Source organism: Pelotomaculum sp. FP (assembly GCF_004369245.1).
GTDB lineage: Bacteria > Bacillota > Desulfotomaculia > Desulfotomaculales > Pelotomaculaceae > Pelotomaculum_C > Pelotomaculum_C schinkii.
On the sequence record NZ_QFGB01000001.1, the window covers coordinates 57,672 to 173,014 of the forward strand.

Below are 115,343 nucleotides of genomic sequence, written 5' to 3' on the forward strand. Positions count from 1 at the left end.
TCATTTTTTATTTCAGCAATCAATTTTAAAAACACATCAACTAATCCTGGATCAAATAAAGAGCCGCTGCAGCTCTTTAACTCCGCGCATGCTTCAACGAAATTTTTTGCTTTTTTATACGGCCTGTCTGTAGTCATGGCATCAAAGCTGTCGGTTATCCGGAGGATTCTTGCCTGCAGAGGTATCCCCTCTCCGGCTAGTCCTTCCGGGTAACCCGTTCCATCGTAATTTTCATGATGGTGAATTATAGTGGGGATTACTTTTTTCAAGGAACTTATTGGCCGTACTATATCGCCGCCCCATTCCGGATGCTTTTGTAGAATTGCCAAATCTGAAGGTTTTAAGGCCTCTGTACTATTCAATATATCGCGGCTAATTTCGAGTTTGCCGATATCATGCAGGATAGCGCCATATCTCAGTATAAGCATTTCTTCGGTGGTGAAATTCAGTTTCTCCGCCAGTTTAAGGGAATAATACACCACCCTTTCGGAATGGCCGAAGGTGTACCTGTCCTTAGCGTTGATTATCGTCAGTAAGGTTTTGATGGAATGAAAAAAATCTCTTTCAGCGCCATTAAAACTATCACGAAGGTCATCTATTACTGAAAAGTACAACTGTACTCTGTTCCTGCTGTACTTGGCCTTATACATTGCTTCATCGGCCAGGCGGAGAAGCCCCTCGGGGGTACTGCCTTGCTCCGGAAAGCCGGCCACACCGAGAGAAACCGTAATTCTCCCATTGGGCAGGACTTCCGCTCCCGGAAAGGAATGTGTTTCTATTTTTTTACGAATTCTCTCTGCTATTTTCAGTCCCTCACTATTTGTGTCCGGCACTATTACAGTGAATTCGTCACTACCGTAGCGTGCCGCAAAGCATGGCCGCCATTTCACCACACTATTAATAATACCAGCGACCTGTATGAGCACTTCGTCCCCTTGCTGATAGCCGTAGTTTTTATTATAGAACTTAAAGTAATCGATATCCAGCTTAATTAATGAGAGAGACTTGTTGTTTTTTTCCGCCGACTCAACGCTCTCACGCAGGACTTCCTGAAAGTGCCGGTGGTTTGACATACCGGTCAGGTCATCGGTGTTGGCTAAGAGGGTCAGGTTTTCCCTGGCCACCCTTTCGGTATCGGCAAAACCCCCAAACAGCCAGGCCAGCGTAAATAAAACCATACTGTTGATGATATCCGCCTGAAACTTGACACTTGGGCCGGGTTCAAAACCGGCTTTAAAATCAAAATAAAACAGGATTGCACCGGAAAAACCCGCAGTTATAAGCCCGGCGGTTTTACCAAGGCTTGTCGAGGCAATGATAACCGGTATAATAAAGATAATTTTAACGATACTGTCAGCTTTTCCGGTCAAAAACAAAATACTGACAGCGGTTATATAAGAAAACAAAAGTAAAAATGAATCAGTTAGGTTGGGATTACTTGCCAGCAATACACCCGAAACAATCCTATTCACGATATAATAAAAGACCGCCAGTCCAATGAAAGCTCCCATTAATGAAATAAGTATTAATTTATAGAGACCACCATCCAAAGGAACATTAGTCATAGTAAGAAAGGCCATGAAAAAAATAAGCACGCTTATAACATGTGCTACCAGGATGTGTTCAGAGATGCTTTCTTTTCTTATTTCTTCCCATCTTTTCATAAATACACCCCATTTTAAACGAGGCCGGGTAATCCCGGCCTCGTTTAAAAGGACACCTTATTTTAGTAAAGAAGACGGAACCTTGGGTTGATACCACATGTTAGCACACATTGGTCCTATTACACCGCTACTAGCAAATGATACAAGAAGTGTAAATAAACTAAAAAGAACGGCGTTTTTAATATGTTTCATTCTTATCACCTCCTTTATCAGTAAAATAAAGCAATAACCTATCATAATAACCTACAAGAGCATGTCCTGGTTTTGTTAGCATAAAAGACTGCCAGAATATACTTATATCAATTGCGATAATAAATGAAGCAGTTCTATCAGAAATAAGGATAATTAAGATGACTTGCGCTATTGTTATCAACACAAGCAACAGAAAAGAAAAATACCGCCGGTTTTGAATGTGCCGCTCCGAAACAATTGGCAAATTAACTGGAGCCAACTTGTAAACTATAGTATAAGAAAATAAAACACTAAGGACTGTAAGGATTATTAAAACATATAATGTAAAGTATTGGCCGGCAATGAATGAAAGCTCGGCAAAAGAAGGTATTAACAACATGCTTAATATCGTACATCTAGTTGCAGAGCTGCAGTGGGCGCCACCGGCAAAATTCTTAAAAAGAAACATAACTATTATTAAAATGACAGCTTCTCTAAGTGGTCCTATAAGCCATGCTATTAGCAACACCAAAAGTAATGTTACGGATGTATGAAATATTAATTCTAGACTGTAAGCCACAACTTCCCGGTTATCACTGTCGAGGTTGAGTGCATCACCCATATAGGATGCGATACGCTGGCTAATACCCATTAAATATCATAACCTTCTTTCACTTGTTGTTGTATTAAACCGGTTAAGTTTCTTATTCTTATAGTTTAGAAATATAGCAAGTCCAAGTAAAACGATTTCGTAAGGCAAACAAAAAATACCTCTCAAAAGCGGTGAAACATTAACATCCTCATATGACAGGTGAGTAATATTAAGTAATGGTTCCGCATACAATATCTGCATAGATAGCAATATTACAAAAACTAAAATAGTAAAGCCAAATATTTTTGTAATTTTTTCTTTGGTAACCAATCTCACATATACAGCAAGTGTGATGATCAAAATTAATGTATGTACTCCAAAAGCTATCGGTAAAAGACGAATAAGGTTGGTAAAGGTCTGTAATATGGCTACAATTAATATCTTTTTATAATCAAACCTTAGACGCAGCAAGGCAAAAACTGCTAACGCAAATATAAAACTTTCAGGAAAGTCCTGAAACAGTAGTGAAAGCAACTCTTTTTGATACTGCAGCATCTTCAGCCCCCTGCTTTTTTACCTTAAATTGTAATGTAATTCGGAATTAGCTCGCACTATTAAATATACCAAATAATAACATTATAATAATTGAATCCCATTTAATAATGAGCCTTGCCATTACTGCAAAAATAAGGCACTTGAACTACTGTGCTGTTTTGAAATTTAAGTATTCTACTAACTCCTATATTTTCCTTCAAATTATATTTAAATCTTAATAAAACTTGTGGGAAAGCGTTCAAATAAATAGCCAACATACAAAACTTAATCATCAGCCTGACAAGCTATAACAACGTAAAATCAAAATAATATCTCTCGTTAACCTCATTGTAATAAATAATTAAGTCTTTAATTAATTTCAATAAATTACCATGACAAGACCGATACGGTGAGCTATTTTCAACAAATTCACAATTTATGTAATACACTTACCGGAGTCCTAAATAAATTTCCACCACATTTGAATATACTCCTATTTCCAAGAAATAAATAAGGCCACACCGCTTAAGTGTTGGCCCATTGCTGTACTGCTTGCCAAATGCTATCACTATACATATTCATTACATGCTATGAATTTCAGTTAGTATGGCTTTTACAGCCTCTAGCTGGTCATGAGCCGCAGTGACCGGTCTTCCGACAACCAGGTAGTCAGCCCCTTGCTTCAGAGCCTCCCCGGGTGTCAGGGTCCTCTTCTGGTCATTAATCGCCGTTCCTGCCGGACGTATACCGGGCGTGATGATGGTGAAGTCCGGTCCGCAGGCTTTCCTGATCGCAGCTATCTCCAGTGGTGAAGCTACCACCCCATCCAGGCCGGCCTCCCGCGCCATCAAAGCCCAGGCAACGACGCGGTCCTGAATTGTACCGGAATGACCCATCTCTTGTTTGAATGATTCCTGGTCAAAGCTGGTCAAGACCGTAACTGCCACTACAAGAGGGCGAACTGTACCGGCTTTTTCAGTCTCATCGCGTGCAGCCTCAACCGCTGCCCGCATCATCGCTTTGCCTCCTGCAGCGTGTACATTCAAAATTGCAGCTCCCTGCCTGGTGAGAGCCCGGGTCGCCCCGGCCACAGTGTTGGGGATGTCATGCAGTTTCAGGTCGACAAACACGGGTAATTCTTTCTCCCTCAGCCGGAGCAGGACCTCTTGTCCGGCACTGTAATAAAGCTGCATGCCAACCTTAAACCCACCGGCATAAGGTCCAATTTTTTCAGCGAGCTTTAGCGCTTCCTCGACATTGTCAACGTCAAGGGCAATAATTAGCGGGTTTTTAAAACTGTGCATCTCGTCCTCCGTACTAAATTAATGCTATCTCAGATAATTAGGGATCTCAAAAGGTATTTCAATTAACATTTCAACAAATCCCATATACTGACCGTCTCTGTACCACGGAGTCTGGTACACAAGCTTCTTGACACCGTTCTTTTCGGTCGTGTAACAGTTTACAGTCTGATCTTTGAGCATCGCTGCCAGTTTTTTTCGAGCGCCCTTCGGATGACACTCCAGCAGGTTGGCGCCTATCAACAGCTTACCCCCGTCTTTTGCAAAAACCTGGCAGGATTTTTCGTTCATATCCAAAATTATTCCTTCGGGATCGCAAATGGTAACTGCAACATTGGCATCTCTAACCCAATCTTCCATATGCATAAAAACAACCCCTATCCTTAAAGAAATAACCTCAATATCCCAAAAAAAATGTTCCGGGTACGCATCGCGATCTTATCTTCTACGGGTGCTGCATCAACAGTATGATTGCCTAAGTCTTCATTCTTCGCCGGCACTTCTCAGCGGTACAGTCTACTTCGTTAAGAGTTGCAGCGACAGGGCCAATTAACCGTGCGCAGCCCCGATAAGTTCTTTGATATCGCCGACACCATTTTCGCTTAAGTATTTTTCAATACCCTCCAGCACATCGATAGTGGCGCGAGGGTTGACGAAGTTGGCGGTGCCTATGGCTACGGCGGTGGCTCCGGCTAATATAAATTCCAACGCGTCTGCAGCGGTTGCAATGCCGCCCATGCCGATAATGGGCAGTTTTACAGCCTGGTAGACCTGCCAGACCATGCGCACCGCAACAGGCCTGACGGCGGGACCAGAAAGCCCTCCCATAGTGTTGCCAAGTATGGGACGCCTGGTTTTGATATCAACAGACATACCCAGCAGGGTATTAATCAAGGAAATAGCGTCCGCTCCGGCTTCCGCCACTTTTTCAGCAACAGCCGCGATACTGGTGACATTGGGAGATAGCTTGACTACCACAGGCAGCTCACTGTTCTCTTTGACCGCCCGGGTTACCTCAGCCGCCATGGCCGGGTCGCCGCCGAACTGCATGCCGCCCTTTTTGACATTGGGACAGGATATATTAACCTCCAGCCCGGCCACACCACCAGCCCGGCTGAGCCTGGCAGCGAGCCCGGCGTAATCCTCCAATGTGTCACCGGAAATATTAACAATGACCGGGACGTCGAAGCCGGCCAGGTAGGGCAAAGCCTCGTCGATAAAATGCTCAACACCGGGATTCTGCAGGCCGATTGAGTTGAGCACCCCGGCAGGCGTCTCCACCAACCTGGGGGTCGGGTTCCCGGCGCGCGGCTCCAGGGTTGTCCCTTTTACCACTATAGCGCCAAGCCGGTTTAAATCGATATAAGGAGCGTATTCCGGCCCAAACCCAAAGGTCCCCGAGGCTGTGGTCACCGGGTTTTTCATCCTGATGCCGCCGACGTTGACGGAAAGGTCAGGCTTGGATATTGAAGCATTGTCACTGTCTGAAATCATTCCCAGCTCACCTCCCCTGATTGAAAGACAGGGCCTTCCACACAGACCCGGTGGTATACGGACCCGCCATCCCCGGTCTTTACTTTACAGGCGCAGGACAGGCAGGCGCCCACGCCACAACCCATCCGTTCCTCCAGGGATACTTCACACGGTATCCCCCACCGTGCCGTAATCTCACTTAGCTTTCTCAGCATGCCGTGTGGCCCGCAGGCATAACTTTTATTCATAATTAAATTCTCACCTGCTCCAGGGCCGGGAGCAAAGTCACTATTTTGCAGATAGTTTTCAAAAAGTGTAGTTACACTCCCGTGGAAGTCCCTGGTACCATCATCAGTCGCTATAAATACGCTGTGGCCAAGCTCCTTAATCTCGTTTCCCAAAAGGACCTGTTGGGAGGTAGCGGCGCCCTGAAAGACAGTGGCTTTGATGCCCAGGCCGGCAAGCTCCTGCAAAAAGAAGTAAAGTGGCGCAATTCCAATGCCTCCGGACACTACGATAACTTTTTCATTCCCCTCAGGTATTGTAAAGCCGCGCCCCAGGGGACCAACGATGCTGACCATATCGCCGGATCTGTGCCCGGCCAGAAGAGATGTTCCCCTGCCGGCGACCCGGTAGAGCAGAGACACCTCGCCGGTACGCCTGTCCACCGCGTTTATACTTATTGGCCGGCGCAGGAGGGGGTCATGCGTACTGCCGCAGCGCACGTGCAGAAACTGCCCCGGCCTGGCCCGTTCCGTCACGGATGGAGCTGCCAAATCCATCCGGTAATACCCCGGGATGACTTGTTTGTTTTGAATAACCTTTGCGTCAGTGACAAGAGACAAATCTGAAACCCCCCTTTTGGGTCGTGGGACGTGGGTCGTGAGTCGTGGGTATATACTGCATTTCTATTGGGTCATGGGTATACTGCATTTCTAATAGATTAGATAACCTGCCGCAGAAGTTACGCCGGCAGTAGGATGAAAACGTGAGCCGGTGTGGGTGCGATTTCAATCGCACACGGCGCGCCGGCGCCGCACTTGCCGGATCGGAGGTAGCATTTGTGCGAATAAATTCGCACCTACATTTTTTTCGTGAGTCGTGTGTCGTGGGACATGGGTATATACTGCATTTCTAATGAGTTTAATAAGGCTTTGCCGATATTTCGTGCTCGCATACGTGAGACAAGGGATGGTTCTCACGTCTCACGTCCCACGTCTCACGTCTCACGTCCCATATTACCGGAGGTACTCCTGCAGCGGGACCATTTTGAAATCACCGTCTTCTTTATGGCCGGCCAGCACGTCCAGGATCACCCGTGCGGTGTCCAGTGAGGTCATACAGGGCACACCATGCTCCACTGCCGTGCGGCGAATCTGGAAGCCGTCCCGCTCCGGGTTCTTGCCCCTGGTCAGGGTATTTATGACCAGGTTGACCTTGTTGGCCCTGATGCAGTCAACTATATTCGGGGAACCCTCGTGTACCTTCTTGACCTGGTCGACCGGCAGCCCTGCCTCCTTCAGCATAGCCGCGGTTCCCGCGGTGGCCCGGATTTTATAGCCCAGCTCCGCCAGCCCCTTGATGATGGGCAGGGTCTCTTCCTTGTCCCGGTCGGCGATGGTAACCAGGGCGGTCCCTTCCCTGGGGAACATTCTGCCCGCCGCCAAAATGGCCTTATAAAACGCCCGGTAAAAATCACGGTCAACCCCCATCACCTCACCGGTGGATTTCATCTCCGGCCCCAGTGAAATATCGACCTGGAGCAGCTTGGCGAAGGAGAAGACCGGCACCTTGACGCCTACAAATTCACTTTCCGGGTAAAGCCCGCCCTGGTAGCCCAGTTCCTTTAAGGTCCTGCCCATAATCAGCCTGGTCGCCAGGTTGACCATGGGGATACCGGTAATCTTGCTAATAAACGGTACCGTCCGGCTGGAGCGAGGGTTTACCTCGAGCACATACAGCTGTTCCCCCTGCAGGACGTACTGAATATTAATCAGGCCTTTGACGTTCAGCGCTTTGGCCAGCTGGGTAGTGTAGGCCACCACCTGCTCTTTGGTGCGCCGGCTCAGCGTCTGGGGCGGGTAGACAGCGGTACTGTCACCGGAGTGCACCCCGGCTCTCTCGATATGCTCCATGATGCCCGGGATTAAAACGTCCGTCCCGTCAGAGATGGCGTCAACCTCCAGTTCCTTGCCGGAGATATATTTATCCACCAGCACGGGGTGTTCGGGGGTAACTTTGACGGCGCTGGACATGTAGCCTAAAAGTTCCTCGTGGTTATATACAATCTCCATGGCGCGCCCGCCCAGGACATAGGAAGGCCGGACCAGCACCGGGTAGCCTATATCATTGGCTATAACCACGGCCTCCTCCACGGAAAAGGCAGTCCGCCCGGGCGGTTTGGGTATGCCCAACTCAATCAGAAGTTGATCAAACCTCTCACGGTCCTCCGCCCGGTCAATATCTTCAACGGAGGTGCCGAGGATTTTTATACCGGCGTTTTCCAGGGGCTTGGCCAGGTTGATGGCGGTCTGGCCGCCGAACTGGACGATAACCCCCTCCGGTTTTTCCCGGTCCAAAATGTTCAGCACATTCTCCGCAACCAGAGGTTCGAAATACAGCCGGTCGGCCGTGTCAAAATCTGTGCTGACAGTTTCCGGGTTATTGTTAATGATGATGGCTTCATAATTTTCCTCCTGCAGCGCCCACACCGAGTGCACCGAGCAGTAGTCGAATTCAATTCCCTGACCGATGCGGATGGGCCCGGAACCCAGCACCACCACCTTACGGCGGGTGGAGGCCTCCGCTTCGTCCTCCTGATCGTAAGATGAATAGTAGTAGGGCGTCTCAGCCTCGAACTCGGCGGCGCAGGTGTCGACCATCTTAAACGTAGGCAGGATTCCTTGCTCTTTGCGCAGGGAACGTATATCTGTGACGCTCAGGCCGGTCTTTTTAGCCAGGTAGGCGTCGGAAAAACCGAATTTTTTAGCTCTCTCCAGCAGCCCGGGGCTAAGCTTTGCTGCTCCGGCGGCCTTGATTTCTTCCTCAAGGAGCAGTATGCCCTGGATTTTCTCCAGGAAAAAGTGGTCAATCTTGGTTATTTCGTGGACCTTCTCACAGGTCATGCCCCGGTACAGCGCCTCCGCCACCAGGAACAACCGCTCGTCGTCGGCGCCAGCCAGCCTTGCTTCAAGTTCCTCAAGGCTTAATGTTTCCACACCGGGCAGATCCATGTGATCGAGGCCGATTTCCAGGGAGCGGACGGCTTTTAAAAGCGCCCCCTCAAAGGTGCGGTTGATCGACATGACCTCTCCGGTGGCCTTCATCTGCGTGCCCAGTGTACGGTCCCCCTTGGCAAATTTGTCAAAGGGCCAGCGGGGGTACTTGACAACTACGTAGTCGAGGGCAGGCTCAAAACAGGCGTAGGTTTTGCCGGTAACGGCATTCCTGATTTCATCCAGGTTCAGGCCGATAGCGATCTTGGCGGCCACCTTGGCGATAGGGTAGCCGGTGGCCTTGGAAGCCAGGGCCGAGGAACGGGACACCCGCGGGTTGACCTCAATGACATAGTACTGGAAGCTGGCCGGGTCAAGCGCAAACTGCACATTGCAGCCGCCCTCGATACCCAGGGCGCGGATAATTTTCAGCGAGGCGGTCCGCAAAAGCTGGTATTCCTTATCACTCAAGGTCTGGGAGGGCGCCACCACGATACTGTCCCCGGTATGGATTCCCATGGGGTCAATGTTTTCCATATTGCAAATGGTGATGCAGTTGTCGGCGCCGTCCCGCATCACCTCGTACTCAATTTCCTTCCACCCCACCACACACTGCTCGATCAGCGCCTGGTTGATAATGCTGTATTTCAGACCTTTGGTGGTGATGGCCCTGAGTTCCTCCATGGTGCGGGCAATGCCGCCGCCGGTGCCGCCCAGGGTATAGGCCGGCCTGACAATCAGCGGCAGGCCTACTTTTTCGGCAAAGGCCATTGCTTCATCCAGGGTGGATACGATGGCGCTGTCAGGGACGGGCTCGTTGATGGCCTGCAGCATATCTTTGAACATTTCCCGGTCCTCGGCCCGTTTAATGGCGTCCAGAGGGGTGCCCAGGAGCTTCACCCCCTCCTGTTCCAGTACGCCGGACTCGGCCAACTGGAGGGCCAGGTTGAGGCCCACCTGCCCGCCCAGAGTGGGCAGCAAACCGTCCGGCTTTTCCTGCCGGATAACCCTGGTTACAAATTCCAGGGTCAGGGGCTCGATATAGACACGGTCGGCCATATTGGCGTCCGTCATGATCGTGGCCGGGTTGGAATTAATCAGGACCACTTCCAGTCCTTCTTCCCGCAGGGAGCGGCAGGCCTGGGTGCCGGCATAATCAAACTCTGCCGCCTGGCCGATAACAATGGGGCCGGAGCCAATTACCATAACCTTCTTGATATCTTGCTTGAGCGGCATGTTACGCCTCCTTCCCGGTCATCATGTCCATGAATTGATCAAAGATGTATTCTGAATCCTTCGGCCCTGGTGAGGCCTCCGGGTGATACTGCACTGAAAAAACGGGCAGGAATTTATGCTTTAGCCCTTCCACCGTACCGTCGTTCAAGTTGCGGTGGGAGACAATGACATCCAGGCCCCGCATTGATTCCTCGTCAACAGAGAAACCGTGGTTGTGTGAAGAAATGTAAACCCGGCCGGTAATCAAATCTTTCACCGGGTGGTTGGCTCCGCGGTGGCCGAACTTCATCTTGTAGGTCTTACAACCCATGGCTAAACCCAAAATCTGATGGCCAAGACAAATGCCCAGGATGGGCACGTGACCTACCAGTTCCCTGGCGGTCTTAATCGCATATGGTACGTCGGTGGGATCGCCAGGTCCGTTGGAAAGGACCACCCCGGCCGGGTGCAGGGACATGACTTCTTGAGCGGTGATGTTGTAAGGCGCCACTACCACTTCGCAGTCCCTCTCCTGCAAACAGCGAATGATGTTCTGTTTGGCGCCGAAATCGATCAGCGCCACCCGGCGCCCCGGTCCGGGAAAGGTGTAGCTTTTCGTCGTAGCCACGGTGGGTACAAGCTCCTGCCCGGTCAACTGGGGGCAGTTTTTGGCCCGCTCCACCAGTGCCTGCACGTCGTTGGTAGCGGTGCTGATTACGCCGCGCATGGTCCCGAAACTACGGAGATGTCTGGTCAGAGCCCTGGTATCGATGCCGGAGAGACCTATCACATTCTCCTTTTTAAGGAAGCTGTCGATGGTTTCGGCCAGGCGCCAGTTGCTCGGCTGCCTGCACTCTTCCCGTACCACAAAACCGCGGACAAACGATCTTTTAGACTCGAAATCCTCTTTCATGATACCGTAGTTGCCAATGAGAGGATATGTCATCACCACAATTTGACCGCAATAGGAGGGGTCGGTAAGGACCTCCTGGTAACCGGTCATACCAGTATTGAATACAACTTCTCCCCATCTCTCGCCGGTTGAGCCGAATGCTTCGCCGGTAAATATGGTTCCATCTTCCAGAGCCAGCATTGCCTGCATAAAAACACCTCCGCTATCTAAAAGACTTTTTTTTATGAAATAAACTACCTCTAGGCTAAAACGTCTTTGTAGCAGCCTAATAAGACAGGCACTTGCGGCAATAAGTTATTCCAAGCTATCCGCTATGCGGCGCTCCGCCATCACCAACCGTCCCCCCACAATGGCAGCCCAGGGCAAGCCTTTTAGCGCCCGGCCGGCAAAGGGTGTATTCCTGCCCTTGCTCTCAAAAAGGGACGGGTCCACTGTTTCTGACGCGGTCGGGTCAATGATGGTGATGTCGGCTGGGGCGCCGGCCCCCAGGGTTCCTCCGGGTATGTTCAGCACCCGGGCCGGATGCAGTGTCATCTTCGTCACTGCCTGCAGCGGTGTCAGCACGCCGCCGGCCACCAGTTCGGTCCAGACCAGCCCCATCGCTGTTTCCAGCCCGACCATGCCAAAGGGCGCGCGCTCGTATTCAACATCCTTCTCCTCAATGGTATGCGGGGCATGGTCGGTGGCGATTACATCTATGGTCCCGTCGGCCAGCCCTTCTTTAACCGCAGCCACGTCAAAAGCTGTGCGCAGGGGCGGGTTGACTTTGGTCGATGTATCGTAGCCGACTACCGCTTCATCGGTAAGGGTGAAGTGGTGAGGGGTAACCTCGGCGGTTACCCGGATCCCCCTGGCCTTGGCCTCGCGGACCAACCGCACCGAACCGGCAGTGCTGACGTGGGCGATGTGCAGCTTGCAGCCGGTCTCTTCGGCCAACAAAAGGTCGCGGGCCACCATTACCTCCTCGCTGGATGCGGGTATTCCTTTTAAGCCCAGCAGGGTAGACACGTACCCCTCGTGCATCATCCCACCCAAAGACAACTCTTTATTTTCACAGTGAGAGATGACGGTCATGCCCAGCATCCGGGCGTACTGCATGGCCCGGCGCATCAGACCGGCGTCGGCCACCGGCTGTCCATCATCGGAGAAGGCCGCCGCGCCGGCTTTTTTCATATCGCCCATTTCGGCCAGCTCTTCCCCCCTGCTCCCGCGGGAAATGGCGCCTACCGGATAAACGCGGGCCAGGCCAAGCGCCGCAGCGGTATTTTTTATATATGATACCAGGGCGGCGTTGTCGACTACCGGGTTGGTGTTGGGCATGCAGGCTACAGAGGTAAAGCCCCCGCGCACGGCGGCGCGGGCGCCGGTAAGCAAGGTCTCCTTCGCTTCATAGCCTGGTTCGCGCAGGTGCACATGCATATCAACCAGACCCGGCACAACCAGCTTGCCTGACGCGTCAATTACCTCGGCTCCGGCGGCGCTCAGGTTCCTGCCGATCCCGGCAATTCTGCCGTCAGACAACAAAACATCCTGTTCAAGCATTCTGCCATCCACAGGCTCGACCACTGTACCGCCTCTAATAAGCAGCTTCAATGTGGGCACCTCCTGTCAACAGGTATAATAGCGCCATACGCACCGCAACCCCGTTGGTAACCTGTGTATTAATAACCGATTGCAGGCCGTCAGCCACCTCGGGAGATATCTCCACTCCCCGGTTCATCGGACCCGGATGCATCACCAGGGCGTCCGGGGCGGCCAGTTTGAGCCTGTCCCGGTTCATGCCGAACATGACGGCATACTCACGCAGGCCCGGGAACAGGCCCTGCCGCTGCCTTTCCAACTGGATCCGGAGGATGTTGACCACGTCGGCTCCTTCCAGAGCCTCATCGAGGTCGTTGTAAACGCGGGCGCCTGTCTTCTCGATACCGGGCGGCATCAGGGTGGCCGGACCGGCCAGCCTCACCTCGGCTCCCATCGTGGTGTAGCCCCAGATGTCGGAGCGGGCTACCCGGCTATGCAGGATATCACCGACTATGGCAACTTTGAGTCCTTCCAGCCGGCCCTTCTTTTCCCTTACCGTAAATAGGTCCAATAACGCCTGAGTCGGGTGCTCGTGGGCGCCGTCTCCAGCGTTTATTACTGAAGCGTCCACGGTACGGGCCAGCAGTTCCGGAGCCCCGGCCATGGGGTGGCGCAGTACCACCACATCCGCTCCCATGGACGTGATAGTACGCGCGGTATCCTTAAGGCTTTCTCCTTTGCTGACACTGCTGGTCGCCGCGGCAATGTTGACCACGTCGGCGCTCAAGTATTTTGCCGCCAGTTCAAAGGACGTCCTGGTGCGGGTACTGGCCTCGTAAAAGACCGTCACCACCGTCCGCCCCCGCAGGGTGGGGACCTTTTTTATTTGCCTTTTTATTATTTCCTTCATGGGTTCAGCCGTGTCCAGGATCAGCTTGATTGTCTCAGCCGGGATATTTTTCAGGCTGATCAGATCCTTCCCGTTTATGGCCATAAAACCACCCTCCTTGAAGCTTAAAAATAAAGACCTTGCCCGAAACACCGGGCCAAGGCCGTAAAAGGGAAAACTCTATGGACCCTCCCTTTTCGGCCTCACAGGACCGTTCTTTAAAGGTGGTACCAGATTTAGTCCGGGAGTTCAAGGATAATCACCCTCTCCTCACCGTCAATTTCGTTTAATTTGACTAACGCCTCTTCTTTTCTGGACGTCGGAACATTCTTACCAACGTAATCAGGCCGGATCGGCAATTCCCTGTGGCCCCTGTCAATCAGGACCGCCAATTGGATGACCCTGGGCCTGCCCAGGTCTATCACCGCGTCTAAGGCTGCCCGGATGGTCCTGCCGGTGTAAATCACATCATCCACCAGCACCACCGTCTTGCCGGATACCGAAAAAGGCACCTCGGTCGACCGGACCAGCGGCTGGTAGGCCATGGTGGTCAAATCATCCCGGTAAAGTGTGATGTCAAGGGTGCCTACCGGCACTGAGCTGCCCTCGATATCCTTAATCCGCTCCGCCAGCCGTTCGGCCAGAGGCACTCCCCGGCGGCGGATGCCGATCAGCACAAGATTGCCGGTCCCTTTATTGCGTTCAATGATTTCGTGGGCAATCCTGGTCAGAGACCGGCGGATACCTTCCTGATCCAGGATTTGAGCCTTTTCCCTGGTCATAGAAAACCTCCAGTCCATAAAAAAACCTGCTAACCACCGGTAAGCAGGCCATAGTTGGCTAAAAGCTGGCTATGAATCCTTACCGGCCTCACGGGGCCGACTTCAAGGCTTTTTTCCTTCCATATATCTTACAGTAAAACAGGAAAAGTGTCAATGAAAAACTAACGACGTTTCGTGATCTATGGTTGGAGACACATACTGGTCCAATAAAACGTCAAATACGGTTGATTCCCACAAAGATCAGGGCGACACCTAAAATAATCAGGCCCATCCCGCCTGGGGAAATCCTGCCGGCCAGGCCCACCAGGCCCAGGCTGGTTACGGTGAGCAGGATTGTCGGGCCAATCAGAGCCAATAACGCGTTAATCTTGAAAGCAGTCTCGACCCGCCCAAACTTGAGCATCAACATGGCAGCCGTGAATTCTATGGCAGCGGACAGGATCCTTAACCCCGCCATCCCGAACACTATTTTTTCAATAAACATTGAAAACCCCTCCACCCTGCTTTTTACATTTCATATGCAAGTCCGGGGAGATAAATGCCGGACCTTAATTTACAGCTGATTGATTTTGTGACAAGCCGTATACGTATTCAGTAAGGTAACACTTTTGTTCAGCAATGAATATCTTGAACCGGAGGCCTTCCCCCAATATTGTGACGGGGAGTGGTCGCCATTAGCCACAAAGTGCTGGCAGTCACGAAAGGAGCCTTATCAATGGGTGGACAAGCACGTTCCAATATGTGGATGGACCTATTGGATTTCCCTCTGCAGGGGAGATCCGGAAAACCAAGGACCCAGGGACTTACCATGGTTATAGATAAGGGCTTGGGCCTGAATGCAACAAAAGATTTATTGAAAACAGCCGGTGAATATATAGATTTTATAAAACTCGGCTTCGGTACATCAGGCCTGTACCCCCAGGATCTCCTGGAAGAAAAAATCAACCTGGTCAAGTCTTATGGTATTGATATATACCCCGGCGGTACCTTCCTGGAGATTGCGGTGCTGCAGGGAAAGCTCAAAGATTACCTGACTTATGCCAAGGACCTCGGCTACACCGCCGTGGAAATTTCCGACGGCACCATTAAAATAACACCAGAGGTGAGAGAGCGGGCTATATGTATGGCCCTGCAACATGATTTAAAAGTATTGACCGAGGTTGGCAATAAAGACCCGCGGGACCGGGCCGAAGTCGGCCACTATATCGAACAAATTCTGAGCGACCTGGAACAGGGAGCTTTCAAGGTCATCCTGGAAGGCCGCGAGTCAGGCAAAGGCGCCGGCTTCTATGACCCGGAGGGACGCTTCCTGGCAGACGAGGTGGAACAAGTGCTCGCAGCCGTGGGCGACCCTCAGCCGTTGATTTGGGAGACCCCGCTGAAACAGCAGCAGCTGGAATTAATCCTCCGCTTCGGCCCGAACGTCAACCTGGGAAATATCGCTCCTGCAGAGCTGCTGTCCCTGGAAGCCCTGCGCGTAGGACTGCGGGGAGATACGCTCCGCCCGGTTTGCCGGAAGAAAGAATAAACTTAGCAGAGCCTTTCATGATATTAGGGAAGCCTTTTGAAGGCTTCCCTAATATCAATCACCTTATTTTTTTTTGTCCATATAATAACCCTGATGAAAATAAGTTTATTGGGTTACTGCTCATCGTCTGGGATTGATTACATCTAAGGTATATTTTTGAGCATCTCACTAGCATCAGTTACTTCAACCCCGGCCGGAAGTTGGAACGTATCAGCCGGCTGTTTACCTATCTTCAAGTTCTTAAACTCCACAATTGTTTTCTCCCCGTTGGGATCAGTCGACTCTATCCTTATGGGGATACCGTAATCCTGTCGCACCCACATCTTTGACTGTTCCTTCCTATCAGGGCTGGTGACTGTTACCACCTTGCACTCCACCCCATCGTAAGTCACCGTATCAACAACTTTGTACTTATCGGGGCTTATGTCGGCATCCTTTGTAAAGTCGGCCGGAGTTTCAGTCTTTTGCTCGCCAAGTTGATCGGAGGTCAATTTCATCGCCCTGCGCTCTTCAGGAAAATAGGTGTAAAAGGTGTTCCCGTCAACAATACTAATAATGTTTTTACCTTCCACAACTGAATCGGTTTTAATCTTACTACCTTCTACCCAAACCTTACTATTAATGGTGATGTCTTTGGATGTAATAATATAATCGTAGGACATGCCCTCGATCTGCTCACCTTTGGCAAAAAGACTCTCAACAGAATCATCCGCAACATCTTGCGCGGCGCCTTTGTCCGCAGTCTGCCCTCCGGCCGGCTGGCTGCTGTTCTCCTTGTTGCCACCGCAACCCACCAGGCTAAACACAATTAAAACCATAACCAGCAATAAAGAAAATAAGTTTAGCTTCTTCATAAATAACCTCCTTAAATTTGGAATTGTTATCATAAACAGATAAGGGTTTAAGCCTTACTTGTTATTTTCTAAAACTTTTTTAAGAATTAATAAACGGTATAATTTTCAATGTTTTTTATATTTAAGAATGATAATACTACTGGCAAGGGAGGTGATCTATATATATCGTGACCGGATATCCCGTTCAGATATGACGGTTCTAACACTCGTTTCGGCAGCTATGACCATTCCCTTTCTCTATTTGGCAAAAGACATAGCCAAATCATTACGGATCATAGCAAATAAAAAATCAGGCGCTCCTGAATATGGGAAAAACCCTTAAATCAAGCAGCCAGGGTTCGACTGTATGCTGGGGTTAAGGCAGGCCCTGGAAATAGAATTGGGCCTGCTTTAATATTCATGCTCGACTGAAAAACATAGCCCCCGTAGAAAAAATGCCCTGTTTGCAGCAACACCTGCTTTGCTGCTCGTCAGTTCAACCGGGTTCATTTACATGCTCTGGTTCTCAGCCTCACCTTGCATACCAACTAAAAGTCGCTTGACATACACTATTCCGCAGATAAAATTATTTGACACCTGCCATAATTTTCCCTTTGGATAATTTGTTGAAATATTATTCTTTTATGAAATAATTAACAGAAGGCGAGCAACTTCCATCAAATTGCTGGGGCTAATGTAAGAGGTTGGCAATATTGAGAACGGGGTTTCATATATTACATGAGGAGTGATAGTTGAAAGCCGGGTGGAAGCTGTTGTCCGGGGTAAATATACTTGTAGGCCTGCTTTTAATCGGAATAATGGCAAAAAGCAACCTGATTGCTACAGCCGCCTGTCTGCTTCTGATTTTAAAATTCACCAACCTGAAAATGATGTTTCCACTGCTTGAGCGACGCGGCTTGGAACTGGGGCTGCTCTTTTTAATTCTCTCGATCCTGGTGCCTTTGGCTAACGGCCGGGTATCCGAACGGGACATCATCTATAATATGACTTCCCTGCCCGGACTCCTGGCCATCGCCGGAGGGGCGCTGGCCACTTACCTGAACACCATCGGGATCAGGCTTATGAAAATTGACCCGGAAATAGTATTCGGGCTGGTGATCGGGTCGATTTTCGGCATTGTTTTCCTGCACGGGGTGCCGGTCGGCCCGCTGATGGCCGCCGGCATAGCAGCCTTATTCACCGGGTTCACACGCTTCCTCAGGCGTTAAGTGATCAAGAACATCCTGCAAAACTTTAGGCAGGGGGGCTTTAAATTCCAGATACCGTCCACTGCGCGGGTGGCTGAAGCCAAGCAGCCCCGCGTGCAGGAACTGCCCGTCCAGGTTAAAATGGGCCCTGGCAGGACCATACTTGGGATCCCCTACCACCGGATATCCGATAAACGACATGTGCACTCTGATCTGGTGGGTACGCCCGGTCTTTAGCTTTAATTCGAGGTAAGTATAACCATGATAGCGGCCCAGAACCCTGTAGGTGGTTACAGCCTGCTTGCCGTTTTTCTGCACCACGGCCATCCGCTGTCTGTCACGGGGATCGCGCCCGATAGGGGCGTCTACTTCGCCTGCCTTCTCCTTGACCCGCCCGTGCACCAGCGCCAGGTAGCGGCGGTTGACCTGCCTGTCTTTAAATTGCTGGGCCAGGGAGGCATGGGCTGCGTCGTTTTTGGCCGCCACGAGCAGGCCGGAAGTATCCTTATCCAGCCGGTGGACAATTCCCGGACGCATCACGCCGTTGATCCCCGAGAGATCGCGGCAGTGGTAAAGAAGGGCGTTCACCAGGGTACCCGAGTAATTCCCTTCGGCCGGGTGCACCACCATCCCGCGGGGTTTATTGACTACAACCACGTCGGCGTCCTCATAGTAAATGTCAAGAGCTACCGGCTCGGCAACTACCTCAAGCGCCTCCAATTCCGGCGTCTGGAGGCAGACCAAATCCCCCGACTTCAAGCGGCAATTGGCCCGCGCCGGTTGAGAGTTGACTGTCGCCATTCTCTCCGAGATCAGCTTTTGGATATATGAACGGGTTAGCTCATCCACCTGCTCTGCCAGGTAAACATCCAGTCTTTTTCCAGCGTCTTCATCATCAACGGTAAAGGAGTTCTCCATCTATGCTGCTACAACCCACTTTCCTTTTCAGGTTCTTTTTTGGACCGGTCCTTAACCAGCTCCAGGACCAGCAGACAGGCACCGATCACTATGGCGGTGTCGGCCAGATTGAATACAGGCCAGACCCGGAAGTCCAAAAAGTCCACGACCTGGCCGTATCGCAACCGGTCGGCCAGGTTCCCCAGGGCTCCGCCCACGATCAAGCTCAGACCATAGCGGAGTAAAGGACTCCCCGCGCGAATTCGCCGGTATCCCACAATTACCCCGGCCAGCATTATTACCGTAACGGTCACTAAGAGGGGAGTCTGGTAAGCCATCAGACCAAAAGCAGCGCCGGGGTTAAGGATGTAGGTCAAATGAAAAAAATGCGGCGCTACCGGGATCGACTCTCCCTGGTACATCCAAAGCTGCACGGCGGCTTTAGAGACCTGGTCCAACAAAAAGGTTGCCAATATCATTAAGAAGAACATTTCATCACCAATACTAATTTTACCATTTTTTCAGGCTCTGCGCATCCCGTCAAGGAGACATTTAGTCATCAACCTATATCGTTCTCCGGTGACAGTGTCTCCTCAAAACTGCCTGAAAATAATCTGAGAAATTTTTGCCCAGTAAAATATTAACAAATAATTATGTAATAATTAAATCCTTTATGGGCATGATACTATCACAAGGGTTCGTAATGGCCGAGCCAAGAGCGTTACAGGGTCAAATGGCTCTGTAATGGTCGGCCAAAGGTCGGTATCGGGTCATAATGGTTCGATGCCGGCCGGAGGGAAGATCGGTGGATGTTCCGGCAGGTTCTGCAGCAGTCCAAAATGATTGCTGCAGGGTCGTAAGGGATATTCATCGGTCGAGCTAAGATTACCATGGGTGTCGGCATGCTTTTACTTCGGTACAGCAAGAGGTTTACAGCAGTCGAAAGATTGCTGTGGGCTTCCTAGGCATGCATGGTAGTCGAGCAAAGGTCATTACGGGTTCCGTAATGGTCTATGGCAGTCGAAAGATTGTCATGGGCTATGCAGGGATGCGTAGTGGCTGTAGCGTAGGTCATTGCGGGCTCTTAACATAGAAACCTTCCTCTTTTGAGGAAGGTTTCTTGTTTAAACCTGAGCGATAGCCTGCGAAGCTCTACTGCGAGGAGAGCCTCAAGGAGTGCAACAAGTTCAACAACATCAACCGCAACCTGATTGCTTCAGTGAAGACGATCCAGAACAACGGGATGGAGGTCAGCGCCGGCTTCATCGTCGGATTTGACAGCGACACCCATCCATTTTCGAGCGGCAGATCAACTTCATCAAGCAGAGCGGCATCATCAACGCCATGGTGGGGTTGCTGAGCGCTCCCAGCGGGACGCGGCTATTTGAGCGCCTGAAGCGGGAGAATCGGTTGCTGTCCGATTTTACAGGTAACAACACTGACTTCTCTTCTTTAAACTTCATCCCCAAAATGAACCCTCAGAAGCTGCTGGAGGGCTATCAGAGCATCATCACCGCCATCTATGACCCGGCTGCCTTCTACGATCGGGTATACAAGTTTTTCAAGGAGTTCAAGCCGATTAAGCGGAAGCGTGCCGAACGCTTCCAACTGGTCTACATCAAGGCACTACTGAAGGCGATGTTCTATCTGGGCATACTGGAGAAAGGCCGGCGCCACTACTGGAAGCTCCTGATCAAAACCACCTTCCGCTACCCGCGCTTCCTACCGGAAGCGGTGAGCTTTTCCATCAAAGGCTTCCACTACCGGAAGATGTTCAGGCAAATGGTGCGTTTGGAGGGAGAGGTCTAAGCATCATGCCACCCGACCCGCCATCAGACGCACAGGGGGACGGTTCTCATGTGCGTCCCAGGTTCTGCTTTCTTACAATATGCAATGGCAGTCCGGTGACTTTGGATAGAAAGCAGTAAAACGATATACCAGGTCAACTGTGTTGGAGCATGATCGCCTTCCAAATAAAGTGGCCGGATGTTTTTGTCAGCAGGGGCCAAGTTACAAATTTTTAATAAATAACCGTACCACATCGGCCCCACCTATCAATGTTCCTATTGAGCCTCCTAAGTTTGCTGAAGTAACTATTAGTAGAATCCTGGTTACCTTATTATTCCAGAATCCTTTAATACTAAAAACATCTTCACTGAGATTCTCAAAGTCTCTTACACTCGGTCGACGTATATAGGCTTGCGTAAGTCCGGCAAACCACCCCGCTGCAATCAAAGGATGCAAGGTAGTTATGGGTGCTACAACAAAGGCGGTGAGAACGGAAAGCGGATGTCCAAAAGCAATCGCAGTTCCAAGTGCTGCAAAAGTTCCTGTCCATAACACCCAACTCATTGATTGCTGGGCTCCAACAGAAGGGTTGAGAATAAAGGTATAGACAATAAGTGCAAGAATCAGGATGGGAATTGTCCACCCAATAATCATAGGTACTTTGGATTTAGCAGGAAGCTGAGATAATGCCGCTAAATCATGTTCTTTGTATATCTCTTCTTTAATACCGGGAACATGTGCAGCTCCCAGAACAGCAACGACCTTGTTTCCCGGAGCTTCTTTGATTTTCTGGGCCAAATATTGATCGCGCTCATCAATTAAGGGGAGCTTTAACTTGGGAAAGGATCTTGTAAAATCATTGAGTATGGAGTTAAGCATATCCTGAGATTTCAATTTTTTCAGTTCCTCTTCCGTTATACTTTCATTACTGAAAATACTAAGGATGATCTCGGTAATAAGCCTGACTTTTCCCCAGAGCCCAACACTATGCCAAATACGGGAAAAGGTTATTTGAATGTTTCGATCGGCTAATACCAAGTTGGCGCCTATTTCTTTTGCTGATTCAATTCCCTGAATCATTTCTTGTCCGGCATTAATACCAAATTGTCTGGCTATGCGCTTTTGAAAGGATGAAATCACAAGATTTATTAAAAGCAAAGTGGCTTTTTTTTCTTTAAGAATTTTAAAAATATCGGTATCTTTCCATTTGTTCCCTTCTGTTACTGTTTGATACCTTTGCTCATCCAATTCGATACATACAGAGTCCGGCCTTTCGGACTCAATAACTTCCTTTACCTGTTCTGCGCTGTGTTTTGATACGTGAACAGTTCCAATAAGTATGAATTCTTTACCATCTAAGTATAGTCTCGTAATGTTTTCATTTTCTTCAGACATAGATACCTTCCTTTACGCTCTTCTTATGCAACAACTTACTACCAATGCAATCATTATACAATAATAAAGTGCGCCTTGGCTATGCGATTAACGGGATTATCGTCACCGGCTCCGCTTTAACAGAGCTATTTGTACTGCAGGCGGGTGATGCTGCCGGGCATGATAGTGGCTGAGGAAAACCTGCATAACAAGCTAAAAAACTAACTGTAGAATCTTGAGCTTGTCACGTGCGTATTTCGGCCGCATCCGGACACGAATTCCGGTAGTATCCGGACAGTGTAACGGAATTATTCGGACAGCATTTCGGCTTAATAGTCCGGACACCTTGTCGAGATTATCAAATTACTGGTACCCTTGTAGCAGAATGTGTAAAGGCGGCCAGAATATGAGGAGACTCGACATGCTGAAAGCAAGAGAAATTCTAAGGCTCAGACACGATTTAGGCTTGTCCCTGAGGGAAATTGGCAAATCGTGCAATTGTGGTAAAAGCACCGTTTCTGAGGTACTTGAACGAGCAGAAAAAGCCAAAATAGCCTGGCCGATACAGATGAGCGACAAACAACTAATGTCACTGCTCTATCCTCCGATAGAAAGCAAGAATTCACCACAGGAACCCAACATGGAATATGTTTTCTGCGAAATGAAGAAAAAAAGTGTCACACTTATGCTCCTGTGGGAAGAATACAAAGCCAAACATCCTGACGGGATCATGTATACTCAATTCTGCGAGCGTTACCGGAACTTCAAGAAGGCTAACGATATTACCATGCACAAGGAACATAAAACCGGTGAAGAGGTCGAGGTCGATTGGGCCAAATGTAAAGCTTTACATTTCATCCAGTCCACTTCCATAACTTCGCCGGGCTTGTGGTTTAGGTGCAAGGTCGCTTTGGTTTTGCGGACATAGTCGTTGTAGTATTTATTGAACTGGGTGGATTTGTACGGAATCTCCCCAGCCTCACGACATTGATCGCAGTACTCCACCCAAAGAAGAGTAAGTGTGACGCTGCTTTTGGCCATCTCACGATGGATATACTCATAATTTGGCATCTTGTAGTTTGCCTTTAGTGCGTTGGGTGGGAACAGCTTTTCTGAAAGCTCCTTGTTGCTCAAATCCTGCACATGCTTCCAGTCAAGACCACAGTCAACTGCACGTTTCAGAACATTTGCCACAGTATTTCTTGAACACTCGCAGGCGGTTGCTATGTCCTGCTTGTTGATCCCAAGGTCTCCAAGTCTCAGGATCTCTCTGTAATTGGTCATCCGCATGACCTCCTATGAATTTATTTGCGTCGAAATTATGACACATAAATTCATTATATAGAGGCATGCAGACACTATTTTCCAATGCATAATCCGCGCGGTGACCATGCACAATTTCAGCGGTCAGAGTGCTCAATCTCGGCGGTTAACTTGCACATTCTGCGGCGGCATATTCACTTAAAGCTTCTTGTTTACAAAAACCGTCAGTTTTTTTGCAACGCTAGTGCTTGGAATTATTACATTAAACCTGATTTAAGGCATTGCTCCGCATAATAGTGATAAGAAATCTGCTACCATATCTCCCTTGTATTACTTAAATATTCCGAAAGGCATAAAAATTATCACTAAAGGTCCTATTACGAAAGCAACTACTAAAAGAACTAGGATTACAATACGCCGCACCTTTCTAAGTTCAATAACCAATAGATTCACCCTCCTATTTTTAAAATTATTTCAGAACGCAAATTGACGGATGGAAACATGGTTTAAAGGAAAATCAAGTGGAATTTACACTTACCAGCTTTGGAATGACTACCATTGCCTTATTCTTTTTTTGGGGATAAAAGCTAATTTTTGATACTTTAGAAGTCCTGCTGTATCAAGGGCTTACAGTTTTCCAATTAGCTCTAATCGTATAAGAAATATTGTTTTTCTTTAATTTTGATGCTAACATTTGTTTACCCACACGATTTAGCGAGGAACCGAATCATGTTTAATTCTGGGGAGGACAAAGCAAGCAATCTTATCGGGTTCTTCTACTGATCCACCTTCAATATAAGCACGAGCTCTGCATCCACCTCTGCATAAGGATGCATGTTGGCATCTATCGATACGATTACATTGAAAATTACGGTAACGATTAAATCCTTCACCATACTCCCAAATTTCCTTTATACTTCTGTCGCGAATATTTCCGCTCCCAAATTTAGGATTCGTAGAATGGCTTAACACCTCGCATAAGCCAGTCTCCCCAACTGCAGATATAAACATACGAAAAGAGCCTACACCACAACTAGGGGCGATAGGTCCATCATTATCGATTTGCTCTACAGGGTGTCTGCCCTGAATTACAATATTGCTAGTAATTTTTGCTTCATATGCTGATGCGAGCATATCGGCAAATTGTTGTTCAGGTAAATTAAGATAGTTGCTCTCTTTTCCTCTGCCGAGCGACATAATATTTGATATTCTCCACGAAAAACCTAGGCGTCTAATGATCTGTATTAACTCATAAAATTCATTTCTGTTGGATTTATGTAGTATCACATTAATACGTAACGCGATTCCTTTTTCTTTCAATTTCGCTATCGTTCGACAAACCTTATTATAAGCTCCTTTAGTCCCTTGGAAGCGATCATGTGTTGGGCCTAAACCAGTTATAGTAGTTGCCAATTGGCGGAGTTTTAGTTTTGCAAGCTCTCCAATCATTGCATCGTCAATTAACGTAGCATTGGTAAAAATGTCAATGACCATGCCTTTAAAGCGCAAATAATGGAGAATATCAAGGATATCATCACGCAGAAATATTTCACCACCTGTCAAAGAAAAACGCCACACACCCAACTCTACCGCATCATCGATTAATCTCTTGATCTCTTCATTAGATAACTCTTTACTTTTTGCTCCAGCAATTGGAGGTACATAGCAGTGAATACATTTGAGGTTGCATCTCGTAGTGAGCTCTAGAGAAATCATATCAAGGGGCGGCTTGGTATAACTTTTTCTCATTCCATAGCAATACTCTTTTGGTTGTCCTTCAACTAGTATTCCTACTCTAAACATATCTGAGATGCAGTCCAAGATTTCTGTTTCAAGGAATATATCACATTTTTGAGCAGCATAAACAGGAACTTTTTTTGGTCTCTGGCCTTGCATCAATAGTTTGATGGTTTTTAGCATAAGTGGACTTACAGAGTTTACTTGGGTTAACGAAGGAACATGATAGAGTCTACCTCGCTCGCCCAAACTATCTTCTATGACAACAAAATTATCAGATAATCTCAATAATGAGCTTTCCAAATATTCTCCCTCCGCGCTATTTATCCTCAAGCTTAATTAGTCTATGATTCAACATAATAAAAAGAGAACTTAAAGCACTGCTTCCAAAATGTTGGATGATCTCCCCGATTGTTGTACTGCTATCTATCATGGCCCATATCTTACTATTTTCCCCAATATGCGGCAAACCAGAAAACACATAATTTTCGTTCCAACGAGAAATTATTTTTACAGGCTTTTTATTAAGTAGACATTGGTATGATATGACTTCAGACATACCAAAAATATAGCCGATGATGCACTTAAAAACATAAATAATTTCTTTTACAGTATCTAAACCATGTCTGGATAGTCTTTTCATACGACTGAAGTCATCATTGCCGTTTATGTCAGCCCATTTAAACCTAATGGCCATAGTTATCGGCAAAAGAATGGGAAGAAAATAGATTCTAGGTTTGCTCGACTCAAAAAACCCTAAAACTAAACCAAGATGAATAAAAATAACTAAAAAAACACACCCAAAAGTAGCCATCGCTATTGGGCCTCCAGCGAAATACCGGTACTGGATCGAAGGTGATGCAGGAATTCCAAATATACAGTCAGTTGATATGGCTTGCCATAGTCCCCAAGTATAATAACGAATGCTAACCTGTACTAAACCCTTGCTTTCTGCAATGGCTATCGCGGCGTGCCCAAATTCGTGGATAGCTAAAAGAAACCATATAATCAATACAGCAAAGACATAATACTTAACTAGATTTAATAATATGAACTGTTGTTTCGTTAAGTCAACAAGGATCATTAAAATTAATATTAACGAATAAACCCGTTGAAGTCTGACCAAAGCTTCAATAAGTATGCATAAAAATATCTTCCATGGTTTTGAGTTACTTTCAACGGATATATTATACGCTCTAATATTAGCAATATTCATTAATTATCTTCCTAATAGAAATAGTCCTTAATGGTTCGATTCCAGCTCAGCCCCCATTTGACAACCCAATCGTGTAAATCCACCAAAATACTAGGTATTTTAGAGATTAAGAGGATGTTTCAATATATCACTAATTAATAATATATCAACATAATTAGTCAGCACCCTGCTCGGTTAACCAGTTTATTACAATAACCGTGTTATGAACATGCTGATTACCGTAAAAAACAAAACATAAAACTAGCAATAGGTGTAATCAGAGCAAAAATCTGATTTTTTATTGGATGCGTTTTAAAGTATCAAAATTTCTTAACACATATTACTAACCGATCACGTATGAATCAGTCAGTCATAAAACCCGGGACAGTGAAGGAAACCCCATTTTATTCTAACAACCGATTTTAGCATGGACACTTTTGAGATTCAGAAATATACCGTTAAGATGGCAAGGAGAGCTGTTTTTTTAATGGCTAAAACAACACCTTAAGATAAAAAGGTTCTTTGGTACCAGTGATAGCGCTGTATACGGCCAGATATGGATAGCTCTTATAACGTATTGCTTGCTGATGATGACACGCTTGACCTGCCTGTGAAAATAACTTTTTGGCTATCTTGCGTCTTATTGCCGACCAACTCTATAGTCCCTATGCTGTCTTAATTGAGGTCCTGAAAAAGTCTCCGGTCAGGCCATCCCGTGGCAGGTGAAGAAAAGAGCATCATGAAAGCTTTAATCTATTGGTAAAACAAATTGATGTTGAGGCTACTGAGTTCTTAAATACTGTTGATGTAGAGCTATTTTACTTATAGGCCGCATCGTAGAAAGAAATATAGGCAGAAAATGTGGATCAGAGTTATCTTTTATGGAGCCGTTGTCCTTTTAATCTGGTAAAAAAATTCGTCTAAATATTGCGAATTAGACGCTCTTCTGTTGCGAGTAACCTAAAACTTCTTGTTTACAAGAGCCGTCGCTTTTTATGCAACGCTAGAGATAAGCTATATAGAATAGGTTTTTAATATAACGATTTTGTTGGTTCTGTCCCAACTGACTTGTGATATTATTACATTAAATTGATAAGTCATGCAATTTTACTATTTGTTGATTCATATCTTCTAATAGTCTCTCCATTTTGTGCCCTTTATGCCACATAGCAGTTTCAATGCTACTTTTAAGAACAGAACATCTTGGATCATGTCCATCAATGTTACCAGTATGCCATAATGCCCGTACTCGACAACCACCACCACAGAAATGCCGGAGCCAGCAAGCTTGGCATCCCTTTATAGAAGTATCTACGCTAAACTTGCTGTATTTGTCAGCAGCTCTTTCATAAATATTTCTTATTGATTCCTGCTTTAAAGTGCCAAGTACATACTGTTTCTGTTGTAATGCATGGCAGGGAAATACAAACCCATCGGGTGAAATGCTAAGTTGATTAATTCCTAGACCACAATTCTTCTTAGGAATCCTATGATAGATGAAATCATAGGGGAGATCTGCCACCGTCAATGAAAAAATAGGCTTATGCTGTTCAATAATTTCTCTTATGGATCTAAATTGTTCACCGGCTTCCCGTATAGTAGACACATAGGCTCGGTAAGCACGATTTGAAGCATGTACGTATTCCGCATTTGACACTTCCAGACCTTCTGTATCTTTTCCAACAGGTATGAGCCGAATAAGCGACAAGTTACATTCTAAATCATGGGCAAATTTTACCATCTCTGCTGTCTTATTGACATTATTTTTGTTTACAACCATCGATAAAGTGATCTTTCTTACTTTGCTAGCCTTTAACGACTGTATGGCTGATATAATTAAATTGAAGGTTCCAGGGCGGATTGATTCATGCGTCTGTTGATCAGGACCATCTAATGAGATATGTACATTACTAAATTTCTCGGCAATAGTTTTCGCGTTCATTTCGTCTATCTGAGTCCCATTTGTAACCAAAACAGTATCAGCTTCGATTCCTTTTGGCAAAATTTCAAAAAGATCTTTCCTAAGCAAAGGTTCTCCCCCAGAGATATTAATTTGCCTTACCTCCATCTCAAGCAAATCACATATTAGATTGCGTAAAGTCGTAGTGTTCATCTCGTCTTCTAGCTTGTTACCTGCTTGATAATAGCAATAAGCACACTTCAAATTACATTGATTAGTTACATTGATGGTGACGCTTTCTAGGCCTGATTGCGATTCTATTGTAGTTTGTTCTCCCAAAATTAATCCCGCTTTTTTGGCATCAAGAACAAATTGGATTATATCTTCTCTTATTAGTTCAACTGGAACTGCATATTCATCAGCGACTCTATTAACTATCCCATCAAGCGTATAATTCGAGTCACAACATGATAGTATTAAATGACCAATGTCATTTGTTCTGATCCATGCTATAGTCTCAGGATCTACCGCTAAGTATTCATCGCCTTTATTTCTAAATATTATATTTTTAGGGGAAACCGGGCGTGAATTTAAAATATTAGCTATTAACTTATTATCTTGACTTTTCATAACTCTATACCCTCCAAGTAATCCAGCTTCTCTTCATTCCTAGACTTTTGGAAAACCATTATGTTTTCAGTGTTCCCCAATATATTTTATTCCCTCCTATACACCCTGAAAACAAATCGCACACCTCATACTATTATGTTTGGGGATTGTGATTTGTGTTTCGAACGCCTTAATCGAATATTTTCTATTTTCTTTATGTCGTCACGAAACAACTCGGAGGCCTTATAATACCATCTCTGAATATCCTGTCTAGTTAAGTACTTAGTGCTTATGTTGGAATAAATGAGCTGGTGAGTATCCCAACCTTTAGAATAAATCGTAACACCTAGCTTTTCTCGATTTCTGTAAAGATATGTTCCGGGATAAGGTGTACACATGCCAAAAAATGGGGTAACTCCGTAACTGTCACGTAGATGCTTCGCAAATTCTAGCGTCTGCCGTACTGTGTCATGAGTATCTGAGTGATGTCCTATTATAAATGAGCAAGCAATAAACCTGATTCCTGCCTCTCTAGCCCACCTAACGGCAACTTCTATCTGTTCTACTGTAATATTCTTCCTTATAGAATACAAAACGCTTTGGACTCCCGACTCAACGCCAAATTGTATTGCATCGCAACCACTTTCAACCATTAATGTAAGTAGTTCCCTCGATACGTCGTCAACCCTTGATTCGCAGCCCCAAGCAAAACCGCTGTTACTTTTGTTGTAGTAGTGGCAGAAAGCCCTTGTTCGTTCGGGAAAAGCCGTAAATGTATCATCGACTACTGTTATATAGTCGATTTTAAAAATACGCCTCATTTCTTCTATTTCTAATATCACATTATCTATCCCTCTTGTTCGGTATCTTCCACCTGATATTGCTCCAGCAGCACAGAAGATACAGCTTCCGGGGCATCCCCTGCTCGTAATAATAGTCCCTGGCATCGGGTATTCTTCCATATCTATTGCAGTGCGGAGTGGAAAGGGTAACTGGTCTAATTCTTTAATATAGGGTCGGCCTGGATTTCTAACTATTTCTACATCTTTTCCAGTGTTCATTTTGTATGTTATTCCTTTAATCTCATTCAGCGAACCTCGCTGCTGAAGAAAATAATCAGCCAATTCTGCCATGGACAGTTCACCTTCGCCCCTGACGATAATGTCAACTGCTTCGTGTTGCAATGTCTCTTCATCCATGAAAGTTACGTGTGGGCCACCTAGGACAGTAATCACATTCGGGTTCCACTCTTTAGCAGAAGAACAGAATTCAAATACGGATACCGTTGCTTCAGAGAAGACAACTAACCCAACAATTTTAGGCTGTTCTTGTTCCAAAAAACCAATAAACTCACTCTTCTTTATCTTTTTTCGCATTATATCTAATACTTTTACTTTATACCCCCGGGAAACAAGATAAGCGGCGATATAAAGTAAACCCAATGGAGGGCTACCCACTGGAGGTTTTAACCAATCCTTCTCTGGGTGAACTTCCAATACTTCCGTATACCATGATGGTATTATAGGGTTTACTAAAACAACATCAGCCACACTATTTTCCCTCCGATTTCCATATCCTTGCATCGAGAGTCTTCAAAACGATTAATTCTTGCTCGGCTAATTCTTCTAGTATGCTTATAACTTCATCTTCAGAAATCCCAGTCGTTTCAATAATCCTTGATACAGTACTATACCCGTCCAGTTCCTTCCACACCGTTGAAGCATCCTTATCTAAAATCATCCGCCCTCGATCCTCCAAGCTTATTACTATTTGTCCCATTTTTTCATCTTCCATCCAATAAATAGGAATCATTATAGGGAAATAATGGTATATATCTTTTAACTCCTTATACATCGGATTCACCTCACTATATAAACATTTAAACACTTAAGTAATGCTATTCATTGATAGATTTTAGTTTTCAGAAATGACTGAGGTAAAGGTAAGACTTATAAGGGAGTTATTCTAATCATTATGTCTCCAGTATTTTAGATTTTTCCAAAACCATATTTTCAAGGACATGCCATAAAATTATTCTAGCAAAGCGCGCCTGATTCTACACCTATCATTGCACAGGCAGCTGTGGCAATAAAGAATTGTGCGCACCCGGCTTCGAATTCCAGTCTCTTATCGTCACGGTTACTGACCAACCACGGCGTTCTATATATTAATCGCTTTATCTTATTCATGAATTTACACCTCCTTCAAAGGGTATTTGCCTACCTTTACCTCATCGATATATGATTAAATATTAACAATACGTCGGACGGTAATATCATCAGTTGTTAACCTGACTTTGTATTGTTAATTCTGTCGTCGATGCCCTGCTAATACTAAAATATAAAAGCATCTTATGAAAAAATGGTTTCAATGCACTTTGACATTATACGAAAATAGAGCATATCAGTATTTATTTAATTCCCGTATATCCAGTTGACCGTACCGTATAATCGAGCACTCACCGGAAGGAAGAACTACAGCTACTCATAATTATAATCAATTAATTTCATATATCTAGTACTTTTTCCTTAATAGCCAATTTATGGGCGTGAATAACCAAAAGGCAGGCCGCGAGAACAAAAAAACACCCCTTCTCTCATTACAAAGGGGTGAATCTATGCTTGTATTCTTTAAATTTGTACCGGCTCATCAAGGCCGTTTTACCATACCCGGCAAAGCCGATCTCATACGATCTGTTGCTTACCTCTTCTATTCTGCTGACTTTGTTCAGGTTCACAATAAATGATCTGTGAACTCTGGAAAAATTATCTCCCAGCTTTTCCTCCAACTCGCCCAGGGTTTGCTGCACCCTGTAAACGTTGCCTCCAGTGTGGATTAAACTGACTTTATCCCGCTTCTCAATAAACAGGATCTCGCCCGGAGCTATCATGAATATTTCATTCCCGGCCTTGAACATCATTTTTTCGGGACTGCTCCCGGCGTCCTGCTTTCTTTTTACCTTGTCCGCAAGGCTGCTTATGACTTCGTTGACTCTGTCCTTTTTCACCGGCTTGAGAATATAGTCGTAGGGATGGACAGCGAAGGATTCAATTGCGTATTGGGCATATCCGGTTATAAAGACAAAATATGTTTCAGAACTGAAATCATATATATTCTTTGCGACCTGTATGCCGTTCAACTCTTCTTCAGGCGCCAGCTCTATGTCCAATAGGACAATGCTGGGCTTGTGTTGCCTGGCGAGACTGATTGCTTCTTGGCTGCTCGAAGTGTCGATTACCTGGTCAACGAAAGGATTTTCAGATACCAACTTCTTGAGAAACCGCCTGGTGTAATGCTCATCTTCGAGAAGTAAAATGCTTACCATCTATATCAGTCCCCGTGTTTTAAGCCCTCAGGAATGTCGGGTTCATAAGTGATCCACCAGCAATTCGGGCTTACCCCGGTCTGGGCGACAAAAACCAGCACTGCGGCCAGGGTGTTGACCATGATCACTGCCAATCTGTTCAACATTGTTTTCACCCCCTCAAGAATATATTCGGGATATTATCAAGGGCTTTAACCGCCCTGTATCCCCAGGGTGTTATGAGAAATAAGCTGCCGAGGGTTCCCAGGACTGCTGCAAAAGCGTAAACGGTCAATTCATGTTGTATCAGTACCATTGTAACAGCAGAGCATACTGTTAAAACAAAGAGAGCTTTATTTCTTTGCCGCAGTCTCATTGACTCGTCTTTAATCTGTTTCTTTTCCGTACCTGCGGGAGCCCACCGCAAGATGATGTAAATGCCTGTCAATATGGTTAATGCCGAAATACCTGTTAACGCTGCAAGGCTTACATCTATAGTCATCGCCAGTTTACCAAGGCCCAAAAGCAAAGCGGTACCAACAATCAGGCATCCTGAATACGTACTTAAATGAGTGCCTCCTCCGAAATAGCGCAGCGATGCAAAGGCTACCAGGCATACCATGGTTGTTTTAAAGGCACCGATAATGAATGATAACAATATTAAAAGCGTTAGCTGCACAAGTGTTCCAAGTATGATTTCCAATCCGTAAGCAAAAATATCTATTTTAGCCCGCTCAACCTGCAACTGCGTTCCCATGGTCACGGCAATTCTCCGGGCAAACGCCTTCATCATTTATTCCCTGCCCCTGTCTGGAAGATGTACTATAAATGTTGTCCGTTCTCCTGATATGACATCGATTTTTCCTCCGTACTTGTCCACCAGTTTTTTAACCAAATACAAGCCATACCCGCGAGCTTTGGAACCCTTGGTAGTGTACCCTTCTTTAAATAGCCGCCGCCTTGCCTCCTCTGAGATTTTAGACCCGGTATTATACACATATATGACATAATTCGCATTTTCGTATTTTATTTCTACGGCCACCCGACGGTTGAAAGGGTCCTGGAGAGCGGCCTCCAAGGCATTATCCAGAAGGTTGCCCAGTATACTGCATAGGTCCCAGGGGGATATATTAATATTGGCAACATCACATTTTACGGCAAAAGCAAAGCCGATTTTCTTGGCCTCAGCTACTTTTTGTTTACTGTTGAAGAGTGCGGTAAGTGCTGGATGTCCTACGTGAATTAATCCTTCCGTATGTCTGTAACTCTCCGCTATTCCCTCAATATATTCCTGTGCTTGATCCGTTTCTTCCAGGTACAACATCGCCTGTATGGTCTGGATGTGCCTGCTGTGCTCGTGTTTTTGGGCCTGCGAAGCGCTCAGAATGTCCTCCACATGCAGGAGGTGCGTTTTCAAAAGGTTCAATTCTATTAATTTCCTGGTACCCTCTTCAAGTCTTTTGATTGAAAAAACGGCAAGAACACTCAAAGCTAAAACCACCAGGTTTACAAATGGCAGGAACCCCTTTAAATCGTCGATGCCATTGGCAAGGTATATTTGCTGATTAATCATAACAATAAACCATGCTTCGAGGAGTATGGTAGAAATGATTAGCAATCTACCATTTTTAAACAATGCAATCAATCCTTATTCAGTCTCAAATCGAAGAGCGCATAATTGCGTTTCTTCGCTAGAAGATAAACAACCGCCATAATGGTACCTGAAGGCAGGAAGTATAATACGTTCAACCAGGGCTCCGATGCCAGGCTATCTGTAGTGGCAGCTGTTATCTTGAGCAGTACAGGCACTAACACTCCCTCCAGGACTCCGAGAATCAACGATCCGGTAAGAATTGAAATAAAGCAGTGCCACAGATTTGTTCCTGTAACAACAGTTGCTAAAAGTGTTGAGGACACCGCAAGTATTATTGTGTGGACGCCAAACGGGAGGGGCAATCCTCGTGCAAAGATCGACACAACACCAACTGCCAGGGACAACAATAATGCTTTTGAACAGCTTACGGGCAGGTTGAAAAGCCGAAACCCGATTTTAATGATGAGAAATGTTTGCGGGATTGAAAGCAGTAGAACGATATACCAGGGCAACGGTGTCGGATGCGATGCGCCAGCATTGCTTTGATGTCCTTCCAAAAACTTCTACATTTACTTACAAGTTCCTGCCGCTTGGCGCAAATAACCCAATTCTGGGCTTAAATAACCAAACTTGGGTTAGAAGTGAATGAAACGGATGATTGCCATGCAAAAAACATTGGCGGTTTTGCTACATCAATCTTTCTACGCAAAAATAAAAAATTGCAGCTGATTCACTCAGACAATTCATTGCCACGTACAATTTTTTGTTTCGATAATAATTAAATCCTTTATGGGCATGATACTATAATGGCCGAGCCAAGAGCGTTACAGGGTCAAACGGCTCTGTAGGCCAAAGGTCGGTATCGGGTCATAATGGTTCGATATCGGCCGGAGGGAAGATCGGTGGATGTTCCGGCAGGTTCTGCAGCAGTCCAAAACGATTGCTGCAGGGTCGTAAGGGATATTCATCGGTCGAGCTAAGATTACCATGGGTGTCGGCATGCTTTTACTTCGGTACAGCAAGAGGTTTACAGCAGTCGAAAGATTGCTGTGGGCTTCCTAGGCATGCATGGTAGTCGAGCAAAGGTCATTACGGGTTCCGTAATGGTCTATGGCAGTCGAAAGATTGTCATGGGCTATGCAGGGATGCGTAGTGGCTGTAGCGTAGGTCATTGCGGGCTCTTAACATAGAAACCTTCCTCTTAGTGAGGAAGGTTTCTTGTTTCCAAAACATAAAGCCTTAGTTGCCTTACCGTATCTTCAACAAAAAAATTGCATCATAATTTATTTTCATGGTTTTTTTTAATATGATTATTCCTGTTTTTTAATAACGCCCGCACACCTCGGGCAGATGGCCGGGTGTTCCGGATCAAGCCCTACTTCTTCGTGATACATCCAGCAGCGTTCGCACTTTTGGCCCGAAGCGGGTTTCACCACAACAGACAAATCCGGCATCGTATCAATGGCGCGGGCTCCCGCCGGGGCTTCAGCCATGGGCTTGAGAGCTGCTTGCGACACGATGAAAATTGTGGCCAGGTCATCCGCGGCGGGTTTAAGGAAATTATACAATTCCGCTCCGGCATATAGTTCCACAGCAGCCTCCAGAGAATTGCCGATCACCTTCTCCCGCCTCGCCTCCTCCAAAGCCCTGGTAATTTCACCGCGCACGGCCAGGAGACGCTCCCACTTTTGTTCCAATTCCTCGTCGAGGTAGTCATCTACAACCTGCGGCATCCCGGCCAGCTGTACGCTGATCGCCTTTCCTTTGTCGTCCGGCACATAGCGCCAGATTTCCTCAGAGGTAAAGGCCAGTACCGGGGCCAGCAGCCGGACCAGCGCCTGCAGGACTTCGTTGAGGACTGTCTGGGCGGCCCTGCGCTCTGTTGATTCGGCCGGCATGGTGTAGAGGCGGTCCTTAATGATGTCAAGATATAAAGCGCTCATGTCAATAGCACAGAAGGTGTGGACGGCATGGTAAACGACATGGTACTCATAGTCCTGATAGCCGCCGGTAACCTTCTTCACCAGCTTCTGCAGCTTGGACAGAGCCCAGCGGTCGATTTCGGGCAACTGAGCATAACCCACCTTGTGCACGGCCGGATCGAAATCATGGAGGTTGCCGAGCAGGAAGCGGCAGGTGTTTCTTATTTTGCGGTAGGCCTCGGTCATTTGCTTCATAATGCTGGGGGAAGCCGCCAGATCCCCCCGGTAGTCTGCAGAACTGACCCACAGGCGCAGGATATCGGCGCCCAGTTGTTTAATAACCTTGGCCGGATCAACCACGTTGCCCAGTGATTTGGACATTTTGCGGCCCTTTTCATCTACAACAAACCCGTGTGTCAGGACCGCCCGGTAGGGCGCCTGCCCGGTGACGGCCACCGAGGTGGATAGTGATGAGTTGAACCAACCCCGGTGCTGATCGCTGCCCTCAAGGTAAAGGTCTGCCGGGCGGCACAGGTCGGGCCACACCTGCGGTTCATCCAGCACACCGAAGTGACTGGTGCCGGAGTCAAACCATACATCCATGATGTCGGTTTCCTTGGTAAAGCCATCACAGCCGCAATGATCGCATTTCATACCCGGCGGGAGCAATTCTGAAGCTTCCCGGGCAAACCAGACGTCGGAACCATGTTCCCGGAAAAGTCCCTGCAGGTGGCTGATCGTCTGGTCGTTGATCAATTCCTTGCCGCAGTCCCGGCAGTAAAAAATCGGAATCGGCACACCCCAGCTGCGCTGGCGTGAAATGCACCAGTCGCCCCGGTTGGCCACCATGTTATAAATCCGCTCCTCCCCCCAGCCCGGGATCCAGCGCACCGTCCGGATGGCGTCCAGAGTGGCCTGACGAAACCCGTCAATGGAGGCGAACCACTGTTCCGTGGCCCTGAAGAAAACAGGCTTCTTGCAGCGCCAACAGTGAGGATACTGGTGCTGGATGGTAGAATGCTCCATAAGATGGCCGCGGTTTTCCAGTTCCTCAATGATGGACTTATTGGCGTCCAGATAAAATTCTCCGGCAAAGACGCCGCCTTCCTCCGTAAAGCGTCCTTTGGCGTCAACCGGTGAGAGGACGGGCAGGCCGTACTTCTTGCCCACTATAAAGTCTTCCATGCCGTGGCCAGGGGCGGTATGCACACAACCGGTGCCCTGGTCGAGGGTTACATGGTCGCCCAGGATTACCAGGGAAGCCCGGTCGACAAACGGGTGTTTACACACTATTTGCTCCAGCTCCGTACCCCTGAATGTTTTTATGGTTTCAACGTCATCAAGGCCAACCGTCTTAACAAAACTCTCCATCAATTCGGAGGCAACCAGATATTTTTCACTGCCTGCCCTGAATAACACATATTCAAAATCAGGGTGGAGAGTGATAGCCAGGTTGGCCGGCAAGGTCCAGGGGGTGGTGGTCCAGATTACCACGAAGGTGCTGTCTTCAGGAAGTACCCCCTTGCCGTCCTGCACCGGGAACCTCACAAAAATCGAAGCAGACTGTTTGTCGGCATACTCCACTTCGGCTTCAGCCAGAGCGGTTTCGCAAGAGGCGCACCAGTATACCGGTTTGAGTCCCTTGTAAATGTAACCTTTCTTGGCCATATCGCCAAAAACACCGATCTGGCGGGCCTCATAATGGGGCATCAAAGTCAGATAAGGATTGTCCCAATCCCCCCGTACCCCCAGCCGTTTGAATTCCTCTTTCTGAATATCGACATACTTCAGAGCGAACTCCTTGCACTTGCCGCGAAACTCTACCGGGTGGATATTATTGCGGTTAAGCCCAAAGGCCTTGATGGCCTGTTGTTCGATGGGGAGGCCGTGCGTATCCCATCCCGGCACATAGGGTGCGTTAAAGCCCGACATGGAATGGAACTTGACTATGATATCCTTCAATATTTTATTTAAAACATGACCAAGGTGAATGTGGCCGTTCGCGTAGGGCGGCCCGTCGTGCAGGATGTACTTGGGACAATCACGTTGTTGTTCCTGTACCAGCCGGTAGATGTCAATATCTTCCCAGAATTTTAAGATCTCCGGTTCTCTTTCGGGCAGGTTGCCCCGCATCGGAAAATCTGTTTTAGGCAGGTTTAAAGTCTTACTGTAGTCCATCTTTTTAATACCCCTCCAAAATTTAAACATATATGAACTTGACTATTATGAACGAATAAATCCCGCCCCCAAAGGGACGGGATTATAGCCCGTGGTACCACCCTAAATGCCGGCCCGCCAGTTATGAGCTGCTAAGGCCTGCCACTCCAGCCGCCCGGTAACGGTGGCGATCCGGCCTGGCTTAATCCCCCGCAGGGTTTCAGCCGGCGCCTCACGGGTGATTTTTAACGTTTATCCGTACCCGGTTCCCACCATACCCGGGTTCTCTTTACCGGAATTACACGCCTACTCGTCCCGCTCACAGGCAACTATCGAGCCTTAACAGACAATATTATATAGAAAAGGCCCTGGTGCGTCAACTTGCCAAGTAATTTTTCCCAACCAATAGAAATTATGAATGCTTATAATGAAAATATTGGGCAAAAAAACAAATTCAAAAGGTTAACTGGTTCTCGAAAAGCCTCTGGGGTAGTGGTCATGGGGTTATCCTCCGTTCTCTTCGCAATTCTCCATTTGTGCAACAAGAACAACATGCCGACCGCATATACAGACAGCCACCTGGTGGCTACGCGCTATTTAAGCTTTTCTGCAAGCTACGCACGCGCTAAGGAACGCACCCAGGTGCTCCGTTCACTCCGGATAACCCCATGCCCGCAAGTCAAGCCTTTTCGAGAACAATTTTTGTGATATGAAACAGGGATATGTGTTTAGGGCAGCCGTTTTTGAACTTCTGATATACTGACTCCTTTAATCTTGACAACTTTATTGCGTCCGGTCAGACCGGACAGGATTTCTACCTGGCCGCGGCCGACCGACAGGAGGTCGGCCAGGAAGGCGCGGCACGCCTCATTGGCTTCCCCATCCACCGGAGGCGCCGTCAGCCGTACCCGCAGGGCGTCTTCGAAAAGTCCCGCCAGCTGGTTTTTGGACGCACGCGGCTGGACTCTGACCTTGAAGGACACGCCGTCTTTTTCTTCTTTGAGCGGCAGCACCTTATACAACCCCTCCTTTACGGATATTTGCCAGCGTATAGGCGACTGCTTTACGCAGTTCCTCAGCCAGGTCCACCAGGTGTTCACAACCCTGTGGCCCGCCGACTATTTCAGACAACTGTTTCTTGGCGCATTCTGTAAGGACCAGACCTTTCAATCTACCGGGGAGCAAAGCACACTCAAAACACACCTGATCCGGCGCCCTGAGAAAGCTGCCGGAGCATTCTTCAACCCGGCCGGCAAGGTCCAGGCGGCTCAACAGGCCCAGCTCGTGGTAGGAGTCGCTAAAGCCGCTATGAACGATGAGACCGTCCGCCAAAAGGTAAACAGCGCAGTTTTTGGAGCGGTTGAAAAGGTTTAAACCGTGCTGCAGCCCGTCCACATACTCGTTCCACCAGCGTGTAACACGATGAAGGTTGCTTTGATAACGGCAGGTGTCAACCTGAAACTTCCGCCAGTGTTCACAATAGGATTTCAGGGTGGGGAATCCTCTCTCCCGGAAGAGAAAAGTTTCCGACTGGATAATACCCTTGACGCATTCGGCAAGCAACTCCCGGGCCAGCCCGCCGGCATGTTCTCCAACCTCTCTGCGGAGGTCACGACCTGCATTAAAATAAGCAGTTGTTCCTTTCAGGCCGGGCGCCTCTTGACTGCCGTTAAAAATCCCTGCGGGCGAGCGAAATACTTCCCAGCGGGCATCTTTAATTTCAAAAGAAGACTGGTCTGCCTTAAGCCTGCCGGTTGCTTCCAGTTCTGTCCCCAGGACAGACGCCTCCGCCAGCAATTCACCGGAATGAATACGTTTCACCGAACAAAACCAGCTTTTCTGGTAGATCAATTTCATATGATAAAACCCCTTGTTGGTCCACTTTTTTTAAAGCCTACACCCCCGGGCGGCAGAGGGTGATAAAATTATTCAGGATCCGGGCCGTCACGCCCCAGATAAAATATTCACCGTATTCGTAAAAGTAAACGGGGAAAGACCACTGTTTCGACCAATTCTCTTTCTCTTTATAGCTTTCGGGCACCCTGTGGAATGGAAAATCAGCGGGGTAGCGGGTCGCTACTTCAACCGTGCTTGCCATGGGCGGAGAGATAAAATGTTCCAGCGGAGCTAAAAAAGTACCTGCAACCTCATTGGGGTTGGGATTGATTATATCCAGGTCCTCAATCAGCCCTAAAAAAGGATAGATCAGCGTGCCGGGCGGGGTAATCTGGTAGTCCAGGGGGCCAATCAAAACCGCCTGGTCCCGGCGAATACCCAGTTCTTCAACAGCCTCGCGGATAGCCGTCTCCTGCGGCCGTTCCATTTCTTCCGGCTCGACTTTACCACCCGGAAAACAAATCTCACCCGGCTGCCTGTTGAGATTTTCAGACCTAACCTCAAAAAGGACATGCGGTATCCCCTCTTTTTTCACTATGGGCACCAGAACAGCCGATACCAGACACTCACTTTCATTGTGTATTCTCGGTCGCCTACCGGCTATCCTCCTGATAAGTTCCAATTTAATCCTCCTTAAATGCGTGTTCAAAAAGCCTCCATGCCAGGAGACTTTTTGAGCCTAAAACTATCAAATTAAAAAAGGGATAGAACAGTACACCATACTCATTCAGGCAGTTTCTTCCCTGTGTTCATCCTCGGCGGGGATACTATCTTCCTCGCCATCCAAATATTTCATTTGAGCTTCCAAAAAAGCGCGGAATTTCATTCTGAATACCTGGGCATCCCGTTCCATCCGGTGGTACTCTTCATAGATAAGCTTTGCTTTTTCTTCCGCGTCTTTGATCATGCCGGCGGCTTTCAGGTCTGCCTCCTGAATTAGCGCCGCCGCTTCCTGTTCCGCCTCACGGGTTATCTGCTCCGCCTCAATCCTGGCCTGGTCCAGACGCAACGAGGTTTCCTTTTCGGCATTCTGTCTCAGCTCATCGGCGCTCTTTTGGGCCATGATCATGGTGTTTTTAAGCACCTCTTCGATTTCACGGTAGCGGGCCGTGCTTTGCTCCGCCAGGACCAGCTTTTCTTTCAGGGTCTGGTTCTCCCGGAACAGCGCCTCATAGTCCTGGATAACCTGATCCAGAAAGGCGTCGACCTCTTCTTGCCGGTACCCGCGCATAGCCTTGCGAAACTCTTTTTTTTGAATATCGAGCGGTGTAATCAATGCCTCTTCACCTCAGGTTGGCTTAACTTTTTATTGGAGCGTGGTTGCCCACGGCCGCCGGCGGCGCACATATGATGAAAATACCAGCCGATGCAGGCGCCATTTCAATCATACACGGCGCGTTGGCGCCGTACTTGGGCGGCGGCTAATGTGGCTTTGTGCGAATGAATCCGCACCTACATTTTTTTGGATTCGCTCTGTGGGCTGAACAGCTGTACAGTTATTTTCAGAGTTATTCCACACGCCGCTATCGCGGCGCCACGTATACGGTTGAAATGTTTTTCGTGTCTAAAGTACCAAAGGCCTTTGATTAAACAAGCCTGTGCAGGAGGACCCCTGTCCTGCCGCTTTTGAGCGGACCCTTGACAGATTCAACAATTACCCGGCCTTTACCACGGGCGGAAAGCACGTCACCCTCTTTTACAAGTGCGGCAGGATCCGGGCATACGCGCCAGTTAATACTTAGCCGCTCTGCTTCAATTTCCCGCGCCATCTTGGAGCGGGATGTTCCAAAACCAGCTGCCGCCACTGCATCCAGGCGCAATGAGGAAACAGTAGCTTTGATTTCCCGGTATTTGACTGCCGGAGGCTGAAAATCATCCTGTCCCAGCTCGGACACCAACACTCCGATCTGACCCACTTTGTGCAGGTTGGTCAGGATATATGGGACCACTTCCCCGGCCACCACCACGTTGGCGTTATCCCCGGTCATGAGGATGTCCCCAAACTTTTCCCTTTTCAGCCCGAGTCCCAGGAGGGCTCCCTGAAAATCCCGGTGTGTGGCCCTGCAGTGTTTAAAATTGCCTTTGATCACCATAAAACCTAAATTAAACTCTTCCGGCAGCGGGGTAACGCCATTGAGGCAGATGGCCACCCTCTTCCGTTCGGCGCCCGGGTAACCACCATCAGCCGCAGCCACCAGTTCTAAACGCTGAACTACAGATATGATAAGGCCCGTCCGGTACGGGTCCAAGAAATCAGTAACCTGGGTGCGGCCGCTTTTGAGCACTGTTTCGGCCTGGTCCAGTGTCCTGGCCAGGATGGCCCGCTCCTCCCCGTTAGAAGCGTGGGCCAGGAGTTTTTCGCGATCCGGTTTCATAACAAGGCTATTAAAATTTTATTCACGAGGTTCCAAAGGAGGTGCCATACAAAAAAGGCCACGATGGGGGAGAAGTCCACAGCCCCAAAGGGTGGGATGAAACGCTTAAAAACATTCAGGTAGGGTTCGGTTACCTCATAAATAAACCGGATGAGAGGTTGATACGGATTATGGCGAACCCAGGAAAGCAGGATGCGAATAATTAACAGGTACATATATACTTGAAAGGCCACATTAACAGCCGTAATAATAATCCCCATGTCCACCTCACACTAAGTTTTGCTATTTTTTCCGGGAGCCAATTGGCTGGAGCGCAAGGCCGCTTCAGCCACCGCTTTCATCAGAACGGAACGCAGCGCCCCCTCCTCAAGCGCATAAAGTCCGGCAATGGTCGTCCCGCCCGGTGTCGTGACCATGTCCTTCAGTTTGGCCGGATGCTCGCCGGTTTCCAAAACCATTTTGGCCGACCCCAGCATGGTCTGGGCGGTTAAAACCCTGGCGACATCCCTGGAGAGTCCCAGCCGCACCGCGCCATCAATAAACCCTTCCATAATCAGGTACATATAAGCCGGTGCGCTGCCGCTTAAGCCTGTTACACAGTCCATCATCGACTCATCAACTACCACCGCCTGACCGGAAGCCTTTAAAATTGCCAGCGCCTTATCCATATTTGGCTGCGAACAGAACTTGCCGGGGGATAACGCGCTGGCGCCTTCACCTACCAGACAGGGGGTATTTGGCATCACCCGCACCACCGGAACGGGAGCCTTGAAAAAGCCTTCAATAAAATCTGTGGATATACCCGCCACAACCGAAACGACAGTTAGTTCGGGGCGAGCTGCGGGAGCTATCTCCTCCAATAAACCGGATATTGCCTGTGGCTTGACAGCCAGGACTACAATATCGGCCGCGCTCACAACAGAGCTATTATCCGCTGTTTTAATTCCAAACTTTTGTTCCAGGTATTCCTGCCTGGCGGCACTGATGTCGCTGGCATAGACAGAGGCGGGCTCCACCAGGCCTGAACGCAAAAGGCCGGTAATTAAAGCCTCAGCCATAGCGCCCCCGCCTAAAAAGCCTATTTTTTGATCTCGCAAAGGCACGGTACTACCTCCTTACGCAGTTTATGAACGCACCCAGGAAAAAATTCCTTTTTCACGGTTGCCCTCTTTTAACTCATTGGCGATATCCATATTGGCGGGCACAAAGAGGAAAACACCGTTACCCACTTTTTGCTGGCTGCCGCTTAAAGCATAGGTGGCCCCCATGACAAAGTCAACCACCCGCCGCGCCAGTTCGGCGTCGGCCTGTTCCAGGTTCAGGATGACCGGACGCCTGTTCTTCAAGTTGTCGGTAATTTCTTTGACCTCTTCAAAAGACCGGGGCTCAACCACAACCACCCTTACCTGACGCTGAGCGTGCTGCAGGCTGACCACAGTACTCTTTTCTCTATCTCTATCCCTTTTTCTCTGCCAACCCGGTTCCTCCTGGACTTCCTCGCGATTCTGTTTTTCCTCCTGGTCGATGTCTTCATCCTCAAAGCCCATGAAGCCAAGTACTTTATCTACAAGTTTGACGGCCACTGTCTTCCCTCCCGTAAATAATTTAATGTATATAGTTTAAACATCCCGCTCACCAAAAACAGCCGTTCCGATGCGCAGGATATTGGCCCCTTCCTCAACTGCTACCTCCCAGTCTCCAGACATGCCCATGGAAAGGTAGTCCATCTTTGAGCCTGGCGCCCTGTCTTCAACCTTTCGTGCTATATCCTTCAACTGCCTGAATACCGGACGGACCTCTTCCGGGTTTACCGACCAGGGCGCGATAGTCATCAGCCCCTCCACGGAAAGTCCCGCCAGTCCCGTAGCAGAAGCGACAAAATCCACGGTTTCAGATGGGGCGAGGCCGTACTTGGATTTTTCTCCTGCCACGTTTACCTGCACCAGCACTTTGGCGACTTGGCCCCTCTTAATGGCCGCCTGGTGGAGTTCCTCGGCCAGCTCCCAACGGTCCAGGGAATGGATTAGATGTACTTTGCCGATTATTTTATTTACTTTATTGGTCTGCAGGTGACCGATAAAATGCCATTCAACCCCTGGCGGCAATTGCTGGTACTTGTTCAGGAACTCCTGAACCCTGTTTTCTCCCAGCCGGTTAACGCCACAGTCCAGTGCTTCCTTAATTTTCTCAACCGGAACAGTCTTTGTTACAGCTACCAGCTTAATCTCGCCGGGATTGCGGCCGGCTCGCATGGCTGCCGTAACAATACGCTCCTGCAACCTTCTTAGATTCTTTACAACATCCAAATGAACTAACTCCTTGGTTTTTAGATCAGCCCCCTGCAGGCCCGGCCTTTTGAACAGGGCGCCTATTCGATCCAGTGTTCCTCCCTGGCCAGCAAGGGGTTATTTACATAACGGCTGTCTTCGGTCAATCCCGGCCCGGATACAGCCAGCATACCTTCCAGTTCACCTTCAATGGTGACCGGTTTCCAGTAGGCCTTCTTTTTGATAGAGAGGAAAATACCGGGTTGCTCTCCCCGAAAAACGATCGCCCTCTGTGGAACAAGAAAGCCTTTAAGAGTACGAGCGGTGATATTTAACCGTATTGTACGTTGATGCAGCAACTGATCCGGGTAAGCCGGCAACATGAAGTATCCCGCCCACATGTCACCTTTGTCCGACACTTTGAGTGATTTGACCGAAAGAGCTGAACCTTCCCAGTTAGCCTCCCACCAGGTGGGCTTGTCTATCTTCAAGTCCGGAAAATACGACTTGGGCGTCTCCGCATAGATATACACCGGGCTCAGGTTATCGATAATCTTTAAGACCGGCTGTCCCTTCTCAACCCGGACTCCCTCAGAAGTGGCTTTGTCATCTATTTTTTCAAATTTTGGAATACCTAATACGTCTATACTGTCGGGAGAGAGGATCTGCTCCAATCCGTCCAGGTGCGTGCAGCAAATACCTGCAACAGGTGTTGCGATATCATAGGTTTCTCCACCGACCTCCTGCTGCACCGCTAAGACCTGGGCAGCTTTGGCGCCGGCTTCCAGCCGGTCTCCATCGGCAGCGGCAAGGTGCAGCTTTCCCCCAACCGGGGCCCGGAGCACAATTTCGTTTTTAAGCAATATTCCTTCCAGGGCAACGACCTGGGCTACCTCCTGCCTGGTCAGAAACTGAACATTTGAGACCTTTGCGACAAACCGTCCCCAGAAGACAAAACCCAATACCAGGAGCAACACGAGTAAGCCGGCGCCCCTGCGAAATATAGCCGTCCGTCGCCTCCTCCGCTTAGCAGACTTCGGGGCAGACATATCTCTTTTCATAGGCGTGTATTTTACCTTCAAATGGAAAGTTTATTCGACGGTAGAAAGGCAATTCCTGCGTAAAAAAGCGCCGGATTAGCGCTTTTTTAAAATTAACGGCAATAAATACTTCACGCTGAACAATAATCCCTGAAGTTTTATCCGGGATAAGAAAATATATAAAGGCTACTCACTATGGTTGGGTATGGCTAAAGGCAGTACAAATGAAAAAGTGCTGCCCACGCCCAAATTACTCTCGACCTGTACTGTTCCATGATGGGCGTCAATGATGTGTTTCACAATGGAGAGACCGAGACCTGTGCCTCCCTGTTCACGCGACCTGGCCTTGTCGACCCGGTAAAAACGCTCAAAAACACGGTGCAAACTTTCCTGTGGAATTCCGATACCATTGTCCTGCACATCCACTTTTAATTCATGCGCCCCGGCAGAAGCTCTGATGTGGATTTCACCACCGGACTGGGTATAGCTAATCGAGTTGTCGATAAGGTTAATCAGGACCTGGCACATCATATCCGCATCGCCTTCAAAGACCGGAATGGTTTCAGAAGCTTCAACCTCAATGGTAATTTCTTTTTCTATGGCCCTTGGTTTCAGAATGGTAACGGCCCTGTCAATCAAGTTACCGATATTCAAGGGCTGCCAGTTGGGGATAGCCCTTTTGTCCTCTATTTTAGAAAGGTTTAAAAGTTCGTCAATCAGCCTGGACAGCCGCTCCGTTTCAGTATTGATAATTTCCAGAAACGGCCTGGCAACTTTGGGGTCTTCCACGGCTCCATCCAGCAGGGTCTCAGCAAATCCCCGGATAGATGTAAGGGGGGTCCTGAGCTCATGAGAGACGTTGGCGACAAAATCGCTGCGCATCTCCTCAACTCTTTTGCGTTCCGTAATATCTTTTAAAACAGCCACCAACCCTCCCTGCTCGGCCCCGACATTTTTGAGGGGGGTTACGTTAACATAAAATATGAAAGGATCCGGGGTCTGAATTTCCACCAGTTTATCTATCGGCTGGTCGGTTTCAAGAGCATGATTGATCATTTTCTCCAATTCGTTGTTGCGGATAATCCGGAGTATATTTTTACCCCTGCTGGCCTCCTGGGTTATCCCGAAAAGTTTTTCCACCACCGGATTAACCAGGATTACGCGTCCCCAGGGATCCATGGCTATCACCCCATCGGCCATACTGGCAAGGATCGCCTGGATCCTGTTTTTTTCAGCGATTATATCGTCAATGTTTGTTTTCAACTGCCTGGCCATATAATTGATGGAGCGCGCCAGGTCACCGATTTCATCCTGTGCAAAGATTCTGATTTCTTGCTCCAGGTTGCCTCTGGCCATATCCTGGGCAATACTGGCCATTTCCTCCAGAGGGCTGATTAACCTTGCATACATGATCAGAGCCAAAACGGTAGAAAACAAAAAGGCCACGAGGACCGCGCTCCAAAGGTTGAGCCGGTTAGCTGAAGTAAGCAGGGCCAGGGCGAAAAAAACCAGCAGAAGAATAAAATAGCTGGCTATCGGACTCCAGCCCAGGCGCCAGAGCGCGCCCAACCTATTTAACATATGGCGCCCTCCTTAAACCGGTACCCAACCCCGCGGACCGTCTCAATAATGTGATCCCCCTGGGGGAGCTGTTCGAGTTTTTGCCTGATATGACGGATATGGACGTCAACTGTACGCGAGTCACCCGCGTAGTCGTACCCCCAGACCTGCTCTAAAAGCTGGTCCCGGGAAAAAACTTTGCCCGGGTAGCGGGCCAGGAAACGGATTAATTCAAATTCCTTCAAGGTAAATTCTTGTTTTACACCGTCGATGTAAACGGCAAAACGCTCCTCATCGATGAGCATCCTCCCGTAATCCATCCGTCCCGCTGTCTGGACTTCCCCGGTTTTGCCCTCCCCCCGGGGACTCCGGCGCAGCCGGGCCTTGACCCGCGCTACCAGTTCCCTCGGACTGAAAGGTTTGGTAATGTAGTCATCGGCGCCCATCTCCAAACCCAACACCCGGTCCAGTTCGTCAGCTTTGGCGCTCAGCATAACAATGGGGATATCCTTGGTGAGGGGGTCCCGGTGCAGTTCCCGGCAGACTTCGAGACCGTCCATCTCAGGCAGCATGATATCAAGGAGGATTAAATCCGGGGTCTCGCTGCGGGCCAGTCCCAGGGCGCTCATACCGTCGAGAGATGTTAAAACCTGATAGCCTTCCCTTTCCAGGTTAAAGCGGACCAGTTCCAGTATATTTTTCTCGTCGTCCACAACCAGTATCTTGGACATACCCCATCTCCTTTCTAACAATAGTTTGATTATTTGAGCATAAGCAAGGCCGCCATCCGGCCGGTAGTACCATTTTGAGCACGGTAGGAGAAGAAGGTTTCGGGATGGCAGCAGGTACAAATGGAAGCTGTTTCGATATTTGCAGGCAATAGCCCTGCCTCCAAAAGTGTCCTGCGGTTGGCCTCCCACAGGTTCAGGCGCCACCTGCCCGGTGAGCGTGCCTCAATAAAATCAGAAAAACAGGGAAACTCCTGCCGCAAAGGGACGATCACCCGATCATCCACCTCATAACAGCAGGGACCGATAGAAGGGCCGATCCCGGCCAGGCACTTCGCGGGGTCTGTGCCAAAAGCCTGCCTCATCCTGTTTACTGTCTTCTTACCGATTTTTAGAACTGTTCCCTTCCATCCCGCATGGGCCAGAGCCACAACTTTGCGGACCGGATCAAGCAGGAAAATGGGTACACAGTCGGCATAGTAGCTTGACAGCGGCGCCTCCCGGGTACCTGTCACCAGAGCATCGGTGTCCGGCAGGGCATCCACGTAGGAAAGAGCTCCTTTGCCCATGTCCTTGCCATCAACAACTGCAACGTTGTCCCCGTGCACCTGCTTTCCAGCTACCAGGGCGCCCGGGTTTATAGCCAGAGCTTTACAGGCGTTTAAACGGTTGGCCCTAACGTTTTCCGGATCATCACCGACGTGAAAAGCTGTGTTTAGTGAACCATACGGGTCACTGCCGACACCGCCGTTACGGGTGGTAAACCCGTGTACAACCAGGCCGGTAGCCTCAAAATGACGAAAGACAAAAAACTGCATATTGTTTCGAAAGGTGAGCGGCAATACCTTTGACCCCTTTTCCTGTGGGCTATTTTCTTGCATTTTCTTCAACAAATTGCTGGAGCTCCGCAATCCGGCGCAGGAGTTCATCCTTGCGCGATTCTTCAATACCTGCCGCCAGAGCTGTTTTAATTTTTTCATCCAGGGCGAAGATAGCCGTGTGAACCGGGTCAAGAGCGGCCTTCATATAGCTGCCCGGAAGCAGTTCCAAAACCTGCCGCCATTCCGGTACGGTCACCTTCAAACCTTCCGCCCGCAACAGGCCGGCCAGGGTGTTGGTAGACTCCGGCTCACCATGCACCAATAGGACTTCCCCCGGTGGCACGCTAAATTTCTTGACCCAGGCGATCAGTCCGGCCTGATCGGCATGGGCTGAATAACTATCTATAAATCTGATATCGGCTTTCACAGCTATATCATCTCCAAAAATACGCACCTTTTTCTCCCCGTCCACAATTTGCCGGCCCAAGGTGCCTTCCGCCTGGTAGCCCACAAAAAGCACCGTGCTTTCCGGGCGCCAGAGATTATACTTGAGATGGTGTCTGATCCGGCCGGCATCGCACATACCGCTCGCGGAAATGATTATAGCCCTGCTAATATTATTCAGGCTTTTGGACTCCTCTGCGGTCTGGGTGAATTTAATGCCGGGAAACTGGAAAGGGCTGCCGCCCCTGTTGATCAAATCGGATGTCTCTTGATCGTAGTACTCCGGATGGTTTTGAAATATCCCGGTGGCAGCCGCAGCCAGAGGGCTGTCAATATATACGGGCATGGGAGGGATCTTATTTTGTTCAATCAACAAGCTTAAATGATACAAAAGGTCCTGGGTACGCTCTACCGCGAAGGCAGGTATAATCAAGTTGCCGCCTTTTTGATAAGTATCCTGGATAGCCTCGCGAAGTAGTTCTATTTCATCCTGCGGCTCATGGTGCAGGCGGTTTCCGTAAGTTGATTCCATAATCAGGTAGTCGGCTGTGTCAATGGTGGAAGGGTCTTTAACAATGGGCTGCTCATTGTTACCGATATCACCGGAAAAAACCAACTTAATCTCCTTGCCGTTCTCCTGAACCCAAAGTTCGATCATGGACGAACCCAAAATATGACCGGCATCCACGAAACGCGCCCGTATATCCGGCGCAACCTGGATACTCTCTTTATACCCGACACCCTGCAGGTTTGAAAGGCTTTGATAGGCCTCGTTGACAGTGTAAATGGGCTCCAGCAGCGGACGGCCGGCACGGCGGTTTTTGCGGTTTTTTCGCTCAACTTCCATCTCCTGGATATGGCCGGAGTCGGGCAAAAGCACCTTCATGAGCTCAACAGTAGGGTAAGTGGCGTATACCCTGCCTTGAAAGCCATATTTCACCAGTTTGGGAAATAGGCCGCAATGGTCGATATGGGCATGGGTAATCAGGACAGCGTCTATATTACGAGGCGGTACCAGGAAGCTTCCGTAGTTGCGTTCCCTGATATCTTTAGTACCCTGGAACAAGCCGCAATCAACCAGTATGCTTGACTGTGCGGTTTCCAAGTGAAAACATGAGCCGGTTACCGTACCTGCCGCCCCAAGAAATCGCAGTTTCATCAGTTATCCTCCGTGGTTTAGATTAATTTCGTTTAACCTAAAAATATTCCCCTCCTGCATGCAAAAACCCTCTTTTTATCGACAAAAAGTCTGGAGCGCTCTTGACACAGGGATTAGCCGGGCTTAATCTAAAAGTGTCGTTTCGCAACTCTCAAGTAAGGTAAGACCCACAGGAGGGATGTCTGAAATGCCTATCTATGAGTTCAGGTGCGGCAATTGCGGCAGCCGCATGGAAAAAATGTGCCCGATTGGGGAAAGCGGGGGAAACCTGAAGTGCCCCCAATGCGAAAAGCTTGGTCTCACCCGCGTAATGTCTTCCTTTTTCGCTGCTGGAGCAGGCGGTGGAAGGAGCTCGAGCTCAAAATGCGGCTCTTGCAGCTCGGGCAACTGCAGCTCTTGCGGTCATTCGTAATAACAGTAAAGGAGGCAGAATGTCTGTCTCCTTTCGCTCATACCATTAGAGTAAACTTACACTCCGCCAACATGCTGCCAATTAGATTCCTTAAATTCCTCTAAAAACGGCAGCGGAGTTCCACATCATCAATCAGTACCGTATTTGTGTTATTACCAGACGGCTCAAAACTAAACCTGACCTCGGCAACCCTGGCTCCCGCCGGGACGCGTCCGGTGGAGATGCTGTAGCGCTGGTACCGGTCATTCGGAATATTCTCCTGCGAGTACCTGGGTTCAGTCCTGCCTACAAAAGTGCCGGCCCGGTCATAATAAAAAATTTCTACCAACAGGACAAACCTGCCGGCGCCAATACCCCTGACATGTTCCGCAGCCCGCCAAATCAGGTCGTATAATCTGCCTGCCTCTATATCCACTCTCTGGGCCAGAACAGCTCTCTCTCCGCTGGCCGCGCCCATCTCCACAGCGTAGTTGCCGGTAAGGGAGCGGGTGCTGCGGCTAAGGTTGCTGCCGGTCCAACCGGTAGGCGGTGATTGCGGGTTAGGCCATCTTTCAAAACTGGGGTTTACCAGGATGTTGACGTCGGGACAAGGCGTAGCCGTGGGAGTCGGCGCTACCCCCCGGATTCTAATACTGGTAGATACCGCCTGGCCAGCCAGGCCTGTTGCCACATTCCTACCCTCGATGGTGTAGCTCCCGGAAGCAACCTGCCGTCCGCGGGTGTTCCTCTGGTTCCATGTAGCCCGAAACACCTGGCTTTCACCCGGCGCCAGTCTAACCGTGGCCGTTGCCTGGGCAAAACTCCGGCCGTCAGACCATCTCCAGACCAGCTCTGTCCCTCGTCTTACTACAAATTCAAACCGTTGCGTGGTCCTGTAGCGGAGCACAATGGTCCTATTCGTTATATTTCTCTTGGTAAGGGTGATTCTTACTGATTCACCCTGCCCATATGTCCTCCTGTCGGTTGATAAGGTATAAAGAAGCCCTCCTATACTCCTGGATTCGTTTGCGCTACCCACCTCCTGGGTTATGCCTTCTCCCTCAACATTATCCCCAACATCGGGGATGGTAAGAACCTGGCCAATACTAATCACGTCGGGGTTGGCAAGATTATTAGCCTGTACTATTCTTTCTACGGTGGTACCATAGCGCTGAGCGATCAGGAACAATGTGTCGCCTGTCTGCACCGTGTAGCTTATAGCCATTCATTTCACTCCTTCCTAATACATTATAGAAACATTTTTTTTATTCTATTGCTGTATAAAGAAAAAGGTTACTCGAATAGTAATAATCAGGTGTAGTGTGGTGTATTAGGAAGAGAGCGGATAAACCATGACATAATAACCATATATATCCATATAGAATGATATTATTGGCTATTTATGGGTCTATTGCGATGAAACCACAAAGAACACTGGCTGATTCATACTCTTTAAGGTATTTAGATAAATTCTTGGTACATACACAACTTTAGGTCTCCTGCATGAAATTGAACAGCGGGTACAGTCATTTTAGACGTACCCGCTTAAAAATTCATTTCAAGAAAAATAAGCTTTTACCGGCCTGCCCGTCTGGAGAGATTGGGGCACGTCCAGTATCCTCTGGTTACTCGATCCACGGAAGGCAAGTTCCAGATCCTTTTCCGCCAGGATAAAAGGACCGTCCACCAGGTAGTCTGAGCCAAGGAGCAGTTCTTTTACATCCTTCTTCTTCTGCGACATTGCCAGCAGGTCTTCCCAGGTGTACCCTGAGTAAGTGACCACATCCAGTCCCAGTTTTTTAACCTCCCGCGCCAGCCAGGCCAGCGGCGCCGGCTGGAGAAATGGTTCCCCGCCCGTGATGGTAATCCCCTTGAGCATCCTGGCGGCCTTAATCTGTTCCAGCAACTCCTCCGCCCTGACGGCGGTACCGCCTGCCGGATCCCAGGTATGTGGATTGTGGCAGCCGGGGCAAGCGTGCCTGCAACCCTGCGCAAAGACTACAAAACGGTAGCCCGGCCCGTCCACCACACTTTCGCTGATGATCCCCGCTATTCTTAATTCCATTTATTCACCACATCTCTTTAAAAAGCTAATCCTTATCCCTTGACCACATAGAAATGCAGTATATACCTACGCCCAACGCCTTACGCCCTACGACCTGTCCTCATCTATGTGTGACGCGGTCCTTAAGTTCGGCTAACTTACTGTCATTGAAGCGATCAGTAGTGCTTAGATAACCGGTGATGCGGCGCACCCGCCGGATGTTGGCCGAACCGCAGCGTGGACAGTTGTCCTCATTAAATACCCCGGTAAGGTTGCAGCCAACGCAGAAATCCACCGGGTAGTTGATGCCCCCGTAACCCATGTCGTGATCATGCATGTGCCTGATGATGGTCTCAACGGCCTCCAGGTTGTGCACAGGGGGCGAAGGCATCTCCACATAGCTGATGTGCCCGGCATTGCAGTATTTATGGTACGGAGCCTCCAGAAGGATCTTATCGAAACTGGACACCGGAAAATCCACCGGTACGTGGAAAGAATTGGTATAGTATTCCTTGTTGGTGACACCGGGAATCAACCCAAATTCCTTGCGATCCAAATTCACAAAGCGCCCGGACAGTCCCTCGGCCGGAGTGGCCAGCAGGGTATAGTTGAGGTCGAACTCCGCCGCGGCCTCGTCTATTTTTTGGCGCATGAAAGCTACTATTTCCAGGCCCAGAGCCTGCGACTCCTCGCTCTGACCGTGGTGGCGCCCGGTAAGAGCGGTGAGGGCTTCGGCCAGGCCGATGAAACCTAAGGAAAGTGTACCGTGTTTGATGGCCTCTTCAATAGGATCGTCGGGTTTTAGTGCTTCCGATTCCAGGTATAGTTTCTGTCCCATGATAAAGGGCATATCCTTGACTTTCAGCTTGCACTGCACACCGTAACGGTGATATAACTGGCGGACGGTCAGGCCCATTATGGCTGAAAGCCTGCGGTAGAAATCGGAGAGATCCCGCTCGGCCATAATCGCCACACGCGGCAGGTTAATCGTGGTAAAGGACAGGTTGCCCCTGCCGTCGGTCACCTCAGGCCCCCGCCGGTTGGCCATCACCCTGGTGCGGCAGCCCATATAGCTGACCTGGTCGCCGTACTCCCTGTTAAAAGAGGAATCCATAAAACTGAAGGTGGGATTCAGCCGCCTGCCCGCCACCTTGAGAGCCAGCTTGAACAGATCGTAGTTGGGATCGCCGGGATTATAATTTATTCCATCTTTTACCCTGAAGATGATATTGGGGAAGATGGGGTTCTCACCGTGACCAAGACCGGCCTCGTACGCCAGCAGAAGGTTCTTCACTACCCGCCGGGCAGGTTCGGAGGTCTCGGTACCGACATTCAGGCTTGAAAAGGGCACTTGCGCGCCGGCCCTGCTGTGCATAGAGTTAAGGTTATGAATTAAAGCCTCCATGGCCTGATAGGTTTCTGAGTCCGATGCTTCCTGAACAAAAGGAGCAATGTCACGATCAAAGAATGCATACGACTGGCCACCGTGCATGTCGTTCTGGGAGCTCTGCAATATTATTGCAGCCTGAGCGGTAGCCGTTGTCGGCCGCTTTGGCGGCCGGATATAGCCGTGCCCGGTGTTAAACCCTTCCGAAAGGAGCTTGTATAGAGGGATCTGCAGGCAGTTGTGAACAACATAGTCATTAACGGTAAACCAGTGCTCCGCAGTTTCGAGGTCAAATACGTAGCGATCATAACCTGTTACCTCATCTACTGCTACCACATCCTGCGGACACAAATTCCTTCCTGGAACAGAAAAAGCATAATCCTTCGTCTTAGAATTATCCTTAAGCGATTGAACTTTATCAAAGAAATTTTGGAGACTAACAGTTTCAAGGATATTTAGGGTATAACTATCATAATTCCTAGTAGTGACAACGTTTCCATTGACAACTACACCCGTCCCCTTGGTCTCCCTGTGGTATAAGGTGGTTTCCACTCCAATGCTTTGAAGCAGCAATGACAACTTTCTGGCAAGCTGTTCCGATACTGTACTATATGCAATTCTTTTTTCACCATAATGTCCGTCGCCATCAAAAAGGCCCTGTAGAAAATGGGCTTTTAGCTGGGTAGAAGCGTTTATGACAAAATTGGGTATATCAATATTAAATGCATTTGTCTTTGCACCTAACACATACCGAAACAAGGCTGTATAAACTGAGCCATTTAACAACCTGCCTTTTTGTTTATCTCTAAGGTTGCTTGTATATAAAACCGTTGTACGATCATTAAAGACATTATTAACACAGTGTTCAATATCAGCCTGTATATCAGGGCTCTGATTAACTATAGCTATAGATCTGTTTGATGTTGCTATATTAATATGTCCCTCGGAAAGAATATACCCTAACAGCCTCATCAATTCAGGCGTAATAGGCAGGTAAGCCGGTAAACTCTTGTTTCCTTTTGTGGTAGTAACCGTTAGCTGCTGCTTAACTTCATACGGAATATAATAAGTTTCAGCTAGTTTGGCATACTCGTCTCCACTTAAAAAATTGCCGCCCTTTGAGCTTTGTTTGGTTCCAACGGTCAGCTTGAATTTAAAATCATCGTACTTATAACGTAACCAGTGAATCAATTTCTGTGCATTTCTAATTGTTATACCATAGGGAATTTCTTTTCGTTTTGCAACAAATAAATCTAAGACAGGTATTTCCGAAGACTCTTCGAACTCCCGTGCACCATTAAGCAACTGATCCCCCTTTTTGATATTCTTGGCCTGAACTAATATTTCTTTTCCAAATCTTAAAACAGGGACCTTATGCTCTCCAGTTAAATGCAACGGCAGTCCCTTCCTGGTTTTAATCCTATATAAATTCTCTCCCTCACGTAATTTTCTCCGCATAACACTATTAATCTTGGTCCAACCGGAGCGGCCTAGTATTTGGTAACCATCTAGATCTAATACCTCAGCCCCCTCGATCACATTAACGTTTATATCCAACTTATCAATTAAGCAATTAAAGAAATCAAATTTTACTCTTTTAACTTCACCTTGGCTGTCGCGTATCAGTGTATACTCAAAATCGGGCACACAAGTCAAAGTCTTTCCGTAGAAGTCGAGGTCATGTATATGCAGGTCTCCGCGCTGGTGGGCCAGAGACATCTCCTCGGGGATAAGCCTGGTCAGGTAATACCTCTTGCTGGCGGCGCTGGCTATCTGAAGCATCTTGGCCGAGGGAGAATTGCTGATGTTGGCGTTTTCCCGGTTGGTTTCCTCAAGGATCTCCTCCACCGCGTCCATTAATTCGCCCTTGGCGTCCCGCATGCGCGTCCGCCTGTCGCGGTGAAGTATGTAGGCCTTGGCCGTGCGGGCATGTCCCGCTTCAATAAGCACCTTTTCCACAAGGTCCTGGACGTCCTCCACCCCGAAGAGGTTGCCGTTATACTGCTTCTTCAAGAGCTTCAGCACCTCTATGGTAAGCTCCATGGCAGTCTGGCGATCCTCTCCGCCCACGGCCATGGCAGCTTTAAAGATAGCGTCGGTTATTTTAGATTCGTCAAATGGAACTATCCGTCCGTCCCTCTTCTGGATGGTCTTAAACATGAATCCCGGTCCCCTTTCAACTAGCCATTCTTCTTGAGAAGATTTTTTAACTCCTCCATAAAACTTTCAGCGTCCCGGAATTCCCGGTAAACAGAGGCAAAACGGACATAAGCGACCTCGTCAAGCCCGCGCAGGTGGTTCATCACCAGTTCTCCGATATAATGGCTTCTTACCTCCCTTTCAATGGTATTGCGCAGCTCTCTTTCAATCAACTCCACCACAGCTTCGAGTTGCGCAGTGGAAACCGGACGCTTTTGGCATGCCTTGGCCAGACCGGAGAGCAGTTTCTGCCGGTTGAACGCTTCCCTGCGTCCATCTTTTTTTACCACCATGAGCGGCAGCTCATCCACCTTTTCATAAGTGGTAAACCGTTTGCCGCAGCCGCCGCATTCCCTCCGGCGACGGATCGAATTGCCTTCCAGAGTAGGACGGGAGTCCAATACCCTGCTGTCGGCATAAGCGCAATACGGGCACATCATAGGAATCTCACTCTCCCGGACTGTATTTAACAAACCCTCCGGCCCCGCCCGAAAACACATAATATAGTGGACGAGCCTTTTAAGATTATACTATATATTGATAATAGACACCCAACGGTAAACAATTCCAAAAAAATAATTTAGGGAGCATATGCTCCCCCACCCAGCTTCACATTTACTCTTTTGCACTTTTGGATTATTTCTTCCCTTCTAATCTAATAATTGATCTTAAACTCATGCCTCGGATCAGAAAAGTTGTTGACCTCAACTAAAATTACATCCATACCTATTTTTTTGATTTTTTCCCACGGAACAACAAGCTCCTCTTCTCTGCCAAGAAAGCCCAGGAACTTGCCGCCACCACCATCACCAGGCAGGATGAAGGCGGTAACCCGTCCCTCCTCCATGTCTATCTCGATGTCCTTAATCAAGCCAAGCCTTCGTCCATCAACTATGTTAACTATCTCCCGCGCCCGCAGGTCAGATATCTTTACCATCCATGCCACCCCCTATCATATTTATATGTTCAAATAACCTGCATCTGAACAAAAAATAATTTAAGCGGCTAAAAAATAGCCGCCGGTCAAAAGCTACTATGCGATTAAATTTGACACCCGTAGTTACTAGGCGTAAGCCGTAGGGCGTAGGGCACAGGTATATAACTGCATCCCTATCGGGTCTATGAAAAATGGCTTTACCTTCATTTTCAGCGATTTCAATCGCACAAAAACTGCGTAGCAGTTTAAGGGATTTCTATTGCATTCCTTGTGGGTCTGTGCGAATGAATTCGTACCTACATTTTAGGCCAAGCTGCTGCGATGCTATGTTGCATATTAATTAGCACCTTGTATTTTGGATTCGCTCTGTGGGCTGAACAGTTGTGCAGCTATTTTCAGGGAAGCAAAAGAACCGTCCCACTGCTTCCGGGTAGGCTTATATATGCTTGCGCATGTGGCTGAGCGCTGCTTTTTCCAGTCGTGACACCTGTGCCTGAGATATGCCGATTTCCTCGGCCACCTCCATCTGGGTTTTCCCCTCGTAAAAACGGAGGCTGAGGATTAACTTTTCACGGTCGCTGAGCTTTCTCAGGGCATCCCTGATAGCTATACCCTCCAACCAGTTCAAGTCCTGGTTTTTCTCGTCACTGATTTGGTCCATGACAAAAATCGGGTCGCCGCCGTCATGGTAAATCGGCTCAAACAGGGAAATTGGCTCCTGGATGGCATCCAGGGCAAAAACAACTTCTTCCCTGGGCATTTTTAATTCCACGGCGATTTCATTGATAGAAGGTTCCCGTGAGTGCTTGTTAACGAGTGTATCTCTTACCTGGAGCGCTTTATAAGCGACATCCCGCAGGGAACGGCTTACCCGGATAGGGTTATTGTCTCTAAGATAACGGCGGATTTCTCCGATAATCATCGGTACCGCATAGGTGGAGAACTTTACATTCTGGCTAAGGTCAAAATTATCAATAGCCTTCATCAAGCCTATACAACCAACCTGGAAGAGGTCATCCACGTACTCTCCCCTGTTTGTGAAGCGCTGGATAACGCTAAGTACAAGTCTAAGGTTGCCGTTGATCAACTGGGGTCTGGCGGAGGGGTCTCCCTTGTGCATAGTTTCAAAGAGAACTTTCATCTGGCTGCCTGTCAGTACCGGGAGCTTTGATGTGTTAACACCACAGATCTCCACCTTATTCACCAGCATAAAAGGCTGACCACCTCTTTTTCGTTCTGATGCGTTTCGCTTCCAGTCACATTATTTCCATGGGAAAATTGAAATATACATTTACTCCGGGCAAACAAAAACGCCCCGGTTACATGAAAACCGTTAGGCGTTATACTTACCCGGCTTTCTGGAAAAATCAAGCTTGGCCAAGCTCTTCCACCTTTTGACGCCCTTTATTCCATACGGTGAATTTCCTTTTTAAGTCTATTGATGATCCTTTTCTCCAGCCTGGAAATATATGACTGAGAAATACCCAGCATATCAGCCACCTCTTTTTGTGTCTTTTCCATCCCGTTGTTCAAGCCAAACCTGAGCTCCATAATTTTGCGCTCCCGGCCGGTCAGCTTTTGTAGCGCAAGGTGCAAAAGCTTTTTATCAACCTCGTCCTCAATATATTTATAAATAACATCGTTTTCCGTACCCAAAACGTCGGACAGCAGGAGTTCGTTGCCGTCCCAGTCAATATTCAACGGCTCGTCAAAAGACACCTCGGCGCGAGTCTTATTGTTCCTTCTCAGGTACATCAAAATTTCATTTTCTATGCAGCGGGAAGCATATGTCGCAAGTTTGATCTTTTTAGCCGGATCAAATGTATTTACCGCTTTAATCAGGCCGATGGTCCCGATGGAAACCAGGTCCTCGATACCCACCCCGGTGTTTTCAAATTTGCGTGCGATGTAAACCACCAGGCGCAGGTTTCTCTCTATCAATATGCTTCTTACCGCCGCGTCGCCTGACTCCAGCCGGTTAATCAGGAAGGATTCCTCGTCGGTGGTTAATGGCGGAGGCAGCGCTTCACTGCTACCCACATAAAACACCCTTGGGCGGTAGCCGAGCCTGACCAACAGCCGGAGCACGGCCAGGTATACAAGCCACCTCATGCGGCCAAAGAACCCTAAAGACAAACCAATCCCCCCTAACCTCGGCAATTATATACCGGTTAACCGGTCAGTTCCAGTACATTTGGTCCTAGCAGAGCGTGATAAGAGCCTTCCGGATCAAGCTTATTACGGTATATGCCCACCACCACACGGCCAGGTCTGGCCAACTTCCCTTGCCTCTCAATAACTACCTCGTCCGGGCGAAAACCCAGCATCATCCCGTTGGCGCGTCCTAGGGATTGAAAGGGCACTGCGCTAAAGCGTGAGCTGAGGCTGCCTTCGCTTAAAGAACCTAAAATGTTCCAGATATCCGCTTCCCCGTCCCGCTCAAGACCGGCCTGGACCTGTTCAGGCAGAAGAGACTTCAGGCTGTTGTACTCCACTACCACTACCGGACTCTGAGTCAGGGGGTCCTTTAACTGGTTCCCGGTGTCCAGGAGGGCTTCTACCCTAACCTGCTTGCCTCCGGAATTGATTAAGATAGGAATCCTGAACAGGTTTTCAAATTTGCCTTTTTTGAGGAGCGCCGCAAAACCCCTGCCCGCTGCCCAAAGAGCTATTAGTCCCAATAATATACCCGGCCAAAAATTACCTTCAATTACTTTGCCAATGCCGTCCCAGCTTGACAAGCGGCCGGAATTAAGGTAAAAAATTATTCCTATAGCCAGCCCCCCCAGGGTAAAGGAAGCCAGGAAAAAGCACCCCAGACAGGTCAGGAACATCCTGACGGTTACAGGGGAAAAGGCCACCGCTACAATTCCCGCGGAAATAACGGTCTTAAACCATACCGACTGCAGAAAGCCTGCTCCGGGAATAAAGACCGCCAGAGCATATGCAGCCCCCAGCGCCGCCCCGGCAACCAAACGCGCAGTGTGGACAGGAACCCGGCTGAGTTTGGCGGCAGCCCACAGTATGGCATAATTCATAACCAAGTTGCCGAGGAAAACCTGGTCGAGGTAGACCTTATAAACCGGCATCAAGTAAGACCCCCGGCCCCAAAAAATAACTGCCTTAAAATATAAATCTTCCTATGCTACCAGTATAATTCTCTTTTTATAACTTTATGACAATCTGGTTATTATTAGAGCCATGTCTATTATAACACCAGGGGCACCTGGGAATTTGTCGTCCCTTGTTTGGCGATCAGTAAATAATTACCATATTGATTGAACACCAACAACCGCCAGGAGTAATAAATCGACAGGATACCTTTTGATGATGCGCTAAAGAGCTGTTATGGACAGATTGAGCTGAAAATAAAAAAGCCTTTCCAAAAGCCGGGAGATATTCCGGCCATTAGAAGGCTTTTTGCAGCTGAAAACAAAGTCACGGCATACCGGGTAATACTCTTTTCATGCTACTGCCAACTCATCCATACATAACATTAGTCCTGTTGCAGCACAAACCCTATGTATTTCTTAGCGGCGCCGCAGAAAGGCAGGGATGTCAAGGTCGTCATGGCTGGAAAACGGCTTAATTTCCAGTTCAACCTTGGTACGATCCTTTTTGGGTACCCGCTGGTCAAAGCCGGTTGCTATCACGGTAACTCTTACTTCCTCTTCCATGCGTTCATCAATTACCGCGCCAAAAATAATGTTGGCGTCGGGATCTGCCGCCTGGGCGATAATCTCTGCCGCTTCATTGACTTCAAACAACCCCAGGGAGGTCCCCCCGGTTATATTAAGTAAAACACCCCTGGCTCCTTCGATGGAGGTTTCCAGCAAAGGGCTGGATATGGAAGCCCTGGCCGCCTCGGTAGCCCTGTTTTCACCGCTGGCTGTGCCGATGCCCATCAAAGCTGAGCCGGTTTCCCTCATAATGGTCTTAACATCTGCGAAATCCAGATTAATCAGGCCGGGGACAGCAATGAGGTCGGAAATCCCCTGGACCCCCTGGCGCAGGACATCATCAGCGATGCGGAAGGCCTCCACGATGGAAGTGTGCTTTTCGATTACCTGTAAGAGCCGGTCGTTGGGAATGGTTATTAAGGTATCCACCTTTGCTTTTAAGTTCTCAATGCCGCTTTCGGCCTGCGTGGCTCTCTTACGGCCCTCGAAAGTAAAAGGTTTGGTTACCACCCCTACTGTCAGGGCGCCCAGTTCCTTGGCCACCTCAGAAACTACAGGCGCGGCCCCTGTCCCCGTTCCGCCGCCCATACCTGCTGTAACAAATACCATATCAGCGCCTTTAAGAGCCTGCAGGATTTCATCACGGCTTTCCTCGGCTGCCTTCTGTCCAATTTCGGGATTGCCTCCAGACCCCAGTCCCTTGGTAAGTTTGGAGCCAATTTGAATCTTGTGGTTGGATTGGGCCAGGAAAAGTGCCTGGGCGTCGGTGTTAACCGCGATAAATTCCACGCCCTTGAGCCCGGCGTTGATCATCCGGTTTACCGCGTTGTTGCCCCCACCCCCGACCCCTATCACCTTTATGTTGGCAAACTGGTCAAGGTCAAGCTCAAAATCAAGCATACTTTTGTCCTCCTCTGTTATCACTCACCAGGTTTAGTGGTATCTGCAAGGACCCGATTTATTTCATATAACCAACGAGCGGGCTTACAGCCTGCTCCCGTTTTTCATTCTACCCTGCAACCATTTGATCAACCTGTCCATCAATGCGCCTGGTTCACAGTTTGCTGCCAGTCTCAACCCGGAGCCGGTCAAGCGCTGCGCGCCGTACTTAACCAGACCAAAAGCATTGGCCAGGGTGAGACTCAGTGGCTGCCCGTCAACCTGGATGTCTCCTACCCTTACCGGTATCTGAAGTATATTTTCAGCAAACGGGGCAAAACCTCCTAACAGAGGCGCCCCTCCGCTAAAAACAGCGCCACCCGGCAGAAGTCCGAGGTATTGGAAGCTTTTAATCACACTGGCGGTTAAATGCAGGATCTCTGAGAGGCGGGCTTCGATAATCGAATTTGCCAGATCCAACTTATTATCCCCGGACCCGGATAACTCGCAATCACTGAGTATTTCTACCGCCTGGTTCAGGGAAGTATGCAGGCCAATGGCCAAATCACTTGCCAGGTGTTCGCCTCCTACTGGAAAAACCGCAGTTTCCCTTAGCGAGCCCTGGTCAAAAATGCTTACGGAGGTGGTACCGGCGCCAATATCGATGAGGATAGTACCGAATTCCTTCTCCGCCGTCGTTAACAGTGCTTCCCCAGCGGCCACCGGACCGAATACCACATCCTCAACCTTTAAACCGGCCAGGTGGACGGCTTTAGATATATCTTTGATATTGCGGGTTGGCGCTGTAACCACCCTGGCTCCCGCTTCTGCCTCAAATACAGACCGGCCAGGGAGGTCTCTGGGGGGAATTAGTTGAAGGGCGCTGTCTCCTTCCGCCAAACCAGCCGGTACAGACTGAAGGCCGTTGCGCTTGTTGCGGCCGGCAGAGTATCTCCCTGGTTTAAGGTCCACCAGGCAGTTCTTTACAGCTGTCGTATCCCCGTTAAAGCTCACATATGCAGTTGATGGCCTGCTGGTCCCGGCATGCCTTTGCGCTTGCTCCAGCGCCTGTAAGATTGCTTTAGCGGCTGCTTCGGGGCTGGTTACACATCCTTTGCTCACACCTATACTCGGAGCTTCCGCAGACCCAAGTATTTGGGGGAAGCCGCTTCTTACTTGCGCGATGACCACAGCCGTCTTCGAAGTGCCTATGTCAAGGCCGGCCAGTGTAATAAGGCTCTTTTTGGCCAACCCGGCAACTCCCGCCCAATCATTACTTGTCCTGTTAAGATTCCACATTGAAAAAAATTTCCCTTTTTATTAAAGTTATTTTTTTAGGAGATGGCGGCGAATGATCGCTAAATTCTGGAACAGCCTTACCCCAAATGCCACTACGGCAGCCAGGTAGAGGTCCATTCCCAACCTTTCCCCAAAATAGGCTAAACCTGCGGCCAGAAGCGCATTGCTGAAGAAACCGGTAATAAAAATGGTGTTGTCAAAATGTTCTTCCATAGCCGCGCGGATACCCCCAAACACCGAGTCCAGGGCAGCCAGGGCGGCTACCGACATATACTTGGCATAGGCTTGGGGAAGCACCAGGGGCAGGTTCAGACCCATGGCAACACCTGCCGCCAGGCTGATTAACGCCAGCCAGAGACCTAACCACATCAAAAATTACCCTCTCTTTCTTATCTTTGGGTGTGTTTGGCGTAATCAAAACGCAAGGAACCGGTATAGGCCGGCACCAGCACCCTGTCTTTTGACTGTACTGTAACTGAAACACCGAGGTCGCTTAAGTACTCCGTCAATCCTCCTCTTATCTCCAGACTGCTTTTGAGTGTACCTGAGGGTCCGATGGCAACCACCTTGTAGGGAGGTGAAAGCCTGGTAAGGTTTACATTGATATGACTGCCGGCCAGCCGCACCTCACTGGTGGCAAGGATGCGCTGGTCGTTAACAGCGATTGCCTCCGCCCCGGCCCCACGCAGGTCATTCAATACCTTTAATAAGTCGTCGTCTTTGATATTGTAAAAGCTGCCTTCCTGGTTGTCGAGCAAGACCTCAACCCCCTGCCCCTCAACCGGAACCAGGCCGCCGTAAAGCTTATTTTTAAAAAGTTCGCTCTCCAGCGCGCCTGTAGCTGCCGTGTGGCTCTTCCCTGCTTCCGCCAGCTTAATTTGCAGGTCAACGGACTCTTCCTTTAACTGGTTGAGGTCTCTTTCCACCTGTTTTTTTTCAATTGTCAGCTCCTGCACCCTGTCAATAGGGACCGCCTGTTCTACACTGCTGTTGGTACGGAATTGCATGGCTATCATTAGTCCCACAAACAAAGCAACCATGCTGATTGATAAGTATGTTGTTTTATTCAGAGCTTTTTTCAAAGTCCTTATCTCCTAGACTGCAGCTTTGGCATATTCAAACTTTATTCCGCCGCTGTAGGGCGGTACAACGACCTGCGGCAGTTTTTTAACCGTAGCCTGGATCCCCCAGAACTGGAGCGTTTCAGCAACCCCGCCCTTCATCTTCAAGGAACTTTCCAGGGTATCGGGGTTACCAATGGCTGTAATCACGTAAGGCGGCGCCAGACGCTTGTTTTTATTCAGCAGGACGGTAGGACCCGTACACCGGACCTCCGTGGTGGCCAACAGCCTCTGACCGTTCATGGAAATAGCCTCCGCACCGGCTGCGCGGAGTTCGTTGAGCACCCGTAAAACATCTTCATCATGGAGTACATACAGGTTTGGGTCTTGTCCGGGTTTTAAACTGACTATACTGTCGTTTAAGGTAACCTCTACCCCCGGGCCGGTTAATTCAGTAACCCCGGCCTCAATCCTGGCCCGGTCCAGTTCTTCCATGATTTCAGCGGTCTGTGGCAGGGACATGGCTTTATCCAGCTCGGCACGCAGGTTGTCAACCTGTCCCTGAAGAGCGTCCCGCTCATCCTTAGCTTGATTTACCTGGGCAGCAAGTTCTTTTGTTCTTTGTACAGGCTCGGTGCTTTGTATTTCCCGGGTTACCCGGAACTGTACGGCCAACAATACCCCCAGGGCCAACCCAACCGTCATAAGAACCCAATGAAAGGTCTTCAGACTATATCTCCCCCTAATCAAGCTTATAATAGACCACCGGTTTGCCGGCGCAGGACAGGTCGATATAGTTTATCTTATCCTGTACAGCGCGCAGTTCTATTAACAGCTGATTTAAAATATCTCCCTTTTCCTGGATATCTTCAGCCAGACCAAACCGGCACTGCATGCCTTCAATGGTATAGAGTTTGATTTGTCCCTCATTGTCAACATGGACCTCGGAGAGCTCCGCCACGGTCTCACCGGGCAGACCGCTGATAACAGTCAGGGCATCCCCTAACCCCGCTGCATCGACCGCGTCTCCCGGGCTGGGAAGGTTAAAATTAATACCAGTTACCACCGGCAGTCCAGGGGCGCCGGCGTTGGCCTTCTGCAGATAGACACCTTCACCGTCCACCTCGATAAAACCCTCCCCGGTAGGCAAGAGGCCTACCGGCTTGCGCTCTTCCACCCCGATCACCACAGTCGACGGTAGCGACCTGGTCACCTGTACATCCTTGACCATGGGGATAAGTTTAAGCCTGGCAGCCGCCGCTGCAAGGTCCACTTTAAATATATTGACTCCGGGGGCAATATCGCTGACAGATTTTATTTGATCCTGGTCAAGAAGCTGGTTTCCCTGCACCAGAATACTGCGCACCTCAAAAAAAGGGGAACGCAGCAAAACAAAACCTGTAATTAGTACCAGAAAAATAAAAAAAACACTTTCAAAGATATTCCATCCACGCTGGCGCCTGCGTCCTATCGCACTTCCCGACACGACCTTCACACTTTCACAATTGTAGGATAAGTCTACTTATATGTAATTATACCAATCGAATGAAACTTGTCCAAGGACATTCTAAAAAAAGAAAGATCCTGAAAATAATAGAATTTAAAATGTTAGGATTATTACTTATATAATCAACAGTAACCTTTTTCTGGATTTCTTCATAGCATATGGTAGCACTTATAGAAGGGAGGCAGTTTCAATGGCAGACGGTGCGGGCTTCGGCAACTGGGGCTTTATTATCTTCCTGATTTTCATCCTATTAATTTTCGGCGTCGGCTTCTGGGGAGGAGGCTGTATCTAGTACTGTGTCCCAGGGTAAAGCTTAGCTCTATATACCGGTTTGGGTTAAATCTGACTAATATTGAATGGAGGTAGCTATTATGGCGTTAGGAGCCGCTGGCGGCACAGCAGGCTGCGCTGGTACTGCAGGTTTCGGCAATTGGGGATTTATCATTTTTCTGATCTTCATCCTGCTGATATTCGGAGTAGGGTTCTGGGGTGGTTGTATTTAAAACTCGAAACTGATTCGCCGGGAAGGCCGCCCCCTGGCGGCTTTCTGTTTTTCGGGAGTGGATTTTATTTCTTCCCCTTGTCCCCAAACCAACTAAAAAAAGAGTCACTAGTTGTGAACTCTAATAATTCTGGCCCCGAGAGCATTGTATTTTAGCTCCAGCCGCTCGTAACCACGGTCGATATGCGCCACGTTTTCGATTACGGTACCGTCCTCGGCTGCCAGGGCCGCCAGCACCAGCGCCGCGCCGGCCCTCAGGTCACTCGCTTCAATATAGGCGCCGCTCAGCTTTTCTACACCCTTGACAATGGCCGACTGTCCCTCTACCTTGATATCGGCTCCCATTCTCCTCATCTCGCCGACATGTTTGAAGCGGTTTTCGAAAATGGTTTCGGTGATGATGCTGGTACCATCCGCCAGGCTGAGCAAGGCCATCATCTGGGGCTGCATGTCGGTCGGAAAACCGGGGTAGCTCATGGTTTTGATATCGACGGCCTTAATCTTCCCGTTTCCCTGCACCTTGATCTGGTCCTCGCCCACGGTAAAACTGACATTGGCCTCACGCAGTTTTGCCAGCAATGGTTCCAGATGTTCCGGTATAACGTTGGTGACCGTCACATCACCTTCCGTTATGGCTGCGGCCACCAGATGGGTCCCGGCCTCAATTCGGTCCGGTATGACCGTATGGACCGCCGGTTTCAAATCACCTTGCGTGACTCCCTCTATCTTTATGGTATCGGTACCGGCTCCAACGATCCTGGCGCCCATCTTGTTTAAGAAGTTTTGCAGATCCACTATTTCCGGCTCTTTAGCCGCGTTCCTGATCGTGGTCACCCCTTCTGCCAGGACTGCCGCCATTAATATATTCTCCGTCGCGCCAACGCTGGGAAGATCCAGATGGATGTCGGCGCCCCTCAGCCGCTCCGCCTCTGCCGTGATATAACCGAACTTTTCTTGAATTTTGGCTCCCAGCTCTTTTAAACCCTTGAGGTGCAGGTTCATCGGGCGGCTGCCGATCTGGCAACCTCCGGGGTAGGACGTCCTGACCCGGCCGAACCTGCCCAAAAGCGCCCCCAGCACCAGGTTGGAAGCCCGCATCCGCCGCATCAAATCTTCAGATATTTCAACTGATTGAATACTTGATGTGTCAACTTCGATCGTATTGCGGTCACAGTTTACTTTTGCCCCAAGGTACATGAGCAGGTCCTGCATCACTGCCACGTCCTTCAGCCTGGGGGCCTCATGGATAACACTTTTCCCGGCATTCAGAATACATGCTGCCAGCAACGGCAATGTTGCGTTTTTGGAACCACTGGTGCGAATAATACCCTTCAGGCGGTTGCCGCCAACTATCATAAATTTCTGCACATTTTCACCTCCGCCTAAACGTCACCTATAATTTGCACTTCCAGCAGCAACTCTACCCCATTGCGGGCCAGTACAGTTTCCCTGGTCTTATCAATGAGCGCCAGAACGTCCGAGGCTGTAGCCTTACCCAGGTTAACGATAAAGTTCGCGTGCAGGGAAGATATCTGAGCATCCCCTACCCTCAAGCCCTTCAAGCCGGCAGCCTCAATCAGCCTTCCCGCCGAATCACCCGGCGGGTTTCTAAAAACGCTGCCGGCATTGGGCAGTCTTAGCGGCTGGGTCGACAGGCGCCTGGCTACAAACCTCTCCATTTCTTCCTGGATTAGTTGTTTTTCCCGTGGATAACAGGCAAACCTGACTTCAACCACAATCGCAGGCTCCTGTTGCAAATCACATGAACGGTAACGAAAATTCAATGCTTCCCCAGTTCTGTGGAACAATCGTCCTTCTAAGTTTAACAGCAGCACCTCCCTGACCAGGGTGCCGACCGAAGAGCCGTTGGCTCCGGCATTCATAACCACCGCGCCGCCAACAGTGCCTGGTATTCCCGCTGAAAACTCCAGCCCCCCCAGGCCACTGTCCCTGGCTGCCGCAGCAAGCGCCGAGAGTTTAGCTCCCGCTTCAGCCACGACATCTTTTTCAATGACGGAGACTCTGGCCAGGCCGGAGCCAATCTTTAGCACAATACCCCTGATTCCTTTTTCGCTAACCAACAGGTTGGAACCGTTCCCGATTACAGTCAGCGGAACTTTACGCCGGTTGGCGAAAGAAACCACAGACTGCAGTTCCTTACGGCCTTGGGGCTCAATAAAATAATCGGCAGGTCCCCCGATACGCCAGCTGGTATGCTTGTTCATGGGTTCCCCGATCCTTACGCGACCGGATACAAGTTTCTGCAGCTCCCGGTATACTAAGGTATCAACCAATTTTTTGACGCTCCTTTAACCTGTTGACCAGTTCAACACCTGCATTCCATATATCGCCGGCGCCCATAGTCAGGATCATATCCCCAGGCCGGGCTGTCCGAGCCAGATAGTCTACGATCTCTTGCCTGGTTGGCAGATGAATGACTTTACGGCCCTCAAATTTTTCGATAGCGGTTATGATTATATCTGCCGTTACCCCTTCAATGGGTTGCTCACCGGCGCTGTAAATATCGCTCACGATAATCACGTCGGCGTCTGAAAAAGCTTCGCCGAAGCGCTCACCAAGAATTGCTGTTCTGGTGTAGCGGTGAGGCTGAAAGACACCAATCAAGCGCCCGGTTTTCAGCTGCCTGGCTGCTTTGAGGGTGGCCTTTATTTCAGAGGGGTGATGGGCATAGTCGTCAATAACCTTGACGCCGCCGACCTCACCTGTAAGTTGAAATCTGCGCCCGGCTCCCCGGAAGTTACTGAGGGCAGCAGAAATACCCTCAAAGGGAAGACCCACGAACCTTCCCAGCGCCACTACAGCCAGCGCGTTCAAGAAGTTGTGACGTCCCGGCACACGCAGTTCCAGGTCGCCTAAATAGCTGTTGCGAAAATACACTTCCCCTGTTGTAAGCTCTCCCACCATACGCAGGTTTCGCCCGGTATAATCCGCATCCGGGTGGTCCAGAGCGTAGGTCTGGCAAGGACCATTGTAGCCTGCCAGCAGTTCTCTTATTTTGGGATCATCAAGACAGACCACCGCCAGCCCCTCTGCAGGAACCTTGGCGATAAATTCACGAAAAGCGGTTTCAATATTCTCGACGCTTTTATAATGGTCCAGGTGGTCGTCCTCGATATTGGTAATAATTTCAATAAAGGGATCCAGCTTTAAAAAAGATCCGTCACTTTCGTCCGCTTCGGCAACCAGGTATTCTCCCCCACCCAGTTTGGCGTTGCCGCCAATTTCTTTCAATTCGCCTCCAATAATAACGGTGGGATCCAGATGATTTTGCTCCAGAACCAGTGCGGCCATGGAAGTTGTAGTGGTCTTTCCGTGGGCGCCGGCTATAGCAATACCCTTTTGACGCTGCATCAACCATGCGAGCATTTCACTGCGGTGCAGAATGCGGAGCCTTCTTTCCCTGGCCTCCAACAATTCCGGGTTGCTGAAGGGAATGGCAGTGGATGCTACAACCAGGTCGGCGTCACCAAGATATTCACCAGCATGCCCTCTAAAGCAGGTCGCCCCAAGGGCTTCCAAACTCTCGGTGGCGGTTGAACCTTTCAGGTCCGAGCCGGTTACCCGGTAGCCCAGGCCAAGCATAATCCTGGCTATGCCGCACATACCGGAGCCGCCGATCCCGATAAAATGAACATGCTGCGCTTGTTGCACTGATTACCTCTCCTCCCCTGTGGCTCAATTCCCTTGTCGCCGCCGGCCATCATTATATCTATTTAGTGGAAAAATGGCTGCTAGCGCTGTATTTCATAAAATATAGTATGCATAGCTCCAAAAAGGTGTTACAGACGTTAATTTGGAGCTTGTCCCCAGGAATAAACTCACCTTATGCGCGACCTATGACTCAATAAGCTCATATTCGTCCACAACAATTCTATTCGACCTCCGGGTAGTACCATATGCCTGATGCAGCGCAGCTATTCCCGGGTAAGTTGTCCACACCGCCGGCGGCGCCGCGTATTACGAAAACACCAAGCGATGCAGGCGCCATTTCAATCGCACACGGCGCTCGGGCCGAACTTGGGCTTCTAGTGTAATTTCTGTGCGAATGAATTCGCACCTGCATTTGAGCAACAGTGTAGCGGCCTGGTTACCTGACAAGTTCGTCAACACAGTCGATGATATCCTCCAGAGCGCGGGTTTTGCCCATCTTCCTGCTGGCTTCAGCCATGGCCGCCAGTTTGCCCCTGTCCTCCAGGAGCCCGGCGATCCTATTGCAAAGCAAGTCCCCGCTCACTTTGCGATCCAAAAACATAAGCGCGGCTCCCTCTTTTTCTAGGGCCAGGGCGTTATGTTCCTGGTGATTTTCAGCCGCAAAAGGATAGGGGACCAGGATCGAAGGAATACCCAGGGCAGTAATTTCCGCACAGGTGGCAGCGCCTGCCCTGCTGATAACCAGACCTGCCGCTGCCAGAGCATCCTGCATGCTGTAGAGGTAAGATATAATGGTAACATTCCCAGTTTTAGCCAGATCTATACCTTTCGCGGCGCAGTCCTTCAGGAACTCCCCGTATCCCGCGCTCCCGGTTACGTGCAGGATGTTTAGCCGCGGATCTCCACCGAACTGTTTGATTACATCAACCATAGCTTTATTGAGAGTGCGGGCGCCGCGACTGCCGCCAAAGGAGAAGAGCAGAAAACGATCGGCGCCGATGCCCAACTTCTTCAGGCCTTCCGGCCTGGTTGCGCGCAATATTTCCGGTCGAACAGGCAGGCCGGTAAGAATCACCTTATGAGACCGGGGAAAATATTTAACAGATTCTTTAAAGGTAACCGCCACCCTGTCCACAAACCTGGCCAGGATGCGGTTGGTCACTCCGGGCAGCGCGTTTTGCTCGTGAATCAAAGTCGGTATTCTACTTAAGGCAGCCGCCAACACCACCGGTCCGCAGACATAGCCGCCGGTACCGATTACCACATCCGGCTTCCAGCCGCGCAAGGTCCTGGCCGCCTGCCAGAAACCGAGCCCGGTCCGCCATAACACCAGAAAATTCCGCATTGAGAGTTTCCGCTCCAGCCCAGCCCCCGCCAAACCTTTAAAAGGAAGCCCCTCCTTGGGAACGATATCCGCCTCCATGCCCTGGTTATTTCCGACATAGAGGATTTCCACCTCCGGATGTCTTTCTTTAAGCCCCCGGGCAATAGCCAGGGCGGGGTAGATATGACCGCCGGTGCCCCCGCCCGCAACAACAATTCGCAATGTTTTCACCACCCGCGCCGTCATCTTGCCCTGCTGAACTTGGAAATATTAAGAAGAATGCCCACCCCTGTCATGGTGAACAGCAGGGAGGTACCGCCAGAACTGATAAAGGGAAGGGGGATACCGGTAACAGGCAGTGACCCGGTTACCACTCCTATATTAATGATGGCCTGGACTCCCACCCAGGCAGTAATACCGGTTGCCAGCAAACAGGCAAAAGGGTCCTGGGAAGTCACTGCAATTTTCAAGCCTCTCCATACAAACAAAGTAAATAGTATGATTACCAGGGCAGCTCCGATAAAGCCAAGTTCTTCAGCGGTGATGGCAAAGATAAAGTCGGTGTGGTTCTCGGGCAGGTAGAGAAACTTCTGTTTGCTCTGGCCCAGGCCCAGTCCGAACAGGCCTCCGGAGCCGATGGCATAGAGCCCCTGAATAATATGGAAGCCGTCGCCCTGGGGGTCCGCCCAGGGATCCAAAAAGGCCAGAAAGCGCTTCAACCGGTAGGGCTCCATAATAATCAACAAGCCAACGGCTGCAAGGCCGGCCAGCCCGATGCCGCCCAGGTGAGACATTCTGGCGCCGGCGGCAAAAATCATGACAAATACAATACCGCCCAGTGAAATGGTGGTACCCAGATCGGGCTGCAGCATGATCAGGATTGCTGCCAGCCCCAAAACACACATGTAAGGCAAGACCCCTTTGCTGAACTGCTTGACCCGTTCCTTTTGTCGTGACAAGCCATAGGCCGTGAAGAGGATGACGCTGAGCTTGACCAGTTCGGCCGGGGCAAAAGGCAGCGGTCCTATACCAATCCAGCGGCGGGAACCGTTAACCTCGCGGCCAATCCCGGGGACCAGGACCAGAGCCAGCATGATAAAGGAGACGACCATAAAAGGGATCACGTACTGCTTGAGCCGTTGGTAGTCATAATTTGACATGATATACATGGCGGTTAAGCCCAGCAAGGCCCATAACAATTGCCGCTTAAAGAAATAAAAGCTGTCATTATAATAAATCAGGGTACTGTACTCGCTGGCGCTAAAAACCATAATAACACCAAGGCTCACCAGACTCAATACCGTTAAAAAAAGAAGAAAATCCGCCGAACTTTTTTTAGGCCGCATGCTTCCTTAAGCCCCCTTCCCCTTTTCGTTTCCGCTCAGATCCCAAATATTACCTATTTAAAACCCAATACGACCTCCTTGAACAGGTCCCCTCTTTCTTCAAAGCTCTTAAACATATCCCAGCTGGCACAGGCAGGCGATAAAAGAACAATCTCGCCGGGCCTGGCTGCCTGGTGGGCCAGGACCACAGCATCCTTAAAGTCATTCGCATAGAGAATTTTGTCAAACCCCCTGGCTCTGGCAGCATCAGCGATAGCCCCCGCGCTTTGCCCCAGTACCACCAGCACTCTGGCCCGTTCCTTGACTTTTTCAGCGAAGCTGCCGAAATCGCTGCCCTTGTTTTTCCCCCCCGCAATCAGCACGATCTTTTCCGGGTAGGCTTCAAGCGCCTTGATCGAGGCATCGGGATTGGTACCTTTGGAGTCATTAATGTAACGTACCCCATTGATGTCGGCAACGAATTCCAGTCGGTGGGCAACTCCCTTAAACGTCTTCAAAGTATGTGCCAGGGAAGTGGTCGCCACCCCCAGAGACTTGGCCGCGGCAACCGCCGCCAGGGCGTTTTCAAGGTTATGAGCGCCGGGAATGCCAATTTCATCCTGCCCGCAGATATACTCCTCGACCTCGCCCAGCCTGGCTGTAATTCCACCTTCTTTTACGTAAACACCCTCCGGAACCGCTGTGCGCCGGCTGAAAAAGATCACCCGGGCGCGGGTACTGCCGGCCAAGGCCGCCGTTCGCGGGTCATCGTAATTTAATACTGTAAAGTCGCCCGCTTCCTGGTTCGCAAATATTTTTGCTTTGGCGTCCACGTACCCTTCCATCGTTATGTGGCGGTCAAGGTGGTCGGGGGTGATGTTAAGGACCAGCGCCACCTTAGGCTTAAAAGTATTTGTAGTTTCCAGCTGGAAGCTTGATACTTCAGCCACGATCATATCCTTCGGACCGTAACGCTCCACCTCCGTAACCAGGGGCGTACCGATATTCCCCCCCACCAGTGTGTTTTTGCCTGCATTTCTAAAGATTTCACCGAGCAAGGTGGTAGTGGTCGTTTTGCCGTTTGTTCCTGTAACAGCAACCAGCGGCGCACTGCTGAAACGGTAAGCCAGTTCCAGTTCTCCGGTCAACTCAATGCCATGCTCTAACGCCAACCGGGCAGGCTCTACCGTCAGAGGGACACCTGGACTCATAACCACCAGGTCAAAGCTTTCCCGCTTAACTTCCGGGTATCCTCCCAAGGAAAGTTTTACCCCAACTGCGGCCAACCTGTCCAGTTCCCCTCCCGGGTAAACCGGATTCGAGGAATCGGCCAGTACCACTGCGGCGCCTTTACCTGTAAGAAAACGGGCAACGGCCAGGCCGCTCTTGCCGGCGCCAACCACCAAAACCCGTTTATTTTTTAGCTCCATTTAATATCGCCTCTCCAAATATAGTCGTAGGGCGTAGGGCATAAGGCGTAGGTATATGCTGCATTCCTTTGGGGTCCAGGTGTGAATTCATTCGCACCTGCATCGGTTGCTCTATAAGTATGCTCTATAATAAGAACTACTTTAATGTACATAAACCAATGTTTATAAAATAATCTTTTTACGCCTTACGCCCTGCGACCTATGACCTAATGTTTATGACCTCCAATGTACTATGAAAAAACCACGTAAATCCTTTGTTACCAGCATGTTGTGCTATTAGGGTGAGCCTAGCCTGTACAACCCGGCCAGTCCGGTTATCCCCAATAGCAGTGTTATAAACCAGAAAGTCAGCACCACCCTGTTTTCACTCCAGCCACCGAGTTCAAAATGGTGGTGCAGCGGGCTCATCCGGAAAATCCTGCGGCCCGTGGTCTGGAAGGAAATAACCTGGATGATCACTGAGAGTACTTCAACCACAAAAATCCCGCCGATAATCACAAAGAAAAGCTCGCTCCGGGTGACTACCGCCGCAGCGCCCAGCCCCCCGCCCAAAGCCAGGGAACCGGTGTCACCCATGAATACCCTGGCTGGATGGCGGTTGTAGAATAAAAAGCCCAGGCAACCGCCGGACAATGCCGCCATAACTGCCGCCACCCCGTATTTGTCAACCTTTAAGGCAATCAACATCATTGCCGCTGCCGCTAAAAGGCTCGTACCTGCCGCCAGCCCGTCCAGCCCGTCAGTCAAGTTGACTGCATTAGCCGTTCCGACCACAACCAGCAGGGTGAAGGCCAAAAAGGGCCACCAGCCCAGTTCCAACTGGATACCCCCGGACGTGAAATAACCTGAAAACGGCAATACCAGGGCTGTACCCCGGTCCCACCAAAAGACAACCCCATAAGCCAGAAGCACTGCCAGGATTATTTGCCCCAGCAGCTTTTCCCTTGCTCTTAAGCCCAGTGACCTCCTCAGTACTATCTTAATATAATCATCAAGAAAACCGATTAGACCATAGCCCAGAGTTATCGCCAACACAACCAGGGCATCGACCCGCTCCGGCGCTATTAGAAGAACCGCGACAAAAATTCCCGCCAGAAAAATAATCCCGCCCATAGTCGGCGTACCTGCTTTTTGCAAGTGCCTGGAAGGCCCGTCCGAGCGGATGTTCTGGCCAAACTTCAGCCTTTTGAGCCAGGGGATCAGCAGCAAGCCCATAGCCAGTGTAACAACCAGGGCGATGGCGAACGCCTTCCCTAAAAATTCCATTGATGCCTCCATACTTAATTGTCGGTAATAATTGGAGCTCCTGGTCCGGATAAGCTCTGGGAGCGTTCCAAAAGGCGCTGGACCAACCTCTCCATTTTCATGCCTCTGGAACCCTTGACCAGAACCACATCCCCTTCCTGCAGCAGCCCTTCCAGTACTTTCACCGCGCTATCGTAATCCTGGCACCGGAAAACCTTTTCCGGCGGGAAACCGGCGTCGACCGCTCCCTCTCCAATATGACCGGCGAGCTCTCCTACAGTTATAAGGTAGTCCAGGCCCAGCACGGCGGCAGTTTCTCCCACCTCACGGTGGCCTCCCCGGGCCCGCGCGCCAAGTTCCAGCATGGACCCCAGCACAGCTACCGTGCGGCGGCCTCCGGCCAAATCCTTCAATACACCCAGGGCCGCCCTGGTTGATGCCGGGCTGGCGTTATAGGCGTCATTGATTATTTTAAGGCTGCCGCCTTCAATGACCTCCAGCCGCATTCCGGTCAGAGTTACTGAAGATAGACCACCGGCAATCTCCTCCACTGTAAGGCCCATTTCCAGGCCTACGCTAATTGCGGCCAGCGCGTTCATTACATTATGCCGGCCGGGTAGCGGCAGGTAAAACTCCCGGGTCTGACCGCCAATAACGGCGTTAAAACGGCTTCCCGTACCTTCGGCCCTAATATTTTCGCCTCTGATCTCAGCAGGTTGGTCAATCCCGTAATAAATCACCTTGCCCCGGCACCGGCCCGCTTCCCGTTGAATAAACGGGCTTTCGGCATTCAGGACGGCAAACCCGACGGACGGAATTTGCTCAAGGATTTCACCTTTGGCTTCAGCGATATTGCTCAAAGTTCCCAAAAGTTCCAGGTGGGTTTCATTGATGTTGGTAATTACAGCTCCCATTGGCCTCGCGATTTTACAGAGGGTGTGAATTTGTCCCGGCCCACGCATGGCCATCTCCACCACCGCCGCCTCATAGCTTTCATCCAGTTCCAAAAGCGTTAGTGGAAGTCCGATTTCATTGTTAAAGTTACCTTCGTTTTTCAGAGTGCGCAGGCGTGCGCCTAAAACCGAGGCAATCATGTCCTTGGTTGTAGTCTTGCCGGTGCTCCCGGTAACCCCCACCAGAGACGCTCCGGACCGCTGCCTGTTATAGGCGGCCAGGGACTGCAGAGCAGATAGAGTATCCTCCACCATAACCACCGGCACACCGGGGGGTAAATCCTCCAGGCGACTTACCACCAATCCTCCGGCCCCGGCTGCGACGGCCTGAGACAGGAAGCTGTGAGCGTCGTACCGCTCCCCAACCAGCGCGAAAAACAGGGCGTTTGCTCTCATCTTACGGGTATCGGTGGCTACCGAAGTAAAAACAGCCGCAGGGTCTCCCTGCATCACCCTGCCCCTTAGGACTGACGCTATTTCTCTAATGGAAGTTGAGATCAAAACAGGTTACCTCCCGGCTTTAAGCCTGCAGCGCTCCCAGGGCGGCCGCCGCCTCACTGCGGTCATCAAAAGGATACTTTTGCGTACCTATGATTTGGTAGTCCTCGTGGCCTTTACCGGCTATAACCACCACATCACCCTTTTGGGCCATTCTGACAGCCAGTTGGATGGCGCGGCGCCGGTCCGGTTCAACTGTATAGCTGTTATTCTCCGCCACGGGCTCCAGTCCTTTTTTGATATCCCTGATAATATCCAGCGGCGCCTCCGTACGCGGGTTATCTGAAGTAACCAGCACGTAATCACTATAGCCGGCCGCAATCCGGCCCATCAGAGGGCGCTTGGTACGGTCGCGGTCACCGCCGCAGCCGAAGACTGTAATCAGCTTGCCTGTCGTGATTTCGCGCGCGGTCTTTAAGACATTCTCCAGGCCGTCCGGCGTGTGAGCATAGTCTACAATAACTGCAAAATCCTGACCCGCGTCAACCAGTTCAAAACGGCCGGGGACACCCGGCATACCTTCCAGGGCTTTCTTGATAACCTCCACAGGTATACCCATTGCCGCACAGGCGGTAAAAGCAGCCAGGGTGTTGTACACGTTAAAAAGTCCTGTTATTCGCAAACCCAGGTGACAGCGGCCCCATTTTCCGGTAACGGTAAAGCTGACCCCTCTGGCGCTGACATCGATATCCTCCGCCCGCACATCTGCGGAAGTTTTAATCCCATAGGTATACACCTCAACACCAGCTGCGGCCTCGATGATGGAACCGGCGTAAGCGTCGTCGGCGTTGACCACCGCGCATTTACCTCTCTTGGCTCCGGGTTCCGCCAGTTTGCGAAACAGGGCTTGTTTCGCTTCCAGATAACTTTGCATATCAGGGTGAAAGTCAAGGTGGTCCTGGGTCAGGTTGGTAAAGACGGCCGTATCAAATTCACAGCCATCCACACGGTGCAGGGCCAGAGCGTGGGATGATACTTCCATCACACAGTCACTCACCTGTTCTGTCGCCATCTCGTGCAGGAGTTCCTGCAGGTCCGTGGATTCCGGAGTGGTATGACTAACCACCAGTTTTCTGGCGCCGATACGGTTGTGAATTGTACCGACCAGACCGGTTTTACGGCCTGCCTCGTCAAGCACGGAGGCAATCAGGTTGGTCGTGGTGGTTTTGCCGTTCGTCCCCGTTACACCAACCATTCTCATATTGGTGGAGGGGTTGCCGTAAAAGCTGGCTGACATTAACGCCAGCGCCTGTCTGCTGTCTGCGACAAGCGCCCAAGCTACGTTTGGCGGTACGGTAACAGCTTTCTGCGCCACCACAGCGACCGCTCCCTTTTCCACCGCCTGGGGTATATATTCGGCGCCGTCATGCTTAAAGCCCTGCACCGCGACAAACAGAAAACCAGGCTCAACCTTACGGGAATCATAGGTTATACCGGTAAGCACTGTATTCTGGGGACCATCCGCGGCATGGACCTCGACCGATTTAAGCAATTCCTGAAAAAGCACGTTGTCGCCTCCTAACTTTTATGCTTAGAGCTATCAGTTACATATGATATACTATTATTTCCATCTTCAGTTAAATTATTCCAACTACGATATCCACTGTTATAGTTGAAGAGGATGGCCCGTTTCCTGATCGAAACCCGGCCAACCTCTTGGTATCATAAAACCGTCTATTAGATATTGTTTAATCGTGTAATTCCTGGGGTTGAAAATCCACCGTAATAGTTGTCCCTTTGGGCACCCTGGCGCCAGGCGCCTCTTTTTGCCCCACAGCAATACCACTGCCGGCCGGATTCAGGTGCAGGCCCAGTTTTTCCAGGATACCGCCGGCCTCTTTGATGGTCAAACCTTTCAGGTCAGGTACGGTAACCTGGTCTGCCGGAACAGCCTCGGGCGGGTTCAGGTTGAGAATTACTGTGGTTCCGCTGAGCACCTCGGCGCCTCCGTTTGGCACCTGTTTGTAAACAATATTCCCCTCACCCTGCACTTGTACGGCCAAACCGCTGTTATTCAACACCTTTTTGGCGTCTTCCAGCGGGTAATTAACTACGCTGGGCACAGTAGTTTTCAGTTTGGGCTCTTCAAAAATAAAGGGAGACTTCGGCTTCTCCAGAGCCGGCCTTTCAGGTACCTTCATGTAGCGCAGGGTGTCTGAAGCGATGGCTTTGAAAACAGGAGCGGCTACCTGACTCCCGTAATAGTTACCCCCTTGGGGCTCGGCGACCATCACCAGGCAGGCCAGTTGAGGATCGTCGGCGGGGGCAAAACCCATAAAAGAAGCAACATATTTACCGTCGGCATAGCCGCCTCTCTCAACAACTTGGGCCGTACCGGTTTTTCCCGCAGCCCCGTACCCATCCACGAAAGCGTTCCGGCCGGATCCTTTAAGGACTACATTTTTCAGAAGGCCCATCAAGGTCTGGGCGGTATTGTTCGAGATCACCTGCCGGACAGGCTCAGGCTTAAATTCCTTGACAACTTTGCCATTCACATCGGTAACTGCTTTAACCAGGGTCGGTTTCAGCAGAAGGCCACCGTTGGCAACAGCCGACGCGGCGGTTATCAGCTGAATGGGTGTCACGGCAATGGACTGGCCAATGGACATGGTGGCTATGTTCAGGTCGGTAGCTTCATTCTCAGGGATCTGGATGCCAACTGCCTCGCCGGGCAGACAGATCGAAGTCTTGTCGCCAAGTCCAAAGGCGTTAATATACTTATAAAATTTTTCCTTGCCCAGGTTTAAGCCTACTGTTATGAACCCCGGGTTGCATGAATTTTGCACTACCTCTTCAAAAGTCTGGGAACCGTGCCCCCCATCATACCAACAATGGATCACGCGGTCCGCCACCTTGATATAGCCGGGATCAAAGAAGGTGTCAGATGTCCTGACCGCCCCCTCTTCCAGTGCGGCTGCGGCGGTAATAATTTTGAAAGTGGAACCCGGTTCATAATTATAATAAATGCTGGGGTTGTGATCCCAGACATCCTGGGGATAATTCCGCCAGTCTCCGGGATTAAAAGTCGGCCGGTTGCCCATAGCCAATATTTCGCCTGTTTTCGGGTCCATTACAATGATGACCGCCAGCTTCGGGTGATGCTGTTCGACGATCTTGTCCAGTTCTCTTTCGACAAAAAACTGAATAGTTTGGTCAATCGTTAGTACAAGATTATGGCCCGGCACAGGTGGGATGAACTGGTGAAGCGCCTGGGGAATGTTATTGCCCACGGCATCTTTTTCAATAACAATACGTCCCGGCGTACCTTTCAACTCATTGTCGTAGACGCTTTCCAGCCCGGTCAGACCTTGGTTGTCATCACCGGCAAAACCCAGGACATGGGCAGCCAGGTTCTCCTGGCGGTAAAAGCGCTGATTCTCTTCCACCAGTTCAACACCGCTAAGATCTAAGGATTTTAAGTTTTGGGACGACTGGTAATCAATTCGCCTTTTGAGCCAGACAAAGCCCACATTTTGAGTGAGCTTCTTGTAGACATCCTCCTTATCCATACCAAGGGCCAAGGCAATCTTGTCGGCCGCAGCCCGTTTGTCCTCAATTTGGGGGGGGAAGGCGTAAGCGGAATCAACACTGACACTGGTTACCAGTTCCTGACCGTTGCGATCAAATATGGTCCCCCGCTTGGCTTCCACCGGAACATCCCGCATACGAACCTCAAGAGCTTCCTGCCTGAGCCGGTCTCCTTCAACAAGCTGGAGCCAACCCAGTCGAACTATTAAAATAAGAAACATTCCTCCCGCTATCAGAAAGAGTCCGGTTATTCTTTTCCGGATTAAGAGATTCGTTGTCTGCATATGTTACCCCCTTGGAGCCTGCCCCGATGTTACGACCCGGCCAGGTCTTGTTTTCCAACCGGTTAACAAGCTCGTTGAATGCTCTGACCAGAAGGCTCCCGCTATCACCGGTAAGGGGGCTGCCGGCGGCTTTCGCACCGGCATCGGGCAGCGGCTGCGTCTTATCTGCAACAGCCAACATAAGGACATTGCTGCTGTCCGGCTTGACCATTCCTAGTTTATTGACTGCCAGCGTCTCGACCCGATCCAGCGAAGCCAGTTGTTGGACTCTCTCATCCAGGTCATGGTTTTCCACCCTTAAGACGGCCAGCTCTTGTTGCAAACTACTGATCTGATACCCAAGCTTGAATACTCTGGCTTGAAAATATGTGATCATGATACCAAGGGCAAAACCCAATAAAACCATCCCAATCAGCAAAATCTTGGGTCCCCTTGACGAGCGCTTGAGCCTGCGATTTTTCTTCGGTCTGGGCCGGTCCGCTGACAACCCGTAGAAGCCTGTCTTATCCTGAGCTACGATCAATATTATTCAACCTCCGGAGTGAATAGAACTTCAGCCAAGGTAGATTGTTCCATGATCGTCTTATAGTGATTAATCTGTTACACTTTTTCACCTATTCTAAGTTTGGCGCTTCTAGCCCTGGGGTTAACCGCCAATTCCTCTTCTGATGGGAGAACCGGCTTGGTGGTAACAATCTGCAGCGCCTTTTTACGCCCACAAACACACACCGGAAAATCCCGCGGACAGGTGCAGGGCGAGGCCAGTTCCCGAAACAGATCCTTAATAATCCGGTCCTCCAAAGAGTGAAAGGTGATTACACAGACCCGTCCACCGGGTTTCAAGACATGCACGGCTGATTTGACAGCAGCCTTTAAAATCTCCAGCTCACCGTTTACAGCTATGCGCAAGGCCTGAAAAGTACGTTTGGCCGGGTGAGGACCTTCCCGCCTAGCCCCGGCGGGTACCGCTTTTTTTATAACTTCAACCAGTGCTCCGGTTGTTTCAATGGAGCGCCGCTTTCTCTCCTCACCTATAAATTCCGCAATCCTGGAGGCCCAGCGCTCTTCCCCGTATTTTCTGATTGTTTCAGTCAGTTCCTCCACTGTCATATGGTTAACCAGCATCCCGGCCGTGATTTCACGCTCCGGATCCATTCTCATATCCAACGGGGCATCATGCTGGTAGCTGAATCCCCTGGCCGGGTTGTCAAGCTGGTAAGAGGATGTTCCAAGATCAAATAAAACTCCGTCTACGGTCAGAATACCAAGGTCGTCCAACACCTCAACCAACCGGCTGAAGTTGGATCTGACCAGAATCACCCTTGGCTTATAGGAAATCAGCCTTTTCCCCGCAGCGAGAATCGCCTCCGGGTCCTGATCTAAAGCCACCAGGCGGCCGTCCGGCCCGCTTCCTTCAAGAATCAGTTCACTGTGCCCGCCCCCACCCAGGGTGCAATCCACATAAACACCGCCCGGCTTTAGTTTAAGCCCCTGGACAACTTCAGCGGCTAAAACCGGCAGGTGACTGAAATCCATAAATCCTCCTTTTAGACCATTACTTACCAATACAAAACCCTAGTTTTAAATATAAACCAACCTGGTTAAATATCAAGGTTTAAATCCACAATTTTTTCAGCAATTTCCTCATAAGAAGAAGCCGCCTGTCGACTGTAATTTTCCCACTGATTGCCGGCCCAGATTTCCACGCGTGATGAAACCCCGATTACCACCACGTCCTTTTCCAGGCGGGCGTAATCACGTAAATTTCCCGGGATTAATATTCTTCCCTGTTTATCAACTTCACATTCGGCGGCTCCTGAGAAAAAAAACCGAACAAAGGCCCGGGCATCACCCTTTGTAAAGGGCAAGCACTTCAGTTTTTGCTCAAGCGCATCCCATTCAGACTGCGGGTAAGCAAAAAGACATCCGTCGAGACCTTTTGTCAACACAAAATGGTCCCCCAGGCCTTGTCGGAAGCGGGCTGGGATAAAGAGTCTTCCTTTGCTATCTATTGCATGCTGGTATTCACCCATGAACATGGCAGGCAGCTCCAGTACGCTTCAACTTACACCACTAATCACCACTTTAACCCACTTATTCTATATATGAAGATGATATCCTTCATCCAAAATGCATTTTTATTATTTTTTTTTATCCAACAACAAAAAAGGCCGCAACTGGGCGACCCTAATTTTTGAAGCTGATTATATTTTGATCAAATTCCTCTTCCGACGATTAAATGAAGTAATCTCCCTGTACCCGGCTGCTCTTACCAACTTCAGGGCCTCATCCAGACCCGCGCCAACCTGATCGGGGGCATGGGCGTCCGACCCCAGAGTTACGGGAATGCCATGCCGGTAAAATATCGCAAGCAGGGAAGGGGCCGGATATATTTCCCGGGCCGGATACCTGAGCCCGGCCGAATTCACCTCCACGCAAACCCCGGCCTTCTTAAAAGCCCGCGCCGTTTCTTCATATAGAGGTGACAGGTCACGCTCCAGACGAAAACCGAATTTTTTGATCAGGTCAGGGTGGGCCATGACATCAAAAAGCCCGCTCAGGGCTGCCCGCTGAACAAGTTTAAAATACTGCTCGTAGACTGCTCCCAACTCCCTTTTGCCGTACTCCCCTATTTCAGCAGGGTTGTCAAACCCCCACCCGTCAATAAAGTGCACCGAGCCGGTAACATAATCAAAAGGGTAGGCAGCAAGTTCGAAAGCCAGCTTTTTCTCGAATCCGGGGACATAATCCACCTCAATTCCAAGCTTTACTTTAATAGGAGATACTCCGGCGCCCTGTTTTACCAGTTCCACATAAAGCGGGAGTTGATTTTCGGACATGGCATAATCAGGTATGGTTTCCCCCGACGCTAGGAAATAAAGAGGAAAGTGATCGGAAAATCCAACTTCCTTTATACCTTTCCTGACAGCCTGGTCCAGGTAATCTTCGATCCCGCCGGAGGCATGACCGCACAGGTTGGTGTGCAGGTGGTAATCTACAGGTATCACTTTTACCGAAGTCCTTTCCTGTCGCGAATTCTTTGTGAGACCTGAGAAGTCAGTTGGTAGATCCTTTCAGCGGATGCCAGGTCAAGCAAACCGGCGCCGCAGGCCGGAGTGATCAGGCATCGCTTTAAAAGAGTATCCCGGTCAATCCCGCGCCCGGTTAGTTCCGACCATTCCCCATCCAGGATGCCAAGCAATGAATCCGCATCCTCGTCCATGGCGCGTTCATTAGTGGTTGGGATCAGGCCCCAGGCCAGCGAGCCCCCCCGGCCGAGGAAACTTTTTAGCGACGGGATAAAAGGAATCAGTGAGCTGAAGTAATTATAAGCGTCGAAGCTGACCACCTCCAGTTCCGATTCAAAAAGGAGGGACCAGTCGATAGCGTCACAGGAGTGCGCTCCGGCCAGCGCGCCTGTTCCATGAATAGCTTGCGAAATAGTACTGAAGTCCTCCAGGATCATTTCTCTGGTGACTGTTATGTAGTTGGACTGCCCGTAGATACCCAGCGCGGGGTCATCAATAAAAATCATTACCGGTAAACCGAAGCGGCCCAGTTCCGTCCCCTGCCAGGCCGCGCTGGTGGCTATTGATTTTACAACCAGATCTCTCAACTGCTCGTCATAATAGGCGAAACGGCCCCGCTCATCCTTAACCTGGAAAGCAGCTGAAATAGGACCCACCACGTGGCCTTTCAGCATGCGGGCATCTCCTGCGCCTTTTTGCAAATCTTCCAGAAAGGCGTAAAACCCGGCCGCCGCTTCCACGGGAAAGGCAAATTCATTAAGCGCTGCAAGGTCACCTTCTTCAGCAGCAAGATATGTGGTATAAAATTCTGTAAGCCGGGTGTCCCAGTCATCTTTGGTGGTGTCAAAAAAGGTTTTATTCCCGTCATCGACGAGCAGTCCAATCTTTACCAGCGGTTTGAGGAACTGGTTGACAAAATGCTCCTCCCTGCCCCGCTGCGGCAACTGCGGCCAGTGGGGAATTTCCGGCAGGTGCTTTTTAATCATGTCAAGAGCATCAGCCGGGTCATGCTGCGGCATACTGCCGATGCCTGTGGCCTGTCCGTTAGGTTCAAAGATCATGTTGACCTCCTTATTTTAGCTGTTTAATCCCGCCAGCACTAAAACTGGTCCTCGAAAAGCCTCTGGGGTAGTGGGCTTGGGGGTATCCTCCGCTCTCTTTGCAATTCTACATTTGTGCTTCAAGATCGTTGTACCGACCGCATCTACAAACAGCCATCCGGTAGCTACGCGCTATTCAAGCTTTTCTGCAAGCTACGCACGCGCTAAGGAACGCACCCAGGTGCAGGCTTATACTGCATTTCTTACCGGTCAGTCGTAGGGCGTAGGCTTATACTGACTTGTATCTGGTTAGGCGTAGGGTGTAAGGTTATTAAAAAAGGTAGGGGGATGATCCCCTGCTATTATTTTTTACGCCTTACGCCTTACGGCCTACGGCTATTTTTAGCCCCAAGCCCGCAAGTCAAGCCTTTTCGAGCACACTTTTTGAGACAGGTGAAACAAGGACGTGCAGGGGACGGTTCTTATTGCTTACCTATTGTTTACTAATTGCCCTACTCATAGCCTTCCATAGACATATGTCGCCCATTGTCCCCACAAAGTGCATTTTCATTGTTAGTTGCACATTTCGCTATAGCTCGCCAGCAAGATATGAAAACTTAGCGATGTGGGTGCGAATGAATTCACACCTCGTTTGTTGGGGTACAGCTTCGCATATCGGTTTTAAAACCCTGACCCCATAGAAATACAGGATATTCTCACGTCCCACGACCCACGTCCCAAATCAGTTTAGTCTTTCCAGGCGCGGCCCCCAGCCTATCTCTTTTAAGAGACCGGGATACAACGTGGGGTTTGCCGCGGGGCACCCGCCAAGAAGGGCGACACAAATTGCTTCAAGTACGTTGGAACCATAAGACCTGCCTTCCAGAGAAGGCGCCGCTGTAACCAGCCACCGGGCGCCCCTTCTTTTCAGTTCAAGGACATCCCCGGCTGTCACGGTACTTGTAATGATGCTCTTCCCACTGAGGTCGGCGGGCAGGTGGTAACGCAGAAAATGGAAATCACCGGCAATGATGTCGGCCCTTTGGTAGAACTGTTCAAATCGCGGCCGCGAGGTCTCCTGCCTTTTGCCCAGGGGATACAGGAAACCTATGGGAAGCTGGCACAGCAGGGGCAAAAGCGCCCGTGCGGCTGCGCTGAAAGCTTTTAAGGAGTGAAAGGGTACCGGCAGCCCCAGGGCAAACAGCGCGTCCCCGATGATCAGCCGGCAGCCGGCCTCCTCCAGGGATTCCGCCAGAGCCCAGCGGTCAAGCGCAGAGACTATTAAAACAACCTGTCCCTGCCGCGGCCAGCCGGCCTGGTTGCGGATAAACCGGATCAGTTCCTTTTCCACGGTATCCTTTATGCCGCTGCCGTCCACGAGCGGCGTACGGCTGACCTGAGCAGCCAGGCGCGCCCCATCCCTGAGCTGGTAGCGTCTGGTTCCCGCCCGCAGGTAGAGGTTCACCCCCCCCAGACCAAGCGCGTCAACCTTGCCGTCCAGGTCACTGAGGAGTTTTGCCGCTCTGTCCAGGTCCCCGTCTGTACCGAAACGCTGAATGAGCAGCCGGCAACCGGAAACCTCATTTTCAACCTCATGGTCGCGCCCGGCTGAGCCCAAGCTGACACTTACCACACGCTTCAACTAAACCGCTCCCACCTGTCAAAACAACTCTTTTGCATATAAAATTTCACTTACAAGTGTAACACCCTTACCGCCCATAATACCAATGAAAATGAACACTGGGGAGTGACAATGATGAGACATATTTCACGTCATTTGCCTCACTTGGCTCAAAAATATTGCTCGAAAAGGCTTGACTTGCGGGCTTGGGGTTATCCGGAGCGAGCGGAGCACCTGGGTGCGTTCCTTAGCGCGTGCGTTGCATGCAGTAAAGCTTAAATAGCGCGTAGCTACCGGATGGCTGTCTGTAGATGCGGTCAGCATGACGCTCTTATTGCACAAATGGAGAATTGCAAAGAGAGCGGAGGATAACCCCAAGCCCACTACCCCAAAGGCTTTTCGAGAACCAGTTATGACCTTTACCATTGTGATACACTCACATTTATATTGGGCTGCAAAACTTCACACTAACATATATTGTGTATTGCTCCGTATGCTTGATATCAATGAGTAGTCGTTGATATTACTTCAGATTATCATGGTCGGGCAAAACAAATCTATCCCGCCTGTCCTGCCTCGCTGTATGAAGTTATTGCTTCACGGTACACTTCAAGAGTCCCCAGGGCGATACTCTGCCAATCGTAGACAGTAAGCACCTTTTTCCAGGCCTGCCTGCTCAAATCCCGGGCCAGACCAGGGTTGATTAAAATTTCCCGGATGTAGTAGGCCAAGAGGTCCGGGCGGCCCGGGGGCGCCTTGTAACCGTCTATCCCGTGTGAGACCACCTCGCTTAAGCCCCCGGTATCCGAAACAATTACAGGGACCTGGGCGGCCATTGCTTCCAGCGCCACAATTCCAAAAGGCTCATAAAGGCTGGGGAAAACAGCGACATCTGCCAGCTTTAGATACTGGTTCCGCCTGGATTCATCCAGATAGCCAAGAAAGGCCACCCGGTCATTCAGACCCAGTTCCCGAACTTTAGATCTGAGATAAGCTTCATAAGGGCCAATACCGCCCACCAAAAGCTTCAGCTCCGGTATGTGCGGCAGGAGCAGGGCAATGGCTTCAAGCAGTACCTGGACCCCTTTCTCTGGAACCAGGCGACCAATAAAGAAGACTGTTTTTTCACCGGACACAGTGTCGGGTTTACCCGGCACCAACTGTTTGGGCCTGCCCAGATTGGACGGATCCACCCCGTTGGGAAGGACATGCACAATACTGCGGGGGACTTTGAACAGGGTGTTGACCTCATTGGCCATATAATTACTGCAGCAGATTACCCGTGTAGCCTGTAGGGCAAAGCGGGCGTCCAACTGGTGAATGCGCTGCTGAAGCTCATTATGGATGCCCCGGTTGCGACCGTATTCCGTGGCATGGATGGTCGCCACCAGGGGCAGCCCGTAGCGATCACGCAGTGTTATAGCCGCGTCCCCGACCAACCAGTCGTGCGCGTGGACCAGGTCAAACGGTTCTCCCCCCATAAGTTCGCCTGCCAGTTCAACCATCCCCACATTCAACTGCCCTACCCATTCCATGAAGTCCTTGGAAGTGAGCAGTGACTGGTCAACACGGTGGACATGGACACCCTCCAACAGTTGGTAAGATGGCGTCTCCGGCGCGGGGCAGGTGATCACATGGACATTCTGCCCGAGGCGGGCCAGCGCCCGCGAAAGGTCGTTGACATGACGAGCCAGACCGCCTACCGTACGAGGCGGAAACTCCCAGGAGAGCATCACTATTTTCAATGCTTCTCCTTTCTCACCGGAGCGTAAGTGTTTGACCCGGTAATGGCGGCTGTATATACTGTAATCCATTTCCGGAAAAATATTGTCTCTTTTTTCAAAATCCGCTAATTCGTCCTCGTTGATTTCTCCTTCACTGAGACGCAAAGCCAGGGTGTTAAAGCGGCCGATGTGATCGCTGATACGCTGCACGGCATACTGCACTGCAGTAGCTGTTTTTATGATAAAAGCCCAATCGCTGCTCTGTGCCAGGACCAGCTCCCGCGCGGCCTGGTTGAGCAGGCGCCGTACTGCTCCGCCGGCAGCCGGATGGAGATCCGCCAGGTCTACCATAGCTGTTTCAGCACGGTGAATATGCCGGTAAATCCAGTCATTGGTGGGATTTAGCCATACCAGGTTGTAACCCCCTTCACCCCAGCTGGAGGCAGCCAGGTTCACCACCTGGTTATCCATATAATCGCCCAGGTAGTTAGCGGGTGTCGTCATCTTCACCCCATATTCCCCGGTATCGCAGGCGCGGCACAAGTTTTCCAGCCATATGGGACCCTCATACCACCAGTGGCCAAACAGCTCAGCGTCATAGGGTGCTACCACGATAGGCTTACGGTCCATCCGTCCGGACAGGTATTTTAACTGCTCCCCCCGGTTGAAAGCAAAATTGCGGGCGTCCATGTTTGCCCGTTGCTCAGCCAGACCTGGTTGATAGGGCTCTTTATTGTGCCCCTTGCCGGTAATGCGATAGTATTTTATCCCGGTGTCACAGCGGATATTACCGCCAGGCAGGCAGGGAGCCAGGTAATCCAAGTCCAGGTCATAACCGATGTCCCGGTAGAACTCGCGGTAAAAGGGATTCCCGGGGTAACCGGTATCACGATCCCAGACCTGCTTTGAACTCTCCGGATCCCTTCCGAACGCCGCCACACCCGAGGGACAGTAAATCGGAGCGTGCACACCGTAGCGTGGAGAGGGGCTGGAGTTAGTAATACCGTGCGTTTCCACAAAAAAGTAGCGGATTCCGAATTCCTTCAAAATCTCATCAATGCCCGGCACATAACCACACTCCGGCAGCCACATGCCTGCCGGAGGCCTGCCAAAAAGCCTTATGTATTGTTCCACCCCAAGCTGCACCTGGGCTCTCCTGGCCTCCCGCGTCTGCATCAGCGGCAGGTAGCCATGTGTCGCGCAGGTAGTAATCACTTCCAACACCCCCAGGGCCTGCAGGCTCTGGATGGGCAGGAGAAGATTGCCGCCGTAATCTTCTTCAAACAGGCGACGGACCACATTGAGGCGCTCAAAATACATCACAGCCAGGTCACGAAAGGCTGTATTGTCTCTATTTCTGTAAATCTCGGCTTCCGCCAGGCGGATCAAGGCATCCAGATGTCGTAAATACCTCTCCTGCAAAAGGTGGTCGTTCAGCATAGCGACCAGCGGCGGTGACAGGGACAGGGTGATACTAAAATGGACCTCGTCCTTTACCAGTTTTTCAAAGGACTGGACCAGCGGAAGATAACACTCAGTGATAGCCTCAAAGAGCCATCGCTCTTCCATAATACCGGGGTCTTCCGGGTGGCGGATGTAGGGCAGGTGGGCGTGCAAAACCATCGCCAGGTATCCGTCAGGCAAATCACTTACCCCCCCTAAAAATAAAAATCCATACTAAGATTATAGCATGGCTGGAATTCCCGGTACGTAACTATTCAAAAAGTCCGAGACTTATTTTGGCGCCGAGCAGTTCTTGCAAAGACCAAAGATTTTAAGCTGGTGGTTTGTAATTGTAAATTCATGCTGCTGGCAGACGCGATTCTCCAGTTCTTCCAATAGATCTTCATTAACCTCGATGATATTGCCGCACTGAGTACAGATGAGATGATGGTGCTGGTGGCTGTGCCCCAAACCCGCTCCCAACTCGTAGCGCTTGCGCCCGTCACCGAAATCAATAGCGTGGATAATATCAAACTCGTGGAACAATTCCAAGGTCCGGTAAACCGTGGCCAGTCCCGTGTCAGGCGCCTTTGACTTGACTAAATTGTAGACTTCCTCGGCGCTTAAATGCTTGTCCTTATTTTCCAGCAGCACTCTCAAAACCAGTTCCCGCCGGGAAGTAAGTTTGTACTCTTTTTGCCTTAGTTTATCACCAACATCGGAGATTAGATTTTTCATTACTACACCACCAGAACTGTCCTTTTTGTTAGTATAATGAAAGTTGGGGAAAGTGTCAATTAAAGGATATTGTTGGGACGTGGGTCGTGAGACGTGGGACGTGAGAATGCAAGTATTCCTTTGGGGTCTTTTTACTTTATGCTGTCTTCTCCTTAATAATACGTCTTATTCAAAAACAAAAGCCTGTAAAGAATTTTTAGCAGGCTTTTATCTGCTTAAATTATAAAGTTGAAAACTACCTTAGGCTCTGGTTGTCTTGCGATAGGTAATATTTCTGTTTGTATCTTTTCCAGCGCCTGCGGCGGGCATTATTATGGAGTCTGACAATTACCAGTAAAAGAGCCAGGACCGGCGCCGCTATTAACCAGGGGCAAATCTGGACGAGTAATTTTCGATCAACCTGTTTTTGTGCGATCAGGTCGACCCTGCCCAACTCGCGGTCGCCTTCAAAGAAGACCAGTTCACCCAACTTTGTACCGGCTTTTACCGGCGCGTTAACATTGGCTGCCAGCTTGACTTCCGGCCTGAAATCTGCAGTATTATCCGTCGGGAAGTTGTAGTTTAAGGAACAGCCCGTTTGCACAGGCACGGACTCGTCCAACCCGTAGCGGACGGGAACCTCCCCAACAAACTTGCCCGCTTCAGTCAGACAAATGTTGTTATAATCGTTAAAACCGTAATCAAGTAGAGTTTGCGAGTCGGTCCAGATGTTGGCGCCTTCGGTCTTCAGGACCACCGCCACCAGTTCCCTGCCGTTGCGGTTCGCAGCCGAAACCAGGCATTGCCTGGCTATTTCCGTATATCCGTTTTTTATCCCGACAGCCCCTTCATAATTCCACAGGAGCCTGTTGTGGTTTTCAAGATAGGTTTGGGCCATGGGGTCACCCCGGTCGATGGTCCTGATTTTAGTGGCCACTATTTTCCTGAATTCAGGGTTCTGCATGGCGTAGTAGGAAATCAAAGCCATATCGTGGGCAGTGCTGTAGTGATTGGGGTCAGGCAGGCCGTTGGGGTTAATAAAGTGAGAATTCACCGCCCCTACCTCGGCAGCCTTTTCATTCATGAGATCAGCAAACTTTTCCACCGAACCTGCTACGTGAACGGCAATCGCAACAGCCGCATCATTGCCTGAATTCAGCATCAGGGCGTAGAGAAGGTCTTCCAGCGACATCTTCTCCCCTTCCAGGAGGCCAAGAGCCGACCCCTCAACGTTGCAGGCTTCGGCCGTTATCGTTACCATGTCATTGAGCTTGCTGTTTTCAAGAGCAATAACAGCAGTGAGGATCTTGGTGGTGCTGGCCGGGTACAGCTGCTGATACGGATTTTTCTCATATAGGAATTGCCCGTTCCTGCCGTCAATTAGCGCTGCCGCTTCACCGGAAATCTCAGGAACAGCAACAGCAGGCCGGGGACTGTGGAATAACAGCATAATAATAACGGCCAGTATGGTGCACAGGCCTGTCTTAGTCTGCATTGCATCACCTGGAGGTAAATTTTAACACATATACAAAAAGAATCGGAAACTTGAAAAACCAAAATATATTATACCATATTGGTTATTGCGTTCACAGTATATAAAAAAAGATCAATCTGCCTTGCGCGGCCGGAACCACATGGACAGGACCAGTACAGCGCCCGTTATAAAAATTATTAGACCAAACAACAATGAGGATGAGGCGTTCAGAGCGCCGGATTTACTAAAAGCCTCCAGCAGGTGTGCCGTCACTCCCCCGATGAGAAATGCCAGAGCGTAAATGACACACCAGAGAAGGATCCCCTCGCGCCATCCACGTTCTTTTAATATGACCATGGTTGAGGCAATGCAAGGGACAGTCAGGGTCAAGGTAAGCATTACCACGAAATCCTGGATGGGAAGCATATGCAGGTTCATAATGGTGGCCGCTCCAAATTCCTTGCGGATAGCGCCCATGATGAAGACATCGGCAATTTGCGGCGGCAGGTGCAGCCAGTTTACAGTAAGCGGCGTGAGCAGCGCGCGCAAACCCTGCAGGAGTCCCGTAACCTCCAGAATACTTAAGAATAGAGCTCCCCCTGCAAAAAGCGGCAAGGCTTCTTTTATAAAATTATAAGATCTTGTCCAGGCCTTTTTTATAAAATTTTTCGGTTGCGGCAAACGCAACGGCGGCAGTTCAATCAGAAGCGGGGCGGGAACACCCGGCAGATAGCGCGCCAAAAACGTCCCGGTGGTAGTCAGGATGCTAAAGAGAATTAGAATATACAGGAGCAGGTAAGTTGGACCCAGCCGGGCAAACACAGCCATAATAATGGCCATCTGGGCAGAGCAGGGAACACCGAAGGCCAGTAAAAAAATGGCAATGCGTCGCTCCCGGTCCGAGTTTAGCAACCTGGTGCTGATGCAGGCCATAGTAACGCAGCCAAAGCCCAGGATCAGTGGAATGACAGCCTGCCCGTTTAACCCCAGAGCGCTCAGGCTCCGGTCAACCAGGGTGGCGATCCTCGGGAGGTAGCCTGAATCCTCAAGAATGGCCATGACCAGGAAAATCCCCAGTACCAGCGGCAAAAGGAGGCCGATCAGGTAGGTCACGGTGAGGGTCAGCACACCGTACTGGCCCGCTAAGATAGTTGTCAGCACCGACCCGGGACCCAGCAAGCCGCCCAGCAGCGATTGAATCGCCGGTTCATAGTAGCCACTCATCATTGGTTCGGTAAAGCCCACTAGATACTGGGCTATAAAGACACCAACCAATTCGTAGATACCCCAGAGGGTCAGTAACAAAAGCGGAAAGCCGGTAACAGGAAGCAGCATCCAGCGCCCCAGCTTGTCGGCAAATCCCTGATTTTCACCGGCTTCCTTAACTACCAGAGAGGCAATCTGGTTGGCCCTTTCCCGGCGGCTCCGGTAAACCGACTCCAGCTCAGCGCCGGGAGCAGCCCCGCAGCGCTGGCTGACTGCGGGATCCCCTTCCAGGATCAGCAATGCCTCGCCCCTGCTGCAAGGGGTACTGACCCGGCTTATTTTTTCCAGTAGAGAACTGTCCACCAGCCCGGGCCGGGCCTGGTAGATTTTTTCCTTGAGTTCATCAATACCCGTATGGTGGACAGCCACTGTACGGACAACGGGGATGCCCAGGAGTTCCTCCAGGAGAGCATGGTTAATCCTCATTCCCCCCCGCTCTGCTTCATCCGCCATATTAAGGGCCACTATGATCGGGACGCCCATATCAATTATCTGTAAAGTAAGGAACAAATCCCGCTCCAGGTGGACCGTATCGACGATATTTACCACTATATCCGCCGCGAGTATAATGTCACGGGTGATTTCTTCTTCTTCACTGTAGCTCGAAACACCATAAACCCCGGGCGTATCAATCACGACATCACCGTTATAACGGCCACAGGCTATGTCGAGAGTGGTCCCGGGGTAATTTGCGACATCCGCATATAATCCTGTGAGAGCATTGAAGAAAACAGATTTACCTACGTTGGGATTTCCGGCCAGGACTATTTTCTTCCCGCCTGCCGGAATCCTGGACTCAATTCCATCGTTCACCGGGTCACACCCTTAATAAAAATTTTCAGTAATAAGCTCCGAGTCCAAGGAATTCGGTATGAACAAATGAACCGGGTTTTCAGGCCATAGCTCAGAAGAGTCGTAAGTCGTAGGGCGTAGGGCGTAATATTAGAGGCATTCCTTAATCTTTTAAAGCTTCTCATATCTCTGACCGACAGCTAAAAGATACTGCGATGTTCTTTATCCGCCTTACGGCCTACGCCCTGCGACCTTACGTGTACTTTTCAAGATATTCAACTCATATTTTCCATACAAATATGTGCTCGTCCAAGGTCATACAGATAGTTTCAGCATGGCTCAACCGAGATGGTTTTGGCCAGATTGCGGCCGATGGCTATTTCCTGCTTGTTGCGGGTCACCACTACCGGCCCTGCGGGAACAACCTCCCGGCAGGTTACAACCGCTCCTTCCGACAAACCGAAGCGTATAGCCTGAATCCGGACACGGTCGTTGGGAATTTCCGTAATTTTAACAACCTGTCCTCTACTGGCCTTGTCTAATTGCACGGTTGCCACCTCCCCAAATAATGACAACGATGAAGAACGATGGAGAAAATAACCATTATCATTATACAGTGATAAAGAGAACCATTCTCACTTAAATTATAAGGGAGCTGCTAAGGATTAGCAATAATTATTTTTGACGCAAAGGGACAAAATATACTGAATCCCTGCTTTTCTACAGCTGGGTCACGATTACAAAAAATAAGAGGAAGGGGAGGCATTTTACATGTCCAGCATCGATGCCAAAGGTATGCAGGCAGCGGAATTGACCGACGAACAATTTACCCAACTGCGTAAGTTGGAACAGAATTTGAATAACGCGAGCGGCAACCAACAGGAAATTTACTTGCTGGCTGTAACCAGACGCTAAGAAGAACCAGACATAAATCAGCATTGGTTAAGTCTAGTTCCACCCCCGGGGTCTGCCGGTTTTACGCCTCCGGCGTCCCCGGCCAATAATCCATACCTATACCTAATTTTTTTTACAACCTTTCAATCCTCTTTGGTTCTAATTGTTACCAAACCTTCCATGGTGTATAATGACTCTAATAAACGGCTTAAGACAGACCTCCAGTTCTTACGGGGAGGAGTTGCTCAATTTTTTGCATGAACTGAAAATAATCCTTTCCTCTAAAAGAGATCTTGGCCTTTTGATGGTCCTTTTTTTAATGGAATTCACCAGAGGCGCCTTCTTCCTTACTTTTCTTCCTCTCTATGCGGTGAATTACCTGAGTATATCGGTGGCGGCAGCCGGGCTGGCCGTATCAGCCCACTACCTGTTCGAAACGCTGTTTAAAAGCACAGCCGGCTGGGAGTTGGACCGGCGTGGGCTGTGGGTCCTCCACCTGGGGCTCCTGATGGGCTTGTTCGCCCTGCTTATCATTAAATTACACCCAACGACTTACGTACTAATTGCCGGCTCGGCTTTTTTCGGGCTGGCCGTATCGCCTGTCTGGCTGGCTGTTATCAGCAATGTGGCCCCGGTTCAGTCAAGCGACCGGGCCGCTCGCATGGGCGTAGTCTTTGCCGTGTGGCTGGCCGGCTGCGGCGGTGGTCCGGTGGCGATCAACTTCTTTATTGTAAATGAATACGGGCTGGCTTTCTGGCTCTTGATCGGCCTTTGGATTTTAGCCATGCTGGTTGCAGCAGTAACACTAAGGGGACCCGGAGGGATCACTGTTGGCGGCGCCGGTTTTTCCTTTAACAAAGAAATTGAAAAATTGGCGCAGAACCAGGCCGTCAAAAAAATACTTCTGCCGGGGATGTTCCTGCAGACCTTGTCGGGGGGGCTGTTGCTGCCGCTATTGCCCATCTACGCTCAGACTGAACTCGGTCTTAACCCCAACCAGTACGCCTTTCTTCTCCTGTCCGCCGGATCAGCGGCGGCAATCTCCTTTCTGCCGATGGGCCGTCTGGCCGACCGGGTCAGGCTTAAAACCCTGCTGGGCACAGGATTCGCTATGACAGCCTTGTCACTTGCCCTGTTTTCGGCGGCCAGGGGAATGGTCAGCGTCTTTCTTCTCGCTGCCCTGCTGGGGTTTTCATACGCTATCGTCCTGCCTGCCTGGAACAACCTGCTGGCCAAAGTTATCTCGCCTGACCGGCAGGCTACCGGCTGGGGCGTGTTTGCAACTATTGAGGGCGCGGGCATTGCCATCGGGCCTGCCCTGGGCGGTTTGGTAGCGCGGTCATTCGGGATTTCGGCCGTCATAATGCTTACCATAATGCTCCTGGCGTCAATGGCCTGCTTCTATTTTGCCTACCCGGTTGAAAAGCTGTTTGCAAGGACCGGCTAAAAGGAGTTGTATGCCTTGGATACGCCTTTCATACAAATCTTGTTACTGCTGTTTTTGTCTTACGCAGTTGCGCCGACTGTTCTAATCCGCTTCGGCAGGATCGGCGCTATTTCCCGCGCCCCCAGAGGAGGCAGCAAGGTTGCTCTCACCTTCGATGACGGCCCGGACCCTTTCTATACACCGCAGATCCTGGGAATTCTCAGGGACCACCAGGTAAAAGCCTGTTTCTTTGTGGTCGGTTCAAAAGCCAGGGCCAACCCTGAACTGGTAAGGCAAATCGTAGAAGCCGGTCATGAGATCGGCAACCATGGTTTCTGGCATAAGCCGGTCTGGTTATTGGGACCGGTATCAACTGCCAGAGACATTATTGAGACCAACCGTACTATAGAGGAGTTCACCGGGCAAAAAGTGCGGTATTGCCGCCCGGCCTGGGGGCTCTTCAACCTTTCTTCCATCGCCTATTACCAGCTTAAGGGATTGAAAGTGGTGCTCTGGACCTTTATGAGCTGGGACTGGACAAAAGGAACCTCGCCTGAAAGCATCACCAGGAAAGTATTGAACCGGGTTCGTGACGGGGCCATTCTCATCCTGCACGACAGCGATAAGACCGCCGGAGCGGCCAGAGGCGGCCCGGCTCATGTGATTGAGGCCCTTCCCGCAATTTTGCGGGGACTGCAGCAAAAAGGCTTGCGGCTTGTCCCCCTGGAGGAATTTACCATAAAAAAGCGCCGTCTGCCTCTTAAAAGCTGCTTCCGGCGGGTTTGGGGCGTATACGATTGGACTATTCGAAAGTTAAGCGGAATCCGGGACCTGCGAGAAGGCAAAAGCTCTTTTTTCAGGATCGCCCTCAGGCGATACAGAGGTAAGGACTGGCCCATGCCGGACGGCAGCGTGTTGAAAGCCGGAGAAACTTACATGGAACTCCATATCAACAATGAGCGCCTGCTTGATACCATCGGGGACAATGTCAAAGTCGAGCGTACAGCCCTGATCGCGTTGCGGGAAGTCCGCAGCGAGCTTCCTGTCATAGCCCGGTTACTGGAATCAGACGACCGTTATCGCCATATAAAGGCTCTCTTGGCCATCACCCTGCTCCACCGCGGTACCGAACACCTCGGGTTCACCGCTTATGATATGCCTAAAGGACCCTTACGTACTCTGATCAGCTGGTATGAACGCTGGATGCTCGGACTATACCACCCCGGCGGTTTTAAAAAGCTGGGGGCTTACCGGGATAAGCTTGTACCCAAATATATTGTTATGACCAGGCAGGATCTGATGCAGCGCTACCTCCCTGCCGGGTTGGGCGTAGGTGAATTGGACGTGGGTCGTGGGACGTGAGATGGGACGTGAGACGTGGGAATTTCCTGCATTCCTATGGGGTCAAAGATTTGTGCGCATGAACCAAATATTATTTTTCAAGAAACTTCCAATTAGAAATGCAACCTAATGGTAACACCTGACTTCTATAATGTGGTGCAATTTCAATCGGCATAAACTGCGGAGCAGTTTAAGGGATCACCACTAAGTCCTTAGTATAGCGCATTCTTTCGGGTCATGTGCGAATGAATTCGCACCTACATTTTTTGAGCGATCTGGGTGTGTTTTCAGAGTAAAATGTTATTTTATCAACTTCTCAGTTGAAAAACGAGGTGGAGAGTTTGGACCATCAGGACCTTGGTGTGGAACTTCAAAGGATATTTCCCCCGGAACGGGTTCTCACCTCTGAACTTGAACGCAGGATGTACAGCTACGACAGCTCGTTCATGGCCAGGTTCCACAGTTTCGTGCCGGACGCGGTGGTACTGCCCCGATCCACTCAAGAAGTGTCCGCCCTAATGAAATTGGCCTCACAGCGGCGCATACCGGTAATTCCGCGCGGCGCCGGCAGCGGTGAGACCTGCGGCTGCCTGGCGGTGCGCGGCGGCATTGTGGTCGACCTCTCCGCCTGGGACGCCATCGAGGAGGTTGACGTCGCCAACATGCAGGTTTTTGCCAGGCCCGGGGTGGTACACTATAAGCTGAACGAACACCTGGCAGGCTTCGGACTGTTCTTCCCGCCCGACCCCGGCAGCACCCGCATGTGCACTGTCGGCGGGATGGTCGCCAATAACTCCAGCGGCCTGCGGGCGGTTAAGTACGGGACTACGGAACAGTACGTGCTCGGCCTGGAGGTGGTCCTGCCGGACGGGCAGGTGATCCAGACCGGGGGCTCCAACAACTGCCGGGCTTTGAAAAACGTCTCGGGACTCAACCTGACCAAACTGTTCGTGGGGTCGGAAGGTGTCCTGGGTATTATCACCAGGATCCGCCTGCGGGTATGGCCGCGCCCCAAGGCGCGAGGCATGGCCATGGCAGTATTCAGCGAACTGGACCAGGCCCCGGCGGCCGTTCTCGACGTGTATCAGTCCGGCATTCTCCCCTCCGGTATTGAAATCCTCGATACTTCGGCCATTCAAGCCATTAATATGTACAAACCCGAAATAAATCTCCCCAGCGCCGAGGCCATCCTTATTTTCGAAGTGGACGGCAACCCGGCGGGGGTAGCCTGGGAAGGACAGCAGATTGCTGAAATAGTTGGCAGGCGCGCTGTTTCTGTGGAATGGGCCACCGACCCGGCCAGGATGGCCGACCTCTGGCGGGGCCGCAGCGTTGTGGCCGTCGCCGCGGCCAGACTGCGTCCGGACGGCAGCAGGATCTTCGCCGGCGAGGACATCAGCGTCCCCTTAAGCCGGGTAACCGAAGCTTTGCGCCGGATCAAGGAATTGAGCCGGAAACACCACGTGGCAGTGGTAAACTACGGCCATATCGGCGACGGCAACATCCATACAGCCCCCGTAATCAACCTGGACAGCAGCGCTGAGGTGCAGCGGGCCAATGCCCTGGTGGATGATATCCACCGTTTGGCCATTGCCATGGGAGGCTCCACTACCGGTGAGCACGGGGTTGGCGCCGTAAGAAACCTGTATGCGGTGGACGAGCATGGTGAAGCGGCGCTTGTCATGAAACAACTGAAGGAAACATTGGACCCCCTTAACATTATGAACCCCGGCAAAATTTTGCCCCCGGAAGGGGGCAAGGACCGTGCCTGAGGACCTGGAAGGGTTAAAAGAACAATACCTGCGCTGCGTGCGTTGCGGGCAGTGCCGCTCGGTCTGCCCTGTTTTCGAGGTGGTAAAGAACGAGACTGCCACCCCGCGCGGCAAGGTTTTTCTGGCACACCTTTTGGCAACCGGTGAAATAGAAGCGAACGCACAAGTACAAGCCCAACTCTCCCGGTGCCTCCTCTGCCGTTCCTGTTCAAGGGAATGTCCTTCCGCCATTCCAGTCCACCAAATCGTTACCGCTGCCCGTGCCGAGCTCGCCGTGAAAGCGCCTTCCCTGGTGAAAAGGCTGGTATTCAGGAAAATCTGGACCAGGCCGCGCCGCCTGGCTCTTGCAGCGGGGGTAACCCGAAATATCCAGGCCCTGGGCCTGGACAGGCTGGGCCTTTACTTACGCCTGCTCCCGCCTGGTTTTGCCCTGCCGGGGCGCCTGCCCCGCCGGCCCGCGCACACCATCATCCCGGCTATAACACCGGCCACCGGAGAAACCAGGCTGCGGGTGGGCTATTTTCTGGGCTGCTCCACCAACTTCCTGCTCCCCGGCGCAGCGGCAAATACAGTGGCAGTCCTCTCCAGCCTCGGCTGTGAAGTGGTTATTCCTCCGGAATTAAAATGCTGCGGCCTGCCCCAACTGGCAAGCGGCGAAGCAGCTGCCGCCTCCGCCCTCGCTTCAGCCAATAGCGAAGTTTTTCGGCGTCTTAATGTGCAGGCCGTGGTCAGCGACTGCGCTTCCTGCACCGCAACCCTCAAGGAGAGTCCGGAATTCGACGGGCTCAAGGTGACGGAACTGTCGGAGCTGCTGCTTGAATTAATTCAAAAGTACAGCCCGGGGCTAAAACAAATTCAAAAACCGGTAACCTATCACGACCCCTGCCACCTGGCCAAAGCGCAGGGGATTACGGCCGCGCCGCGAGAACTGCTGCGCCTTACCTGCATGGATTTCAGGGAAATGGACGGCGCCGCGGACTGCTGCGGCAGCGGGGGCGCCTTTGCCCTGTACCACTACCGGACCAGTATGTCCATCCTGAATAAGAAAATTGCCAACATAAAAAAAAGCGGCGCGGAAATCGTCGCGACCTCCTGTCCCACCTGCATTATGCAACTGCGCCACGGACTGGCCGCCCACGGCTGTAAAATCGATGTGGTCCATACGGTCGAGCTGCTGGGAAAGACATTGGGACGTGGGACGTGAGACGTGGGTATATTTTTCAGTCGCCGGTCGTCAGATGTCCGACGTCGGAATATGTTGTTGTACACTGCATTCCCATTAGCTTCATGGCGGGGGGACGGTTCGTGACAGTGGGAATACAAGCCCACCATCAAATATATTCTTTTTTATGAATTAGCATTCGTAACGGACTGTTTTGTTGACCAGCAGTCCGTTGCATATTTGCAAACATGTTGTAACTGAACTGCACGTCGTAACATATTATAGCAAATATAGGAACAGGGCACATTTACATAATTTAAACTTTTTAACAAGGGGGCCTCGTTAATGGATTCTTCGTTAGCTCAGCGCAGGCAAACATTTTTTGCCAATTTCTTAGCTTTTTTTTCTTTTATCCTATCAGTAATTAAGTTTTTCTTCCGTTTACTCAACCGGTTGGTTGGTTAAAAGATTCAAGCCGGAACGACCCGGCTTTTTTGTTGGAATAATATTTTGGAAAGGGCCGTCAGAACATTTTTTTCCAGGGTTCCCCTTGTTCCCGGTCAAGCCGCCGCGATTCCCACTCCACATCATCCCTGATCAACGGTTCCTGCAAAAGTTCCTCCCAGGCCAACCGGGCCCGGACCAGAAAACGTCGTTCAAGAAGACCCAGGTCGCCTGCCTTAACCAGCGGGCAAAGCAGGGAGGCCGCCTGGTCAAGCCTCATCTCAAGATTTCCGTCAGGAGTCAGGTAAGGTACGACGGGAAAAGTCCGGCAGGCAAAAGGCCTTTTATCTCTGGGACATGCGCCGTTACAACTGACAAAGCTAACGCTGCCGGTCCAACTCGGGCAAAACTCGTATTCCTCCGTAGAGTGCTCCTGCCAGCATAACCATTCCTCGTTTTTGTTGAACATTACCTCCTCACCCGGCAGCAAGTACATCCCCACCCCCTGCTCCCACTCCGAACAGCAGGCCGCGCCACAGATTTTGCCGCAATCCGCCGCGAGGGGCGTTACATCCTCCAAAAGCCTGTAAATTCTTTTCCAGTTAATCATCCATGAACTCCCAAAGCTATTACACATATTTTAATTGATATTCCTGGGTTTCTCTGCGATGGTTATGCTCACGCTACGAAGCTGCTTTTTGCGAACCACGAGGGCATTGACACTGGCGTTGACCTGACAGGCTTTAATCGCAGCGACCAGATCGTCTGCGTTGCCGATCTTGTTCGCGTTGAATTCCATAATCACGTCACCCTGTCTCAAACCTGCTTTATCCGCCGGGCTGCCGCTGATAACTCCTACCACCAGCGCTCCTTCAGCCTTATCCAGCCCCAGGGAACGGATGGCGTCCTCGTCCACGGAACGGACCTGCACACCTATCCAGGGCCGTACGGCAATAACGTTATTTTTGAGGTCCTCCAGCACCCGCACAACGGTACTGGTAGGAATAGCAAAACCGATCCCCTGGGCCTCGGCGTTGATGGCCGTATTAATCCCCACCACTTCACCCCGCAGGTTTAAGAGAGGCCCTCCACTGTTGCCGGGATTGATGGAGGCGTCGGTCTGGAGCAGGTTTTCGTACTGGCGGTCGTTCACCGCAATCGGTCGTCCCTTGGCGCTGATTACACCGGTCGTGACCGTGTGATCCAGGCCGTAAGGATTGCCAATGGCAATGACCCAGTTGCCGACCCTGATCTGGTCTGAGTTGCCCATGGGCAGGAAAGGCAAGTCTTTACCCGCATCCAGTTTTAGAAGGGCGAGGTCCAAATCGTAGTCCGCGCCCACCACCCTGGCCGGCAGATCCTGATCAAAACCGGTCACAGTGACGGTAATCTCATCAGCTCCGTCAACAACATGCTCATTGGTTAAAACATAGCCGTCAGCCGATATAATAAACCCCGAGCCAAGGCCCTCTTGCTCCCGTTGCCTTTGGGGAAGCCCGAAAAATTGGCGAAAAAACGGGTCATCCACAAAGGGATTGGCGGAACCTCCGGTATTTATCCGGGTCGATATCTTCACCACAGCAGGGCTGGTTTGAGACACTACATCAGCGATGGCGTCAGGCCCCACCCCCGGCAACTGTTCAGCAGTAGCAAGACCGCCTCCCTCATCCCCCTGTTTTGCGGGATATAAATCCTTGACAAGCTGGCAACCTCCGGCGAACATCACTCCAGCGATTAAAGCTGCCACCGCAACAATAACAAGAGTACGTCTCCAGTTTGTATACAAACCCTTTCCCCCCTGCGTAGTATTCCTTAATTATCATAGCACAAGTTTTTTTTTGAACAATAAAGAAATTCTCAAAATAAGACCACCCCAGGCAATATTGTTTTGTACCAATGTCACAAAAAAGCGCTGAGCCGGGTTATATACTACAGCTAAAAAAAGGTGGGATTATGCTATGACTTTTTGGTCAAAAAAGGTAGTCCTGTTGTTGTTGCTTATCGCTGCAGGATTAACTGCCGGACTGCTTGCTGTCGACCGCTATGTCCAGAAAAGGGGAGCGGCATATATGGTCGCTCAGGGCAGTTGCCCCAACCTGCAGGCGGCTGTCGTTTTGGGCGCTTACGCTTCGCCGGACGGCTGGCTCTGCCCTATGCTCGCGGACAGGGTAACAACCGCGGTGGAGCTATATAAGGACAAGCGTGTGCAAAAAATCATCATGTCCGGCGACCACGGCCGTACAGACTACGACGAGGTTAACCAGATGCGCAGGTACGCGGAAAAATTGGGCGTACCGCCTGAGGATATCTTCATGGACCACGCCGGCTTCTCCACCTTTGACAGCTTGTACCGGGCCAGGCAGGTATTTTTGGTGGATTCCGCGGTGGTGGTAACCCAGTCCTACCATCTGCCGAGGGCAGTATACGCCGCCAGGGCTCTAGGTATTGAGGCGGGCGGCGTGTCCGCGGACAGGCAATTGTACGCCGGCGCCTGGTTCTACAGCCTGCGAGAAATACCGGCCCGCCTTAAAATTTTTGCCCAAATCCACCTGCTCCATGCCAAACCACGCTTTCTGGGAGAAGTAATTCCCGTCAGCGGGGACGGACGGCAAACAATGGATGGGCTTTAAGCAATGCGGCCTGACCGCTTTTAGCATTTTGGATGTAGTCTTTTTGGGGGGAAGAAAAATAATACGCAACAACGGCTGCACTAAAGTTGAACATGTTTTTGGATCCGGTCCGGCCCTAACTTGCAGGATTTTGGAAGAGTATAAGGAAGTAATATTTAATCAAAGAAAGGGGTGCAGGTATGTATAAAAAAATACTTATCCCCGTGGACGGATCCGAAAAAGCGTCTTTGGCTGCCCGTCAGGCAGCCGAACTGGCTTCCATACTTGGCTCCGAGGTTACGCTTTTTCACGTGGTGCCGATCCTGCCGGTGGATCGTTTTCGCAGTATAGTGATTGAGGAGTCAAGGCTCCAGGGTAAAGAACTGCTGGAGCAAGCAAGAAAGGAATTAGACGAATTCAATATCACAATTGACACTGACATGGTTCCCGGCCATCCGGCAGATGCAATTTGCCTGAAAGCAAGAGTTGACAAATATGACCTGATTATCATGGGCAGCAGAGGTCTCAGCGGCGTTAAAGGTTATCTGATGGGGAGCGTTAGCAGCGCCGTTACCCGTTATGCCCCTTGCTCTGTTCTTATAGTACGTTGATAAAAAAACGCAGCCGCAATAAAATGTCTGCGGGGCGCGCCCCGTCTCAAGCTCCCCTCCATATTATGATATATAGTGTTCCTATGTTAATAGATATATAATAGAACGACCAACGGAATCAGTCCCCGCGAGAAAGGAGGTCTTAAACGGTGATCAGTGTTGAGCTGGCTAAAGAACTGGCAAAGTATTTACCCTGGGAGCCGAAGGTTGGCGACCTTACCATAGTCTACGGTGATGGGGGAGAAGAGATCATTGAACCGATTATACCCAAGCATGAAAAGGAGAACAAAATCGTCCTGTCCCTGCGCAACGTTGGCCACCTGATCTGGCTTCCCAGGCTTACCATGCTGCTCTACGAGCTAAAAAAAAGAGCCGGTAAAGGCTTTTCTCTCTCTTACGACAAGGATACCGACAAGTGGCGCTATCAAGACGATTGTTTCGAAAGCTGCCACGACAACCCGGAAGATGCGGCAGCCACAGCCCTGCTCAGGCTGCTGCAGAAAGAAGAACTCAAAAAAGCATGAATTCTCACCCACATTTGAGCAACATTTTAGCGGCCGAAATGTTTTCGGCGCAGTTACTTGAAAAACTTTTCGGCTTGACGCTGTAAAGAGCCCCGAGGGGCTCTTTTTATTTCACCTGACCCGCCGTTTTTTTGCGCCGGGTATTAGCCCCCGCCTTGCGCAGACCTTCGTTGTATGCGTGGATTTTTTGGTCGACCAGGCGGAACACGGTGCCGTCCGGGTAGTTGCCGTCTTCCCCCGGCTGACCCGCCGGCACGCCGCTTAGAAGCTCAATCCCCTCTTCGATGTTTCTGACTGCGTAAATATGAAACAGGTCATTTTTTACAGCCTCTACCACATCCTCTTTGAGCATCAGGTTGCTCAGGTTTTGCACCGGGATAACCACGCCCTGGTCGCCGGACAGGCCCTTGGCCCGGCACAGGTCAAAAAAGCCTTCAATCTTTTCAGTAGCGCCGCCGATCGGTTGAATTTCACCGAATTGGTTGACCGAACCGGTTACAGCCAGACCCTGCTTCAAAGGAAGGCCCGCCAGACTGGACAAAATAGCATATAGTTCCGCGCTGGAAGCGCTGTCCCCCTCCACCCCGTCGTACAGCTGCTCAAAGGTAATTTGGGCCGTAACCCCCAGCGGCTTGCCCTGGGCAAACTTGCCGCCCAGGTAACCTCCAAGGGTTAGCACTCCCTTGTTGTGGATGTTACCGCTCAAGTTCGTTTCCCGCTCAATATTTATCACACCGCCGCGCCCCATATAGGTCCTGGCCGTAATGCGGATTGGCCGCCCAAAAGTGTAATCACCAGAGCTGCTTATAGAAAGGCCGTTGACCTGACCCACTACAGCGCCGTCGGTATTAATCATTATAGTTTCCTGCAGTACCATCTCCTGCAGCTTTTCTTCGATCCTGTTGGAGCGATAAATCTTTTCCTTGATAGCCTTGTTGACGTGTGAGCTTTCCACATACCTGGAATTTTCCACCTTTGCCCAGGCCGCGGCCTCACTGACTACTTCAACCACCTCATTAAAGCGAGTGGAGAGCTTGTCCTGGGCTCCGGCCAGACGCGAGCAGTGTTCAATCAGCCTGGCCAACCCGTCCCTGCTGAAGTGTTTCAGGTTTTCCCGCCGGCAGACCGAACTAACAAAAGAAGCATAATGGCGAAGATTTTCCGGACTACGGAGCATTTCCGTATCGAAGTCAACCTTTACCTTGAACAGCTTTTGAAAATCTTCGTCCAAGCTGTAAAGCAGGTGATACAATACCGGATTGCCGATCATGATTACTTTAACGTTCAGGGGAATAGGCTCCGGCCTGAGGGTAGCCGTAGGTACCAGACGGTACTGCTCTCCAATGTTTTCGACCATGGCCTGGCGGTATTTCAGCGCTTTTTTTAGCGTATCCCAAATGAAGGGGTCAGCCAAAACGTCTTTTGCCTGCAAGATCAGGTACCCGCCATTGGCACGGTGAATGGCGCCCGGCTTGACCATCATAAAGTCCGTATTCATGGACAGTACCTGGCTCCGGTATTCAATTTTCCCGAAAAGGTTGTAATAGCTGGAACTGGGCTCAATAACGACCGGAGCTCCCCCGTTCAGCCCGTTATTCACAAACAGGTTTACTTTGTAACGGTTAAAAGGGTCCACTTCCTCCTGGGAGATCTGTAATAGCTGCTGGGCAGGATGAGATTCGGAGCTTTTGAACAAATCCAGTTTACCAGTTAAGTCTTTCAGGACTATTTCAAGGTAATTGAGGACAGCAGGGAATTCTTTGTACTTTTCCTGTAGTTTGCCGAGCAGTGGCCCGGCTGCAAATAGAGCGATCTGCTTCTCCAGTTCGTCAATTTGTTCCTTTGCCTGTTTTTCCAGCATCCGGCCGGTATGGAAGGCGCCTTCCAGCTTTTTCCTCAGTTTACGGCCTTTCTCTTCCATGTCCCACCTCTGCTGGGGAGGCAGTTTCTCATAATCCTCCTGGGACAGCGGCTCTCCGTCCTTGAGGGGTATAAACACCACCCCTTTGGATGTTTGCTTGACGTTAAAGCCGGCTTCTCCGGCCTCCTCTTCAAGCTGTTGAAAATAGCCGGCCATTTTCTGGCTCACCGATTGTACGATGGCGTCCTTTTGTTGTTCATAGTCCCCGCCTTCAAAGGCCTTTGGTAAGGCTACGCGCAGGTCGGACACAAACTCTTCCATGCTCTTTTGGAAACCACGGCCCTCGCCCGCCGGCAGGGCAACAGCCAGGGGACGGTCCGGCTCGGCGAAGTTGTAAATATAACACCAGTCACTGGGCTGGGACCGTTTTGACGCCGTCTGAGCAACAACCGCTTGAACGTAAGTGCTCTTGCCGGTGCCGGGCCGGCCCACCACAAAAATATTGTAACAGGGGGCATCCATGGCCAAGCCGAACTGCATCGCGCGCACAGCCCGCTCCTGTCCGATAAAACCGTCAAGAGGCGGCACATCCTCAGTAGTCATGCAGAAATCAAGTTCCTCCGGCTTACAGGTCCTTCTCAGCCTTTCAACTGGAACCCTGTGCAATTCCAAGTTTTTCATAACGGAGCCCCCCTCAGCATCAGACTTTTTTCTATCGGCTAATGATATATAAATACTACGTTATTTGAAGACCACCTTCTTTACCGCCTTTTTAACTTTTTTTATTGGCTTAGATACCCTGGTTCTCAAAAATAATAAGCCCGCCATAAGGCGGACCCGCTTCAAAAGGATGACACTACCACGAAACGGTGACAAAGGAGATTTGCTGTCATTGACATAGGCAGCGTCAAATGCTAAAATATCAATGCGCTATGTAAGAGCCATATGCCCGAGTGGCGGAACTGGCAGACGCACAGGACTTAAAATCCTGCGGGGATCAAACCCCGTACCGGTTCGATTCCGGTCTCGGGCACCAGCGCATTACCACACAGCAAGACATAATAACCGTGTTTGATTTTTATGGGCTAAAAAATCCCGCTCACCTGCTGGTGATCGGGATTCTGCTTTTTGGCGCCAAGTGCATCAAGGACCATCCTTCGTCATAATATGCCATAATGTTATAAGGTATATAATGGCAAAATTGGGATCTGTATTATCACAATTTTACATGTAAGGAGTCTCTAAGGGGGTGGTTAGAGGGGGGTGGCTAAAAGTGGAAAAAATAAAAACATCAAGCCACCCCCTAAAACGGGTGGTTGAACCACCTCTATTGGTAGCAAGAAAATTTAGTTAAAATGCTAGCGTAAAACAAAAAAAGATAACTCGCCTACCCATACCAACCTAGCCACCCCACTTCCATACAATAATTCCCCTCCCTGCAGGATTCCGCCGAAATATATCGAAACACTGAAGAAGAAAAATATACCAAAAACGACCGCCCTCTCTCGGGTGGTCGTTGTGGGGTAGGCGGCATTCGACATAATACGACATTAAAACTTACAAAACAAGTGTTTGACTCGGCTGATAAATATGATAGGATGGTGTTGAGGCTTGCCGTATCGATTTAGAGATCCAATCCGGTTTTGCTTGTTCCAAAAGTTGCAGAAGAGCATCGGTGCTTTTTTGCACAGCTTCCTTACGGCGTCGGTACCCAATTGATCGCTTGTCGATAGATGAGTCGATTTTGCAAAGTTGCTTTTCTTCCTCAGCAGCAAGAAGGGTAAAGGATAAAGGAACAAAAGAGTTACCATCCGACCATCCGAGAGTAAGCATACGAAATCCTTTGAAATACCTATTCTCTACATGGTCCTTGAATCTGGACAGAAGTTCCACAGATTTACTACGATTGCGTCTATACGCTGAATCATCGATAATTAGAACGTTTAGCCATTGATCGCTCGCAAGGGGTGACAGGTGATTATGAACCACATTTTGAGCTATTAGAAACAGGAACTTCTTCCAGTGATAATGGCAGTTGTTGAGGAAGCGATATACGCAGTCCTTGGCAAATGGTATTTCATCATGATGTAACTGCAAGGTCCGATATAAATTTTTACCTGTAAAGACCAGTAAAAAGATAAAACGGAATACTTGAAAACAGGATGTTCCTTTTGTCTTTGTAAAATTGAATAAGAAAACTTTCTAACGAAGAAGGTGGCGGATGGTTTGCTGAAATCCCCCTTCTAGCCGGATGTATATCCGATGGAGAAACACCTGAAGAAACCATCGTAAACATAAATGACGCAAAAAAATGTTGGATTGAGACCAGCTTGGAGCTTGGGCGACCTATACCCGAACCAACAGCTGATGACTTTTCAGGCCAATTAAGGGTTCGTATGCCCAAGTCCCTTCACCGGACACTTGTCGAAAAAGCCAAAGAAGAAAACGTCAGCCTCAATCAATACATTAATTACCAGCTTGCTCGCGGAGTTGGCCATCCTTTCAACGTTATTAAGAAGTAAAACATAGCCTAATTTGTGTATATAATGGTCCTAGTCCGGCAATAGCCGGGTTTTTGCTTTTTCCCTATCCCTCCTCAACCGGCTCCCATTAACCACACCACAAGGACAACTTAATCCCCATCGAAAAGCCCGGCTCGAGGGTTCACCGGGTAAAATGTGTTGGCAAAATAGTTACTATCGTAATTGATTCCGTGCTAATCGCTATTAAGCCCCTTAATTGAGTTTAGCCATTTGGGTCTTAGATCACATTTTGTTATAAAATGCGTAAAAAGGGGCGGCTTACGCCAACCCCAACGCCTTTATCGCTCCACCAAGGGGAGTCACCCGTCTATACCCCGGCACTTGTGCATTTTTACAAAGGCGTTTCATCTTTTTTCTTTTTGGTTTAAACAGGATTCCGTTGCCCAGCTTTTTGAGCCATTAAATCTGCGAACTGGCGTTGGTGTTGTTGAATAGTGCTCTGATGTTGAAGCAATTTCTGTCTTAAGTCTTCGCTGCCAGCGTCAGCAGCAAGACGAGCAAAAGTGGCAGCTGTCATTTTTTCAAACTCTGCCGCATCAAAAAGCATATCAGCTTCATTCATTTTTCACCATCACTCCTTATTGAGGGAATTTTTTCATCATCTGCTGAAATTCCTTGGCAGTTTTTTGTTGAACTTGGCTGACTTGGGCAAATAAATTCTTGACCACCGGGTCAACTGCATGTTGACTATAAAATTGATATTTTTTAGCCGCTAAATCTTCTAACATGTAAGCATCCCGTGCAACGAAAAAATCCTTTGCCACAACAGCACCTCCTTTCCACTATAAGCGTAGTATGCATATCTTCATAAGTTGTATTCGGCTGAGGGGGAACATGAATTTCTGTTCTGACGGTCGCTGCCCACGTGGTCAAGGAAGTGGGCAAAGAAAAAATTGACATCCAAGCTTATTAGACAAGGCGAGCTCAGGAGTATTCTAATGCCTTTTACCTTACATGAACTTCTAATCGGGTTAATCATATTTTGAAAGTTTTAAACATAAATCTTGAAAATCCAGATATGAGGTTAATTTTGTTATATACCCCATCTGCTACTAACTTAGTTGTACGCCTTTTTGTTGTCTGCTTTTTGTATGCTTTTTTGAACAAAATCCAGTAAATCTGTTTCTATTATACGGTAAGCATTGCCAATTTTAGCAGCCTTGAGCTTATTCTTTTTTATATAATTATATACAGTAATCCTTGTAAGTTTGAGAATTTTAGAAACTTCATCAACTGTGTATAACTGCAAAGTAATTGTCTCATCTGAATGGATTCTAGAAATAAACTCGGTTACTTCATCAATTGTGTATTTTTTCAACTTAACTCCCTCCATCATGTATATTAATATGTTATTTCCCAGCAGTGATTATTTACTGTATTATCGATACTGCCAAAGAGAATAATCTTAAGCATTTAATTATTTGACTTATTTATTTAAGCAACTCCCTAATATAGACAAGGGTGTCGCTGTTGTTATAGACTTTTCACCTTGTCAACTACTTTGCAGATTACTGTCATATGCCTCAAAAAGGAATCCCCCTACTTCCTCCTGCTGTACAGGTTAAGAAGCCGCAAACCCTTGATATACAAGGAGATGCGGCTTGTTGGTTTTCATGGCTTAACAATGTGTGCTCATTTTTAAGCTTACATTTATAAGCTATTTCAGGTGTCTTGCGAAGCCGTGGCCTTTTTAAAACGGCGTTTTCCTTATGCTCTTTATACTGACTAACTATTTGTGCAGGGCGCTCTCATGGATACCGATTCTTCGGCCACCGTTGCCACGGATCGCCCCAACTCTAGTACCAGGCGGATCGCTTCTTCTTGAAAATGCTTGTCGTAATCGTGTCGAGTTGAATATTATATATTCACTATTCTTTAATATATGTGTGCATCGGAAATGCCCGATAAATCGGTTTTGGAAGATCTACAATAGTTTTATAACCCGGATCTGCATTGATCACATCAGGAATTCGGTTTACAGGGCTGGTAGTAGTAGTGATGTCTCCGTTCATATCATCCACAATAAGGTGAAGATTGGGATCTCCCTCTATTATCCATTCAATGCTTGTTCTTTCGGATTCGTCTTTTCTTACCTTGAATATTAAAGTGGATTCCCATGTGATATTCTCCTTAGTTTGAACTTCGCAAATAATTTGCAAACCATTGAGCGTACCTTTTTTAATGGTCATATCCCATTGGGGCTGAGGCATATCTTCAACCGCTAAAATAGGTTCTACACTAACTTTCTCACTCGTTGTAGTAAGTCCCATAACTTTTGAATTGGCATGAATTGCGGTTAAGGAAACTCGAGCCAGAGGATCATCTTCGCTCTTAGCTCCCACAGTAAGTGCCTTGTATTCCTCTACGGTTTTTCCCAAATACAGCTCATCTACAACAACTGGCCCCATATACTCTAACGGCAAAAAGTTGATAGACTTGATTTTTGAAATATTATTGTTTGCAGCAGCCAAGTCAGTACACAGGCAGGACCAGAATATATCCTGTATACCGCTTGCATAAAAAGTAACTCCATATTTTTTGCATTCAGCATCCAATTTATCAGCCAGTTCTGGTGCGCTAACCCAAGGATAGAAAGCTTCTTCAGCAATTGTAATTACGTTTATTCTTTTTTCTATACACTTTGTTGCCAGTAGATATACTTGTTCCAGAGCACTCTCAGTTGTTAGAAGAGCTACATCGGCTTCCGCTCCAACTCTTGCCAAAACCGCATCGACATCATTCTCTAATAAAACCCCGATAGGCTCTCTTCCAATTATTTCACCAATATCTTTACCGATATTTCTCTTCCTGCCCACAGCACCCACGATTTCAACACCATGATCCAACATGTATTTAACTGCATGTCCTCCCATAGTCCCCACACCAAAAATAATCGCCTTTACTTTTTCTTTTCTCATCTTCATATCCTCCTTTATTTAATATACATAATTTATTCACATAAACTCCTGAGCTTGTTTTTTTCGCTCATATTTCCAAAAATAGATTAATCCTTAAGATAACAGCTAAAGGAAGTACACGATACATGGGCTTTGGCATCCAAGAATCCTTGTTTACATATTATTTGTCTGTCCTTCTATCCTCACCGACGTAAAACCTTGCAAGAGATAAATGACAGTTAAGACTGCACAAGATACTGCCATAAAAAGAAAGCTAAATGAGGCAGACGGATTATTAAATATTTTACCTACAAATTCAATCAGAAAAGCTGCTAGGCCCATTCCTAAATAATAGCTGCTGTTAATAATAGACAGTGTATGTGTTTCCGAATTAGGTTCGGAAAGCGAAGTTGCCTGTGCATAAATATGTGGAAAGAAAACGCCGTAGCCAAGACCAAAAAGAAAACCGCCTGCGTAAATGGTTAGGCTATTGTCAATCAACATAATGACAATAGCAGCTACAGCCATTAATAGGTAACAGAAAAAGCTGACGAATCTATTCAATTTCGCAGTGAGCCACGCCAATAATAATCCGCCGAGGAAGCTGCCGATGGTAATCAATGAATTGAAAACCCCTGCAGTATCGGCAGAACCTACACCTTTTTCCAAAATATAGTCCGCACCTTTCAAGAAGATACAGTTGGTTAGAACAGCAAAAATAAATGCGTAAACTGTCCAGAGCCAAGTGGATTTATTCATTCTTGGTTTTTCCGTTTCCAGCGTTACTTTTTCTGGAGGCGTTTTGGGAAGGAATAAAATTTCCATAACAATGATTACTATAGAAAACAGATAAATTAGATATGCATTCTGCCAAGAGGACATCGTTGCGACCTTACCCGCAGCTATACTACAGATCGTGCCGGCAACACAACCGGCAGCAGCGTAAAATCCCATCATACGGGTCATTTCTGCTTCTTCGGTGAAAAGTTCCGCAATAATAGTTGGAACCAGGGTGATACAAAAACCTGCGCCAAAACCTTCAATAGCACGCATTATTAAATTATATGCAATGTTTGCATTCAGACCGCCCAGGCCACCGCCGACAGCAACCAGCAATGAACCTACAATCATCAATGTTTTTTTACTGAAAACAGTGCAAAGTTTGCCACAAATCAGAGCTGCCGGAATAATACATAGTGATGATAAAGTATAAGTGAGTCCCACCGTAGAAGCACTAGCATCAGGAAAAGCCGCAGCAATTTCGCCTAGGATAGGAGTAATGACAAAGGCATCTGCCATGAGAAAAAAAGAGGCTACAAGGATTGTCACTTTTGCAAAGATTGATACTTCTTTTTTCAATTACAACACCTCCAAAATTAAAATATAAATTAAGATTGCAATCTTAATAAGTAAGATATCGCAATTTTCATGCCAAAACATTTTATGCGAAAAAACAGTTGAAAATCATGATACAGAGATAATTCAAATATGATTACGCCTAATTATTGGGCATCTAAAGTATATATCCGTCATACTAGATTGTGTTTTTTCCTTAAACACAAAGTAACTACTGAATATGCCATTATTTTAGGCAGTGACTAATTTATGAGCACTAAATGTCTTATATAAACCATAAAAAAGTCCCGCTTTCCGTCACCGGCAGCAGGACTTTCCACCTTGAAAACATACACAGATCGCTAAAAAAATACAGGTGCGAATTCATTGGCGTAACATCTAATCAATACCCAACAAGTATTTATGGATGGATCTGGCCGCGGTGCGCCCCGCGCCCATGGCCAGGATGACCGTGGCGGCGCCGGTAACCACGTCGCCGCCGGCGTAAACCCCCGGCTTGGAGGTAGCGCCGGTTTCCGGGTCGGCGGTGATATTGCCCCTCCTGTTTACCGCCAGGTCGGGCGTGGTCTTGGGAATCAGCGGGTTGGGCCCCGTGCCGATAGCCACCACCACCGTGTCCACCTCCAGGATGAATTCGGATCCCCTAACCGGTACCGGGCTGCGCCGGCCGGAAGCGTCCGGCTCGCCCAACTCATAGCGCAGGCATTCCATGCCGGTTACCCAGTAGTCATCGTTATAGAGGATCCTGGCCGGGTTGGTGAGGAATTGAAACTTAACGCCTTCTTCCTCGGCGTGCTCAACCTCTTCAAACCGCGCCGGCAGCTCCACCCTGGAGCGCCGGTAGACGATCCAGGACTCCTGCGCCCCCAGGCGCAGGGCCGTGCGCGCGGCGTCCATGGCCACGTTGCCGCCGCCCAATACGGCCACCCTTTTGCCGACAAAGATGGGGGTGTCTGTTTCCGGGAAGCGGTAAGCCTGCATCAGGTTGGAGCGGGTCAGAAACTCGTTGGCCGAGTACACCCCGCAGGCGTTTTCGCCGGGTATCCGCATAAAGTTGGGCAGGCCGGCGCCGGTACCGAGAAAGACAGCGTCATAGCCGTTTTCCATCAGTTCATCTATAGTGGAAAACTTGCCGACGATAGCGTTGACCTGAATATCGACCCCCAATTTCTTGAGGTTGTCGATTTCCGCCTGGACGACTGACTTGGGCAGGCGGAACTCGGGAATGCCGTACATCAGCACGCCGCCCGCGATATGCAGGGCTTCAAAGATGGTGACCTCGTGGCCGAGCCTGGCCAGGTCGGCGGCGCAGGTCAGCCCGGCCGGACCGGACCCCACGATTGCCACCTTCTTGCCGGTGGGAGACGCTGTTGCCGGAAGCTTTACCCCGGCGGCCAGTTCCCGGTCAGCCACATACCGTTCGATCCGGCCGATAGCCACCGGCTCGTATTTCTTGCCCAGGGTGCAGTACTTTTCACACTGGTTTTCCTGGGGACAAACCCGCCCGCAGACTGCCGGCAAGGCGTTCGTTTCCTTGAGTTTTTGGGCACTCCCGGCAAAGTCCCGTTCGGCAACCTTTTTGATAAAAGCCGGGATGTCAATATCTACCGGGCAGCCCTGCCGGCAGGGAGCGTTTTTGCACTGGATGCAGCGCTCTGCCTCGGCGATAACGGCTTCTTCGCTGTAGCCCAGGGCAACCTCGTTAAAGTTCCCGGCTCTAACTACAGGGTCCTGAGCCGGCATGGGGTTCTTGTTGGGGATAATAGCCTTTTTTGCGTTTTCCGCAGCCATTACTCTTCACCCCCGCATCTGCACTGATGATCATGCCTGGGCCCTTTTTCCTCATACAGGTCCAGGGAAAGCTTTTCCTGCGTTTTATATACTGCGGAGCGGCGGGCCAATTCTACAAAATCCACCTCGTGCCCGTCAAATTCAGGGCCGTCCACACAGGTGAACCTGGTCTCGCCGCCCACGGTCACCCGGCAGCAGCCACACATGCCTGTGCCGTCAACCATCAGGGTGTTGATGCTGACCACGGTCTTGACACCATATCTCCTGGTCAGCTCGGACACCGCCCGCATCATGGGCAGGGGCCCGATGGCGAGACACAGGTCAATTCCTTTGTCTTCGATGACTTCCTTGAGCAGGTCGGTCACGAAGCCTTTGCGCCCGTAGGAGCCGTCGTCGGTGGCCGCCAATAGTTCGTCCGATACGGCCCTCATGCGGTCCTCCCAGAAAATGAGGTCTTTGGTCCTGGCCCCGATGATGCTGATAATCTCATTTCCGGCTTCTTTAAGCGCCCTGGCAATGGGGTAAACGGGAGCGACTCCCACTCCGCCGCCGACGCAGGCCACCCGGCCGTAATTCTGAATATGGGACGGGACGCCCAGCGGGCCGACAAAGTCCTTCAGGCAGTCTCCCGCCTCAAATGTGCCCAGCTCTTTGGTGGTCCTGCCCACCTCCTGGAAAACACAGGTAATGGTCCCTGCAGCCCGGTCAAAATCCGCTATGGTTACGGGTATCCGCTCACCTTCTTCATGGACACGCAGGATAACGAACTGACCAGCCAACGCTTTTGCGGCTACCAGGGGCGCATGGATCATAATTAATTTAATGGTCGCCCCCAGCTCTTCTTTTTCAATTATTTCGTACATCTTAATCACTTCTTCTTTGTATTATCCCTTCACTTTTTTCTCTACCTATCATCAATTAGTGGATGGAGTAACCTGCTTATTTATTAGTGTCCAGGACAAATACTTTCACACAAACCCTCCTCGTTGAAT

At 49.7% G+C, this 115,343-nt stretch carries 105 protein-coding genes, 1 tRNA gene, 1 pseudogene and 1 other annotated feature (1 of these 108 only partly in view); of the genes and pseudogenes, 18 read left to right on the forward strand and 89 right to left on the reverse strand.

Annotated elements, in window-relative coordinates; translation table 11 throughout:
- The 13 genes from Psfp_RS00235 to Psfp_RS00300 all read right to left on the reverse strand — a co-directional run.
- Positions 1-1,664, reverse strand: partial view of a diguanylate cyclase gene (locus Psfp_RS00235; RefSeq protein ID WP_134216541.1) — the 5' portion only. The gene continues 55 nt to the left of window position 1, outside the view; 1,664 of the gene's 1,719 nt are visible here — the first part of the coding sequence; it begins with the start codon at positions 1,662-1,664; its stop codon lies off the left edge, out of view.
- Between the two features lie 178 nt (positions 1,665-1,842).
- Complete coding sequence (locus Psfp_RS00245) at positions 1,843-2,487, reverse strand: accessory gene regulator B family protein (RefSeq protein WP_134216543.1); 645 nt, start codon at positions 2,485-2,487, stop codon at positions 1,843-1,845.
- A 6-nt stretch (positions 2,488-2,493) separates the two neighbouring features.
- Positions 2,494-2,982 (reverse strand): hypothetical protein, encoded by a 489-nt coding sequence (locus Psfp_RS00250; protein WP_134216544.1) that lies wholly within the window; start codon positions 2,980-2,982, stop codon positions 2,494-2,496.
- Between the two features lie 560 nt (positions 2,983-3,542).
- Entirely contained in the window at positions 3,543-4,265 is a 723-nt protein-coding gene (gene pyrF, locus Psfp_RS00255; protein WP_134216545.1) for an orotidine-5'-phosphate decarboxylase, read from the reverse strand.
- A gap of 24 nt (positions 4,266-4,289) precedes the next feature.
- Positions 4,290-4,628 (reverse strand): diguanylate cyclase, encoded by a 339-nt coding sequence (locus tag Psfp_RS00260; RefSeq protein ID WP_243120399.1) that lies wholly within the window; start codon positions 4,626-4,628, stop codon positions 4,290-4,292.
- 183 nt (positions 4,629-4,811) lie between these two features.
- A complete protein-coding gene (locus tag Psfp_RS00265; RefSeq protein ID WP_134216546.1) occupies positions 4,812-5,756 on the reverse strand; it encodes a dihydroorotate dehydrogenase in 945 nt (314 codons plus the stop codon).
- Entirely contained in the window at positions 5,753-6,580 is an 828-nt protein-coding gene (locus tag Psfp_RS00270; RefSeq protein WP_134216547.1) for a dihydroorotate dehydrogenase electron transfer subunit, read from the reverse strand. The genes Psfp_RS00265 and Psfp_RS00270 overlap by 4 nt, the downstream gene beginning before the upstream one ends.
- A gap of 393 nt (positions 6,581-6,973) precedes the next feature.
- Positions 6,974-10,186 (reverse strand): carbamoyl-phosphate synthase large subunit, encoded by a 3,213-nt coding sequence (gene carB, locus Psfp_RS00275; protein ID WP_134216548.1) that lies wholly within the window; start codon positions 10,184-10,186, stop codon positions 6,974-6,976.
- A gap of 1 nt (position 10,187) precedes the next feature.
- A complete protein-coding gene (gene carA / locus Psfp_RS00280; protein WP_134216549.1) occupies positions 10,188-11,267 on the reverse strand; it encodes a glutamine-hydrolyzing carbamoyl-phosphate synthase small subunit in 1,080 nt (359 codons plus the stop codon).
- Between the two features lie 105 nt (positions 11,268-11,372).
- Positions 11,373-12,671: a dihydroorotase gene (locus Psfp_RS00285; protein ID WP_134216550.1), complete on the reverse strand. Its 1,299-nt coding sequence runs from the start codon at positions 12,669-12,671 to the stop codon at positions 11,373-11,375.
- Positions 12,655-13,593: an aspartate carbamoyltransferase catalytic subunit gene (locus Psfp_RS00290; RefSeq protein ID WP_134216551.1), complete on the reverse strand. Its 939-nt coding sequence runs from the start codon at positions 13,591-13,593 to the stop codon at positions 12,655-12,657. Before Psfp_RS00290 ends, Psfp_RS00285 begins: the two co-directional genes overlap by 17 nt.
- A 131-nt stretch (positions 13,594-13,724) precedes the next feature.
- The gene (gene pyrR / locus Psfp_RS00295; RefSeq protein WP_134216643.1) at positions 13,725-14,270 is read right to left on the reverse strand and encodes a bifunctional pyr operon transcriptional regulator/uracil phosphoribosyltransferase PyrR; all 546 of its coding nucleotides are present in this window, start codon (positions 14,268-14,270) and stop codon (positions 13,725-13,727) included.
- Between the two features lie 214 nt (positions 14,271-14,484).
- Entirely contained in the window at positions 14,485-14,754 is a 270-nt protein-coding gene (locus Psfp_RS00300; protein ID WP_134216552.1) for a YqhV family protein, read from the reverse strand.
- 231 nt (positions 14,755-14,985) lie between these two features.
- Between Psfp_RS00300 and Psfp_RS00305 the strand changes: the two genes are divergently transcribed.
- Positions 14,986-15,798, forward strand: a complete 813-nt coding sequence (locus Psfp_RS00305; RefSeq protein WP_134216553.1) for a phosphosulfolactate synthase — start codon at positions 14,986-14,988, stop codon at positions 15,796-15,798.
- A gap of 143 nt (positions 15,799-15,941) precedes the next feature.
- Here Psfp_RS00305 and Psfp_RS00310 read toward each other — a convergent pair whose 3' ends face one another.
- Positions 15,942-16,652 (reverse strand): outer membrane lipoprotein-sorting protein, encoded by a 711-nt coding sequence (locus tag Psfp_RS00310; protein WP_134216554.1) that lies wholly within the window; start codon positions 16,650-16,652, stop codon positions 15,942-15,944.
- 797 nt (positions 16,653-17,449) lie between these two features.
- Here Psfp_RS00310 and Psfp_RS00315 point away from each other — a divergent pair.
- Entirely contained in the window at positions 17,450-17,860 is a 411-nt protein-coding gene (locus tag Psfp_RS00315; RefSeq protein WP_243120406.1) for a DUF441 domain-containing protein, read from the forward strand.
- Here the strand turns inward: Psfp_RS00315 and Psfp_RS00320 are convergent.
- Both Psfp_RS00320 and lspA read right to left on the reverse strand, forming a co-directional pair.
- On the reverse strand, positions 17,825-18,757 hold the full coding sequence (locus Psfp_RS00320; protein ID WP_134216555.1) for an RluA family pseudouridine synthase: 933 nt from the start codon (positions 18,755-18,757) through the stop codon (positions 17,825-17,827). The genes Psfp_RS00315 and Psfp_RS00320 overlap by 36 nt on opposite strands.
- A gap of 8 nt (positions 18,758-18,765) precedes the next feature.
- Positions 18,766-19,227: a signal peptidase II gene (gene lspA / locus Psfp_RS00325; protein ID WP_134216556.1), complete on the reverse strand. Its 462-nt coding sequence runs from the start codon at positions 19,225-19,227 to the stop codon at positions 18,766-18,768.
- Between the two features lie 853 nt (positions 19,228-20,080).
- Between lspA and Psfp_RS00330 the strand changes: the two genes are divergently transcribed.
- Entirely contained in the window at positions 20,081-20,545 is a 465-nt protein-coding gene (locus Psfp_RS00330) for a DUF4070 domain-containing protein (protein WP_134216557.1), read from the forward strand.
- Positions 20,546-20,746: 201 nt separating this feature from the next.
- Here the strand turns inward: Psfp_RS00330 and Psfp_RS00335 are convergent, their stop codons facing one another.
- On the reverse strand, positions 20,747-21,919 hold the full coding sequence (locus Psfp_RS00335; RefSeq protein ID WP_134216558.1) for a TraB/GumN family protein: 1,173 nt from the start codon (positions 21,917-21,919) through the stop codon (positions 20,747-20,749).
- A 44-nt stretch (positions 21,920-21,963) separates the two neighbouring features.
- Here Psfp_RS00335 and Psfp_RS22410 point away from each other — a divergent pair, with 44 nt between their 5' ends.
- Entirely contained in the window at positions 21,964-22,092 is a 129-nt protein-coding gene (locus tag Psfp_RS22410) for a hypothetical protein (protein WP_282434311.1), read from the forward strand.
- A 559-nt stretch (positions 22,093-22,651) separates the two neighbouring features.
- Here Psfp_RS22410 and Psfp_RS00340 read toward each other — a convergent pair.
- The 3 genes from Psfp_RS00340 to Psfp_RS00350 all read right to left on the reverse strand — a co-directional run bounded on the left by Psfp_RS00340 (position 22,652) and on the right by Psfp_RS00350 (position 26,114).
- Positions 22,652-23,182, reverse strand: coding sequence for a helix-turn-helix domain-containing protein (locus tag Psfp_RS00340; RefSeq protein ID WP_134216559.1), 531 nt, complete (start codon positions 23,180-23,182; stop codon positions 22,652-22,654).
- A 690-nt stretch (positions 23,183-23,872) separates the two neighbouring features.
- The gene (locus tag Psfp_RS00345; protein ID WP_134216560.1) at positions 23,873-25,201 is read right to left on the reverse strand and encodes a radical SAM protein; all 1,329 of its coding nucleotides are present in this window, start codon (positions 25,199-25,201) and stop codon (positions 23,873-23,875) included.
- Positions 25,202-25,217: 16 nt separating this feature from the next.
- Positions 25,218-26,114 (reverse strand): hypothetical protein, encoded by an 897-nt coding sequence (locus tag Psfp_RS00350; protein WP_134216561.1) that lies wholly within the window; start codon positions 26,112-26,114, stop codon positions 25,218-25,220.
- Between the two features lie 440 nt (positions 26,115-26,554).
- On the opposite strand from Psfp_RS00350, the pseudogene Psfp_RS22075 reads away from it, so the two are divergent.
- Positions 26,555-26,692 (forward strand): annotated as a pseudogene (locus tag Psfp_RS22075) (transposase); the annotation flags it as partial.
- A 485-nt stretch (positions 26,693-27,177) separates the two neighbouring features.
- On the opposite strand, the gene Psfp_RS00360 reads toward Psfp_RS22075, so the two are convergent.
- The 8 genes from Psfp_RS00360 to Psfp_RS00390 form a co-directional block, all read right to left on the reverse strand.
- Positions 27,178-28,623 carry a PqqD family peptide modification chaperone gene (locus tag Psfp_RS00360; RefSeq protein WP_134216562.1) on the reverse strand — a complete coding sequence of 482 codons (1,446 nt, stop codon included), beginning with the start codon at positions 28,621-28,623 and terminating at the stop codon, positions 27,178-27,180.
- A 125-nt stretch (positions 28,624-28,748) separates the two neighbouring features.
- Entirely contained in the window at positions 28,749-30,152 is a 1,404-nt protein-coding gene (locus Psfp_RS00365; RefSeq protein ID WP_190258515.1) for a radical SAM protein, read from the reverse strand.
- Position 30,153: 1 nt separating this feature from the next.
- Positions 30,154-30,456, reverse strand: coding sequence for a hypothetical protein (locus Psfp_RS00370; RefSeq protein WP_134216564.1), 303 nt, complete (start codon positions 30,454-30,456; stop codon positions 30,154-30,156).
- A gap of 182 nt (positions 30,457-30,638) precedes the next feature.
- Positions 30,639-30,791 carry a hypothetical protein gene (locus tag Psfp_RS21395; RefSeq protein WP_190258516.1) on the reverse strand — a complete coding sequence of 51 codons (153 nt, stop codon included), beginning with the start codon at positions 30,789-30,791 and terminating at the stop codon, positions 30,639-30,641.
- Positions 30,792-31,201: 410 nt separating this feature from the next.
- Positions 31,202-31,927 (reverse strand): LytTR family DNA-binding domain-containing protein, encoded by a 726-nt coding sequence (locus Psfp_RS00375; protein ID WP_134216565.1) that lies wholly within the window; start codon positions 31,925-31,927, stop codon positions 31,202-31,204.
- A gap of 5 nt (positions 31,928-31,932) precedes the next feature.
- Complete coding sequence (locus Psfp_RS00380; RefSeq protein WP_134216566.1) at positions 31,933-32,073, reverse strand: cyclic lactone autoinducer peptide; 141 nt, start codon at positions 32,071-32,073, stop codon at positions 31,933-31,935.
- A 5-nt stretch (positions 32,074-32,078) separates the two neighbouring features.
- A complete protein-coding gene (locus tag Psfp_RS00385; protein ID WP_134216567.1) occupies positions 32,079-32,699 on the reverse strand; it encodes an accessory gene regulator B family protein in 621 nt (206 codons plus the stop codon).
- Positions 32,700-33,524 (reverse strand): ATP-binding protein, encoded by an 825-nt coding sequence (locus tag Psfp_RS00390; RefSeq protein ID WP_153189483.1) that lies wholly within the window; start codon positions 33,522-33,524, stop codon positions 32,700-32,702.
- 96 nt (positions 33,525-33,620) lie between these two features.
- Between Psfp_RS00390 and Psfp_RS00395 the strand changes: the two genes are divergently transcribed.
- The gene (locus tag Psfp_RS00395; RefSeq protein ID WP_134216569.1) at positions 33,621-34,046 is read left to right on the forward strand and encodes a hypothetical protein; all 426 of its coding nucleotides are present in this window, start codon (positions 33,621-33,623) and stop codon (positions 34,044-34,046) included.
- 764 nt (positions 34,047-34,810) lie between these two features.
- Here Psfp_RS00395 and ileS read toward each other — a convergent pair.
- The 15 genes from ileS to Psfp_RS00470 all read right to left on the reverse strand — a co-directional run bounded on the left by ileS (position 34,811) and on the right by Psfp_RS00470 (position 49,869).
- Positions 34,811-37,600 (reverse strand): isoleucine--tRNA ligase, encoded by a 2,790-nt coding sequence (gene ileS / locus Psfp_RS00400; RefSeq protein WP_134216570.1) that lies wholly within the window; start codon positions 37,598-37,600, stop codon positions 34,811-34,813.
- Positions 37,601-37,669: 69 nt separating this feature from the next.
- Positions 37,670-37,911, reverse strand: a binding site (T-box leader).
- A gap of 396 nt (positions 37,912-38,307) precedes the next feature.
- The gene (locus Psfp_RS00405) at positions 38,308-38,592 is read right to left on the reverse strand and encodes a DUF167 domain-containing protein (RefSeq protein ID WP_134216571.1); all 285 of its coding nucleotides are present in this window, start codon (positions 38,590-38,592) and stop codon (positions 38,308-38,310) included.
- 1 nt (position 38,593) lies between these two features.
- The gene (locus Psfp_RS00410; protein WP_134216572.1) at positions 38,594-39,436 is read right to left on the reverse strand and encodes a DUF2889 domain-containing protein; all 843 of its coding nucleotides are present in this window, start codon (positions 39,434-39,436) and stop codon (positions 38,594-38,596) included.
- Between the two features lie 37 nt (positions 39,437-39,473).
- Complete coding sequence (locus Psfp_RS00415) at positions 39,474-40,097, reverse strand: CoA pyrophosphatase (RefSeq protein ID WP_134216573.1); 624 nt, start codon at positions 40,095-40,097, stop codon at positions 39,474-39,476.
- Positions 40,098-40,202: 105 nt separating this feature from the next.
- Positions 40,203-40,751, reverse strand: coding sequence for a DivIVA domain-containing protein (locus tag Psfp_RS00420; protein ID WP_134216574.1), 549 nt, complete (start codon positions 40,749-40,751; stop codon positions 40,203-40,205).
- 310 nt (positions 40,752-41,061) lie between these two features.
- Positions 41,062-41,850, reverse strand: coding sequence for a YlmH/Sll1252 family protein (locus Psfp_RS00425; RefSeq protein WP_134216575.1), 789 nt, complete (start codon positions 41,848-41,850; stop codon positions 41,062-41,064).
- Complete coding sequence (locus Psfp_RS00430) at positions 41,847-42,110, reverse strand: YggT family protein (RefSeq protein ID WP_134216576.1); 264 nt, start codon at positions 42,108-42,110, stop codon at positions 41,847-41,849. The genes Psfp_RS00425 and Psfp_RS00430 overlap by 4 nt, the downstream gene beginning before the upstream one ends.
- A 12-nt stretch (positions 42,111-42,122) precedes the next feature.
- Complete coding sequence (proC, locus tag Psfp_RS00435; protein ID WP_134216577.1) at positions 42,123-42,953, reverse strand: pyrroline-5-carboxylate reductase; 831 nt, start codon at positions 42,951-42,953, stop codon at positions 42,123-42,125.
- 21 nt (positions 42,954-42,974) lie between these two features.
- Positions 42,975-43,397 (reverse strand): cell division protein SepF, encoded by a 423-nt coding sequence (locus tag Psfp_RS00440; protein ID WP_134216645.1) that lies wholly within the window; start codon positions 43,395-43,397, stop codon positions 42,975-42,977.
- A gap of 72 nt (positions 43,398-43,469) precedes the next feature.
- Positions 43,470-44,156 carry a YggS family pyridoxal phosphate-dependent enzyme gene (locus Psfp_RS00445; protein ID WP_134216578.1) on the reverse strand — a complete coding sequence of 229 codons (687 nt, stop codon included), beginning with the start codon at positions 44,154-44,156 and terminating at the stop codon, positions 43,470-43,472.
- A 62-nt stretch (positions 44,157-44,218) separates the two neighbouring features.
- On the reverse strand, positions 44,219-45,199 hold the full coding sequence (locus Psfp_RS00450; protein WP_153189484.1) for an HlyD family efflux transporter periplasmic adaptor subunit: 981 nt from the start codon (positions 45,197-45,199) through the stop codon (positions 44,219-44,221).
- 144 nt (positions 45,200-45,343) lie between these two features.
- Positions 45,344-46,738 (reverse strand): ATP-binding protein, encoded by a 1,395-nt coding sequence (locus Psfp_RS00455; RefSeq protein ID WP_134216580.1) that lies wholly within the window; start codon positions 46,736-46,738, stop codon positions 45,344-45,346.
- Positions 46,732-47,448, reverse strand: a complete 717-nt coding sequence (locus tag Psfp_RS00460) for a response regulator transcription factor (RefSeq protein WP_134216581.1) — start codon at positions 47,446-47,448, stop codon at positions 46,732-46,734. Before Psfp_RS00460 ends, Psfp_RS00455 begins: the two co-directional genes overlap by 7 nt.
- 29 nt (positions 47,449-47,477) lie before the next feature.
- On the reverse strand, positions 47,478-48,326 hold the full coding sequence (pgeF, locus tag Psfp_RS00465) for a peptidoglycan editing factor PgeF (protein WP_243120400.1): 849 nt from the start codon (positions 48,324-48,326) through the stop codon (positions 47,478-47,480).
- Positions 48,313-49,869: an MBL fold metallo-hydrolase gene (locus Psfp_RS00470; protein ID WP_134216582.1), complete on the reverse strand. Its 1,557-nt coding sequence runs from the start codon at positions 49,867-49,869 to the stop codon at positions 48,313-48,315. The genes pgeF and Psfp_RS00470 overlap by 14 nt, the downstream gene beginning before the upstream one ends.
- 187 nt (positions 49,870-50,056) lie before the next feature.
- Between Psfp_RS00470 and Psfp_RS00475 the strand changes: the two genes are divergently transcribed.
- Complete coding sequence (locus Psfp_RS00475) at positions 50,057-50,281, forward strand: zinc ribbon domain-containing protein (protein WP_134216583.1); 225 nt, start codon at positions 50,057-50,059, stop codon at positions 50,279-50,281.
- 100 nt (positions 50,282-50,381) lie between these two features.
- Here the strand turns inward: Psfp_RS00475 and Psfp_RS00480 are convergent, their stop codons facing one another.
- The 14 genes from Psfp_RS00480 to Psfp_RS00550 form a co-directional block, all read right to left on the reverse strand.
- Positions 50,382-51,485, reverse strand: coding sequence for a BsuPI-related putative proteinase inhibitor (locus tag Psfp_RS00480; protein WP_134216584.1), 1,104 nt, complete (start codon positions 51,483-51,485; stop codon positions 50,382-50,384).
- 333 nt (positions 51,486-51,818) lie between these two features.
- Positions 51,819-52,325, reverse strand: coding sequence for an anaerobic ribonucleoside-triphosphate reductase activating protein (gene nrdG, locus Psfp_RS00485; protein WP_134216585.1), 507 nt, complete (start codon positions 52,323-52,325; stop codon positions 51,819-51,821).
- Between the two features lie 100 nt (positions 52,326-52,425).
- Positions 52,426-55,851: an anaerobic ribonucleoside-triphosphate reductase gene (gene nrdD / locus Psfp_RS00490; protein ID WP_192895206.1), complete on the reverse strand. Its 3,426-nt coding sequence runs from the start codon at positions 55,849-55,851 to the stop codon at positions 52,426-52,428.
- A gap of 20 nt (positions 55,852-55,871) precedes the next feature.
- Entirely contained in the window at positions 55,872-56,330 is a 459-nt protein-coding gene (gene nrdR / locus Psfp_RS00500) for a transcriptional regulator NrdR (RefSeq protein WP_134216648.1), read from the reverse strand.
- 215 nt (positions 56,331-56,545) lie between these two features.
- Entirely contained in the window at positions 56,546-56,827 is a 282-nt protein-coding gene (locus tag Psfp_RS00505; RefSeq protein WP_134216586.1) for a YlmC/YmxH family sporulation protein, read from the reverse strand.
- 436 nt (positions 56,828-57,263) lie between these two features.
- A complete protein-coding gene (sigG, locus tag Psfp_RS00510) occupies positions 57,264-58,037 on the reverse strand; it encodes an RNA polymerase sporulation sigma factor SigG (RefSeq protein WP_134216587.1) in 774 nt (257 codons plus the stop codon).
- Between the two features lie 194 nt (positions 58,038-58,231).
- Positions 58,232-58,939 carry an RNA polymerase sporulation sigma factor SigE gene (sigE, locus tag Psfp_RS00515; protein WP_134216649.1) on the reverse strand — a complete coding sequence of 236 codons (708 nt, stop codon included), beginning with the start codon at positions 58,937-58,939 and terminating at the stop codon, positions 58,232-58,234.
- 59 nt (positions 58,940-58,998) lie between these two features.
- A complete protein-coding gene (gene spoIIGA, locus Psfp_RS00520; RefSeq protein WP_134216588.1) occupies positions 58,999-59,916 on the reverse strand; it encodes a sigma-E processing peptidase SpoIIGA in 918 nt (305 codons plus the stop codon).
- Between the two features lie 441 nt (positions 59,917-60,357).
- Positions 60,358-61,407 carry a cell division protein FtsZ gene (gene ftsZ, locus Psfp_RS00525; RefSeq protein WP_134216589.1) on the reverse strand — a complete coding sequence of 350 codons (1,050 nt, stop codon included), beginning with the start codon at positions 61,405-61,407 and terminating at the stop codon, positions 60,358-60,360.
- Between the two features lie 84 nt (positions 61,408-61,491).
- Entirely contained in the window at positions 61,492-62,637 is a 1,146-nt protein-coding gene (locus Psfp_RS00530; protein ID WP_192895207.1) for a cell division FtsA domain-containing protein, read from the reverse strand.
- Positions 62,638-62,712: 75 nt separating this feature from the next.
- Entirely contained in the window at positions 62,713-63,054 is a 342-nt protein-coding gene (locus Psfp_RS00535; RefSeq protein ID WP_134216650.1) for a small basic family protein, read from the reverse strand.
- 20 nt (positions 63,055-63,074) lie between these two features.
- Positions 63,075-63,767, reverse strand: coding sequence for a DUF881 domain-containing protein (locus Psfp_RS00540; protein ID WP_243120401.1), 693 nt, complete (start codon positions 63,765-63,767; stop codon positions 63,075-63,077).
- 12 nt (positions 63,768-63,779) lie between these two features.
- On the reverse strand, positions 63,780-64,451 hold the full coding sequence (locus tag Psfp_RS00545; RefSeq protein ID WP_134216652.1) for a DUF881 domain-containing protein: 672 nt from the start codon (positions 64,449-64,451) through the stop codon (positions 63,780-63,782).
- Positions 64,452-64,488: 37 nt separating this feature from the next.
- Positions 64,489-65,232: an FtsQ-type POTRA domain-containing protein gene (locus Psfp_RS00550; RefSeq protein ID WP_192895208.1), complete on the reverse strand. Its 744-nt coding sequence runs from the start codon at positions 65,230-65,232 to the stop codon at positions 64,489-64,491.
- A 392-nt stretch (positions 65,233-65,624) separates the two neighbouring features.
- On the opposite strand from Psfp_RS00550, the gene Psfp_RS22415 reads away from it, so the two are divergent.
- Positions 65,625-65,756, forward strand: a complete 132-nt coding sequence (locus tag Psfp_RS22415; RefSeq protein WP_192895209.1) for a sporulation protein YjcZ — start codon at positions 65,625-65,627, stop codon at positions 65,754-65,756.
- A gap of 107 nt (positions 65,757-65,863) precedes the next feature.
- Here Psfp_RS22415 and murA read toward each other — a convergent pair whose 3' ends face one another.
- The 21 genes from murA to Psfp_RS00655 form a co-directional block, all read right to left on the reverse strand.
- Positions 65,864-67,123, reverse strand: coding sequence for a UDP-N-acetylglucosamine 1-carboxyvinyltransferase (murA, locus tag Psfp_RS00555; protein ID WP_134216592.1), 1,260 nt, complete (start codon positions 67,121-67,123; stop codon positions 65,864-65,866).
- A 14-nt stretch (positions 67,124-67,137) separates the two neighbouring features.
- Positions 67,138-68,049 carry a UDP-N-acetylmuramate dehydrogenase gene (gene murB / locus Psfp_RS00560; protein ID WP_134216593.1) on the reverse strand — a complete coding sequence of 304 codons (912 nt, stop codon included), beginning with the start codon at positions 68,047-68,049 and terminating at the stop codon, positions 67,138-67,140.
- Positions 68,042-69,427 carry a UDP-N-acetylmuramate--L-alanine ligase gene (murC, locus tag Psfp_RS00565; RefSeq protein ID WP_134216594.1) on the reverse strand — a complete coding sequence of 462 codons (1,386 nt, stop codon included), beginning with the start codon at positions 69,425-69,427 and terminating at the stop codon, positions 68,042-68,044. Before murC ends, murB begins: the two co-directional genes overlap by 8 nt.
- Before the next feature lie 436 nt (positions 69,428-69,863).
- Positions 69,864-70,973, reverse strand: coding sequence for an undecaprenyldiphospho-muramoylpentapeptide beta-N-acetylglucosaminyltransferase (gene murG / locus Psfp_RS00570; RefSeq protein ID WP_134216595.1), 1,110 nt, complete (start codon positions 70,971-70,973; stop codon positions 69,864-69,866).
- A 20-nt stretch (positions 70,974-70,993) separates the two neighbouring features.
- On the reverse strand, positions 70,994-72,097 hold the full coding sequence (gene spoVE / locus Psfp_RS00575; protein WP_134216596.1) for a stage V sporulation protein E: 1,104 nt from the start codon (positions 72,095-72,097) through the stop codon (positions 70,994-70,996).
- Positions 72,098-72,150: 53 nt separating this feature from the next.
- Complete coding sequence (gene murD, locus Psfp_RS00580; protein ID WP_134216597.1) at positions 72,151-73,506, reverse strand: UDP-N-acetylmuramoyl-L-alanine--D-glutamate ligase; 1,356 nt, start codon at positions 73,504-73,506, stop codon at positions 72,151-72,153.
- Between the two features lie 276 nt (positions 73,507-73,782).
- Positions 73,783-74,772 (reverse strand): phospho-N-acetylmuramoyl-pentapeptide-transferase, encoded by a 990-nt coding sequence (gene mraY, locus Psfp_RS00585; RefSeq protein WP_243120402.1) that lies wholly within the window; start codon positions 74,770-74,772, stop codon positions 73,783-73,785.
- 14 nt (positions 74,773-74,786) lie between these two features.
- Positions 74,787-76,205, reverse strand: coding sequence for a UDP-N-acetylmuramoyl-tripeptide--D-alanyl-D-alanine ligase (gene murF / locus Psfp_RS00590; protein ID WP_134216599.1), 1,419 nt, complete (start codon positions 76,203-76,205; stop codon positions 74,787-74,789).
- Positions 76,206-76,224: 19 nt separating this feature from the next.
- Positions 76,225-77,709: a UDP-N-acetylmuramoyl-L-alanyl-D-glutamate--2,6-diaminopimelate ligase gene (locus tag Psfp_RS00595; protein ID WP_134216600.1), complete on the reverse strand. Its 1,485-nt coding sequence runs from the start codon at positions 77,707-77,709 to the stop codon at positions 76,225-76,227.
- A 181-nt stretch (positions 77,710-77,890) separates the two neighbouring features.
- Positions 77,891-80,014: a stage V sporulation protein D gene (locus Psfp_RS00600; RefSeq protein WP_134216601.1), complete on the reverse strand. Its 2,124-nt coding sequence runs from the start codon at positions 80,012-80,014 to the stop codon at positions 77,891-77,893.
- On the reverse strand, positions 79,905-80,537 hold the full coding sequence (locus tag Psfp_RS00605; RefSeq protein ID WP_134216602.1) for a cell division protein FtsL: 633 nt from the start codon (positions 80,535-80,537) through the stop codon (positions 79,905-79,907). Before Psfp_RS00605 ends, Psfp_RS00600 begins: the two co-directional genes overlap by 110 nt.
- Positions 80,538-80,614: 77 nt before the next feature.
- Positions 80,615-81,550, reverse strand: a complete 936-nt coding sequence (gene rsmH / locus Psfp_RS00610) for a 16S rRNA (cytosine(1402)-N(4))-methyltransferase RsmH (protein WP_134216603.1) — start codon at positions 81,548-81,550, stop codon at positions 80,615-80,617.
- A gap of 65 nt (positions 81,551-81,615) precedes the next feature.
- Positions 81,616-82,053, reverse strand: coding sequence for a division/cell wall cluster transcriptional repressor MraZ (mraZ, locus tag Psfp_RS00615; protein ID WP_134216604.1), 438 nt, complete (start codon positions 82,051-82,053; stop codon positions 81,616-81,618).
- Positions 82,054-82,218: 165 nt separating this feature from the next.
- Positions 82,219-83,022: a histidinol-phosphatase HisJ family protein gene (locus Psfp_RS00620; protein ID WP_134216605.1), complete on the reverse strand. Its 804-nt coding sequence runs from the start codon at positions 83,020-83,022 to the stop codon at positions 82,219-82,221.
- 2 nt (positions 83,023-83,024) lie between these two features.
- On the reverse strand, positions 83,025-84,104 hold the full coding sequence (locus tag Psfp_RS00625; RefSeq protein ID WP_134216606.1) for a hypothetical protein: 1,080 nt from the start codon (positions 84,102-84,104) through the stop codon (positions 83,025-83,027).
- A 721-nt stretch (positions 84,105-84,825) separates the two neighbouring features.
- On the reverse strand, positions 84,826-85,716 hold the full coding sequence (locus Psfp_RS00630) for a quinate 5-dehydrogenase (RefSeq protein ID WP_243120408.1): 891 nt from the start codon (positions 85,714-85,716) through the stop codon (positions 84,826-84,828).
- Between the two features lie 545 nt (positions 85,717-86,261).
- Positions 86,262-89,072 carry a 1,4-alpha-glucan branching protein domain-containing protein gene (locus Psfp_RS00635; protein ID WP_134216608.1) on the reverse strand — a complete coding sequence of 937 codons (2,811 nt, stop codon included), beginning with the start codon at positions 89,070-89,072 and terminating at the stop codon, positions 86,262-86,264.
- Positions 89,073-89,162: 90 nt separating this feature from the next.
- Positions 89,163-89,609, reverse strand: a complete 447-nt coding sequence (locus Psfp_RS00640; RefSeq protein ID WP_134216609.1) for a transcriptional repressor — start codon at positions 89,607-89,609, stop codon at positions 89,163-89,165.
- Positions 89,610-89,844: 235 nt separating this feature from the next.
- A complete protein-coding gene (locus Psfp_RS00645; RefSeq protein ID WP_134216610.1) occupies positions 89,845-91,083 on the reverse strand; it encodes a D-alanyl-D-alanine carboxypeptidase family protein in 1,239 nt (412 codons plus the stop codon).
- Positions 91,084-91,194: 111 nt separating this feature from the next.
- On the reverse strand, positions 91,195-93,141 hold the full coding sequence (feoB, locus tag Psfp_RS00650) for a ferrous iron transport protein B (RefSeq protein ID WP_243120403.1): 1,947 nt from the start codon (positions 93,139-93,141) through the stop codon (positions 91,195-91,197).
- Between the two features lie 308 nt (positions 93,142-93,449).
- Positions 93,450-93,668, reverse strand: coding sequence for a ferrous iron transport protein A (locus tag Psfp_RS00655; RefSeq protein ID WP_134216611.1), 219 nt, complete (start codon positions 93,666-93,668; stop codon positions 93,450-93,452).
- Positions 93,669-93,891: 223 nt separating this feature from the next.
- Between Psfp_RS00655 and Psfp_RS21410 the strand changes: the two genes are divergently transcribed.
- The 5 genes from Psfp_RS21410 to Psfp_RS00675 all read left to right on the forward strand — a co-directional run bounded on the left by Psfp_RS21410 (position 93,892) and on the right by Psfp_RS00675 (position 99,757).
- Positions 93,892-94,035: a hypothetical protein gene (locus tag Psfp_RS21410; protein ID WP_192895210.1), complete on the forward strand. Its 144-nt coding sequence runs from the start codon at positions 93,892-93,894 to the stop codon at positions 94,033-94,035.
- 232 nt (positions 94,036-94,267) lie between these two features.
- Entirely contained in the window at positions 94,268-95,461 is a 1,194-nt protein-coding gene (locus tag Psfp_RS00660; RefSeq protein ID WP_134216612.1) for an MFS transporter, read from the forward strand.
- A gap of 15 nt (positions 95,462-95,476) precedes the next feature.
- Complete coding sequence (locus tag Psfp_RS00665; protein ID WP_192895211.1) at positions 95,477-96,802, forward strand: polysaccharide deacetylase family protein; 1,326 nt, start codon at positions 95,477-95,479, stop codon at positions 96,800-96,802.
- 320 nt (positions 96,803-97,122) lie between these two features.
- A complete protein-coding gene (locus Psfp_RS00670) occupies positions 97,123-98,553 on the forward strand; it encodes an FAD-binding oxidoreductase (RefSeq protein ID WP_243120404.1) in 1,431 nt (476 codons plus the stop codon).
- On the forward strand, positions 98,546-99,757 hold the full coding sequence (locus Psfp_RS00675) for a (Fe-S)-binding protein (RefSeq protein ID WP_134216614.1): 1,212 nt from the start codon (positions 98,546-98,548) through the stop codon (positions 99,755-99,757). Before Psfp_RS00670 ends, Psfp_RS00675 begins: the two co-directional genes overlap by 8 nt.
- A gap of 481 nt (positions 99,758-100,238) precedes the next feature.
- Here the strand turns inward: Psfp_RS00675 and Psfp_RS00680 are convergent, their stop codons facing one another.
- Positions 100,239-100,769, reverse strand: coding sequence for a hypothetical protein (locus Psfp_RS00680; RefSeq protein WP_134216615.1), 531 nt, complete (start codon positions 100,767-100,769; stop codon positions 100,239-100,241).
- Between the two features lie 30 nt (positions 100,770-100,799).
- Positions 100,800-101,945 (reverse strand): trypsin-like peptidase domain-containing protein, encoded by a 1,146-nt coding sequence (locus Psfp_RS00685; protein ID WP_243120405.1) that lies wholly within the window; start codon positions 101,943-101,945, stop codon positions 100,800-100,802.
- A 172-nt stretch (positions 101,946-102,117) separates the two neighbouring features.
- Between Psfp_RS00685 and Psfp_RS00690 the strand changes: the two genes are divergently transcribed.
- From Psfp_RS00690 to Psfp_RS00700, 3 genes are all read left to right on the forward strand, one after another.
- Positions 102,118-102,789: an ElyC/SanA/YdcF family protein gene (locus Psfp_RS00690; RefSeq protein ID WP_134216616.1), complete on the forward strand. Its 672-nt coding sequence runs from the start codon at positions 102,118-102,120 to the stop codon at positions 102,787-102,789.
- A gap of 179 nt (positions 102,790-102,968) precedes the next feature.
- Positions 102,969-103,379: a universal stress protein gene (locus Psfp_RS00695; protein ID WP_134216617.1), complete on the forward strand. Its 411-nt coding sequence runs from the start codon at positions 102,969-102,971 to the stop codon at positions 103,377-103,379.
- Between the two features lie 149 nt (positions 103,380-103,528).
- Entirely contained in the window at positions 103,529-103,903 is a 375-nt protein-coding gene (locus Psfp_RS00700; protein ID WP_134216618.1) for a hypothetical protein, read from the forward strand.
- Positions 103,904-104,009: 106 nt separating this feature from the next.
- On the opposite strand, the gene Psfp_RS00705 is transcribed toward Psfp_RS00700, so the two are convergent.
- A complete protein-coding gene (locus Psfp_RS00705; RefSeq protein WP_134216619.1) occupies positions 104,010-106,445 on the reverse strand; it encodes an ATP-binding protein in 2,436 nt (811 codons plus the stop codon).
- A gap of 266 nt (positions 106,446-106,711) precedes the next feature.
- Between Psfp_RS00705 and Psfp_RS00710 the strand changes: the two genes are divergently transcribed.
- Positions 106,712-106,800, forward strand: a tRNA-Leu gene (locus tag Psfp_RS00710).
- 521 nt (positions 106,801-107,321) lie between these two features.
- Here Psfp_RS00710 and Psfp_RS00715 read toward each other — a convergent pair.
- On the reverse strand, positions 107,322-107,861 hold the full coding sequence (locus Psfp_RS00715) for a transposase (protein WP_192895212.1): 540 nt from the start codon (positions 107,859-107,861) through the stop codon (positions 107,322-107,324).
- Positions 107,862-107,953: 92 nt separating this feature from the next.
- Here Psfp_RS00715 and Psfp_RS00720 point away from each other — a divergent pair, with 92 nt between their 5' ends.
- A complete protein-coding gene (locus tag Psfp_RS00720; protein ID WP_134216656.1) occupies positions 107,954-108,286 on the forward strand; it encodes a type II toxin-antitoxin system HicB family antitoxin in 333 nt (110 codons plus the stop codon).
- 385 nt (positions 108,287-108,671) lie between these two features.
- On the opposite strand, the gene Psfp_RS00725 is transcribed toward Psfp_RS00720, so the two are convergent.
- The 7 genes from Psfp_RS00725 to Psfp_RS00755 all read right to left on the reverse strand — a co-directional run bounded on the left by Psfp_RS00725 (position 108,672) and on the right by Psfp_RS00755 (position 115,214).
- Entirely contained in the window at positions 108,672-108,869 is a 198-nt protein-coding gene (locus Psfp_RS00725) for a spore coat protein (protein WP_134216621.1), read from the reverse strand.
- Positions 108,870-108,885: 16 nt separating this feature from the next.
- A complete protein-coding gene (locus tag Psfp_RS00730; protein ID WP_134216622.1) occupies positions 108,886-109,071 on the reverse strand; it encodes a hypothetical protein in 186 nt (61 codons plus the stop codon).
- A gap of 293 nt (positions 109,072-109,364) precedes the next feature.
- Positions 109,365-109,625 carry a helix-turn-helix domain-containing protein gene (locus Psfp_RS00735; protein ID WP_192895213.1) on the reverse strand — a complete coding sequence of 87 codons (261 nt, stop codon included), beginning with the start codon at positions 109,623-109,625 and terminating at the stop codon, positions 109,365-109,367.
- Positions 109,626-110,175: 550 nt separating this feature from the next.
- A complete protein-coding gene (locus tag Psfp_RS00740; protein WP_192895214.1) occupies positions 110,176-111,225 on the reverse strand; it encodes a hypothetical protein in 1,050 nt (349 codons plus the stop codon).
- 153 nt (positions 111,226-111,378) lie between these two features.
- Positions 111,379-112,563 carry an MFS transporter gene (locus Psfp_RS00745; RefSeq protein ID WP_134216625.1) on the reverse strand — a complete coding sequence of 395 codons (1,185 nt, stop codon included), beginning with the start codon at positions 112,561-112,563 and terminating at the stop codon, positions 111,379-111,381.
- A 375-nt stretch (positions 112,564-112,938) separates the two neighbouring features.
- Positions 112,939-114,351, reverse strand: coding sequence for an NADPH-dependent glutamate synthase (gltA, locus tag Psfp_RS00750; RefSeq protein WP_134216626.1), 1,413 nt, complete (start codon positions 114,349-114,351; stop codon positions 112,939-112,941).
- A complete protein-coding gene (locus Psfp_RS00755) occupies positions 114,351-115,214 on the reverse strand; it encodes a sulfide/dihydroorotate dehydrogenase-like FAD/NAD-binding protein (RefSeq protein ID WP_134216627.1) in 864 nt (287 codons plus the stop codon). The genes gltA and Psfp_RS00755 overlap by 1 nt, the downstream gene beginning before the upstream one ends.
- Between the last annotated feature and the right edge of the window lie 129 nt (positions 115,215-115,343).

Coding starts and splice junctions, on each gene's coding strand:
- Psfp_RS00245 (WP_134216543.1), bottom strand. CDS start 2,487: ATGGGTATTAGCCAGCGTATCGCATCCTATATGGGTGATGCACTCAAC.
- Psfp_RS00250 (WP_134216544.1), bottom strand. CDS start 2,982: ATGCTGCAGTATCAAAAAGAGTTGCTTTCACTACTGTTTCAGGACTTT.
- pyrF (WP_134216545.1), bottom strand. CDS start 4,265: ATGCACAGTTTTAAAAACCCGCTAATTATTGCCCTTGACGTTGACAAT.
- Psfp_RS00260 (WP_243120399.1), bottom strand. CDS start 4,628: ATGCATATGGAAGATTGGGTTAGAGATGCCAATGTTGCAGTTACCATT.
- Psfp_RS00265 (WP_134216546.1), bottom strand. CDS start 5,756: ATGATTTCAGACAGTGACAATGCTTCAATATCCAAGCCTGACCTTTCC.
- carB (WP_134216548.1), bottom strand. CDS start 10,186: ATGCCGCTCAAGCAAGATATCAAGAAGGTTATGGTAATTGGCTCCGGC.
- carA (WP_134216549.1), bottom strand. CDS start 11,267: ATGCAGGCAATGCTGGCTCTGGAAGATGGAACCATATTTACCGGCGAA.
- Psfp_RS00290 (WP_134216551.1), bottom strand. CDS start 13,593: ATGGCCATAAACGGGAAGGATCTGATCAGCCTGAAAAATATCCCGGCT.
- pyrR (WP_134216643.1), bottom strand. CDS start 14,270: ATGACCAGGGAAAAGGCTCAAATCCTGGATCAGGAAGGTATCCGCCGG.
- Psfp_RS00300 (WP_134216552.1), bottom strand. CDS start 14,754: ATGTTTATTGAAAAAATAGTGTTCGGGATGGCGGGGTTAAGGATCCTG.
- Psfp_RS00305 (WP_134216553.1), top strand. CDS start 14,986: ATGGGTGGACAAGCACGTTCCAATATGTGGATGGACCTATTGGATTTC.
- Psfp_RS00310 (WP_134216554.1), bottom strand. CDS start 16,652: ATGAAGAAGCTAAACTTATTTTCTTTATTGCTGGTTATGGTTTTAATT.
- Psfp_RS00315 (WP_243120406.1), top strand. CDS start 17,450: ATGGCAAAAAGCAACCTGATTGCTACAGCCGCCTGTCTGCTTCTGATT.
- Psfp_RS00320 (WP_134216555.1), bottom strand. CDS start 18,757: ATGGAGAACTCCTTTACCGTTGATGATGAAGACGCTGGAAAAAGACTG.
- lspA (WP_134216556.1), bottom strand. CDS start 19,227: ATGTTCTTCTTAATGATATTGGCAACCTTTTTGTTGGACCAGGTCTCT.
- Psfp_RS00330 (WP_134216557.1), top strand. CDS start 20,081: ATGGTGGGGTTGCTGAGCGCTCCCAGCGGGACGCGGCTATTTGAGCGC.
- Psfp_RS00335 (WP_134216558.1), bottom strand. CDS start 21,919: ATGTCTGAAGAAAATGAAAACATTACGAGACTATACTTAGATGGTAAA.
- Psfp_RS22410 (WP_282434311.1), top strand. CDS start 21,964: ATGCAATCATTATACAATAATAAAGTGCGCCTTGGCTATGCGATTAAC.
- Psfp_RS00340 (WP_134216559.1), bottom strand. CDS start 23,182: ATGACCAATTACAGAGAGATCCTGAGACTTGGAGACCTTGGGATCAAC.
- Psfp_RS00350 (WP_134216561.1), bottom strand. CDS start 26,114: ATGAATATTGCTAATATTAGAGCGTATAATATATCCGTTGAAAGTAAC.
- Psfp_RS00360 (WP_134216562.1), bottom strand. CDS start 28,623: ATGAAAAGTCAAGATAATAAGTTAATAGCTAATATTTTAAATTCACGC.
- Psfp_RS00370 (WP_134216564.1), bottom strand. CDS start 30,456: ATGTATAAGGAGTTAAAAGATATATACCATTATTTCCCTATAATGATT.
- Psfp_RS21395 (WP_190258516.1), bottom strand. CDS start 30,791: ATGAATAAGATAAAGCGATTAATATATAGAACGCCGTGGTTGGTCAGT.
- Psfp_RS00375 (WP_134216565.1), bottom strand. CDS start 31,927: ATGGTAAGCATTTTACTTCTCGAAGATGAGCATTACACCAGGCGGTTT.
- Psfp_RS00380 (WP_134216566.1), bottom strand. CDS start 32,073: ATGTTGAACAGATTGGCAGTGATCATGGTCAACACCCTGGCCGCAGTG.
- Psfp_RS00385 (WP_134216567.1), bottom strand. CDS start 32,699: ATGATGAAGGCGTTTGCCCGGAGAATTGCCGTGACCATGGGAACGCAG.
- Psfp_RS00395 (WP_134216569.1), top strand. CDS start 33,621: ATGGTACCTGAAGGCAGGAAGTATAATACGTTCAACCAGGGCTCCGAT.
- ileS (WP_134216570.1), bottom strand. CDS start 37,600: ATGGACTACAGTAAGACTTTAAACCTGCCTAAAACAGATTTTCCGATG.
- Psfp_RS00410 (WP_134216572.1), bottom strand. CDS start 39,436: ATGAAATTGATCTACCAGAAAAGCTGGTTTTGTTCGGTGAAACGTATT.
- Psfp_RS00425 (WP_134216575.1), bottom strand. CDS start 41,850: ATGAAACCGGATCGCGAAAAACTCCTGGCCCACGCTTCTAACGGGGAG.
- Psfp_RS00430 (WP_134216576.1), bottom strand. CDS start 42,110: ATGGGGATTATTATTACGGCTGTTAATGTGGCCTTTCAAGTATATATG.
- Psfp_RS00440 (WP_134216645.1), bottom strand. CDS start 43,397: ATGGGCTTTGAGGATGAAGACATCGACCAGGAGGAAAAACAGAATCGC.
- Psfp_RS00455 (WP_134216580.1), bottom strand. CDS start 46,738: ATGTTAAATAGGTTGGGCGCGCTCTGGCGCCTGGGCTGGAGTCCGATA.
- Psfp_RS00460 (WP_134216581.1), bottom strand. CDS start 47,448: ATGTCCAAGATACTGGTTGTGGACGACGAGAAAAATATACTGGAACTG.
- pgeF (WP_243120400.1), bottom strand. CDS start 48,326: ATGCAAGAAAATAGCCCACAGGAAAAGGGGTCAAAGGTATTGCCGCTC.
- Psfp_RS00470 (WP_134216582.1), bottom strand. CDS start 49,869: ATGAAACTGCGATTTCTTGGGGCGGCAGGTACGGTAACCGGCTCATGT.
- Psfp_RS00475 (WP_134216583.1), top strand. CDS start 50,057: ATGCCTATCTATGAGTTCAGGTGCGGCAATTGCGGCAGCCGCATGGAA.
- Psfp_RS00480 (WP_134216584.1), bottom strand. CDS start 51,485: ATGGCTATAAGCTACACGGTGCAGACAGGCGACACATTGTTCCTGATC.
- nrdG (WP_134216585.1), bottom strand. CDS start 52,325: ATGGAATTAAGAATAGCGGGGATCATCAGCGAAAGTGTGGTGGACGGG.
- nrdD (WP_192895206.1), bottom strand. CDS start 55,851: ATGTTTAAGACCATCCAGAAGAGGGACGGACGGATAGTTCCATTTGAC.
- nrdR (WP_134216648.1), bottom strand. CDS start 56,330: ATGATGTGCCCGTATTGCGCTTATGCCGACAGCAGGGTATTGGACTCC.
- Psfp_RS00505 (WP_134216586.1), bottom strand. CDS start 56,827: ATGGTAAAGATATCTGACCTGCGGGCGCGGGAGATAGTTAACATAGTT.
- sigG (WP_134216587.1), bottom strand. CDS start 58,037: ATGCTGGTGAATAAGGTGGAGATCTGTGGTGTTAACACATCAAAGCTC.
- sigE (WP_134216649.1), bottom strand. CDS start 58,939: ATGAGGTGGCTTGTATACCTGGCCGTGCTCCGGCTGTTGGTCAGGCTC.
- spoIIGA (WP_134216588.1), bottom strand. CDS start 59,916: ATGCCGGTTTATAAGGTCTACCTCGACCAGGTTTTCCTCGGCAACTTG.
- ftsZ (WP_134216589.1), bottom strand. CDS start 61,407: ATGCTTGATTTTGAGCTTGACCTTGACCAGTTTGCCAACATAAAGGTG.
- Psfp_RS00535 (WP_134216650.1), bottom strand. CDS start 63,054: ATGTGGTTAGGTCTCTGGCTGGCGTTAATCAGCCTGGCGGCAGGTGTT.
- Psfp_RS00545 (WP_134216652.1), bottom strand. CDS start 64,451: ATGACGGTTGGGTTGGCCCTGGGGGTATTGTTGGCCGTACAGTTCCGG.
- Psfp_RS22415 (WP_192895209.1), top strand. CDS start 65,625: ATGGCGTTAGGAGCCGCTGGCGGCACAGCAGGCTGCGCTGGTACTGCA.
- spoVE (WP_134216596.1), bottom strand. CDS start 72,097: ATGCGGCCTAAAAAAAGTTCGGCGGATTTTCTTCTTTTTTTAACGGTA.
- murD (WP_134216597.1), bottom strand. CDS start 73,506: ATGGAGCTAAAAAATAAACGGGTTTTGGTGGTTGGCGCCGGCAAGAGC.
- mraY (WP_243120402.1), bottom strand. CDS start 74,772: ATGGAATTTTTAGGGAAGGCGTTCGCCATCGCCCTGGTTGTTACACTG.
- Psfp_RS00600 (WP_134216601.1), bottom strand. CDS start 80,014: ATGCAGACAACGAATCTCTTAATCCGGAAAAGAATAACCGGACTCTTT.
- rsmH (WP_134216603.1), bottom strand. CDS start 81,550: ATGGATTTCAGTCACCTGCCGGTTTTAGCCGCTGAAGTTGTCCAGGGG.
- mraZ (WP_134216604.1), bottom strand. CDS start 82,053: ATGTTCATGGGTGAATACCAGCATGCAATAGATAGCAAAGGAAGACTC.
- Psfp_RS00625 (WP_134216606.1), bottom strand. CDS start 84,104: ATGATCTTTGAACCTAACGGACAGGCCACAGGCATCGGCAGTATGCCG.
- Psfp_RS00640 (WP_134216609.1), bottom strand. CDS start 89,609: ATGAAAAATCTAATCTCCGATGTTGGTGATAAACTAAGGCAAAAAGAG.
- Psfp_RS00645 (WP_134216610.1), bottom strand. CDS start 91,083: ATGCAGACTAAGACAGGCCTGTGCACCATACTGGCCGTTATTATTATG.
- Psfp_RS21410 (WP_192895210.1), top strand. CDS start 93,892: ATGTCCAGCATCGATGCCAAAGGTATGCAGGCAGCGGAATTGACCGAC.
- Psfp_RS00680 (WP_134216615.1), bottom strand. CDS start 100,769: ATGATTAACTGGAAAAGAATTTACAGGCTTTTGGAGGATGTAACGCCC.
- Psfp_RS00690 (WP_134216616.1), top strand. CDS start 102,118: ATGACTTTTTGGTCAAAAAAGGTAGTCCTGTTGTTGTTGCTTATCGCT.
- Psfp_RS00695 (WP_134216617.1), top strand. CDS start 102,969: ATGTATAAAAAAATACTTATCCCCGTGGACGGATCCGAAAAAGCGTCT.
- Psfp_RS00705 (WP_134216619.1), bottom strand. CDS start 106,445: ATGAAAAACTTGGAATTGCACAGGGTTCCAGTTGAAAGGCTGAGAAGG.
- Psfp_RS00725 (WP_134216621.1), bottom strand. CDS start 108,869: ATGAATGAAGCTGATATGCTTTTTGATGCGGCAGAGTTTGAAAAAATG.
- Psfp_RS00740 (WP_192895214.1), bottom strand. CDS start 111,225: ATGAGAAAAGAAAAAGTAAAGGCGATTATTTTTGGTGTGGGGACTATG.
- gltA (WP_134216626.1), bottom strand. CDS start 114,351: ATGGCTGCGGAAAACGCAAAAAAGGCTATTATCCCCAACAAGAACCCC.
- Psfp_RS00755 (WP_134216627.1), bottom strand. CDS start 115,214: ATGTACGAAATAATTGAAAAAGAAGAGCTGGGGGCGACCATTAAATTA.